General features: G+C 46.3%; 101 protein-coding genes (2 of these 101 running past the window's edge). 62 read left to right on the top strand and 39 right to left on the bottom strand.

Going from position 1 to position 115343, the window contains the following annotated elements:
- A protein-coding gene (locus ESB13_RS22685; RefSeq protein WP_129006175.1) for a glycosyltransferase crosses the window boundary here: on the top strand, positions 1–1048 show its 3' portion. The gene continues 92 nt to the left of window position 1, outside the view; the window shows 1048 of its 1140 coding nt (coding positions 93–1140); the start codon falls outside the window, past its left edge; it ends in the stop codon at positions 1046–1048.
- A 21-nt stretch (positions 1049–1069) separates the two neighbouring features.
- On the opposite strand, the gene ESB13_RS22680 is transcribed toward ESB13_RS22685, so the two are convergent.
- The gene (locus tag ESB13_RS22680; protein ID WP_129006173.1) at positions 1070–1348 is read right to left on the bottom strand and encodes a hypothetical protein; all 279 of its coding nucleotides are present in this window, start codon (positions 1346–1348) and stop codon (positions 1070–1072) included.
- A 267-nt stretch (positions 1349–1615) separates the two neighbouring features.
- A complete protein-coding gene (gene purL / locus ESB13_RS22675; protein ID WP_129006171.1) occupies positions 1616–5290 on the bottom strand; it encodes a phosphoribosylformylglycinamidine synthase in 3675 nt (1224 codons plus the stop codon).
- Between the two features lie 590 nt (positions 5291–5880).
- Here purL and ESB13_RS22670 point away from each other — a divergent pair.
- A complete protein-coding gene (locus ESB13_RS22670; protein WP_129006169.1) occupies positions 5881–6348 on the top strand; it encodes an Lrp/AsnC ligand binding domain-containing protein in 468 nt (155 codons plus the stop codon).
- Between the two features lie 68 nt (positions 6349–6416).
- Here the strand turns inward: ESB13_RS22670 and ESB13_RS22665 are convergent, their stop codons facing one another.
- The 3 genes from ESB13_RS22665 to ESB13_RS22655 form a co-directional block, all read right to left on the bottom strand.
- The gene (locus tag ESB13_RS22665) at positions 6417–7499 is read right to left on the bottom strand and encodes an ABC transporter permease (protein WP_129006167.1); all 1083 of its coding nucleotides are present in this window, start codon (positions 7497–7499) and stop codon (positions 6417–6419) included.
- Positions 7500–7533: 34 nt separating this feature from the next.
- Positions 7534–8688, bottom strand: a complete 1155-nt coding sequence (locus ESB13_RS22660) for a glycosyltransferase (RefSeq protein WP_129006165.1) — start codon at positions 8686–8688, stop codon at positions 7534–7536.
- A gap of 134 nt (positions 8689–8822) precedes the next feature.
- Complete coding sequence (locus ESB13_RS22655) at positions 8823–9620, bottom strand: alpha/beta fold hydrolase (protein WP_246022665.1); 798 nt, start codon at positions 9618–9620, stop codon at positions 8823–8825.
- A gap of 95 nt (positions 9621–9715) precedes the next feature.
- Here ESB13_RS22655 and ESB13_RS22650 point away from each other — a divergent pair, with 95 nt between their 5' ends.
- Together ESB13_RS22650 and ESB13_RS22645 are read left to right on the top strand one after the other, a co-directional pair.
- Positions 9716–10159 carry a MarR family winged helix-turn-helix transcriptional regulator gene (locus ESB13_RS22650; RefSeq protein WP_129006161.1) on the top strand — a complete coding sequence of 148 codons (444 nt, stop codon included), beginning with the start codon at positions 9716–9718 and terminating at the stop codon, positions 10157–10159.
- A 140-nt stretch (positions 10160–10299) separates the two neighbouring features.
- Positions 10300–12078 carry an acyl-CoA dehydrogenase family protein gene (locus ESB13_RS22645; protein WP_129006159.1) on the top strand — a complete coding sequence of 593 codons (1779 nt, stop codon included), beginning with the start codon at positions 10300–10302 and terminating at the stop codon, positions 12076–12078.
- A 455-nt stretch (positions 12079–12533) separates the two neighbouring features.
- On the opposite strand, the gene murA is transcribed toward ESB13_RS22645, so the two are convergent.
- From murA to ESB13_RS22630, 3 genes are all read right to left on the bottom strand, one after another.
- A complete protein-coding gene (gene murA, locus ESB13_RS22640; protein WP_129006157.1) occupies positions 12534–13838 on the bottom strand; it encodes a UDP-N-acetylglucosamine 1-carboxyvinyltransferase in 1305 nt (434 codons plus the stop codon).
- 21 nt (positions 13839–13859) lie between these two features.
- Positions 13860–14564 (bottom strand): DUF4290 domain-containing protein, encoded by a 705-nt coding sequence (locus ESB13_RS22635; protein ID WP_246022661.1) that lies wholly within the window; start codon positions 14562–14564, stop codon positions 13860–13862.
- Positions 14565–14665: 101 nt separating this feature from the next.
- Positions 14666–15646: a diacylglycerol/lipid kinase family protein gene (locus ESB13_RS22630; RefSeq protein WP_246022660.1), complete on the bottom strand. Its 981-nt coding sequence runs from the start codon at positions 15644–15646 to the stop codon at positions 14666–14668.
- 369 nt (positions 15647–16015) lie between these two features.
- Here ESB13_RS22630 and ESB13_RS22625 point away from each other — a divergent pair, with 369 nt between their 5' ends.
- From ESB13_RS22625 to ESB13_RS22605, 5 genes are all read left to right on the top strand, one after another.
- Positions 16016–24535 (top strand): PKD domain-containing protein, encoded by an 8520-nt coding sequence (locus ESB13_RS22625; protein WP_164974323.1) that lies wholly within the window; start codon positions 16016–16018, stop codon positions 24533–24535.
- A 55-nt stretch (positions 24536–24590) separates the two neighbouring features.
- Positions 24591–25625 (top strand): PorP/SprF family type IX secretion system membrane protein, encoded by a 1035-nt coding sequence (locus ESB13_RS22620; RefSeq protein WP_129006153.1) that lies wholly within the window; start codon positions 24591–24593, stop codon positions 25623–25625.
- 144 nt (positions 25626–25769) lie between these two features.
- A complete protein-coding gene (gene typA, locus ESB13_RS22615) occupies positions 25770–27581 on the top strand; it encodes a translational GTPase TypA (protein WP_129006151.1) in 1812 nt (603 codons plus the stop codon).
- A 131-nt stretch (positions 27582–27712) separates the two neighbouring features.
- Positions 27713–27928: a DUF4143 domain-containing protein gene (locus ESB13_RS22610; protein ID WP_220399749.1), complete on the top strand. Its 216-nt coding sequence runs from the start codon at positions 27713–27715 to the stop codon at positions 27926–27928.
- A gap of 115 nt (positions 27929–28043) precedes the next feature.
- Positions 28044–28262, top strand: coding sequence for a hypothetical protein (locus ESB13_RS22605; RefSeq protein WP_129006147.1), 219 nt, complete (start codon positions 28044–28046; stop codon positions 28260–28262).
- 3 nt (positions 28263–28265) lie between these two features.
- Here the strand turns inward: ESB13_RS22605 and meaB are convergent, their stop codons facing one another.
- The 3 genes from meaB to ESB13_RS22590 are packed head-to-tail and all read right to left on the bottom strand — an operon-like array spanning position 28266 to position 31005.
- On the bottom strand, positions 28266–29150 hold the full coding sequence (meaB, locus tag ESB13_RS22600) for a methylmalonyl Co-A mutase-associated GTPase MeaB (protein ID WP_129006145.1): 885 nt from the start codon (positions 29148–29150) through the stop codon (positions 28266–28268).
- Positions 29151–29168: 18 nt separating this feature from the next.
- On the bottom strand, positions 29169–30116 hold the full coding sequence (locus tag ESB13_RS22595) for a glycosyltransferase family 2 protein (RefSeq protein WP_164974321.1): 948 nt from the start codon (positions 30114–30116) through the stop codon (positions 29169–29171).
- Positions 30117–30126: 10 nt separating this feature from the next.
- Positions 30127–31005, bottom strand: a complete 879-nt coding sequence (locus ESB13_RS22590) for a hypothetical protein (protein ID WP_129006141.1) — start codon at positions 31003–31005, stop codon at positions 30127–30129.
- Positions 31006–31175: 170 nt separating this feature from the next.
- On the opposite strand from ESB13_RS22590, the gene ESB13_RS22585 reads away from it, so the two are divergent.
- Complete coding sequence (locus ESB13_RS22585) at positions 31176–31937, top strand: glycosyltransferase family 2 protein (RefSeq protein WP_129006139.1); 762 nt, start codon at positions 31176–31178, stop codon at positions 31935–31937.
- Here the strand turns inward: ESB13_RS22585 and ESB13_RS22580 are convergent.
- Both ESB13_RS22580 and ESB13_RS22575 read right to left on the bottom strand, forming a co-directional pair.
- The gene (locus ESB13_RS22580) at positions 31912–32781 is read right to left on the bottom strand and encodes a glycosyltransferase family protein (RefSeq protein ID WP_129006137.1); all 870 of its coding nucleotides are present in this window, start codon (positions 32779–32781) and stop codon (positions 31912–31914) included. The two genes, ESB13_RS22585 and ESB13_RS22580, sit on opposite strands and share 26 nt — an antisense overlap.
- A 168-nt stretch (positions 32782–32949) precedes the next feature.
- On the bottom strand, positions 32950–33786 hold the full coding sequence (locus tag ESB13_RS22575; protein WP_129006135.1) for a rhomboid family intramembrane serine protease: 837 nt from the start codon (positions 33784–33786) through the stop codon (positions 32950–32952).
- Between the two features lie 145 nt (positions 33787–33931).
- Here ESB13_RS22575 and ESB13_RS22570 point away from each other — a divergent pair, with 145 nt between their 5' ends.
- From ESB13_RS22570 to ESB13_RS22525, 10 genes are all read left to right on the top strand, one after another.
- On the top strand, positions 33932–35683 hold the full coding sequence (locus tag ESB13_RS22570) for a carboxypeptidase-like regulatory domain-containing protein (protein ID WP_129006133.1): 1752 nt from the start codon (positions 33932–33934) through the stop codon (positions 35681–35683).
- Between the two features lie 66 nt (positions 35684–35749).
- Complete coding sequence (locus tag ESB13_RS22565; protein WP_129006131.1) at positions 35750–36391, top strand: LON peptidase substrate-binding domain-containing protein; 642 nt, start codon at positions 35750–35752, stop codon at positions 36389–36391.
- Positions 36392–36403: 12 nt separating this feature from the next.
- On the top strand, positions 36404–37126 hold the full coding sequence (locus tag ESB13_RS22560) for a type III pantothenate kinase (RefSeq protein WP_129006129.1): 723 nt from the start codon (positions 36404–36406) through the stop codon (positions 37124–37126).
- Between the two features lie 10 nt (positions 37127–37136).
- Complete coding sequence (gene lptC, locus ESB13_RS22555; protein WP_129006126.1) at positions 37137–37712, top strand: LPS export ABC transporter periplasmic protein LptC; 576 nt, start codon at positions 37137–37139, stop codon at positions 37710–37712.
- Positions 37713–37805: 93 nt separating this feature from the next.
- On the top strand, positions 37806–39068 hold the full coding sequence (locus ESB13_RS22550; protein ID WP_129006124.1) for a hemolysin family protein: 1263 nt from the start codon (positions 37806–37808) through the stop codon (positions 39066–39068).
- Between the two features lie 28 nt (positions 39069–39096).
- Entirely contained in the window at positions 39097–39951 is an 855-nt protein-coding gene (tatC, locus tag ESB13_RS22545) for a twin-arginine translocase subunit TatC (RefSeq protein ID WP_129006123.1), read from the top strand.
- Between the two features lie 57 nt (positions 39952–40008).
- Complete coding sequence (gene rpiB, locus ESB13_RS22540) at positions 40009–40464, top strand: ribose 5-phosphate isomerase B (RefSeq protein ID WP_129006121.1); 456 nt, start codon at positions 40009–40011, stop codon at positions 40462–40464.
- Between the two features lie 9 nt (positions 40465–40473).
- Complete coding sequence (locus ESB13_RS22535) at positions 40474–42024, top strand: M28 family peptidase (RefSeq protein ID WP_129006119.1); 1551 nt, start codon at positions 40474–40476, stop codon at positions 42022–42024.
- Between the two features lie 105 nt (positions 42025–42129).
- A complete protein-coding gene (locus ESB13_RS22530; RefSeq protein ID WP_129006117.1) occupies positions 42130–42654 on the top strand; it encodes a zinc ribbon domain-containing protein in 525 nt (174 codons plus the stop codon).
- A gap of 1 nt (position 42655) precedes the next feature.
- Entirely contained in the window at positions 42656–43429 is a 774-nt protein-coding gene (locus ESB13_RS22525) for a CPBP family intramembrane glutamic endopeptidase (RefSeq protein ID WP_129006115.1), read from the top strand.
- Here the strand turns inward: ESB13_RS22525 and ESB13_RS22520 are convergent.
- Positions 43421–43945, bottom strand: coding sequence for a tetratricopeptide repeat protein (locus ESB13_RS22520; RefSeq protein ID WP_129006113.1), 525 nt, complete (start codon positions 43943–43945; stop codon positions 43421–43423). The two genes, ESB13_RS22525 and ESB13_RS22520, sit on opposite strands and share 9 nt — an antisense overlap.
- A 76-nt stretch (positions 43946–44021) precedes the next feature.
- Positions 44022–44996 carry a deoxyhypusine synthase family protein gene (locus tag ESB13_RS22515; protein ID WP_129006111.1) on the bottom strand — a complete coding sequence of 325 codons (975 nt, stop codon included), beginning with the start codon at positions 44994–44996 and terminating at the stop codon, positions 44022–44024.
- Positions 44997–45094: 98 nt separating this feature from the next.
- Between ESB13_RS22515 and ESB13_RS22510 the strand changes: the two genes are divergently transcribed.
- Positions 45095–46273, top strand: a complete 1179-nt coding sequence (locus tag ESB13_RS22510) for a glycosyltransferase family 87 protein (RefSeq protein ID WP_129006109.1) — start codon at positions 45095–45097, stop codon at positions 46271–46273.
- Here ESB13_RS22510 and ESB13_RS22505 read toward each other — a convergent pair.
- A complete protein-coding gene (locus tag ESB13_RS22505; protein ID WP_129006107.1) occupies positions 46254–46697 on the bottom strand; it encodes a hypothetical protein in 444 nt (147 codons plus the stop codon). The two genes, ESB13_RS22510 and ESB13_RS22505, sit on opposite strands and share 20 nt — an antisense overlap.
- 308 nt (positions 46698–47005) lie before the next feature.
- Between ESB13_RS22505 and ESB13_RS22500 the strand changes: the two genes are divergently transcribed.
- The 9 genes from ESB13_RS22500 (at position 47006) to ESB13_RS22460 (ending at position 54361) form a co-directional block, all read left to right on the top strand.
- Complete coding sequence (locus ESB13_RS22500) at positions 47006–48418, top strand: alpha/beta hydrolase family protein (protein ID WP_129006105.1); 1413 nt, start codon at positions 47006–47008, stop codon at positions 48416–48418.
- Positions 48419–48421: 3 nt separating this feature from the next.
- Entirely contained in the window at positions 48422–49015 is a 594-nt protein-coding gene (locus ESB13_RS22495; protein ID WP_129006103.1) for an acyl carrier protein phosphodiesterase, read from the top strand.
- Positions 49016–49094: 79 nt separating this feature from the next.
- Entirely contained in the window at positions 49095–49601 is a 507-nt protein-coding gene (locus ESB13_RS22490; RefSeq protein ID WP_246022659.1) for a DUF2911 domain-containing protein, read from the top strand.
- Between the two features lie 53 nt (positions 49602–49654).
- Positions 49655–50800 (top strand): cystathionine gamma-synthase, encoded by a 1146-nt coding sequence (locus ESB13_RS22485; RefSeq protein WP_281275066.1) that lies wholly within the window; start codon positions 49655–49657, stop codon positions 50798–50800.
- 8 nt (positions 50801–50808) lie between these two features.
- Positions 50809–51570, top strand: a complete 762-nt coding sequence (locus ESB13_RS22480) for a TIGR02757 family protein (protein ID WP_129006097.1) — start codon at positions 50809–50811, stop codon at positions 51568–51570.
- Between the two features lie 10 nt (positions 51571–51580).
- Positions 51581–52054: a DinB family protein gene (locus ESB13_RS22475; protein WP_164974320.1), complete on the top strand. Its 474-nt coding sequence runs from the start codon at positions 51581–51583 to the stop codon at positions 52052–52054.
- 2 nt (positions 52055–52056) lie between these two features.
- Positions 52057–52383, top strand: a complete 327-nt coding sequence (locus ESB13_RS22470; RefSeq protein WP_129006093.1) for a hypothetical protein — start codon at positions 52057–52059, stop codon at positions 52381–52383.
- Positions 52384–52445: 62 nt separating this feature from the next.
- On the top strand, positions 52446–53465 hold the full coding sequence (locus ESB13_RS22465; RefSeq protein WP_129006091.1) for a fumarylacetoacetate hydrolase family protein: 1020 nt from the start codon (positions 52446–52448) through the stop codon (positions 53463–53465).
- A 14-nt stretch (positions 53466–53479) separates the two neighbouring features.
- Complete coding sequence (locus ESB13_RS22460; RefSeq protein ID WP_129006089.1) at positions 53480–54361, top strand: flavin reductase family protein; 882 nt, start codon at positions 53480–53482, stop codon at positions 54359–54361.
- Here ESB13_RS22460 and ESB13_RS22455 read toward each other — a convergent pair whose 3' ends face one another.
- From ESB13_RS22455 to ESB13_RS22440, 4 genes are all read right to left on the bottom strand, one after another.
- Positions 54362–55408: a glycosyltransferase family protein gene (locus ESB13_RS22455; RefSeq protein ID WP_129006087.1), complete on the bottom strand. Its 1047-nt coding sequence runs from the start codon at positions 55406–55408 to the stop codon at positions 54362–54364.
- Positions 55405–56313: a UDP-2,3-diacylglucosamine diphosphatase gene (locus ESB13_RS22450; RefSeq protein WP_129006085.1), complete on the bottom strand. Its 909-nt coding sequence runs from the start codon at positions 56311–56313 to the stop codon at positions 55405–55407. Before ESB13_RS22450 ends, ESB13_RS22455 begins: the two co-directional genes overlap by 4 nt.
- Positions 56314–56519: 206 nt before the next feature.
- Positions 56520–58745, bottom strand: a complete 2226-nt coding sequence (locus ESB13_RS22445; RefSeq protein ID WP_129006083.1) for a patatin-like phospholipase family protein — start codon at positions 58743–58745, stop codon at positions 56520–56522.
- Between the two features lie 106 nt (positions 58746–58851).
- A complete protein-coding gene (locus tag ESB13_RS22440) occupies positions 58852–59769 on the bottom strand; it encodes a COX15/CtaA family protein (protein WP_129006081.1) in 918 nt (305 codons plus the stop codon).
- Positions 59770–59893: 124 nt separating this feature from the next.
- Here ESB13_RS22440 and ESB13_RS22435 point away from each other — a divergent pair, with 124 nt between their 5' ends.
- The gene (locus tag ESB13_RS22435) at positions 59894–60493 is read left to right on the top strand and encodes a ribonuclease HII (RefSeq protein WP_129006079.1); all 600 of its coding nucleotides are present in this window, start codon (positions 59894–59896) and stop codon (positions 60491–60493) included.
- A 154-nt stretch (positions 60494–60647) separates the two neighbouring features.
- On the opposite strand, the gene ESB13_RS22430 is transcribed toward ESB13_RS22435, so the two are convergent.
- On the bottom strand, positions 60648–61256 hold the full coding sequence (locus ESB13_RS22430) for an L-threonylcarbamoyladenylate synthase (protein WP_129006077.1): 609 nt from the start codon (positions 61254–61256) through the stop codon (positions 60648–60650).
- Positions 61257–61360: 104 nt separating this feature from the next.
- Between ESB13_RS22430 and ESB13_RS22425 the strand changes: the two genes are divergently transcribed.
- Complete coding sequence (locus ESB13_RS22425; protein WP_129006075.1) at positions 61361–62242, top strand: cupin-like domain-containing protein; 882 nt, start codon at positions 61361–61363, stop codon at positions 62240–62242.
- 240 nt (positions 62243–62482) lie between these two features.
- Here ESB13_RS22425 and ESB13_RS22420 read toward each other — a convergent pair whose 3' ends face one another.
- Complete coding sequence (locus ESB13_RS22420) at positions 62483–62833, bottom strand: carboxymuconolactone decarboxylase family protein (protein WP_129006073.1); 351 nt, start codon at positions 62831–62833, stop codon at positions 62483–62485.
- A 105-nt stretch (positions 62834–62938) separates the two neighbouring features.
- On the opposite strand from ESB13_RS22420, the gene gndA reads away from it, so the two are divergent.
- The 3 genes from gndA (at position 62939) to pgl (ending at position 66733) form a co-directional block, all read left to right on the top strand.
- On the top strand, positions 62939–64363 hold the full coding sequence (gndA, locus tag ESB13_RS22415) for an NADP-dependent phosphogluconate dehydrogenase (protein ID WP_164974319.1): 1425 nt from the start codon (positions 62939–62941) through the stop codon (positions 64361–64363).
- Positions 64364–64369: 6 nt separating this feature from the next.
- On the top strand, positions 64370–65866 hold the full coding sequence (gene zwf, locus ESB13_RS22410) for a glucose-6-phosphate dehydrogenase (protein WP_129006071.1): 1497 nt from the start codon (positions 64370–64372) through the stop codon (positions 65864–65866).
- 117 nt (positions 65867–65983) lie between these two features.
- The gene (pgl, locus tag ESB13_RS22405; protein ID WP_129006069.1) at positions 65984–66733 is read left to right on the top strand and encodes a 6-phosphogluconolactonase; all 750 of its coding nucleotides are present in this window, start codon (positions 65984–65986) and stop codon (positions 66731–66733) included.
- A 158-nt stretch (positions 66734–66891) separates the two neighbouring features.
- On the opposite strand, the gene ESB13_RS22400 is transcribed toward pgl, so the two are convergent.
- The 3 genes from ESB13_RS22400 to ESB13_RS22390 all read right to left on the bottom strand — a co-directional run bounded on the left by ESB13_RS22400 (position 66892) and on the right by ESB13_RS22390 (position 72593).
- Complete coding sequence (locus ESB13_RS22400; protein WP_164974318.1) at positions 66892–68691, bottom strand: tetratricopeptide repeat protein; 1800 nt, start codon at positions 68689–68691, stop codon at positions 66892–66894.
- Positions 68692–68924: 233 nt separating this feature from the next.
- Positions 68925–70733 carry a tetratricopeptide repeat protein gene (locus ESB13_RS22395; protein ID WP_129006065.1) on the bottom strand — a complete coding sequence of 603 codons (1809 nt, stop codon included), beginning with the start codon at positions 70731–70733 and terminating at the stop codon, positions 68925–68927.
- Between the two features lie 15 nt (positions 70734–70748).
- The gene (locus ESB13_RS22390; RefSeq protein ID WP_129006063.1) at positions 70749–72593 is read right to left on the bottom strand and encodes a hypothetical protein; all 1845 of its coding nucleotides are present in this window, start codon (positions 72591–72593) and stop codon (positions 70749–70751) included.
- Positions 72594–72709: 116 nt separating this feature from the next.
- On the opposite strand from ESB13_RS22390, the gene ESB13_RS22385 reads away from it, so the two are divergent.
- Entirely contained in the window at positions 72710–73498 is a 789-nt protein-coding gene (locus tag ESB13_RS22385; protein WP_129006061.1) for a LuxR C-terminal-related transcriptional regulator, read from the top strand.
- Positions 73499–73598: 100 nt separating this feature from the next.
- Positions 73599–74036, top strand: a complete 438-nt coding sequence (locus ESB13_RS22380; protein WP_129006059.1) for a VOC family protein — start codon at positions 73599–73601, stop codon at positions 74034–74036.
- A 64-nt stretch (positions 74037–74100) separates the two neighbouring features.
- Here the strand turns inward: ESB13_RS22380 and ESB13_RS22375 are convergent, their stop codons facing one another.
- Positions 74101–75282, bottom strand: a complete 1182-nt coding sequence (locus tag ESB13_RS22375) for an N-acetylmuramoyl-L-alanine amidase (protein ID WP_129006057.1) — start codon at positions 75280–75282, stop codon at positions 74101–74103.
- 111 nt (positions 75283–75393) lie between these two features.
- Between ESB13_RS22375 and ESB13_RS22370 the strand changes: the two genes are divergently transcribed.
- The 9 genes from ESB13_RS22370 to ESB13_RS22330 all read left to right on the top strand — a co-directional run bounded on the left by ESB13_RS22370 (position 75394) and on the right by ESB13_RS22330 (position 85714).
- Positions 75394–76482: an acyl-CoA dehydrogenase family protein gene (locus ESB13_RS22370; RefSeq protein WP_129006055.1), complete on the top strand. Its 1089-nt coding sequence runs from the start codon at positions 75394–75396 to the stop codon at positions 76480–76482.
- Positions 76483–76508: 26 nt separating this feature from the next.
- Positions 76509–77438 (top strand): DUF3078 domain-containing protein, encoded by a 930-nt coding sequence (locus ESB13_RS22365; protein ID WP_129006053.1) that lies wholly within the window; start codon positions 76509–76511, stop codon positions 77436–77438.
- A gap of 94 nt (positions 77439–77532) precedes the next feature.
- Positions 77533–78111 carry a nitroreductase family protein gene (locus ESB13_RS22360; RefSeq protein ID WP_129006051.1) on the top strand — a complete coding sequence of 193 codons (579 nt, stop codon included), beginning with the start codon at positions 77533–77535 and terminating at the stop codon, positions 78109–78111.
- Between the two features lie 82 nt (positions 78112–78193).
- Complete coding sequence (locus ESB13_RS22355) at positions 78194–80569, top strand: TonB-dependent receptor (RefSeq protein ID WP_129006049.1); 2376 nt, start codon at positions 78194–78196, stop codon at positions 80567–80569.
- A 44-nt stretch (positions 80570–80613) separates the two neighbouring features.
- A complete protein-coding gene (locus tag ESB13_RS22350; protein WP_129006047.1) occupies positions 80614–81186 on the top strand; it encodes an RNA polymerase sigma-70 factor in 573 nt (190 codons plus the stop codon).
- A 10-nt stretch (positions 81187–81196) separates the two neighbouring features.
- Positions 81197–82219, top strand: coding sequence for a FecR family protein (locus tag ESB13_RS22345; protein ID WP_129006045.1), 1023 nt, complete (start codon positions 81197–81199; stop codon positions 82217–82219).
- A complete protein-coding gene (locus ESB13_RS22340; protein ID WP_129006043.1) occupies positions 82216–84024 on the top strand; it encodes an STN and carboxypeptidase regulatory-like domain-containing protein in 1809 nt (602 codons plus the stop codon). The genes ESB13_RS22345 and ESB13_RS22340 overlap by 4 nt, the downstream gene beginning before the upstream one ends.
- Before the next feature lie 66 nt (positions 84025–84090).
- A complete protein-coding gene (locus ESB13_RS22335) occupies positions 84091–85254 on the top strand; it encodes a hypothetical protein (protein WP_129006041.1) in 1164 nt (387 codons plus the stop codon).
- Between the two features lie 79 nt (positions 85255–85333).
- Complete coding sequence (locus tag ESB13_RS22330; protein ID WP_129006039.1) at positions 85334–85714, top strand: SRPBCC domain-containing protein; 381 nt, start codon at positions 85334–85336, stop codon at positions 85712–85714.
- Here ESB13_RS22330 and ESB13_RS22325 read toward each other — a convergent pair.
- From ESB13_RS22325 to ESB13_RS22300, 6 genes are all read right to left on the bottom strand, one after another.
- The gene (locus tag ESB13_RS22325; RefSeq protein WP_129006037.1) at positions 85702–86982 is read right to left on the bottom strand and encodes a sensor histidine kinase; all 1281 of its coding nucleotides are present in this window, start codon (positions 86980–86982) and stop codon (positions 85702–85704) included. The two genes, ESB13_RS22330 and ESB13_RS22325, sit on opposite strands and share 13 nt — an antisense overlap.
- Positions 86983–87131: 149 nt before the next feature.
- Positions 87132–87749: a hypothetical protein gene (locus tag ESB13_RS22320; protein ID WP_129006035.1), complete on the bottom strand. Its 618-nt coding sequence runs from the start codon at positions 87747–87749 to the stop codon at positions 87132–87134.
- 731 nt (positions 87750–88480) lie between these two features.
- A complete protein-coding gene (locus ESB13_RS22315) occupies positions 88481–89449 on the bottom strand; it encodes an NAD(P)H-quinone oxidoreductase (protein WP_129006033.1) in 969 nt (322 codons plus the stop codon).
- Between the two features lie 32 nt (positions 89450–89481).
- Positions 89482–90882, bottom strand: a complete 1401-nt coding sequence (locus ESB13_RS22310) for an MATE family efflux transporter (protein WP_129006031.1) — start codon at positions 90880–90882, stop codon at positions 89482–89484.
- Between the two features lie 293 nt (positions 90883–91175).
- The gene (locus ESB13_RS22305; RefSeq protein WP_129006029.1) at positions 91176–91397 is read right to left on the bottom strand and encodes a hypothetical protein; all 222 of its coding nucleotides are present in this window, start codon (positions 91395–91397) and stop codon (positions 91176–91178) included.
- An 11-nt stretch (positions 91398–91408) separates the two neighbouring features.
- The gene (locus ESB13_RS22300) at positions 91409–91948 is read right to left on the bottom strand and encodes an SRPBCC family protein (protein ID WP_129006027.1); all 540 of its coding nucleotides are present in this window, start codon (positions 91946–91948) and stop codon (positions 91409–91411) included.
- 141 nt (positions 91949–92089) lie between these two features.
- Between ESB13_RS22300 and gmk the strand changes: the two genes are divergently transcribed.
- Entirely contained in the window at positions 92090–92674 is a 585-nt protein-coding gene (gene gmk, locus ESB13_RS22295) for a guanylate kinase (RefSeq protein ID WP_129006025.1), read from the top strand.
- A gap of 61 nt (positions 92675–92735) precedes the next feature.
- On the top strand, positions 92736–93554 hold the full coding sequence (locus tag ESB13_RS22290) for an SDR family oxidoreductase (protein WP_129006023.1): 819 nt from the start codon (positions 92736–92738) through the stop codon (positions 93552–93554).
- Between the two features lie 15 nt (positions 93555–93569).
- Here the strand turns inward: ESB13_RS22290 and ESB13_RS22285 are convergent, their stop codons facing one another.
- From ESB13_RS22285 to lysS, 5 genes are all read right to left on the bottom strand, one after another.
- Positions 93570–95519 (bottom strand): LTA synthase family protein, encoded by a 1950-nt coding sequence (locus ESB13_RS22285; RefSeq protein ID WP_129006021.1) that lies wholly within the window; start codon positions 95517–95519, stop codon positions 93570–93572.
- Between the two features lie 115 nt (positions 95520–95634).
- Positions 95635–96402 carry a glycosyltransferase gene (locus ESB13_RS22280; RefSeq protein WP_129006019.1) on the bottom strand — a complete coding sequence of 256 codons (768 nt, stop codon included), beginning with the start codon at positions 96400–96402 and terminating at the stop codon, positions 95635–95637.
- Between the two features lie 96 nt (positions 96403–96498).
- The gene (locus ESB13_RS22275) at positions 96499–97743 is read right to left on the bottom strand and encodes a glycosyltransferase family 4 protein (RefSeq protein ID WP_129006016.1); all 1245 of its coding nucleotides are present in this window, start codon (positions 97741–97743) and stop codon (positions 96499–96501) included.
- Positions 97740–98825 carry a glycosyltransferase family 4 protein gene (locus tag ESB13_RS22270; RefSeq protein ID WP_129006014.1) on the bottom strand — a complete coding sequence of 362 codons (1086 nt, stop codon included), beginning with the start codon at positions 98823–98825 and terminating at the stop codon, positions 97740–97742. Before ESB13_RS22270 ends, ESB13_RS22275 begins: the two co-directional genes overlap by 4 nt.
- 346 nt (positions 98826–99171) lie before the next feature.
- Positions 99172–100695 carry a lysine--tRNA ligase gene (lysS, locus tag ESB13_RS22265; protein WP_129006012.1) on the bottom strand — a complete coding sequence of 508 codons (1524 nt, stop codon included), beginning with the start codon at positions 100693–100695 and terminating at the stop codon, positions 99172–99174.
- Between the two features lie 65 nt (positions 100696–100760).
- Between lysS and ESB13_RS22260 the strand changes: the two genes are divergently transcribed.
- The 14 genes from ESB13_RS22260 (at position 100761) to murI (ending at position 114765) form a co-directional block, all read left to right on the top strand.
- Positions 100761–102542, top strand: coding sequence for a DUF885 domain-containing protein (locus ESB13_RS22260; protein ID WP_129006010.1), 1782 nt, complete (start codon positions 100761–100763; stop codon positions 102540–102542).
- A 258-nt stretch (positions 102543–102800) separates the two neighbouring features.
- Positions 102801–103874 carry a glycosyltransferase gene (locus ESB13_RS22255; protein ID WP_129006008.1) on the top strand — a complete coding sequence of 358 codons (1074 nt, stop codon included), beginning with the start codon at positions 102801–102803 and terminating at the stop codon, positions 103872–103874.
- Positions 103875–103940: 66 nt separating this feature from the next.
- Positions 103941–104285: a gliding motility protein GldC gene (gldC, locus tag ESB13_RS22250; protein ID WP_129006006.1), complete on the top strand. Its 345-nt coding sequence runs from the start codon at positions 103941–103943 to the stop codon at positions 104283–104285.
- A gap of 20 nt (positions 104286–104305) precedes the next feature.
- Positions 104306–104758, top strand: coding sequence for a GatB/YqeY domain-containing protein (locus ESB13_RS22245; protein WP_129006004.1), 453 nt, complete (start codon positions 104306–104308; stop codon positions 104756–104758).
- Between the two features lie 29 nt (positions 104759–104787).
- Positions 104788–105321, top strand: a complete 534-nt coding sequence (locus ESB13_RS22240; RefSeq protein ID WP_129006003.1) for a CvpA family protein — start codon at positions 104788–104790, stop codon at positions 105319–105321.
- 171 nt (positions 105322–105492) lie between these two features.
- Positions 105493–106272: an alpha/beta fold hydrolase gene (locus ESB13_RS22235; RefSeq protein ID WP_129006001.1), complete on the top strand. Its 780-nt coding sequence runs from the start codon at positions 105493–105495 to the stop codon at positions 106270–106272.
- Between the two features lie 32 nt (positions 106273–106304).
- Complete coding sequence (locus ESB13_RS22230; RefSeq protein ID WP_129005999.1) at positions 106305–106964, top strand: CBS domain-containing protein; 660 nt, start codon at positions 106305–106307, stop codon at positions 106962–106964.
- Between the two features lie 64 nt (positions 106965–107028).
- The gene (locus ESB13_RS22225; RefSeq protein WP_129005997.1) at positions 107029–107907 is read left to right on the top strand and encodes an NAD kinase; all 879 of its coding nucleotides are present in this window, start codon (positions 107029–107031) and stop codon (positions 107905–107907) included.
- A 62-nt stretch (positions 107908–107969) separates the two neighbouring features.
- Positions 107970–108803 (top strand): type IX secretion system protein PorG, encoded by an 834-nt coding sequence (gene porG, locus ESB13_RS22220; protein ID WP_129005995.1) that lies wholly within the window; start codon positions 107970–107972, stop codon positions 108801–108803.
- Between the two features lie 127 nt (positions 108804–108930).
- On the top strand, positions 108931–109698 hold the full coding sequence (locus tag ESB13_RS22215) for an isoprenyl transferase (RefSeq protein ID WP_129005993.1): 768 nt from the start codon (positions 108931–108933) through the stop codon (positions 109696–109698).
- 194 nt (positions 109699–109892) lie between these two features.
- Positions 109893–112601 carry a BamA/OMP85 family outer membrane protein gene (locus ESB13_RS22210; RefSeq protein ID WP_246022658.1) on the top strand — a complete coding sequence of 903 codons (2709 nt, stop codon included), beginning with the start codon at positions 109893–109895 and terminating at the stop codon, positions 112599–112601.
- Between the two features lie 28 nt (positions 112602–112629).
- Positions 112630–113142 (top strand): OmpH family outer membrane protein, encoded by a 513-nt coding sequence (locus tag ESB13_RS22205; RefSeq protein WP_129005989.1) that lies wholly within the window; start codon positions 112630–112632, stop codon positions 113140–113142.
- 91 nt (positions 113143–113233) lie between these two features.
- Positions 113234–113839 carry an OmpH family outer membrane protein gene (locus tag ESB13_RS22200; protein ID WP_129005987.1) on the top strand — a complete coding sequence of 202 codons (606 nt, stop codon included), beginning with the start codon at positions 113234–113236 and terminating at the stop codon, positions 113837–113839.
- Between the two features lie 92 nt (positions 113840–113931).
- Entirely contained in the window at positions 113932–114765 is an 834-nt protein-coding gene (gene murI, locus ESB13_RS22195; protein ID WP_129005985.1) for a glutamate racemase, read from the top strand.
- Positions 114766–114832: 67 nt separating this feature from the next.
- On the opposite strand, the gene ESB13_RS22190 is transcribed toward murI, so the two are convergent.
- Together ESB13_RS22190 and ESB13_RS22185 are read right to left on the bottom strand one after the other, a co-directional pair.
- Positions 114833–115225, bottom strand: a complete 393-nt coding sequence (locus ESB13_RS22190; protein WP_164974317.1) for a DUF4907 domain-containing protein — start codon at positions 115223–115225, stop codon at positions 114833–114835.
- Positions 115200–115343, bottom strand: the 3' end of a protein-coding gene (locus ESB13_RS22185) for a Kelch repeat-containing protein (protein WP_129005981.1). Its footprint extends 930 nt past the window's final position; only the last 144 of its 1074 coding nucleotides appear in the window; its start codon lies beyond the right edge, outside the window — the gene reads right to left on this strand; the stop codon is at positions 115200–115202. The genes ESB13_RS22190 and ESB13_RS22185 overlap by 26 nt, the downstream gene beginning before the upstream one ends.

Here is a 115343-nt window from a genome sequence, read left to right as displayed (position 1 = left end):
TAAACAAATCCTTCCTGTCGAACCTCGGCGGGCTCCTTCTGTTGATATCATTATTGCCGTCAGAAATGAAGAAGCCGACCTGGCAAATGCACTTCAAAGCCTTTGCAGGCTTAGTTATCCCAATTACCGTATCTTAATAGTGAACGACCGCTCTACCGATAATACCGGCAACATCCTTACACAGTTTGCTGCCCATGATCCGCGTATTACCGTTCATACCATCACCACACTTCCTGCAGGATGGTTAGGAAAAAATCATGCCTTGTATACAGGAGCCGGCAGGTCTCAGGCAGACTGGATTCTATTTACAGATGCAGATGTTATCTATCATCCCGAAACGCTAAGTAGAGCGATGAATTTCGTCCTCACCAGGGGAATCGACAATGTCGCTGTATTGCCCGAAATCACATCACGTTCCGGACTATTCAAAGCCATTAATGCAAGTTTCCGTATGATCCTCGAAACAAAACTGCGCCCCTGGAAGGCAAGAGATAAGCAGTCGAAAGCATCTATTGGGATCGGAGCATTCAGTTTATTACGCAGAAGCGCCTACATAAGCACAGGGACACATGAACGGATCAGGTTACGCCCCGATGATGATTTAAAATTGGCAGAGCAGGTAAAGCACGGTGGCTACAAACAGGATGTTTTATACGGAGAGGAAATGCTGAGCCTGGAATGGTACACCAGTGTAAAGCAATTTATCGACGGGCTTATGAAGAATATGTTCTCTGCATTTAATTATAATCTGCCCTGGGCTATGCTCAATGCACTGGCCGTATTGTTGGTAATGGTACTACCCGTCCCCGTTTTACTGTTATCCGGTCAGTGGTATTATATGATAATGGCGGCTGCTATTCTTGGCGCCCAGTGGATGGCGTTTACTTTTCATCCCGGCTTAAAGGCACGTTGGTGGTATGCTTTGGCTATCCCTTATGCCGGATTCATCATAGCCTATATCGTCGCTCGCTCAGCTTGGCTGAATACAAAATATAAAGGCATTTACTGGAGAGATAGTTTTTACTCCCTTGATGAACTGAAAAAGTAGTAAGCAGCGTTTACGAAAAACCTATTTTACAAATACATAGGTTAGTGAAGGCCAAAAAATAAATGACAAGGTAATCAAACCCATGCATGCAATAAACCAAAACCATACTTTATGCCACAGAGGTTTCTGCTTGAACGTTTTGTAGTTAACTATAAAAACAATAGCTGCTATGATGGCAAGTAGCACTACAAAAATGCTTTGCATTTTCAGGCTATTTTCTCCTTTCCCCCAGGACATAGATAAAATCATTATCATCGGAACGGCAAAAATGGAAAAACTTCTTTTTTCTTTGCTAGTCATTATTGTGTTATTCTGATGGTTGAAAATAGGGGGAGGACTAAAACAAATCGAAATCACACATTGCAAAAGCTGCTATCTGGTAGCTGCATACACATGCTAATGGCGAAGTTCGCATAGAGTGAGAAAGTAAAATCATGGATAATATTCAATTTCATTTTCCATGGTAAACCGTAGTTTGACGCAATATCCGGTTAGAATAATAAACCCATAAAAAAGGCTCCCGGAATTTTAGTTTCGGAAGCCTCAGTATTTTATACATTCAGAATGTTATCCCTGCTGCTCCAGCCACTTACGCGCATTCACAAACGCCTCCATCCATGGCGATACCTCGTCCTTCCTTCCCTGGGGATAGTGAGCCCAATGCCATTGAAAAAGGGAACGCTCGATATGAGGCATGGTCACCAGGTGACGCCCGGTATCATCACACAACATACCCGTATTGTATCCCGAACCATTAGGATTGGCAGGATAGGTCTCATACCCATATTTCGCAACAATCTGGTATTGATCTGCAGTATAAGGCAGTTGAAATTTACCCTCTCCATGCGATACCCATACACCCAGCGTACAACCCGCCAGTGACGATAGCATCACCGATTTGTTTTCCTGTATAGTTAAAGATGTAAAAATGCTCTCATGCTTCTTACTGTCATTATGAACCATTTTAGGCTTCTCATTATGGGCTGTATTGATCAGCCCCAGCTCTATAAACAACTGACATCCGTTACAGATCCCTACCGAAAGGGTGTCTTCACGTTTAAAGAAATTCTCCAGTGCAATACGGGCTTTGTCATTGTATAGGAAAGCGCCCGCCCAGCCCTTCGCAGAGCCCAGCACATCTGAGTTCGAAAAACCACCAACCGCTCCCAGGAACTGGATGTCTTCCAGCGTCTCACGGCCCGAGATCAGGTCGGTCATATGTACATCCTTTACGTCAAAACCAGCCAGGTACATGGCATTCGCCAGCTCGCGCTCAGAGTTGCTCCCTTTTTCCCTTAAAATAGCCGCCTTCGGACGGGCCTTAGAGCCGTCTATAACGGGTTTAAGACCATCGAAATGCTGGGGAAACCGGTAGTTGAGCACATGATTTTTATAGTTATCAAAACGCTCTTTGGCTTTCAATTCACCACTTTGCTTTTTGTCCAGCAGGTAAGAAGTTTTAAACCAGGTATCTCTCAGTTCATCGATATTGAAACTATAGCTGTCTGCTCCTTGTTTAACCGAAAGTATTGCTTCAGAACTGGCTTTACCTATTTTGAAGAAAGGAACATCAGCAGCGCTTAAAGCCGCTTCTACAGAAGCTTCAGAAGAAGTCTGGAATACCACGCCTGCATTCTCTGCAAACAGGATAGTGATAATATCACTGTTACCTAACGCAGAAAGATCTATCTCGGCACCCAGGTTCCTGTCGGCAAAACACATTTCCAATAATGTCGTGATCAAACCACCACTGCCTATATCATGCCCTGCCTGTATTTTTCCACCTTTGATAAGTTCCTGCAATGCATTGAAGGCCTTTTTGAATAAAGCCGCATCCCTGATATCCGGAGCCTGGTCGCCAATCTTATTAAGTATCTGCGCAAAGGACGACCCGCCAAGTTTATAGTCGTCGAACGAAAGGTTGATATAATAGATACTACCACCGTTCTTCTGTAATACAGGCTCAACAACACCGGTAATATCCGTACAATGACCTCCCGCTGATATAATCACTGTTCCCGGTGCAATTACCTCTCCATCGGAGTATTTCTGCTTCATGGAAAGAGAATCCTTACCCGTAGGGATATTAATACCCAAGGCAATGGCAAAATCAGAACAGGCTTTTACCGCCTTATACAAGCGGGCATCTTCACCCTCGTTCTTACAGGCCCACATCCAGTTTGCCGAAAGAGAAACAGACGCAAGACCATCTTTCAATGGCGCCCATACAATATTGGTAAGCGACTCGGCAATAGCATTACGGCTGCCGGCTGCTTCGCTGATCAGCGCAGTTAACGGAGAATGACCCACAGAAGTAGCGATGCCATCTTTCCCCTGGAAATCCAGCGCCATCACACCACAGTTATTTAAAGGCAGTTGCAGCGGACCGGCACACTGTTGTTTAGCCACCCTGCCGCCTACGCAACGGTCTACTTTATTCGTCAGCCAGTCTTTACAGGCTACCGCTTCAAGCTGCAATAATTGCTCGAGGTAGCTATGAAGTGCTTCTTTTTTATAAGTAACAGGTTGGTAAGTACGTGCCACGGTTTTATCAGTGATCACCACCTTAGGCGAACTGCCGAACATATCCTTCATCTCAAGGTCCATCGGCTTTTCTCCTGTTCTGGCCGATTCAAAAGTGAACCGGTGATCACCCGTTACCTCACCAACAGTATACATCGGGCTGCGTTCGCGGTCCGCTATCTTCTGTAACAACTCAATATTCTCCTGGCCTATCACAAGCCCCAGCCTTTCCTGCGATTCGTTGCCAATGATCTCCTTGGCAGAAAGCGTAGGGTCGCCTACAGGCAGTTTATCCATTTCAATATGGCCGCCGGTTTCTTCTACCAGCTCAGAAAGACAGTTCAGGTGACCGCCCGCACCATGGTCATGGATAGAAACGATGGTATTGTTGTCGCTCTCCACCATACCGCGTACTGTATTGGCAGCCCTTTTCTGCATTTCCGGGTTCGAGCGCTGAACGGCATTCAATTCAATACCCGATCCAAAAGCGCCCGTATCAGCGGAAGATACTGCCGCACCACCCATTCCAATACGATAGTTGTCACCACCCAGCACTACGATCTTATCACCCGGAGCAGGACTTTTCTTTTTAGCCTGGTCAGCCTTACCATATCCAATACCACCCGCAAGCATGATCACCTTATCATAACCAAGGGTTCTTCCGTCTTCTTCATGTTCAAACGTAAGAACAGAACCGGTGATCAGCGGCTGCCCGAATTTATTGCCAAAGTCAGTAGCACCATTGGATGCCTTGATCAGGATATCCATTGGCGTCTGGTAAAGCCATTTTCTTTCCTGTGTGCCTTTTTCCCAGGGCCTGTCTTCCGCCAGGCGCGAAAGTGCAGTCATATAAATAGCGGTTCCGGCAAGGGGTAACGACCCTTGTCCGCCCGCAAGCCTGTCTCTGATCTCCCCACCCGATCCGGTAGCAGCGCCGTTAAAAGGCTCTACCGTAGTAGGAAAGTTGTGAGTCTCAGCTTTGAGGGAAATAACCGACTCGAAATCCTTGGTTTCATAATAGGAGGGAACATCCGGCCTTTCAGGTGCAAACTGCTGAACAACAGGCCCTTTCAGGAAGGCAACGTTGTCCTTGTAAGCCGAAACGATATCGTTGGGATTTTGCTCCGAAGTTTTACGGATCAGCTTGAACAGCGAACTGGGCTGCTCTTCTCCATCCACGATAAAAGTTCCGTTGAATATCTTATGACGGCAATGCTCGGAATTCACCTGCGAAAAACCAAACACCTCAGAATCAGTAAGCTTACGGCCAAGTTTTTCAGAAAGCTGGTTCAGGTAAGCCACTTCTTCCTCACTCAGCGATAAACCTTCCTGTTGGTTATAAGCGGCGATGTCGCTGATCTCCAGTATTTTTTCCGGCTGTATGTTGATAGTGAACAGATCCTGCCCCAACTGATCATACTTCTGAAACAGCATATGGTCATAACCCGTAGCACCTGCCTGGGCAAATTCAAATTCCTCGATACGGATAATCCCTTGAATATCCATGTTTTGTGTTATCTCCACCGCATTGGTGCTCCAGGGAGTGACCATGGCAGCCCTCGGACCAATAAAATAGCCCTTCAGGAGCAGGTCGGGGCTTATTTCAGCGCCTCCGAACAGCCAGCTTAATTTGGAGATATCTGTATCAGTAAGTTCACGGTTTATTTGAACCGCATAAACCTTTGCGGACGGAATTTGGAAGAAGTAGATCCTGTTCATATATGACCGCAAAAGTATTAAAAAGGAGCTTCAGTGAAAAACCGGCATCCCTTACTTTAGGCTTTTCTTGCACAAACCCCCATAAACTAAAAAAACTCCTTCATATAAATGAAAGAGTTTTTATGAGTAAGCAATTGATTTTGCGACCAAAGAGACCGCCTGCATCCATATACAAAATGCAGGCGGCTTGTCTCAGTTTGACCAGCTGTAGGGGTAGGGATCGAACCTACACGAGGCAGTTAGCTATAGTACAAAGTCCGGTGGTCAACCCCGGTCTTCCTTGCGGAAGGCTCTATGCTACGTTTATCCTGTTATCCTCACCCCCGAGACGAGAGGGCATGTCTGCCAAAATTTCATCACCCCACAGTATGAAAAGAATTCGTAATGGATCGCCGGCAGAATAAAACCTCCACCGAAAACCTATTTCTAAATCTTATCTTGAACAAAGAACTTGTTTGTCGTTGTTTGACAACACAATATTAAGAATAATGGCTTATTTGTTGCAAATAATTCAACAATAATTTTGAAATTATAGATATTATTCAAATATTTGCTTTTGTATTTAAATTTATTCAAAATTCAGATTCGAAATGGCGGTGAAATTGAATTTAGACAAACTGGACTTTCAGATCATCCAGGAAATGATGGAGAATGCTGAAATATCCTACGCAGACCTGGGAAAGAAATTGTTTGTTTCCGGGGGAACTATACACGTGCGTATCAAGAAACTACAGGAGTTAGGTGTCGTTAAAGGTACTAAATTAAGCGTGGATTTAAAACTCCTCGGCTACGACGTGATCGCCTTCATAGGTATCTTCCTCGAAAAAAGCTCCCTTTACGATACAGTAGCAAAAGAACTCCGCAAGATCCCGGAAATAGTACGACTGAATTATACAACTGGTAACTATAGCATGTTTGCTGAAGTGGTATGTAAAGACATCCAGCAGCTGCGCTATATCCTGCACGACGAATTGCAGAAGATCAAAGGCATTGAACGTACCGAAACGCTCATCTCCCTCGAAGAAAGTTTCGCCCGTAATGTCTTGGTAATAAGCTAGTCAATATGGCTTCGGATGATACCTGCAGCAGGGCTAAGTCAACGATGCCAGCCCCGCGTACTATTACATCAGTACTTTGCCTTCACCTGTAAAGCGTCGCGCAATCCATTGCCCAACAGGTTAAAGGCCAGCACCAGTATCATAATCGCAATACCCGGCGCCAGCGCCAGCATCGGATTATGCGTAATGATAAAATTGTAGTTCTCTTTTATCATCAGCCCCCAGCTGGGTTGTGGCGGCTGCACGCCCACCCCCAGGAAGCTAAGCCCTGCCTCTATTACAATAGCCGATGCAAAGTTATTGGCCGAAATCACCAGCACCGGCCCCATAATGTTCGGAAGTATATGCCTTGCAATAATGCGTAGGTGCGAAAACCCTAATGCCTTTGCCGCTTCTACATATTCCAGCTCGCGTACGGCCAGTACCTGCCCCCGTACCAGCCGCGCCACATTCACCCACATGGTGAGCCCCACCGCTATAAATACCTGCCAGAATCCTTTACCCAATACCAGCGTCATCGCAAATACCAGTAACAGCGTAGGAATGCTCCAGATAATGTTTATCAGCCACATGATAATATCATCGGTACGCCCACGGAAATAACCCGCCAGCGCTCCCAGTATGATCCCAATGGTGAGCGATAACGCCACCGCTATAAATCCTACACTCAAACTTACCCGCGTGCCTATGATCAAACGGCTGGCAATATCACGCCCGAACCGGTCGCTGCCCAAACGGAAATGAAGCATGATCACCGCATCCGGCGCACAGTCTTTTCTGTTGTATGCCTGCCGCTCCGCCACTCCTTCATCTATATAACGCTGTATAACGATCGAATCACCCTGCTCCTGCCAGCTGTGTATAGGTATCGGTTGATAGTCGGATGCCCGCCCGTTAAACATACGGTTAAGGAACGAACCACCCGACTCCGGCGCCCCGCTTCGTTTTAACTGCAAGGCGGCTATCTTAAACCCGGGCCGCTGATTGGCAACCTCAGGTATCATCCTGTTTCCATACGGAGAATGATCAGGCGCCAGCACATAAGCAAATACAGCTATCAATATGCTGATAACTATAACGGTCAGGCCGGATACAGCCGCCTTATTCCTTTTTAGCTTTTGAAAGAAACTGGTATGATGATGCGCTGACATGTGATCTATTAACGGTTAAGATATACAATAATGCTTACTTAACTGTTCTTCCCTTCCATTGATATTTACCGAATTTGCCAAGCCACCCTGCAATAACAATATAAAGCATATGCACCGGCTGCATAATACCAAACCAGTACAGTAAGCGCCGCTGCCGGAAAAAGCTGGCTACAGGATACATAAAACTAAGCTCTGTAAGGGTCTTGGCTACAGTAAGGCCCAGCCAGATCAACCATAATCCTGCATCCGCAAACCCGGCAGGAATAAGCAGCAGCATAACCAGGTTTACCAGGTAAACCAGCGCAAGAACCGCTGTTATACCCTTGTCCTGGTATTTATCAGCCTTGCTGGCCCAACGTATCCGCTGATTGATGAAACCCTTCCAGTCGGGCATAGGAGCAGTAGATACAATAGCCTCCTGGCTGAAAAGATAACCAGTCCTCCCGGGAAAGGCTTTTTTGATCTTATGCATGAGCAGCATATCATCACCGCTGGCAATAGTATCGATGCCGCTGAATCCTCCCACCTCCAGGAAAGCGTTGCGGCTATAGGCCAGGTTGGCGCCATTGCACATGCTGTGAAATCCGGCCGAAACCGCCGCAGCCGTTATGCCCTGCATGCTCATAAAATCTAAACACTGGAATATCGAAACAAAACTGCCGGTATCGCTGAAACTAACAGGAGCCGCTATAAACACCGGCTTCTCCTGTTGAATATAAGCTTCTATATGTAACAGCCACCGGCTGCCAATAGTACAATCTGCATCGGTAGTGATCACCCAGTCTCCCTGGCACTTGCCGATGGCCGTTTCAATAGCTTTCTTTTTATAGGAATTCAGTTGCTGGCCCTTCATTTCTTTCGCCAGCTCCACCAGTTGCAGATTAGAATAACGCTGCTGCAATTGCCTGATAATAGCAGGCGTGGCATCGGTAGAATGATCATCGATAACGATCACCTCAAACAAACCCGCAGGATATTCCTGTGTAAGTATATCCTCTACACATTTGCCGATAAAGTCCTGCTCATCCCTCGCCGGTATGATAATGGAAAAACGCGTAGCCGGAACAACACCCGCCGGAAGCACAAAAGGCTTTAACGCCAGAAACCATTTACGGTAAGCAATAATAAGAAGCGAATAAAAAGCCAGCAGCACAGCCGCCGTTACCCATAAAATTGAAGACCAGTTCATCAGAACAAAGAAAACTAATATTCCCCACAATCCATCTTACCCCCATCCTCCATTTCATCCCACAATCAAACTCCACCGTCCCCAAACTCCACCGTCCTTCAACTCGATACGCCCCAACCCCATAGCTGCCATCCCTACGTTAGCATCTCCGTGATGATCGGTACATACTTCTCTTTCAGCAACTGGTGACCCGCCTGTATGATCCGCACCTGTGCATACTCCTCGATACCCTGGATGAATTGCTGTCCATGAGCGCTGAGTATGATCTTGTCGTAACGGCCAAATAACAACACCAGCTTCACCTCATGTTCCTGTACCTGCTCTTTGATGATATCCAGGCGTGGCTTGAAACGGCGCATCAGGGTCCACCGCTCATAAAGCTTCGTACGCTGCTCATCATCCGAAAGATAACGGTGAGCTACCTTATGAACCGATTTGTTCAGCAATCTCAACCGTTTGCCTGCCTGCATAAAACGGAATATCCATCCGGGATTATTGGCGGTATACCTGAAAAGACGGTTACCAAGACGGGTTTGTGTGCTCAGCCAATACCAGGTATTCATAGTAAGACCATCAGGCGCTACCAGGAATAACTTATCACAAACCTCAGGCTTCAGTTGAAACAGCGATAACGCTACACGCCCTCCCATACTAAACCCCAGGTAAGTAACCTTGGCATTATCGGGAATACAACGCTCTACTATTTCCAGCCACATGGCCGGAGAACACGCCATCCCTTCCTGCCATCTCGTTTTACCGTGAAGCGGCAGATCAAAGGCATAGATCGTATACTCACGTCCAAGCTTGCTCTCCAGTACATCAAATACACCGGAATCCTCGCCATAGCCATGAAAGCAGAAAAGAAGTTTAGGTCCGTCTCCGGATCTCCGGCAGAAAATGTTTGATTGTCGATAGGTGATGTAGAAATCCATTTCGATCACAATCTTACCGAATTTTAGAGAAAGAATAACTTGGATTTATGAGAAAAACTTTTCATCTTTGAAATGGTTGCATAACTAACTAATTAATGTCAGCTATAAACTTCAAAAGAGGAGAACTCTACAGCGTTATCACAGGTATGGCATCAACTGCTGTAGCACGCCGTCTGCAAAAGAACTTCAGACAGGCAGGACTCGACATTACCGTAGAACAATGGAGCATTCTGTACCACCTGTGGAAGGAGGATGGATTGAGCCAGCAGGAATTATGTAACCGTACTTTTCGTGACAAACCCAGTATCACACGCCTGATCGATAACCTGGAAAAACAACAGCTCGTTAAAAGGATCTCCTCGAAAGAAGACCGCCGCGTGAACAGGGTATGCCTTACCGAAGAAGCCAGGCAACTGCACGACACTACTATCCGCCTCGCCAATCAAACCATGGACGAGGCCCTCGTAGGAGTGAACCGGCAGGACATCGAAACCGTGAAACAGGTGCTTCAGCAGGTATACGATAACCTCAAACCTTAAAACAACAACTCAACCTTAACCACTCTTTCAAAACCCGGGAAGTTTTTCACCTGCGGTATTGGAATAATACATGCTAACCGCAGCTTTCCCGGTTAAGAACTGTACCTCTTGCTATATTTTATAAACGTAAAACTTGCACTATGTCTACCGAAACAACCCAGGCAACAGCCATCACCGGTGGCGAATGGCTCATAAAGGAATCGGATCCTGCCAATACCTTTATTCCTGAAGACTTCTCCGAAGAAGAAAGAATGATTATGGATATGTGCCACCAGTTTCTGCAGACAGAAGTGCTGCCCGTGGCCGACCGCATCGAAAAACTTGAACCAGGTCTTATGCCGGCGCTCCTTGAAAAAGCAGGCGAACAAGGCCTCCTCGCCACCGCCTTCCCCGAACAATATGGCGGACTGGGTAAAGACTTTATCACCGCTACCATCGTGAACGAAGGACTGGGTGCTGGTCATTCCTTTTCTGTGGCCATAGCAGCCCACACCGGCATTGGCTCCCTGCCCATCCTCTACTTCGGCACCGATGCACAAAAAGAAAAGTATATCCCCAAACTCGCAAGCGGCGAATGGAAAGGCGCCTACGGCCTCACCGAACCCGATAGCGGTAGCGACGCCCTCGGGGCCAAAACCACCGCCCGCCTGTCCGATGATGGTAAACATTACATCCTCAATGGACAAAAATGCTGGATCACTAACGGAGGCTTTGCCGACGTCTACACCGTCTTCGCTAAAGTAGATGGAGATAAATTCACCGCTTTCATCGTAGAACGCGGAATGGAAGGCTTTACCCAGGGGCCCGAAGAACATAAAATGGGCATCAAAGGCTCCTCTACCGTACAATTGTATTTCCAGGACTGCAAGGTCCCCGCAGAAAATGTTCTGGGCGAAATAGGCCGGGGCCACGTCATAGCCTTTAACATCTTAAACATCGGCCGCCTGAAACTCGATGCCGCAGCCCTCGGCGGAGCCAAAGCAGCATTGGCCAACACCGTGCAGTATGCGCACACCCGCGAACAGTTCAAACAGCCCATCTTCAACTTCGGCGCTATCAAACACAAACTCGCCGAAATGACCATTCGCATATGGGTTGCCGAAAGTGGCCTGTATCGCGCCGCCAAATGGATCGCCGATAAAGAACATTCCCTCATCGAAGCCGGCGAACCCTTTAACAAGGCCTTGCTCGGCGCCGCCGAAGAATATGCGATCGAATGCGCTATCTTAAAAGTCTTCGGCAGCGAAACGCTCGACTTCGTGGTCGATGAAGGTGTACAGGTACACGGCGGTAACGGCTTCAGCGATGAATATTCAATAAGTAAAGCCTACCGCGACAGCCGCATCAACAGGATCTATGAAGGCACAAACGAGATCAATCGCCTGCTCACCCTCGATATGACACTCAAACGTGCCATGAAAGGTAAACTCAACCTGATGGGCCCCGCACTCGCCGTCTCCAAAGAATTGATGAGTATCCCCGACTTCGGCGACAGCGACGACGCCCCCTTCGCAAAAGAACGCAAATACATCGTCAACTTCAAGAAGGCGATCCTTATGACTGCCGGCGCCGCCGTTCAGAAATTCATGATGGGCCTCGATAAAGAACAGGAATTACTCATGCACATCGCCGATATGGCCATAGAAACCTATCACGCCGAAAGCGCCCTGTTAAGAGCAATGAAACTCGTCGGCCAATCCGGTGAAGCCGCCAATAGCCTCACCCTCGATATCATGAGAACTTATCTTTACGACGCTGCCGACCGCATCAACAAATCCGGCAAAGACGCCCTCAACTCCTTCGCCGAAGGCGATGAACTCCGCATGATGCATATAGGCCTCAAACGTTTCACCAAGGTAGAGCCCTTCAATACCAAAGCCGCCCGCCGCCGGATAGCCGACGCCATAGAGCACAAATAATGGCATAGTCCCCACAATTGCCATCTTCTTTAAATAACAACAACTAAAAAGCCAGACGGGCTGACCAATTTGTTTCGGTCAGCCCGTCTGGCTTTTTAAAGTCCGGTACAAACCGCGGGTATGCCATGGATATGCCGTCCGGTACAAATAGGGGGTATGCCATGGATATGCCATCAGTATACCTAAACCGAACTTACAGCGCACTTACATCGCACTGGTATCGCACTTACATCGCACTGGTATCGCACTTGCATCGCACTTGCATCGCACTTGCATCGCACTTGCTCCGTCCGGGGCTCTCCGGATGGCAGCATTTTCCCCTAACCAGCCATCCCAATACCCGCAAACTCTCTATCCCGGCGCCGGACTGGTGAAAGGAAAGCTCCTTGTTATCCCAATACCCGCAACCTCCCTATCCCGGTACAAAATGGCGAAGGTCACCTGTTTTCGGATGCCTACAACCTCCTTATCTCGGCGCCAAGCTGGCGAAGGCGCTCGTCAATATATTGGTAACCCCTGTCTATTTGCTCGATATTCTGGATAATGCTCGTCCCCTCAGCGCTGAGCGCCGCAATAAGCAGTGCCTGTCCCGCACGTATGTCCGGGCTGCTCATGGTGATCCCGCGAAGTTTATGTTTTCTGCCAAGACCAATAACCGTTGCCCTGTGAGGATCACAAAGAATGATCTGGGCCCCCATGTCAAGTAATTTATCGACAAAGAAAAGACGGCTTTCAAACATCTTCTGATGAATAAGCACACTGCCCACCGCCTGCGTAGCTACAACAAGCATAATGCTCAGCAAATCAGGAGTAAAGCCCGGCCAGGGATGATCGTAAACGGTTAGTACGGAACCGTCCAGGAAAGTTGTTATTTCATATTTTTCCTGGGCAGGAATATAAATATCGTCACCCCTGATCTCAAGCTGTATACCCAGCTGCCGGAATTTATCCGGAATAACGCCAAGATGTTCAACACCCGCACCTTTAATAGTGATCTCACTTTGAGTCATGGCAGCCATCCCAATGAAACTACCCACCTCTATCATATCAGGCAGCATCCGGTGCGAGGTGCCTCCAAGTGCTGTAACCCCTTCAATAGTAAGCAGGTTACTGCCTATTCCGCTGATCCGGGCGCCCATGCTGTTGAGCATTTTGCAAAGCTGCTGAACATAAGGTTCGCAGGCAGCATTATAAATAGTGGTCGTTCCTTCAGCAAGGGTTGCCGCCATTACAATATTGGCAGTGCCCGTAACAGAAGGCTCGTCAAGCAGCATAAAAGTGCCTTTCAAACGCGGAGAACTGAGCTGGAAGAACCCTTCTTCGTCATGATAATCGAATTGGGCGCCCAGTTTCTCAAATCCTATAATATGGGTATCAAGCCTGCGGCGGCCTATCTTATCACCACCGGGTTTGGGAATAAAAGCCTTTTTGAAACGGGCAAGCATAGGCCCTGCAACCATAACACTGCCGCGGAGCTTGCCGCCTTTATTGCGGAAAGCCTCTGAAGCAAGATAATCAGCGTCAACAGCATCCGCTTTGAAGATGCAGGTATCACGGGAAGGCCGTGATACTTTAACGCCCATATCCTCAAGCAGTTCTATAAGTAGGTTTACATCGAGAATATCGGGGATGTTCGAAACTGTCACCTCTTCTGCGGTGAGCAGTACTGCGGAGATAATCTGGAGCGCCTCGTTTTTTGCACCCTGGGGCACAATAGTACCATTCAGTTTATTACCACCTTTTACTTCAAAAGAAGCCATAATGTGTTAGGATATTAAGTGCTACTTAAATCGCTTTTTGAAATTCTGGTTACGGTTGTTATTACCGTTGTTGCTACGATTGGCGTTGTTGCCGCCACCGCCGCGATTGTTGCCGCCGCCGTTGTTACGATTGTTATTGTTGTTGTTACCACGGCTCTTGAAGTTCTGATGGCGGCCGCCACGCGCAGGTGTACGGTACTCGTCGCGCTCGAACGGCGCAGGACGGTGTTTGATATACGGCGTATTGCTGAATTCCAGCTCACCACCGGTAAGAGAGTTCATTTCGGCACGGATAGCATCGTCATGAACAAGTTCTTTATGCCAGTTGGAATAAGCAAGCTTCATATAGTAAGCTATCGCATGGGCAAAACCTGCTTTTTTCTCGCCGTCTTCTTCTTTCAGCGCTTTATCGATCACCACCTCCAGGTTCTTGCCAAGGTGCGAATACCTCGGATACCTTTTAGGATAAGGCAGCGGCTGTGGCTTGGCTTTGTAAGTTTCTTTTGAAGGAACCGGGTACGGACTGTCTACATCCAGTTTAAAATCGCTGATATAAAAAAGGTGGTCCCAGAGCATATGCCTGAAATCTTCCACATTCTTCAGATGTGGATTCAGAAATCCCATCAGCTCTATTACCACTTTGGTTTGCTGCTGACGCGTTTCTCTATCCTCTATGGTTAAAAGATAATCGACCATCTTTTGAATATGACGGCCGTATTCTTTCATTGTTAGATAATTTCTTTCGGTATTATATTCCATAAAATCTTCCTTCAAATGCTTACTTCCAACAAAAGTAAGCAAAGGTTAATGGTTTGTCATTTTTTTTATCACACGTTGCGGATGAGCTGAAAGCAACGCGGAAGGATCTCTATTTTCAGTGATTCCTCAGTTTCCCGGGGCTCCCCGTCAATATGCATAGGCGCCAGCTTCAGATTCTTGATGGTAATGGAGGGCGTTTGAAAATAGAGTACGTTTTTATTGGCCATGTCCTCCACCAGCTGCTGGAGTTTGTTATTACCCCTGATCTGCCGGAGTACGGCAAAAGGCAGCCTGGCTTTACTCATTTTCTGAACAATCACAATATCCAGCAGTCCGTCCTGCAGGCTCGCCAGCGGGGCAATGGTGAAATTGTTGCCAAACTGGTTGCTGTTGGCTACGCAAAGGAAAAAGGCATCGGTAAAGAAAGAAATATTATCAAGCACAATTTCAAACTGGTAAGGCTGCGCTTTAAAATAGTTGATGATACTTTGCTGCGTATATGTCATAAGCCCGCGTGACGATCTGGCGGCAAAGTCATGCGCCACTTGTGCGTCAAAACCAAGGCCTGTGAGCATACAGGAAAACTTATCATTCACCATAAAGCCATCTACCGGATGAGCATTCCCCGAAAGAATAAGTTCAAATGCCTCCTTGGGCTTTTTGGGAATACCCGCTGAAAGGGCAAGACCATTTCCGCTGCCGAAAGGGATAATGCCAAAACGCACAGGCAGGCCGCGAAGCGCACCTATCACCTGGTTAACTGTACCGTCGCCACCTACAATAACTACATCCGTGATTTCCTCTTCAATAATACGGTCGGCGAGATAATCGTAGTTGCCTGTTGAACTTGTGGGAATTATTTCGTAGCTCAGTTTGCGCTGCTTGCTGATAGATTTGATCAGCTTTACAAGCGCCTCTTTTTTAGAGGTTCCTGAGATAGGGTTTACGAGATAAACGAATTTTCGTTTTCTGCCTTTGCTTCCACCCCCCTCTGCCATAGTGCTGTTTCTTTCTGCCACAGGAGGTAGTGTTTCTGATGTGTAACTCATGTCTTTAAAAAATCGTTAGATAAACTGTTCTTTCACATAGGGTAAAGCGAATCCGAAGGCCAAAAATACTCAATAATATCGCCAAATAGAATTATTCTGGCCAATGGCAGGAATTTACCACCTTCTTAACGATGACCCTCATTTGAGGGAAGACAAAAAGACAGCAGGGGCAGGGTTCTTGATAAACCGCAATGTGGATTTTATTATACAACCCGTTCACCCGGAATGATGCAAATTATACACCCTTGTTTAAGTGAAAAGACGAACTGCAATACCTGCCTACCTTATCCTGAATTTATCACCCAAAAGCGAAGCTAAGACTACAAGACGACGAGTTCATTTTAAATGATCGCCCATATCTCAATTTGTATGAAAAACAAAACACGCCCCCCATTCAGGCACATCCCCTGCTTACTGTTGATTTTCACCATGCTGACCTTGAGTTTCGGGTCATTGGCGCAAAAAACAAACATTGATTGCGCCAATATTCCGGCAGGTCCATACGCTGCCGGCGGAACCATTGGTATCCCGGTCAAAACAACAGAAGTGATCACAGATAGTACCAACAAATTCCAGGTGTATCTATCGAATGCAGCGGGAAATTTTGTCAGTACAACCCCAATTGGTTCTTTTACCGGTATTTATACCCCGCAAATACAGGGTTTAATACCCGCTGGCACGCCGCCAGGCACTTACAAGATCCGTATCACCACCAGCAAACCAGCAACAACCAGCGCCGAATGTACTATCACCATAGCTGCCGGATCACCGGTAACGGCATCGGTTACCCCCCTTTACTCCTATCTTGTACTGGAAACCAACGCAATTTTTGGATGGTGCGCCGGTGACATTAAAAACCAGATTGTTCTTAACAATACATCCACCACAGGAGCAACTGTTCAGGGTGTACTCATTAACAACGCTACCGGAGCAGCGATTAATGTACCGTTTGATGCCGCTAATAACAGCTGGAAACTGGACCTTACAGACCTTACAGACTATACTTTTATTGTAACTGCGGAAAAGGGCGGCGTAAAGTCAAGCAAGTCATACACGATCGTTAACAACAACGCATCCTTGAATCTCTCCAACCCGGGCAAACCCGACAGATGTACCAATTCATTGGATACTGTAAAACTTGGTATTGCCACAGATAACATTAAAGGTATCGGGGATAACTACAAGGGTATGCAATACTACATCGACTGGGACGATGGTACTGCCCGCGAAGTATATACTTACTACCAGCTCATGGAATTGCTGAAGGGAACAATTGAACACGTATATAAGAAAACATCCTGCGGCAACACAAATAATAAGTTTAATGTAACCATCAGGTTTTCAAAACCGTTTACAGGTGGCGTTTGCCCCAATACAAATATCGGAACCAGTATCCTGGTCTATGAAAGACCCGAACCCCGCTTTACCTATAACAATCCCAGTTGCGTAAACAAAAAGGTTAGATTCACCAATACCAGCTTGATCGGCAAGGGTACTCTTTCTTACGATTGCTCCGGATTAGCCACCTTTATCTGGTTTGTAGACGGAATCAGAGTATCCAAAACGCAGGATGAACAACCAACCGCTACTCCACCAAATCTCGACTATACATTTACCAAAACAGGTATACATACTGTTACGCTGCAAATGTCAAACCTGGCTTGTAAAGACACATCTATAACCAAAACCATATGTATAGAAGATGAACCGGATCCCAATTTTAAAATAGACAAGAACTGGGTCTGTGTAAACAACAATACACCGGTAAAAACCAGCCAGGATACAGCTACAGGTAAGTTTTTCTGCAATGCTGCAATCCCCTTTACAGAAAGCTGGCAAATAATAGACAGTGTCACTGGTAAAGATGCACCTACCTCAAGCTATATAGCCGATAAAGCACTCACCGGCTCTTATCCTACTTTTACATTTAAAAAAGCAGGCACTTACTATATAAAGCATAACGTATCTAATTCATGCGGTACGTTCAGCAAAAATCAAAAGGTGAATGTATATCAAAATAGTGTAAGCCTGCCTTCCGCCAAGGTGTATTGTGGTACGCAAACACTGGAGTTCTCCAAGAACACGCCCAACCATTTCCCTGACTATAGCACTACAAATGGTATTTATCAATGGACCGTTACAGGTGGTGCTTTTGAATGGGTGAACTCGTCGGCCACAGACCGCTATCCTACTATTAAGTTTAAGGACTACGCGAAATACACGGTAACAGTGAAGTTCGGAAACGACTGCGGCGACAATACAGCTTCACAGGATATTACATTTTCTCAGGCGCTTTCTGTTAGCATTACAAAACCTGCCAGGGGCATAACCTTGTGTTATGACGCAACCAGCATCAACCTCGAAGGCCAGCACAACGGCGGAGCAGCAAGTGGTACTGTATGGTCGCAAAATGCAGGCGCCGACGGTACGTTTACAAAAACCACTACCGATAATACAGATTATAAATTCGGAACCAACGATAAGAAAAACGGCTCTGTAATCCTTACCTATACTGTAACGCCTGTTAACAGCGTATGCCCGGTGGAGAAAGATACCATCAAAGTGAAATTTTTCCCCGACAACTTCGGTACTAATGCAACAGATAAAATATGTTCGGAAGGCAAGCAAACTTACCAGCCGGTATCTTCCGTTATAGGCAGCACATTTACCTGGACTGCCAAGCTGATAGAAGGAAGCGCTACCGGGTTCCATAACCAGGTAACGGCAACTACCAATCCTATTACAGAACCGCTTACCAACAACTCAAACGCTGTAAAGGCGGTTGTTGAATACACAATCACGCCGTATGCCAATAATTGTACAGGAACTTCTTATACTTATACAGTTACGGTACACCCCAGGCCAACATTAACCGTTAAGCCCGACGAAACAATTATATGTAGCGGCAATTCAACTTCCATTAAACTTGAGAGTACAATAAGCAATACGTTTTACGCATGGACAACACCTGCAACAACGCCCGTTACCGGCAATAAAGCCGGGGGAACTACAGACGCATCCAATATTGTAACGATTAAAGATCAGTTGTCTAATACCTCTAATAATCCGGGTACAGTAACCTATACCATCACCGCCAAAAGCCCTGAAGGTTGTTTAAGCGACCCTGCAACCCAATCGATAGAAGTACGGCCGAGAGTTACTGCTGCGAAAGCAGGAACGGACCAGAAGTTATGCCAGGCAACAGAAGTAACACTCGCCGGTAATACCCCAACCGTAGGAACGGGTAAATGGACTTTGACATCAACACCGGCTGCTGCAATTGTAAATCCTGCTATCTATAATACACGTGTAACCGGCTTGCAGGAAGGCAATGAATATACTTTCAAGTGGACCATCACAGGAGACGGCAATACCTGTCCGGCTTCCGACGACGATGTAACTATTTATGTGCGTCCCGAAGTATCAGCGCCTGATGCCGGTAAAGACATTGTATTCTGTACATTCGAAAGCGGTTCTGCCAGCAACAAGGTAACCCTTGGAGCAGCAGCAGTGACACGCTCTTATGAAACAGGTACCTGGTCCATTACTTCAAGGCCTGCAGGCAGTACTTATAGTTTTAAAAGTACAACTACGGCTAACACCGAGTTTTCGTTCTCAAACCCCGGAACCTATATATTAAAATGGACAGTAGCAGGAGATGCTGGCTGCCCTTCGAAAAGCGATGAAGTAACGGTAGAAGTGTATGAAACACCAGTAAGTGGCGGCGTAATTACAACAACGCCTAAAGTATGTGCCGGCTCAAACATCGACTTTACACTTTCAGGCTTTACAGGTGCAATTTCAAAATGGCAATATAATCCTGATCCGGAACATGGAGGAACATGGCAGGATATATCCAATACCACCGCCACCATTCAATTCCCGAATGTGCAGGATACCTTTGATGTAAGAGCCGTTGTCATTTCTTCGGGCGCCAACAGCAGTTGTCCTGCAACTATTGAAACGCCATCTGTCAGGGCATTTGTATCAGCGCCAACTGTTGGCGGAACCACCGGCGACGATGATAAAGTATGTAAGAGTATCAATAACGGAACCGTTAAACTTACCGGCCATGTAGGCACGGTGGTATCATGGCAAACAGCCTCCGGCAAAAACGGTCCCTGGACCGATGTCGGTAACGCCAATGTAACAGATTACGGTTATTCAAATCTTACTGCTACCACCTGGTTCAGGGCGCGTGTTAAAAACGGGTCCTGCCCCGAGGCCTATTCTACCCCCACCGAAATTACCGTGGTAGAACCTGTTTCGGCAGCAAATGCAGGCAGCGATCTCAAACTATGTAATGTGTCAACAGCCACATTAACAGGTAATACGCCTGTTGGAAACGAGAAAGGTAAATGGGAACAACTGCCCGGTGTGAATACAGCCACAATGAGCGATGTTACCAAGCCCGTATTGAATTTATCGGACCTTACTACCGGCGTATATAAGTTCAACTGGAGTGTAAGTAACGACCCCTGTCCGGTTAAAAGTGCGAGTGTAACAGTCACTATTTCATCCAGCGCTATCGGCGGCACCACAGAAAAAGATGCTACTTACTGTAAGGGCACAGATGACGACAACTTAACTCTGAACGGCTATTTCGGTTCCGTTAATAAATGGCAGTCGTCCATTGACGGAGGAACGAACTGGACAGATATTGCGAATACGCAAACCTCGTTGCCGTACAAAAACCTGCCGCAAACAACCACCTTCCGTGCGGTGATCGTTAATGGTTTCTGTACCGTTCCGGTTTATTCAACACCAGCAACTATTACTATTAAGCCTCCGGTTACAATAGCAAAAGCAGGCCCCGATCAGGAATTGTGTAACAGCACCGATGCTACCTTACAAGCCAATGCTGTGGCAGCTGGCGAAACAGGTACATGGTCCCAGACAGAAGGCGCTGCAGTGACGCTAAGTGATCTCAATAAGCCGCAACTTGATATAAGCGGCCTTGTACCGGGCATTTATAAATTCCAGTGGGAAATAGACAATAAAGGCACCTGTCCGCCTGCAAAAGATGAAGTGATCATAACTGTGTATCCCCCGCTTGTAAATAAGATCGACAATACGCCAATTACCATTTGCGAAGGCCAGCTGGTAAATATCCTGAGCCAGGAAGTGAGTGGTGGTAAAGGTACCGGTCACTATGTTTACCAGTGGCAATACAGCGATGACAACCAAATAACCTGGAAAGACTTTGGCACCAATGCAACTGCTGCTGATTTTAGCTTTATTGGCACTAAAACTGTATATGTGCGCCGCCATGTTATTTCCGGTCCGTGCGACACTTACAGTGATCCTACCAAAGTAACGGTACAACCCGGCCTGGCAAATAATACACTGTCGGCTAATGAAACGATCTGTACTAACACGGCAGCTGCAGAGATCCAGGGTAGCCTGCCTGCCGGTGGCGACAACACTTACATTTATGTCTGGGAACAAAGCATTGATAACGGTAGTACCTGGGCAGTGATCCCCGGAGCCACCAGCCAGAACTATGATCCCGGCATACTTACACAAACGACTCAGTATCGCAGGATAGTAAGCACCGTCTTATGTAGCGGCCTGCAAAACAATACCATCAATACCATCACCAAAACGGTGAACCCCGATGCCAGGGCGTTGTTCTCTGCATTGAAAACAAATGGTTGTGCCCCTTTTAATATTACTGCACAGAATATAGCAACATCAGAGTTCCCGGATCGCAATGACGTTTATACCTGGAAAGTGGATGATAAGGAAATAGGCACACATGCCATTTTCCCGGGTTATACGATCGCTAAAGCAGACGAATCTGTCACTGTTAAACTGGTTGTAACAAGCAAATTCGGTTGTAAGGCCGACAGTATGGATATGAAGTTCTATTCTGCCGCACCAGCCAATCCATCCTTTACTGTAAGCCCCGATAACAGTTGCGGCCCCGTTAAAGTGAAGTTTACCAACACTTCTCTTTCAAGCACCCGCATGAGTTATGCCTGGGATTTTGGAAATGGCTTAACTTCTTCCGAATACGATCCGGGCGAAATTGAATATGATATAAACCCTGAAAGAAGAGATACCATTTATCATGCAAAACTCGCAATAACAACGGCTTGTACCACCGATGAATTTATAGTACCCATTACAGTAAGGTCAAAACCCAAGGCAGCATTCACGCCTTCCAAAACAAGTGGTTGTTCTCCGTTCCATGTTGTATTCAACAATAATTCAATGGGCGAAAGAACAACCTATACCTGGAGTTTTGACGACGGCAGCGCCGATACGGTCACTACTTCCACAGGTGTTGTTGAACATACCTTTATTACTTACACACCTCAAACCTATAAGATAAAACTGGTGGCGGTGAACGAATGCGGCACCGATGAATTGATCTACAACCTGGTAGTATCACCTAATACAGTAAGATTGAATATGGCTGTCAATGGCGACGAACGTATTGGTTGCGCCCCGTTAAAAGTGAACTTCAACAATAACACCCGCGGCGCCAATGCCTTCCATTGGGATTTTGGCGATGGTAACCAGCTGAACACTACCAACGGCATAGAAACCATCTCCCATGAGTTTACCCAGCCGGGCAAGTATCAGATCACGCTTGTGGCATCAAACGGATGTAGCGATACTACGGGTTACGAAAATGTGGAAGTACTGGCAACGCCAAAGGTAACCTTCACTGCTGTTCCCGGGGAAGTATGTATAGGAGACTCTGTCACGTTCCGTAACGAAAGCGATCCCGTTACCGGGATTACCTGGAGTTTCGGCGACGGTAAAACATCAACGCTCACCGATCCGAAACATGCGTATACAGCCGCCAATACCTACAATGTAACAATGGAGGGCGCGATCCAATACAGCGGAGGTATCTCCTGTAAAGCAAGTATCACCAAACCTGTTAAGGTAATACCATCGCTGACAGGTGATTTCACGGCCAGCACGCTTTTGGGTGAGTGTGTTCCCTTCACTATCACATTTACCAACACCACCAAACCTTCCGCTTTAACCAAATGGAACTTTGGCGATGGAAGTAATGCTACCGGTGATGTAGTAACACATACCTACACTGCAAACGGCGACTATACCGTTACCATGGAAGCGCTTCATCCGCATGGCTGTACTTACATCGCATCGAAAACAGTAGAGATAAAGGGTCCGGAAGGACAGTTTAACTACGACTTCGGTTATATCTGTAAAGATAAACCTGTGCGTTTCGAAGCTTACGCAGTACGCACTACAGGTTATACCTGGGTATTCGGCGACGGCGATACGCTTGTTACCAACGATAATATAGTATATCACGTTTATAAACAATCCGGAACCTACACGCCTTCAGTGCAGCTGCGTCGTAATGATTGCGGTATATGGTTAAAAGGTCAGGACCAGATAAAAGTGGATTATTATAAAGCCGGCTTTAGCCAGGTACAGCAGCAAGGTTGCGGCAATAGCGTTATAGCCTTCCAGGACACCTCACGTTCAGGATTCGGTATCGCCGCCAGGGCATGGGATTTTGGCGATGGCGGTACTGCAACCTCCGCTCAGCCACAGCATACTTATACCAGCACCAACAGCTGGCCGGTAACGCTTATCATTACAAGTGTAAGTGGTTGTAAGGATACTGTAACCACACCGGTCTACGCCCAGCCACACCGCCACCCGAAAGCAGCTATCGTTAACAGCGCCAGCGGTTGTGTGCAGCAGGAGGTTGTATATACAGCTGTCGTAACTTCTGATGATCCTGTAACGTTATATTCTTGGACCTTCGGCAATGGCACCACAGCCGATGGTGTTACCGTGAAAAACAAATATGCAACCAGTGGCATCTATCAGGCAACGCTTATTACCGGAACAGAGTATGGTTGCTACGATACCGTTAAATCGCCGATGACTATTTACCCGACACCGGTAATAGGCATCAGTAAGGATGTTACAATTTGTAAAGGCCAAAGCGCTCAACTCGGAGCAGCCGGCGCCACTACAGTAGCATGGACACCTACCGAAGGGCTTTCCTGTACCAGTTGCGCTAATCCTGTCGCCAGCCCTGCTGCTACCACACAATATGTAATATCAGGCATGAACAACTACGGTTGCGTAAGCAGCGATAGTGTTACCGTGAATGTGATACAGCCTTCGAAAATAGCAGTATCGCCAAACGATACGATATGTGTGGGCCAGTCGGTACAGTTGAAAGCAGAAGGTACTTACAGGTATACCTGGACTCCGGCCGCCTCACTGAGTGTGTCAAATATTGCAGCGCCTGTGGCGTCGCCTGTTTTAACTACCACTTACCGTGTTGAAGGCACCGATGAAAAGAACTGCTTCCGCGATGTGGCTACCATTACCATAACAGTAGGCAATTGGCCTAAAGTGTCACTGGGCCCGGATAAGGTATTGCCAACAGGAACAGAGTTGCAACTGGCTGCTGCAGTTAGCAACGGGCCTATCACTAAATGGTCATGGGCGCCCGCCAAAGAACTGAGCTGCGCAGATTGTGCACTGCCAACAGCCATTATTAAGAAAAACGCTTGTTACTCGGTAATCGCAGAGAACGTGTTCCATTGCGAAGCCAGGGACACCATCTGCATTACATCGTTCTGCGAGAATACACAGGTGTTTATTCCCAACGCTTTTGTTCCAACAGGAACCAGCAATAACATCCTGATGGTAAGAGGCAAGGGTATCAAGCAGGTGAAATCGTTCCGCATCTTCAACCGCTGGGGACAAATGGTATTCGACAAAGCCAACTTCCCGCCAAATGAAAAAGCATTTGGATGGGATGGCCGGGTGAATGGAGTGCCGGCCTCACCTGAAGTATATGTGTACACATGCGAGGTAATATGTGAAGACGATAAGATGTTCACTTACAAAGGCAATGTGGCGATATTAAAATAAAACGAAAGCCGGGCGCCGGAAACGGCAGCCCGGCTTTATTACTAAAAGACGCGTTATGAATCTGAAGTTGAAAACTATGGTAACGGTACTGTTTTTCATGGCTGTAGCAAAGACATGGGCACAGGATCTTACTTTTTCGCAATTCTATGAAAAACCACTTTTGCGTAACCCGGCGCTGGCGGGTGTTTTTACAGGCGATATGCGTATCAGCGGCGCTTTCCGCAACCAGTGGGCAAGTATTACTGTTCCCTACCAGACATCGGCATTAAGTGCAGAAGTCAAATTTCCGCTTAACCAATGGGACGACTGGCTTACCTTAGGCTTACAGGCAACACACGATGTAGCAGGTGATATTAAGCTCAAACGAACCCAGATCCTGCCAGTAGTAAACTATCATAAGTCCCTGAGCGGTAATACCGATGATTATCTTTCCGTTGCTTTCATGGCCGGCCCGGTGAACAGCCAGTTCGATCCTACCAAGGTAAGAATGGATGATCAGTACGTCGACGGTGTTTATAATCCCAATGTTCCTACCCAGCAGCTATTTGAGCGTACAGGGTTTAACTACTGGGACGCCAGCACAGGCGTTACCCTGAGCAGCGGATTTAGCGAGAACGCCCGTTTCTACTTGGGAGTGGCTTTATTTCATTTCAATAAACCCAAAGTGGCTTTCTATACCAGTAATTCAAACGTTCATCTCGATAAAAAATATGTGGTGAACGCCGGGGTAACCTTACCTACATCCGATTTTAACCGGGTAATATTATATGCCGACTATTTCTCGCAGGGCGGAAACCGCCAGTTCCTGGGTGGGGTGATGTACGGAACCGACATTGCACAGGATTATGATGAGGATGCCCGGAGCCTGTCGATCTATTTCGGGGGCTTTTTCCGCTGGAATGATGCGTTATGCCCTGTGGTTAAATTAGATATGTATGACTGGTCTTTTGGATTAAGCTACGATTTAAACCTGTCGAGATTACGCACTGCATCCCGTTTAAAGGGAGGTTTGGAGCTTACAGCGTCTTTTAAAACCAAATTTTTGAACCGTTCGAACTACGCCGATAAGGTGCGATGCGTGTGGTTTTAGCCGTCCTGCTTTAAATTTAGGTGAAAAATGCAATCAGAGACCGTTTTCATTTCACCAGCCGGTTGCATTTTAGTACCTTTGCGGCCAATTTGAGGCTTAAAACGTAATATTACTAGAGCTTGGTCTCAAACCCGTCAAATTTTTATGGACATAAGAAACATTGCGATTATCGCACACGTTGACCACGGAAAAACAACGCTGGTAGACAATATCTTAAAAAGTACCAAGGTATTCCGTGAGAACCAGGATGCAGGTGAGTTGATCATGGACAGCAACGACCTGGAAAAAGAACGTGGCATCACCATTTTCTCGAAAAATGCCGCGGTTACGTATAAAGATGTAAAAATCAACGTAATAGATACTCCTGGTCACGCCGACTTTGGAGGTGAAGTGGAGCGTGTACTGAAGATGGCCGATGGTGTTATCCTTCTCGTCGATGCTTTTGAAGGCCCAATGCCTCAAACACGCTTCGTTCTTCAGAAAGCCTTACAGCTGAACCTGAAGCCTATCGTTGTTATCAATAAAGTAGATAAGCCAAACTGCCGCCCCGACGAGGTGCATGACGCAGTTTTCGAACTGTTCTTTAACCTCGACGCTACCGAAGCACAGCTCGATTTCCCTACCTTCTATGGTAGCGGTAAAAACGGCTGGTTCAATGATTCATTGACTCCTACTGAAAATATTGATGTCCTGATGGATGGTATCCTGAAATTTGTTCCGCCACCTACCGTTAGCGAAGGTGCATTGCAAATGCAGATCACTTCCCTCGACTACTCTTCTTTCCTTGGCCGTATTGCCGTAGGTAAAGTAGCCCGTGGTTCTATCAAAGAAGGTCAGCAGATCGCATTGATGCAGGCTGATGGTTCTGTTAAGAAACAAAAAGTACGCGAATTATACGTATTCGAAGGTATGGGCAAACGTAAGGTGACCGAAGTACTGGCGGGCGACCTTTGTGCAGTAGTAGGTCTGGAAGGCTTCAACATCGGTGATACCATCTCCGATGCTGAGATCCTGGAAGCACTTCCGGTGATCAGCGTTGATGAGCCTACCATGAACATGACCTTCAGCATCAACAACTCTCCTTTCTTTGGCAGGGACGGTAAATTCGTTACCAGCCGTCACCTCCGTGACCGCCTGATGAAGGAAACTGAAAAGAACCTTGCCCTCAGGGTAAAAGATACCGACAACGGTGATACCTTCCTGGTATACGGTCGTGGTATCCTGCACCTGGGCGTATTGATAGAAACCATGCGCCGTGAAGGGTATGAATTAACTGTGGGTCAGCCCCAGGTAATTGTTAAAACCATCGACGGTAAAAAAATGGAACCTTACGAAAACCTGGTAGTAGACGTTCCCCAGGAATTCGCGAGCAAGGTAATTGACCTTGTTACCCGTCGTAAAGGTGAAATGCACGTGATGGAAACAAAAGGTGAAATGCAACACCTGGAATTTGAAATCCCTTCCCGTGGTTTGATCGGTTTACGTACGCAAATGCTTACAGCAACAACCGGTGAAGCTGTTATGGCGCACCGCTTTAATGAATATAAACCCTGGAAAGGTGTTATCCCTGGCCGTAACAATGGTGTATTGCTGGCAAAACAAACCGGTACTACCACAGGTTACTCTATCGATAAATTACAGGACAGGGGAACTTTCTTCGTTGATCCGGGAGAAGAGGTGTATGCAGGCCAGATCATTGCCGAGCATATTAAACCAGGCGATCTTATCGTAAACGCTATTGAAGGTAAAAAATTAACCAACATGCGTGCAAGCGGTAGTGACGCTGCCACCAACATCGCTCCTAAAACATTGCTTACCCTCGAAGAATGTATGGAATACATTCAGCAGGATGAGTGTATCGAAGTAACACCTAACAATATCCGTATGCGTAAGGTGATTCTCGATGAAGAAGAGCGTAAACGTGTAAGCCGTTCAATGAAGACTGAAGAAGCGTAAGTGTTTAATGAGTGAATACTTAAAAGGGCGTATCGTTAGATATGCCCTTTTTGTTTACCCCCGGACAACTAAAAATCATAATTCCGTCAGTTAACTGACGGAATCAATGCAAAATTCGTCAGTTCAGCTATTTGAATAGTTTTTCATTACTGTCCGTACGGCAAAACACGGGAGCTTTGTGGGAAAGTTATATTCAGGGAGAAAGAAGCAAATACAATGCTTACCGGCAAGCTTATATAAACAGCTATTTCTGGCGTACTTGTGATCAGCAGGAGATAGATCTTACAGAGGAAACGGAAGGCACTACTACAGCATACGAATTTAAAATGGCTGGAGAAGCAGGCTAAAGTGCCCGCTGCTTTTGCAAAAGCATACCCGGAGGCCTCTTTCACAACCATACATCGTGACAATTATCTTGACTGGATTATGTAAATTTGCGGTATCACTTTTAAATAGGAGCGGATGAAGAAGCGGGTATGCCTCACGGTTATTATCGCAGTAATTACCTTTATTCAGGAGTTGCAGGCGCAGTGTTCTATTTGTACAAAAACGGCTATGCAGCTGGGTGAAGGCCCGGCAAAGGGACTGAATGGCGGTATCCTGTACCTGATGGCTACACCATTATTGATCATGTTCATCATAGGCTACCGCTGGTGGAAACGCGAACGCCAGGTAAGTTAATTTCTATTCTGTCATATACTTTGCAACCAGGGTGTACAGGTTTGTGATCCCTGTTTGTTTTATCTCTTCATACAAACGGACGCGGGTAATATCCTTCATTCGCTTCTGTTGGATCAGCAGGAAAGCCTTTTCCGCCAATAGCCAGTTCTTTTTATCATTGGAAATCCCGGAGATCCAATGCTTTTTTATAGTGGCAAAAAGTTCCGCTGTACCTTCCTTTTGCGATGCTATGGTTTTCAGAATGGGAACCTGTTTGTTTCCGGGTTTAAAACTAAGCGCAGCAGCCAGGTTCTTTATAAAAGTATCCGCAGCAGGACGGTCTGCTTTATTTACCACAAACAGATCGGCCACCTCCATGATACCTGCTTTCAGGGTCTGAATATCATCGCCGGCCTCAGGCACCAGGATCATGACAGTAAGGTCTGCCAGCCCGGCAATCTCTATTTCACTTTGTCCAACCCCAACTGTTTCCACCAGGATATAATCAAAGGCGGCGGCTTTCAGGATATGCATGACATCTACAATTCCAGCCTGCAAACCTCCCAGGCTGCCACGGGAACCAAGTGAACGGATAAATACATTGGGATGTGTGTACCAGTTGCTCATGCGGATCCTGTCGCCCAGTAAGGCGCCCAGGTTAAACGGGGAAGAGGGGTCTACGCAAAGAACGGCCACCGTTTTATCTTCAGCAACGATCTGCCCGATGAGGGCGTCGGTGATAGTGCTTTTTCCTGCACCGGGTGGTCCGGTAATTCCAATAACCGGAACGGACTGCTGCGAAAGGCCGCGCAAAGTTTTTTCAATACCCGGTACCTGATTCTCGGCAAGGGATATCAATCGCGCAATTGTCTTGTAATCTCTGTTTGCAAGGGCATGCAGGAAGTCCATCTTACACAGTTTAAACCACTAAATAGAAATACCCCGGCCCTTGAAGCTCATTTTTGAGTATTTGATTGCATTTTTCAGATACGACAGGGCCGGCAGCAATCTTCTTTTATGTCCAAATATATCCTTACTATGCTTTAATAAAAAACGAAACAGTTTCCAGTTAAAAGCCGGCTTGTCGCTGGTTACACTCTGCTGTTCTAGCAGGGGGATCAGTTCCGCCAGGTAATGGGCATCTTCTTTTCTCAGCGCCGGAATAGCAGAAAACAGGCGTAACGTTTCATAAAGGTCCAGCTCTTTCTTTTTTGAAGCAGCCTGCGAACTGAAGAAATTATTGGATTCATGAATACGATGGTGAACCAGGAAACTGCCAACAGACACTACAGAACCCAGGCAGGTAGCTACAACGCTGATCCACCAGTCATAAGACATTTTATCAGGAATAGGAACAATATATTGCACCAGTGACCGGCGGAAGATCATATCGTGCCCCATGATATGATTGAAAAAAAAGAATTTCCGGGTTCTGTTCCCGCTGAAATGATGCTGAAGAGCGGCTTTCTTATAGTTCAGTGAGCTACCTTCTAAGCGTACCGACTTATTATGCACTAATACAATAGTATCATCGGAGAAAGCAGCCATCTGTGCCGTTATCTTTTCAGGTAACCAGATATCGTCCTGGTCCGAAAGCGCGATAAAGTCACCGGAGGCCTTTTGAATGGCCGACTCAAAATTCTTATTGTAACCAAGGTTCACCGCGTTCTGAAACAGTTTTATTTTTTCGGGGTGCTGCTGCTGCCAGTAAAGTAGCTTAGACCAGGTATTGTCCGTTGAACGGTCATCTGCAACAATCAGCTCAAAGTTTTCATAACGCTGCTGCAGGATGGATGTAATCTGTTCATCGATGTATTTCTCTCCATTGTAAGTACACATCACAACCGAAACAAGAGGCGGCAGATCTTTATTCATGACAACTGTTTTAAACATAATACCTGTTGATAGACCAGGTATTGCCTTTGGCTTTCTGTATTATTTTCTTAAAGAACGGTAATTGCTCAAACTGCATCTTGTCGTTCACTATTGGCTGTGGCTGGATACTATCGGTTAAAGCTGCCAGCTCCTGCAGCGGTACTGCGGCATGTTGTGTAAAGAAGCGGCCTAACAATATTCTGAATTCTTTCAGGTTCCAGTAATGAAATACGATGTCGGCGGCTTCTGAAATATGGATATTGTTCTTTTGAAAAGTATAGCAAAAAGCAAATTGCTCTACAGTATGCCTTGGAAAAAGCGGGTAAAGTTCATCTGTAAGCGCCAGCACTTCGTCCAGTAAAGGCAGGTGACTGTTATGCAGGCCAATGACACCGGCATTCCACATTTCAATATGCAAAGGGTCGGGGAATTGAAGTGCCGGGTTTGGCGCCGACTGCAGGAACTGCTTCCATTTCCTGAAATGAAGATTTCCTCCCGCACCTATTTTCCCTTCCGGTATATGAAATACCACCTGCGCCGCACTTATCCTTTCCAGCAGGTCCGGTAAAGCAGAAGTTACACAGGTATCGGAGTCCATATAAATAAGTTTTCCCTGTCTGCCCGCCAGGCAGTCCTTTATTACCTCTATTTTAACCCGGTGAACAAACTGGTGTTGTCCTTTCCACTGGCTGATAAGCTGCGCATTCATTTCACGGATCGTAAGGGGTACTATTGCGGCGAAAGGTTCAAATTCATGAGGTTGGTCGGTATACACTACCACCTGCGGGGTTTGATCGCCCAGCATGCGATACAATCTTAAGAGAGCGAATTTACATTCATCCAGTAACGCAGGCGCCCCATAGCTTTGAAATACGATATATGTGTTCATTTCTGAATAAATGCAGGTATTACTAAATGAGAACGCATAAAAGTACAGCCTTTCAGCTAACGGGAGGCAGGTGGCCGCATAAACCTTCAAAGAAGCCAATTTAACCGACAACCCCCGTTAAAGCTGGTTTTGGCGAAGCGCCTTATACCTATTTTTTTTACCTTGCGCGCATGAAGAATGTCTCTGTTTCGGTTGTGATCATCTGCAAGAATTCTGCCCAAACCATAGGGAAAGCGGTGAAATCCTGTCAGCCGTTAACAGATGATATTATAGTGGTAGACAGTGGCAGTACCGACGGTACGTTAAACATCGTGCGGTCGCACAATGCCGTACTTATAGAAACGCCCTGGTTGGGTTATGGAGATACCAAGAACCTCGGTAATAAGCAGGCAAAATATGACTGGATCTTAAGCCTGGATTCCGACGAATATATAGACAACACACTTATTGAAAGCCTGAAACAGACCGATCTGTCGGATCCTACTGTTATTTATACGATTAAGCGGATCAGTTATCTTGGCGACAAGGCGGTAAAACATGGCGAATGGGGACGTGGCGTTATCAGACGCGTCTTTAATAGCCGGAAAGCCTGCTGGGATAATTCACCTGTACACGAAGAGATCAGGTGTGAGGGCGAAACGCGTGAAATACAGCTGAAAGGCGCTATTCATCATTTTACATCGCCAGATATTCATACTTACAGAAGTAAATTAGACCGGTATGCCCGTTTAAGCGCAGAAAAGTATGCCGGAAAGAAAAAACCTTCTCATTTATTCAAGCGCTTTTTCTCGCCCGTATTCAACTTTGTGCAGAATTACATTTTCAGGGCAGGTTTTCTTGATGGTAAAACAGGACTTGATATTGCCAGGGCACATGCCTGGTACACGCGCCGGAAATATGAATTACTCAGGTCGTATAATTCCGGAAACTAAACAATCGTATACCTGTTAACTTCTCGAATTTATAAAGGAACCATTTTTTAAAGGAGAACCTTTTCCTGGAAGTGTCCAGTTCAATAGTCCATGACTGCGAAGCCACGCGTTGCTGCATTACAGCAGGATGTTTGCCTTTGAATACTTCAATGGAGTCAAACTCGTCGAAATTGAAGATGTCTTCGGACTGAAGAAAGTTATTCAGGTCGGTATCATTGTCGAGCCAGTATTTGGCAGATTCCTTCATTTTCTTTTTCATCTGTGCAGGGCTTTTCACCCAGCCATAATGATAGATATAAGCGTCGATGAGCTTGCATTTTATCTTCTTCCCGTTTCTTCTGAAACCCTGTGCATCGCGGTAGGCGGTGATGGATTTATCGTTTTTAATGATGCGTATTTCCTTGTTATACCATTTACGGCTATCACCTATATACCGGTAAGTGCCATAGAAGTGAACATAGTTGAATACCAGCCCATCGATGCTTTTATCGTCTTTATACGCCATACAAGCTTCCCTGATCTGGCGGTAGTAATCTTCATGTGCTACTTCATCGCCCTGGATATAGAATGCCCAGTCTGCATCAGGTGCAATAAGCTGAAAGGCTTTATCTGTTTCTGCCGCCAGTACTTTACCTCCCTGGCGTAATGATTGGTCCCAAACGGAATCGAAGATCTTTATTTTCGGATCGCCAATAGAAGCTATCAATTCACGGGTACCATCGTTACAATCGCCCACCAACACTACCATTTCATCTACCACAGGCAAAACCGACCGGATGGCTTCCACAATAGGGTAGTCGCTGATAACCGCATTTTTAATGATAGTAAAACCCGATATTTTCATTGCATGTTCCGTTTAAGATGGTAAAGCCCGGAGCTAACCGCGTATAATGTGCGCAAACGTACATGAGATTTTTCGTTCGCAACCCATTACACCAAGAAAGAACGAAAAATTCCACGGGAGCTCCTCCTGGCCATAAAAGGACATTATTTACAGGAAAGACAGGACGGCTTAACTACGGGAGTATTCTTCCAGTTTCCGTTTTTCTTCTTTTGTCAGGCTGTTGATTCCTTTTTTGCCTATTTTATCCAGGATATCGTCTATCTCATGTTGTTTATTGGTTCTGTCCTGATTGTATTTTTCATCGATGGAATAATAAGGCTTTTGCTTCCTGAAGAAATAGTTATCGATAAGCAGCACATGAGGTCTCGTAACAATAATATAAATGAAAACAACCGCTGGTATAGCAATGATCAGCACTGCCCAATAGTTATAAAGGAAAGTGGAAGGGTGAAAGATAATGGCTGTAAACATGCCAACAAGCGCTCCGCCGAGATGGCTTTCGTGACCGATGTTCTGTTTGCGGGAGTGAATGCCGTAAATAGAATAAACAACATAGGCAAGGCCGAAGATCCATGCCGGGAAGGAGATGGGTATAAGGAACAAACGGATAGGCGAGGAAGGAAAGAGCGCTATAAATGCAAAAAAGATCCCCCCTATGGCTCCGGAAGCGCCCAATGAACTGTAATTGCCGTGTTTCTTATGCACCAGTAGCGAAAGCAGATCGCCCCCGATAAGCCCTGCAAAGTAAATGAGCAGGAATTCAAATGGCCCCACAGCTGCTTCAAGACCTTGCCCGATAAAAAACAGGCCCAGCATATTCAGAATAAGATGTGTCCAGTTGGCATGAATAAAACCGGAGGTAACAATGCACTTGTAGTCTTTGTACAACAACACCTTTTCTACTTCAAACCTGTATTTATCGATGAAGTCCCTGCTTTTGAATCCCTGGTAGGAAATCACGCAGTTAGCAATGATCAATAGTAATGTAACAATTCCCAACCCCATTTTATACGATCTGGCTGTTTAGTTTCCGCCATCTTCCAAATATAATTCAATCCCGGAAAAATTATTTGAACGGATGCAGGCTTGTTTTGAAGTGATATTCTGGGTTAATCCGCCTAAATTGCGACATCAATTCAACCTGTTACAAATGCAACTTAAAAACAACCGTACCTGCCTGTTACTGCTACTGGCATTTTTCGCGATCGTATTTTCCTGCCAGAAAGAGAAATCCATAGACACCGGCAAGCCTTTTCCGGGAGCAGAGATCACTGTCAATACAAGTGTACAGGGCAGAATACTGGATGAAAAGCAGGAGCCTGTACAGGGTGCAATAGTAAAGTTGGGTGCATACAGTACCGTTACCGATATCAACGGCGGTTTTTTACTCGAAAATATAGCGGCTAATGCCCGTGTTACTACGATCCATGTAGAAAAAGCGGGTTATTTCAGCGGATCGCGCACGATCATCACACAGGATGAGCAGTTACATTATGTGCAGGTAGAGTTATTACCCAAAAATATAGCGGGCTCCTTTCCGGCATCGGCCGGGGGAACAGTAAATGCTGCAGGTTGCGACCTGGTGTTCGCTGCCAATGCCATCCATAAAGCAGACGGTTCGGTATATAATGGGAAAGTAGAGGTGGCCTATGCGTTCCTGAATCCTGAGAGTGAACGTTTTATGCAGGTAATGCCCGGCGATCTGCGGGGGATAAACAAACAGGAACAAGAGGTTGGCCTGGAATCATATGGTATGGTGGCTGTTGAATTACTGGGCGCTTCGGGCGAAAAACTGGCGCTTGACAGCAGCAAGCCCGCCACTCTGAAACTGACCATTCCTGCCTCTTTAAGAGCAACAGGACCGGCCAGCATCCCATTGTGGTATTTCAACGAAGAAAAAGGGCTGTGGCAGGAAGAGGGAAGTGCGGTAAGGATCGGTAATACTTATGTGGGTACTGTCAGGCATTTTTCGTTCTGGAACTGTGATGCGCCTTTTAAGGTGATTGATTTCAAAGCTACCATACACGATGCGGCGGGTAATGCGCTGGCATACGGGCTGGTGGAACTGCAATCCAAAACAGGCAATATGCGTGCGTCTGCCTACCTGGATGCCACAGGAACCGTTATGGGATTGATTCCTGCCAACCAGCCGATGGAGATGAAGGTATTTACGCCTAACTGCCGTACAGAAGTGTACAAAGCAGATATAGGCCCTTACAGCCAGGCTGCTGACCTGGGAATTATCAAGGTAAGTTTACCCGCAGGATCTGTGCTGCAGTTATCGGGAGCAGTTACAAATTGTTCAGGACAGCCGGTGGCAGCCGGTTTTGCCGGTCTCACCATCGATGGTTTGAAATACCGTACAGCGATAGAGAATGGCAGCTACAGCTTTGTGATCAACCGCTGCAATAGCAGCAATACCAATATAACGGTATCGGCCTACGACTCTTCAAGTAATAAGTACGGTACAGCAAGCCTGGCTGTGGGCACCGGAGCGGCGGTTCTCAATGTTGTTGCATGCGACAACGTGGTATCGCAGGAATTCAGGTTTATATTGAATGGCCAGCAGGTGAATTATACCCAGCCTCAGGATTCTATCAGTTCCGGCACGGCACAGGGTGGCAGTTACCTGGAACTCTCCGCTATGCGGAAGCAAAGCCCCTGGGAGGAGTTACGCCTTTCGTTCCGGAATAATACTTCAGCCGATACCATTCCCAGTACCTTTATCAGTTACAACGACCGCAATGGAAAGCGCTACCAGGCTTACCAGATGTTGCGTATCACCAAAAGAGACAACGTGACCATAGAGGGAAGCATGACTGGTAATTTCATTGATTCATTGCCGGCAGGCGGCAGTACACTGGTGCCGTTTTCACTTACATTTAAGGCATTGAATCGCTAAGAAGTGTTATTTGTAAGCAGGAAACGATAGCTTCGCGGTAGTTTTGTAAATATTGCCGGGAAAGACATGACGAATTTTATACGGATCTTTCCCCTGGGCATTGTTGTTTACCCGGGAGAAAGTTTGAACCTGCATATTTTTGAAGACCGCTATATACAGCTGGTGAACGAATGCCATACAGAAGGAAAACCTTTTGGAGTGCCTCCTGTGCTGGGGAATACCATAAAAGAAACCGGTACGCTGGTTGAAATTACGGAGATCACCGAGGTATTGGCAGATGGCAGTATGAATATAAGAACGAGGGGCCTTTCTGTTTTCAAGATACTGGAAATAGTAAGGGCAGTACCCGGCAAACAATACAATGGTGCTATTGTAAATCATCCACCCAATGATATTACAGAACGGCCACAACGCATGAGCAGCGTGCTGGCCGGTATTCGTCAGCTACATGAAGTGCTGAAGGTAAGTAAGGTGTTTCCGAAACCTGACAGGGAGCTTACCAGCTATGATGTAGCGCACCATGCCAGTCTTTCACCCGAGCAGGAGTATGAGCTACTGGAACTGCTGAGGGAAGACCAACGCCTGGAGTATTTAAAACGACATTTAAAGAAGGTATTGCCGCTGGTTGGTGGCATTGAAGCTCTCAAAGAGAGGATCCAGCTGAATGGACATTTTAAGGAATTAAAAGGATTTGACCTGGACCTCTAAAACGACCCTGTTATGTACACACTTTGTTTCGATTTCGGCAACACACGGCTAAAATGCGCCATTTTTGAAGGCAAACAGTTGCTGAAATTGCAGATCCTGGAAAACGATGCTCCTGAAACTATTCTTGCGCTTATACGGGAGTATCAACCCGCAAAAAGCATTTTGTCTTCGGTCATTGATCATAACAAAGCGATAGAGCCGTTGCTGGCAGCCCATACCCAATTCCATCTGTTGAGCTATGGCAGCCGCCTGCCCGTGGTTTCACCGGTAGGTAAGCCGGAGACCATTGGCGCCGACAGGCTTGCACTGGTATCGGGAGCGGTTCACCTGTATCCCGATCGTCATAATCTTATCATAGGACTGGGATCATGCGTTACCTTTAATTTCGTGAACAAGTTTCATGAGTTTCTGGGTGGAAGTATTTCTCCCGGCCTCGAAATGCGTTTCAGGGCCATGCATGAATTCACTGCCAAACTGCCCCTGGTAAAGGCAGACTGGAATTTTCCACTGGTAGGATACGATACTCGTACCAACATGCTGAGTGGGGTTATTTTAGGAATGAGTAAGGAGATAGACGGCATGATCGATGCGTACCAGGAAAAGTACGACAGGCTAAATGTTTTACTTACGGGAGGCGACCAGGATTTTTTTCTGCCGCACCTGGCGAATGAGATCATTCCCGATCCGAATTTATTATATAAAGGCCTTTATGCCATTTGCGAACACAATAGCTAAAACCCGATATATGTTCATCCGCAATAACCGGATCTCAATACTGGCGCTGGCCTTCCTGGCAGTGGCCGGTGTATTTGCCAGCTGTGAAAATGATATCAATGAAGTAAAAGAGCTGGGAAAGAAAAAAACCGGTGTGGAAGAAGGCTATAAAATAGAAAGCTTCCTGAGCCAGGATGGCAAAATGAAAGCGCGGCTAACGGCACCCGTAATGCTGCGGTATTTGAGAGATACTGCACGCATCGTGTTCCCCAATACCATGCATGTTGATTTTTACAGCGACAGTCTTAAAATTGAAAACACCCTGTTCGCACGTTACGGTACCTACCTCGAAAACGATAATAAAGTTCTTTTACAGGACAGCGTTATCGTGATAAATGTGAAGGGAGATACCCTGCGCACGGAAGAGTTATGGTGGGACCAGAACAGGCAGTTGTTTTATACAGACAAACCTGCTTATATCCGTCAGCCGGAGCAGAAGTTCGACGGTATGTATGGGATGCAGGCGGACCAGAGTTTTAAAAAGTGGACCTTGTTCCAGGCTTCCGGGTCGTTAAAGGTTGCGGACAGCAGTATGGCCGTGCCTTAACCTTACATTCAGAGACCGGCCCTGCCGGCCAGGCAAATAAATTCGCTGTTGATCGTGTTTTTTATACTCACTAGTTTATAGTATTTTCGGTATATGTCTGTACTCTACACATCTATATGGTTGGTAGTTACACTTATCCTGGTTGGCTTTTTTGCCGGCCTGGAAGTGGCCTTTTCCAGTGCGAACCGGTTAAACGTGGAGTTGAAGAAGAAGCAGGGTAAAAGCAGCGGTATCATTGTATCGCGTTTTATGGAGCATCCTTCCGCTTTCATAGGCACCTGCCTGGTAGGATTTACCGTGAGCCTGGTGAGTTATGCTTTATTGTTCAGCCAGCTGATGCGGGGCTCTTTATGGCATCCGGTGCATATAAGCAACCCCTGGTTAAAGCTGGCCTTTGATACTTTCCTCTCTACTTTATTGGTATTGGTCCTGGGCATTTTTATTCCAAGGGCATTCTGGCGGGCGCGCAATGATAAGCTGTTACTGGCTTTTGCTCCCTTAGCGAACCTTATACACGGTATATTCAGCCCGGTTGCTATAGCAATGGTTGGTGCATCGCAATGGATCCTGAAGAATTTTTTCAATGCCCGCATCAAGGATAATGCAGAAGCCTTCTCAAAGGTAGACCTGGAACAGTTTTACCAGCAGAACAGGGAACAGGATGAAGATAACAATCCCGACCTGAACAAAGATCTATTTGAGAATGCCCTGTCCCTGCCCAATATCCGCATCCGCCAGTGCCTGGTGCCGCGTACCGAAATAGAAGCGATAGATATGAAATCCACCGTGGAGGAGGCAAGACAGCGTTTCATCGATACCAAGCTGAGTAAGATGGTTGTATATGAGGATAATATTGATAATATCCTTGGTTATATCCATCAGCTGGACCTGTTTAAGAAGCCGGGGAAGATACAGGATATACTGTTGCCTATACCCGCCATACCGGAGAGTATGAGCGCTACGGACCTCATCAACAAGTTTTCGAAAGAGCGCAAGAGCATTGCCTGGGTAGTAGACGAATTTGGCGGTACAGCTGGCATTGTTACAATGGAAGATATCCTGGAGGAGCTTTTTGGAGAGATCAAAGATGAATATGATACCGAAGAGCTTTCCGAGAAGCAGGATTCCGAGACCGAATTCACCTTCTCGGGCCGGCTGGAACTGGATTACCTGAACGAAAAGTACGATTTCGATTTCCCGGCCAATGAGTCTGAGACCTTATCGGGATATATCATAAATGAGTACAAAACCATCCCCAAGCTAAAAGAGCGCATCATTATCGGTCATTATGAGTTTGATATACTGGAAGTGAGCGATACCCGTATTGAAACGGTTAAGATGAAAGTATTACGTTAACTTAGCGCCCTAATTTCAGATTACAGTCATGGCAAACCTATTTACGAGGGGTGGAGACGAAAGCAAATCGGAGATGTCGTTTGTAGATCATCTTGAAGCGCTGCGCTGGCATATTATAAGATCGGTAGTTGCGATACTTGTAATGGCTGTCATTATATTCCTGAATATTCAATGGGTTTTCGACAATGTCATTGCAGGCCCTATTAATCCTAATTTCGTTAGCTACAAGGCCTTCTGTGATCTCAGCCATTACCTGCATCTGGGTGATGCGCTTTGTTTGAAGCCCATTAAAGTTGAAATGCTCGAGAACCGTTTCGGCGGTCAGTTCCTGGGTAGTTTCACTGTTGCTTTCGTAGGCGGGCTTATTGTTGCCTTTCCATATATCTTCTGGGAGTTCTGGCGTTTTGTAAAGCCTGCCCTGAAGGAAAAGGAAGTTAAGAACACACGTTTTGCTATTTTCTGGGTTACCTTCTTCTTTTTCAGCGGGGCTGTCTTTGGCTATTTCATATTGGGACCCTTTACTTTTAACTTCCTGGCCAGCTTCCAGATCAGCGGAATGCATATGGTGGAAACCAAGCCTACGCTGGGCGATTACCTGGAAAATCTCACCAATATTATCCTGGGTTGCGGTATTGCTTTTGAGTTACCGGTACTTTCTTACATACTTACCCGGATAGGACTGATCACTCCCCGCTTCCTGCGCAGTACAAGGCGTTATGCTATTGTAATTATCCTGGTCATAGCAGCATTTATTACACCCAGCCCTGACTTTATCAGCCAAACCCTGGTATTTATTCCCCTGATGACCCTTTATGAACTGGGAGTTATAGTGTCGGCAAGGGTACATAAGGAAGAACTGAAGAAAGAACAGGAATGGGAATAGGTTTCTGAGCCATGTACTGGTGTATATTTGTCTTATTACGAAATATATACTACTATAATGGATACAACATTTGATCTGAAGAAACCTATTGCAATCGGAAGTGATCACGCAGGCTTTGAATATAAAGATGCTACTGTAAAGTGGCTGAAAGAACAAGGGCTGGAAGTAAAGGATCTGGGTCCGTCTTCTGCTGCATCTGTTGATTATCCTGATTTTGCACATGCGGTATCTGCGGCTGTAGAAAGCGGCAAGGTTGCTTTTGGCATTCTCTACTGCGGTTCGGCAAATGGTGTAGCTATCACTGCCAACAAACACCAGGGTGTTCGTGCCGGGCTTGCCTGGGACAGCGATGTAGCCAAGCTCATTCGTTTACACAATAACGCCAATATCATTTGTTTACCTGCACGCTTTATTGCTTTACCACTGGCATTGGAACTGGTACAGATTTTCATGCAAACTGCATTTGAAGGTGGCCGTCATGCTACAAGGGTGGGTAAGATCGCTTGTCAATAACAGCATACCATGAAAAAACTACTAGCAGGTGTTCTGTGCCTTACACTGGCCGGCACCACAACCTTTGCCCAACGGGATAAACCGGCCGCTAAATTCTCAAAGGAAATAAAGGCTTCTTCGATAAAGGAGAAGTTAACCATTATTGCATCGGACGAAATGCAGGGCCGGGCCACTGCCACGGAGGGCCAGCGTAAAGCAGCCGCCTATATAGAAGCACAGTTTAAAGCGCTGGGGTTACAGCCGGGGACGACTAATGGATTCCAGCAGCAATACCCGGTATATTACGATACTATCAGCCAGGCCAAGCTTTCCGTTAATGGTAAAGCTTTCAGTTTCGGTAAAGATTTCGTTATCGGCCTGGAACAACTGGCGGATACTACTGCGGCCATTAAAGAGATCGTTCTGGCGGGTTATGGTATTACAGACTCTATTTATGACGACTACAGGGATCTTGATGTTAAAGGGAAATGTGTACTTATAGCGGAAGGAGAGCCTAAACTTGAAAACGGTAATTACCTGCTAACGGGCACTACAAAGGCTTCAAGAAGCGCCGGTCAGTTTGTGAAGCTCACCAATGCTATGAAGCATGGTGCAGCTATGGTATTGTATTACAGGCAGGCGCCACAGAGCAGTTTTCCTGCGCTTGCCTTGAAGAGCGGGCAGTATTTTTATCCAAAGAAGCAAAACGGGAAGTTTGGTATTAATAGCATCACCATTAACGACCAGGTACTTGAAGCGATAGCCGAAGGGCTTTCAAAAGACCTGGATGGCATGATAGAGGCAGGCAACTCACTTTCTACCACCCTTACAACAGATATAAATATCACACTGGAAAAAAAGCAATTGAATGTTTTCAGTTCCAATGTGATTGGTGTTTTACCCGGTACTGACAAAAAGGATGAATACGTTTTTATTACAGCGCATTACGACCACCTGGGTATTTCAAGCACGGGCAAGATCTTTTACGGCGCCGATGATGATGGTTCTGGCACAGCTGCTGTAATAGAAATGGCAAAAGCGTTTAAAGCTGCCAGCGATAAAGGCAAAGGGCCACGCCGCAGTATTGTATTTATGACCGTTTCCGGAGAAGAAAAAGGACTCTGGGGTTCAAGTTATTATACCGATAATCCTACTGTAAGCCTCCCGAAGGTGAGTGCCGATCTGAATATAGACATGATTGGGCGGGTAGATACTTCGTATCGCGGCAATCCCAACAATTACCTTTATGTCATTGGCGACGATAAAATAAGCAGTGACCTTACTCCTATTACCGATAGTATCAACAAGGCTTATCTGAAAATGGAGCTGGACCGGAAGTATAACGATCCCAGCGATCCCAACAGGATCTTTTACCGCTCGGACCATTATAATTTCGCCAAGCACAATGTTCCCATCATTTTTTATTTCAGTGGTCTCCATCCGGATTATCACCGGACCACGGATACTGTAGACAAGATCCGTTTCGACCTGATGGAAAAACGGACGCGGCTTATCTTTTTAACAGGATGGGCTATTGCCAACAGGGACGAACTGTTAATCAGGGATAGGCCTCTTAAGTAATTTTCAGTAAGTTGCAGTTAACATATGCGGCTTATAAAGGAAGCTTTTAACATGGCGATGGCCACCCGGTTACACCGGTTGCAACCAGTGTATATCCATCCCGGAATGCAACACTGTATCTGCGGATCGTGCCGTTACGTCAATGAACTGGATTATGATTTCTGCAGCAACTGCGGTCATCCGCTTCACAACAGAAGCGGGCAGCTTACCTTATATGCGGTAAGACAACGGCAACGCAAAGACCTGTTGCTGAAATGTGAAACCAACATACAGGTGGCAAGGAATACGTTGTATATACTGGCGGCAATTAGCATTACGGGTATTGGATTTGCTTTCAGCGAGCTGGATGAAGGTGTTTTCCTGGCCTTACTGTCGATAGTGTCGTCTTCGTTATTCTTTTTCCTGGGCAAATGGAGTAAGCGCCGCCCGTTTACGGCTTTGCTGATGAGTATTATTGTTATTCTTACCTATGCGTTAATAGCAATACTCGGAAAAGTACAGGATACGTTCACCACGGTAACAGGTGTTTATGGTCTTTTTATTACAATCCTGGTATTATTTCTTTTGCTGCGCGGGCTGGCTTTTGCTTTTAAAGCCGACCTGGTAAAGGAAGAAATGGAAATCATGTAACGTGGAAGAACAGCAAGAACCGGCATATTATTATTCCTGCAATGAGTGCGATAGTACGGTGAAGGGTTTTCACCGGTTTTGTCATCATTGTGGTGCTTACCTGGGGGCGGAAGCGCACAGGGAAGATATTTTCAATAATCAACGGTTGCGTTCAGCTTTCCTGTTTTACGGGCTGAATCTGTTCCTTTGCCTGATAGTTAAATACACCAGCTGGTTTCACTCGTACGACCAGATGTTCTGGATGGAGCTTTTGCTGGCGCTGGTTGCGCTTGTTTACGCCTACTATAACAAAGATGAAATATTACCGTTACTGGCAGTTAAACCGTTGAGGATCCCTGTAATGGCGGTGATAATGGCTATTGCAGTTGTAACATCGTGGCTGGTGAATATTTCGGTGCGCGAATTAAATATTTCCCTGTTTAAGTCTGATAATAGCTATTATGGTGGTTATCAGATCTATATAGCGCCTCAGCTGGTAATGATCTATTCTATTGCGCTCATGCCGGCTATATTTGAGGAATTGGCGTTCCGGGGTATATTATACCAATATTTTTCTTCGTTTTTGAATGAGCGGCTGGTAGTGCTGGTAACAGCCTGCATGTTCGCCGCCTTACATCTTAATTTCCTGTCTCTGATCTGGCTGTTGCCTTTCGGGATCTTTGTAGGAGCCTTGCGGAGGAAATATAATACCATATGGTATGGTATTATATTTCATTTTGTCTTTAACCTTACGGCCTGTTTAATAGACCTGTATAGGGAAGGTCATTTATTCTGAGGTTTTGCGTGCAGCAGGTTTAAGGGATGCCGCAAGTTCCTGTTTGTTTTTACAGCGTTCGATATCAGCGTGATAATCACGGATCTTGTCATTGTTGAAGCAATGTAAGATGGCTTTCTGGTATTGCTTGATCGCCATTTCGTAGCGGCCTTTCATTTCCTCGATCATGCCGTAGCGGTAATAGATCCAGGCTTTTTCTACTGTTACCACCTTAAGACACTGCTCCAGGTGTTTCTTCAAATCGTCGATCCTTTCCAGGTCTATGTATAAAGTTGCCAGGTGGAAATAAGGATGCGGGTACAAAGGGTCACTTTTCATGGCCGCTTTAAAGTGTGTTTCCGCTTTCTGGTAGCTATCGAACTGGGTTTTGTACAGCCAGCCTATGGAATTATGAGCCGGAGCAAAGTCTGGTTCCTCGTAAATAATGCTTTCATGTTTCTGGAAGGCCTCGTGATAATTACTGTTCCTGATATCTGCTTCGGCCTCTAAATACAACTCCTCTGTTTTACTTGTCATAGCGCAATAATTATATGGGATAAAAAAACTCCTCTTTGCCGCAGCAAAAAGGAGTTGAATATAAACAATTTATGAATTACCAGCCTAATATGTACGCAAACATGAGCGGCGCTACGATGGTAGCGTCACTTTCCACGATGAACTTGGGCGTATGAATATCCAGCTTGCCCCAGGTGATTTTTTCGTTGGGAACAGCGCCGGAATAAGAACCATAGGAAGTTGTGGAATCGCTGATCTGGCAGAAGTAGCCCCAGAAAGGAACGTCATGCCATTCCAGGTCCTGGTACATCATGGGTACTACACAGATAGGGAAATCGCCCGCGATACCACCGCCGATCTGGAAGAAGCCAACACCTTTGCCGCCGCTGTTCTGACGATACCAGTCGGCCAGCCACACCATATATTCAATACCGCTTTTTACGGTGCTTGCTTTGAGTTCATTTTTAATAACATAGCTGGCGAAGATGTTGCCGGTAGTGCTATCTTCCCAACCCGGGCAAACGATAGGGATATTCTTTTCTGCGGCGGCGATGATCCAGCTGTCTTTAGGATCGATTTCATAATACTGTTGCAGGTCGCCGCTGAGCACCACTTTATAAAGGAACTCATGGGGGAAGTAACGTTCGCCTTTTTCTTCTGCGTCTTTCCAGGCTTTCACCAGGTGTTTTTGCAGGCGGCGGAAAGCTTCTTCTTCGGGGATACAGGTATCTGTAACCCTGTTATAGTGATTCTCCAGCAGGTCCCATTCGTCCTGGGGAGTTAAATCGCGGTAATTGGGAACTCTTTTATAGCTATTGTGTGCTACGAGGTTCATTACATCTTCTTCCAGGTTGGCACCAGTACAACTGATGATCTGTATTTTGTCCTGGCGGATCATCTCTGCGAGGGAGATGCCCAATTCAGCGGTGCTCATGGCGCCAGCCAGTGTCACCATCATTTTTCCACCTTCAGCCAGGTGCGTTTCGTAACCTTTGGCAGCATCTACCAGGGCCGCTGCATTGAAGTGGCGGTAGTGATGCTGAATAAACTGGGAAACCGGACCCTTACTCATCGTTCAGAATTTTAGCTGCAAAAGTAACTATTGCCTGACAATCTCCCTATTTTTGTCCGCAACCAATCCATTAAAGCGAAAATCTCCCCCTGGTTATTATGAAGTTCTTACTTGCTGATATTCCGCTCGGTAAAAAGTGGAAACTCCCCTTTCCTGTATTGTTGTGGTTTTTTCTGGCGCTTTTAGCCGTGTTACTTGAAAGCCTGCGGGGAACAGTGAATAACTATGTCATATACAAGCATGTATTTGTACATACAGTAAACCAGATGAATCTTTATATCGAGTATCCGGCTGTTTATAACGACCATAATCATTATGGACCGTTGTTCAGCGTTCTGATTGCTCCTTTTGCAATGCTGCCGGATAATATAGGGGTTGTTTTGTGGGCGCTTGCCAATGCGGCGGTATTATTTTTTGCCCTCAGGAGCTTGTCGCTGGAGAAGGAGAAATTCTATACTGTATTACTGATTGGCGCTATAGAACTGATGTCTGCCACGCACCATGTGCAGTACAATCCTATGGTAGGCGCCTGGATCGTATTGGCGTATGTGATGGTGGAAAAACAGAAAGATGTGTGGGCAACCTTTTTCATTGCACTGGGTTTTCTTACCAAGATCTACCCTATTGCCGGTTTAACATTCTTCCTGTTCAGCCAGCATAAGGTAAAGTTCATCGGTTATTTTATCATGTGGCTGGTGATACTGGTATGCCTGCCTATGCTTATAACGCCTCCCTCGTTTGTTATCCAGAGTTACCAGGACTGGTACCATAGCCTGGTGTGGAAAGATGCGAAGAATGCCGATCAGTCATTAACCTTTGGTATGCAGGATGTATCCATCATTGGTGTTCTGCGCCGGACATTGCAGGTAAAGATCAGCGACCTGGTGGTACTGGCGCCGGTAGCATTATTGTATGCCCTGCCATTGCTGCGTTTTTCGCAATACAAATATGCCGCTTTCCGGTTACGATACCTGGCGCTGGCATTGATAGCCGTAGTGATCTTCAGTTCCTCCGCCGAATCGGTTACCTATGTTATAGCCGTTACGGGAGTAGCGCTCTGGTATGTATCACTGGAAAAGAAAACGGCATGGACCACTGCCATGCTCGTTATCCTGTTTGTTGTGACTATTCTGTCACCAACAGATCTGTGTCCACCACCGTTAAAAGGGTATATAAGGGCCTATGCTTTAAAGGCTGTGCCTTGTTTTATTATATGGGTACTGCTGCTGCGGGATGTGGCTTTCAAAGATTTCTCAGTTAAACACGGGATCTCTTGAATACACTTACCCAGCTGTTTGCGTCAACCTGCAGAATGACTTTCTTTTTTCCCTGTTGCAGTGACACAAAGAAGAGTTTGCCGTCGCTTTCGCTGTCGAATTCAACAGTTTCAAGGATACCGTAGTCTGAATACTTTTTGTTGATATACCCTGAAGCCTTGGCAGGCAGTTCGGAGAAGCTGATATTCCTGCTGGTGCCGTAGAGGTTGCCTTCATTATCATAAAACACTTCCCATTTTTTGTTGTTCTGGGTAAAAGTGGCTTTTGTATAGCTACTGGCTAATGTCCATTTGACATTAACGGCGTTGGAATAGTTTTCGGAGAAATGGCTTAACACTTTAGTTGTTACCGGCGGTGTAAAAGGAGCAGCAATGGCGCTACCGAGTGTTACAAGCATAAATGCGGCAATAAAGAAAGTTTTCATGGCTTCAGTTTTTGTTTGATTTGATTAGTTCCGGCTGTTGTTTAGCAGCCTTGTGAGATCAAAGCTAGTATGGGATTGAAGCGAAGTCAATGAAATTGTGACCACCAACAGTACAAGGCCAACCTATTAGGACAAACGGTAAAGAATAGCGGTGATTTTACGATCATACGTTTGTTATAACGCAGTATTTAAGGGCTTTTTTCCAACCTTCTTAAAAAAATCATAAAACGCGTCAACTTCATATTAAAAGTGAAAAGCGGTAAGAACGGTTTAGGATAATCGGAAAACTAAAACGATATTGCTGTATCATGAAGAAACTACTTATAGTTTGCCTGTTCTGCAGTCTGGGGGCCATGGTGTTTGGACAGGATAAATCAGTATCCGGAGACTGGGAAGGGCGTTTTGCCGGCAAGCTCCGCTTAATCTTTCACTTTACTTCAAATAGCGGTGGAAAGCTGACGGGAAAGTTTGATAGTCCGGACCAGGGGGCTATGGGGCTTGCTTTTACGGGAACAGCTACCGGCGACAGTATAATAGTAGCGCTGGAGATGCCCAAAGCATCTTTTCGCGGCCAACTGATAAACGATTCAACTATTTTAGGCAGCTGGTACCAGGGAGCCGCTACCATGCCCCTTGCCTTAAAAAAGGGAAGCAGTTATAAAGTCAACCGTCCACAGACACCGGTACCTCCATTTTCCTATAACAGCGAAGACATCGAGTATGACAATGCCGATGGTTCGGTACATTTTGGCGCCACCTTCACCTATCCCAGGTCGGGAGGGCCTTTTGCTACTGCCATCCTGATTACAGGAAGCGGCATCCAGGACCGGGATGAAACCATTCTGGGGCACAAACCTTTTGCGGTTATTGCAGATCATCTTACCAAAAACGGTTACGCGGTATTACGGATTGACGACAGGGGGGCTGGTAAAACCCGAGGATCGTTGGTTAAAGCAACTTCGGCCGATTTCGCAAAAGATGTCGAGGCTGCATTGGCTTATCTGAAAACAAGAAAAGAAACTGATAAATCTAAAACGGGATTGATAGGGCATAGCGAGGGGGGATTGATAGCAGTGATGGTAGCGGCGGCAAACCCCGAAGCTATCCAGTTTGTTATTACGCTGGCCGGACCGGGCGAAAAAGGCAGCAAACTGATGAGTGATCAGAATGAGGCCGTTTGGTTAAAACATGGTGCTACAGTTGTGGCGGCCGCCGCTTACCGCGACCTGTTCAGCCATATTGCTTCGGCAGTGACACCGGAGTCGGACAGCGCTTCTCTTTATCTTAAGGCATGGGCCTATTATGGTGAATGGAAGAAAAAGCAGGATCCCAATACATTGTTGTTATTATCATTATATGATGAGCAGCAATCGGCCCAGCTATTGCAGCGGTTAGTGCAGGCGATGACGACAGAATGGATGAAGTATTTCCTGTTGAGCGATCCTGTTCCTTATATTAAACAATTAAGATGCAAGTTCCTGGCGCTTAACGGGTCAGAGGATATACAGGTAGTGCCGCGCACCAATTTGCCGGCTATGCAGGCAGCTATAGCGGAAAGCGGCATTAAAGTTTCGGAGGTAAAAGAACTGAAGGGATTGAATCACCTGTTTCAGCATTGTACAACCTGTACGCCGCAGGAATATGGCCAGTTGGAAGAGAGTTTTGCTCCCGAGGCGCTGGATACAATGACCAACTGGCTTAATACATATATAAAAAAGTAGCTCATGAACTACCTGGCTCATGCCTGGTTATCATTTAACCACCCGGAAATACTGGTTGGTAATATGATCAGTGATTTTGTAAAGGGAAAGCGGAAGTTTGATTATAGTCCAATGGTTCAAAAGGGCATAGGGCTGCATAGGGCTATCGATGAGTTTACTGATGCGCATGCGGCCACGGCAGCAGCGAAGCAATATTTCAGACCCGTTGTGGGGTTATATGCCGGCGCTTTTGTAGATGTAGTATATGATCATTTCCTTGCGAGGGATCTGAGAGAAAATTCTGAAGAAGGCTGGCAGCAGTTTTGCAGGCATACCTATCATATATTGCAACACCATACCGGGATACTGCCGGACAGGTTTGCGAGTATGGTCCCTTATATGCGCAGTCAGAACTGGCTGTTCAATTACCGGTATATGGAGGGGCTTGAAAACAGTTTCAAAGGACTGGCTTTCAGGGCAACATACCTCGATAACAGCCGCGATGCCTATAAGGTATTTGAGCAGTCGTATGATGCGCTGCAGGCGTGTTATGATGATTTTTTTCCTTTTGTTAAAACCTTTGCGTTTACGCAATTCAACCAGTTACTGAATGAGTAGCTATTATCTTTGCAAAAATCTCAAAACGAGTATGAAAATCCTTCTCAGTTGCTTATGTAGTTTGTTCTCAATATGTGTAATGGCCCAGCAAAAGCCAACAGATATTGACAAGTCGCCAATGGATGTGAGTTATTGTCCTTATAACTATCCGATTTTAAAAATGAGTGGCAAGGCAGGTGATCAGCCCGTTGCGAGAGTGTTGTACAGCAGGCCTCAGCGTAATGGCCGCAGGATCTTTGGAGATGTTATTCATTATAACGAGATCTGGCGTATGGGTGCTAATGAGGCAACGGAGATAGAATTTTTCAGAAATGTGAAGATAGGCGGCAAGCTGATTCCCAAGGGGCGTTATACCCTTTATGCTATTTGCACGGAAACCAAGTGGACGATCGCTTTCAATACAGAAAAGGATTATTGGGGTTTAGCGCAGAATCCGAAGAAAGACCTGACAAGGGTTGAGGTTCCTGTGCAGAAGATCACAGATCCTGTAGAGGCGCTTACCATTTATTTTGAAGATGTGAAGGGTGGAACAAACCTGATTGTGATGTGGGATGAGCAGAAGATAAGTTTGCCTATCAAGTTTTAGATATTATTGATTTTAAGGTAGTTAGTTGTAGATTACATCATGAAAAGCAACAGATAGCAATGAAAAACGGTACTAAGTTCATACATGCCGGCATGGAGCCGGATCCTTCTACAGGCGCTATCATGACGCCTATTTACCAGACATCGACTTTTGTGCAGGAAGCACCGGGTGTAAATAAAGGATATGAGTATGCCCGCTCTCAGAATCCTACGCGTACGGCATTGGAAACGGCTTATGCTGTTATCGAGAACGGTAAGTACGGGCTGGCCTTCAGCAGCGGCGTTGCTGCTACTGATGCGGTTATTACCATGCTCAATCCCGGTGATGAGGTGATTGCGGCAAGTGACATGTACGGTGGTACCTATCGCCTGTTCGACAAGGTATTCAAGCGTTTTGGTATCAAGTTCCATTATGTGGATATGCAGGACGCTGAGAATATCAAGCCTTTCCTGAATGCGCAAACCAAGCTGATATGGACAGAAACGCCTACCAATCCTTTATTGAATATTGTTGATATTGCTGCGGTAGCGGCTATAGCGAAGGCACATGGTGTTTTGCTTTGCGTGGACAATACGTTTGCCTCTCCGTATCTCCAGAATCCACTGGACCTGGGCGCCGATATTGTTATGCATTCTGCCACCAAGTACCTGAGCGGCCATAGCGATGTGGTGCAGGGCTGCCTGGTAATGAACGACAAGAACCTTTACGACCAGTTATATTTTATACAAAAAAGTTGTGGTGCGGTTCCCGGACCACAGGATTGTTTCCTGATACTCCGTGGTATTAAAACATTGCATGTGCGTATGCAGCGGCATTGTGAAAACGGAGAAAAGATCGCACATTTCCTGCGCAATCATCCCAAGGTAGACAAGGTTTACTGGTGTGGTTTTGAAGATCATCCGGGTTATGCCGTTGCAAGCAAGCAGATGCGTGGTTTTGGGGGAATGATGAGCTTTACGCTCAAAGGCGACGATATAGAGGAAGCCAAACGTGTACTTTCTTCAACGCATGTATTCTCGCTGGCAGAAAGTTTAGGTGGTGTAGAAAGTCTTTTAAGCCATCCTGCTACTATGACGCATGCTGCTATTCCGCGTGAAGAGCGGATGAAAAACGGCCTGAAAGATTCTCTGATCCGTTTAAGCGTAGGTATTGAAGATGTGGACGACCTGATAGAAGACCTGAACAAGGCAATTGGTTAAAAGACAACATGGCGCAATCGCTGAAGGATTTTTTTGATGCCAAGGTAAGGCAGTACAATACGCCTGCTTTTATAAAAGACGATCCTGTTTCTATCCCGCATCTGTTTAGCAAAAAGCAGGATATAGAGATAGCAGGATTTCTTGCGGCTTTATTTGCATGGGGCAACCGTACCATTATTATCAACAAGTCGACAGAATTGATGAAAATGATGGATATGGCGCCCCATTCTTTTATACTGGATCCTGGTGTTGAGGGGCTTAAGCGTTTGATGACGTTCAAACACCGGACCTTTAATGCTACCGACCTGTTGTATTTCGCGGAGTTTCTCCGTTTTCATTATAGTAATAACGACAGTCTTGAGTCGGCTTTTACACGTTGGGGAGATGATGTGGAAAGCATGCTTACGGGTTTCCATCATTATTTTTTCTCTTTGGAGGATGCTCCTCCGCGTACGCGGAAACATATAGCAACGCCCTACAAGGGAAGCAACTGCAAGCGGCTGAATATGTTCCTGAGATGGATGGTTCGGCAAGACAATTGTGGTGTAGACTTTGGCATCTGGAAGAATATATCTCCTGCTTCGTTGATCTGCCCGGTAGATTTGCACGTGGCGCGTGTTGCAAAACGGTTTCAGTTACTGGAAAGGAACCAGACCGACTGGAAAGCTGCGTTGGAATTAACGGGCTATCTGCGTACTTTGGATGCTGAAGACCCGGCTAAATATGATTTTGCGTTATTTGGACTGGGTGTTATTGAGAAATACCAATAAATATAGCACTATGAGCTTGCTGACACATATTGCGCAACATCTGATAGATGTTCATGAAGGCGATAACTGGACAGAAGTAAACATCAAAAGTACCCTACACGATTTAACCTATGAGCAGGCAGCGCTGGTAACTCCTTTCTCGCCCAATAGTATTGCCATGCTGGTACACCATCTTGCTTTTTATAATGAAGTAGTGCAGCAAAGGTTGCTGGGCACTTATCCTCCCATTCCTCCGAGTAACGGGTTTGACGTTCCTGTGCTGAACAGTGAAGGACAATGGCAGGAATTGCAGCAGAAGTTATTTGATTCTGCGCGCTCGCTGGCCAACAGTATTCTTCATTATTCAGAGGACAAACTATTTGAAATGCCTTCTACCGGGTATAATGTTCCTTATAAGTTTTTGCATGGATTAACGGAACATGCACATTATCACCTTGGGCAGATGGTAATACTCAAAAACTGGCATCGCAGCCGGAAACATTAAGGATGGAAGCAGTTAATGAACAATTAAGACGGGAACTGGAGAACATTACAGGAAAAAGCCTGTTACCGGAAAGCGGCAGCCGGTTATTCAGAGAACAGTTGGGGAATTATCTTAATCACCTGATCGTTCACGACCAGCACAAACTCATTTTTATTCTTTACCGTGTAGATCTCAGCGAGCAGCGTATTAAAAAGCTGTTGCTGGAGCATCCTGATAATGCGGGGCTGGTGATGGCCGATCTTATCATAGAGCGTCAGCTGCAAAAGATCATCTCAAGGCGGCAGTTCAGGCAGGAACGTAATGATATTCCCGACGAAGACAGGTGGTAAAACTATTCCCTGTTAGTAAGGAATATCCACTTATTTTTGGCCTGTTTTTATAAAACTACCATATGAAGATTGTTTCTTACCTGCAGGATGGCCATGATCATCTGGCTATTGTAGCAGACGGCCATTTGTATGATCTTGAGCGTTTACATCCCGATTTACCCGGCAACATGAATATGCTGCTGGCGCACTGGCACGATTATCTTCCATCGATGTTAAATGTGGAAAGCCGCATTAAAGAAGGGCATATCGGTAAGGACAAAGCAATACCTGTTGCGCAGGTTCAGCTGCTGGCCCCGGTGCCTTTTCCTGCAAGTTGCCGCGATGGTTATGCTTTCCGGCAGCATGTGGCGGCGGCCCGGCGTAACCGTAAAGTACCTATGATCCAGGAGTTTGACGAATACCCGATCTTTTATTTTACCAATCATATGAGCATACAGGGGCCTGGTGATATACGCTGTATGCCCGATCATTTCGAGAAGCTTGATTTTGAGCTGGAGGCAGCTATCGTAGTATCGAAGCAGGGCCGTAATATTCCTGCCGGTGAAGCTGATGCATATATTGCCGGCCTTATGATCATGAATGATATGAGCGCCCGCCGTTTACAGATGGAAGAAATGCTGCTGAACCTGGGACCTGCCAAAGGCAAGGACTTTGCAACTGTTATTGGTCCCTGGCTGGTGACGCTGGACGAGCTGGAGCCTTATGAAACCGCTCCGAAGGAAGGGCATACCGGCAAAAGCTGGAACTTAGCCATGCGTTGCCGTGTTAATGGTAAACAGGTGAGCGAAGGCAACCTGGCGGATATGGACTGGACCTTTGCCGAGATCATAGAACGCTGCAGTTACGGTGTTGATATACATCCCGGTGATGTAATAGGCAGCGGCACTGTAGGTACGGGATGTTTTCTCGAGTTAAACGGTACGGGAAAACTGAATGATCCCAATTACCAGGAGCAGTGGTTACAGCCAGGGGATGTGGTGGAAATGGAGATAGATGGGTTGGGGCTGTTAAAGAATACGATAGTGAAAGAGGATACGGAATGGAGCATTCTTAAACAAAAGAAAACTAATAAGGTACCCTAAACTTCAAAGATCATATGATAGTTAGCTTAGCTGAACTGAAGCCTGCAGAGCGGCAGGCATACCTGCAGCATGCAATAGCGCCGAGGCCGGTTTGTTTTGCCAGCACTATCGACAAGGCAGGCAATGTGAACCTGAGCCCTTTTAGTTTTTTCAATTTATTTTCTTCGAATCCGCCGGTGGTCATATTTTCTCCTTCGCGGCGCGTGAGGGATAATACTACAAAGCATACCCTTGAGAATGTGCTGGAGGTGCCGGAAGTAGTCATCAATATTGTTGATTACGAGATGGTACAACAGACTTCGCTTGCAAGCTGCGAGTATCCCAAGGCTATTAATGAATTCCTGAAATCGGGACTGACGGCTGAGCCTGCAACCCTGGTACAACCACCTATGGTAAAGGAAAGTAAGATAAAGCTGGAGTGTAAGGTGCTGGAGGTAAAGGCATTGGGAACGGAGGGCGGCGCCGGCAACCTGGTGATAGCAGAAGTATTACGGATGCATATCGAGGATGCCATACTTGACGAGAAAGGGATGATCGATCATCATAAGATACAGCATATAGCAAGACTGGGAGGCGACTGGTATAGTGTGGTGAATGCGTCTTCGCTGTTTTCTGTCGCCAAACCTAATGTACACCTGGGAATTGGGTTTGACGCCCTGCCTGAAAGCATACGCAACAGTACTGTGCTTACAGGCAACCAGCTGGCGCAACTTGCCAATGTGCATGAGCTGCCTGTTGCCGATCCTACATTTATGGATGATACGGTGAGAAATATAGTACAATATTACTCACTGAATCCGGATGATATGGAGAAGGAGTTACACAGGCATGCGGCGTCCTTACTTAAGGAGGATAAAGTAGCGGCAGCGTGGCAGGTGTTGCTGGTGGGTGAATAATTATATTGCAGCCCAGCCCTGGTTGGGAAGCATATTGTCGAGAGCGGTTCCATTGCGCATGGCTCGTGCTTTTTCCACTACGTGTTGTACAATTTCGTAGGTGCTGTTGGTAATGTGCAGTGGTTGCTGTGCGGGGCCGTTGAGCCATTGTTGCACATGGCCGGAGAAGGCGGCATCGATAGTGCTGATGATGGGCACGTTAAACTGTTCGAGGGCGGCTGCATTACACAGTTGCTCGTATTGTCCTTTTATAGGAAGACATAACAGTTTCTTCTGCAGATATAATGCTTCGGCAGGCGTTTCGAAACCGGCACCGGTGATAACGCCATAGCTGTTGATCATGCTGCTGGTGAAGGTTTCATTATCTACGGGCAGGAACGTGATATTGTCCTGCACGGTTTTACCTTTTACTTTTTTAGAAAAGACTTCGAAGCGGATATCTTTTACCTGGCTGAGACTTTGGGCTACTACTTCATCGGAGTAGTGCGACAGGTAAACGGTGACATGCCCGTTGTTAAGAGGCTGGGCATTCAGCACCTGTTGTTTTAGAACGGGCGAGAAAATGAAATTGTCGTAGCTATTGAAGTGCAGGCCAACATACTGATCGGCTTTTGCATATTGCTGCAGTACAAATTCGCCTATAAGGTCCTTTTTAGCAGGGCGTGGCGTATTTGCTGATTTAAAACTTGCCTGGTGGCCAAAATTGACAGAGGCCACTCCTTTCATCTTACAGGCAAGTGAGGTGATACATTCGAAGTCGTTGATGACTACGTCGTATTTTTCAACGGGTAAGTTGCGAGCTTCTTTCCAAACTCTTACGGGATTAAAAGCACGGGCTATTTTCAGGTAGTCTAAACCACCGCTGTTACCATAAAAGAGGCATATGCCTTTGCTGCGATATTTTATGGGCAGTGCGGCTTTAAGGTTACTATTGGTTCCGCTTAAGAATACGTCTACTTCTCCATACTGCTGAAGGAATGGAAGTAATTCTATGGCGCGGGCAATGTGTCCGTTACCTGTGGCCTGTACTGCATAAAATATTCTCATATGCGTCCCATCGGGATATTTACCAGTTTCTCGAAAATGAAAGAGATATCGTCGTTCGTGTTCTGTTGGGGCAAGGGGTAGCTCATGGCTACTTTGTCGGTCACTACATTCAATGCCGGGAGTTTTTTCTGCATTTCAACTACAGTGGCGGCGGCATAATCCTTTTCGTTGTACTGATGGATCTTCCAATCGCCATGGCTGTATTCGAGCGAAGTGAGATTTTCTACCCAGTCGCCGCTGTTGAGATAAGTAACAGAACCTTCTTTTGTTTCAATAACCCTGTTCTGGGGCTGGTGAATATGTCCGCAGATAACATAGTCGTATTGCTTGCGGATAGCCAGTTCTGCTGCTGTTTGTTCAAAGTCGCCGATCCAGGAAACTGCTTTTTTAACACTGTTCTTGACACGTTTGCTAAAGCTCATTTTTTCCTTTCCCAATACTTTAAGGCACCAGTTGATGCAGCGATTGAGAATGATCAGGAGATCGTATCCATGTCCACCCAGTTTAGCCAGTACTTTAGCGCTGCCTTTCGTGGTTGCATCGAATACGTCGCCATGGAAGATCCAGGTCATTTTGCCATTGATCTCCATTACTACTTTATCTGTAAGCTGGAAATTTCCTATCTGGATATCGGAGTAGCGTCTTAAGACTTCGTCGTGGTTACCTGTAATATAAATGACGCGGGTTCCTTTGCTAAGCAGGCCCATGATCTCTTTGATCACCTGCATATGTGCTACAGGGAAGTAACGTTTGCTAAATTGCCAGCCATCGATGACATCGCCATTTAACACTAAAATCTGCGGTTGGATACTTTTGAGGTAGTTGACAATTTCGCGGGCATGGCAACCGTAAGTGCCTAAATGCAGATCACTCATTACAACTACATCAAGTGGTCTTCTTTCCATTTGGAAATTATGTTTATCAAATTTCACTAACGGATGTTATGAGGATATTACGTACAGATTAATACATTGTAACCTAATTGTAAAGAAATTGTAAAGAGCGGGGATAGTTTGGCCTGGGAGGGTACAGGTATCCGGGAACTAAAAGATCGCATAATTGGCGCCTGCTTTTGGTGTATGGTTATTTTGATCATGCCATATTTAAATGACTATTTATTTAGGAGTTTTATAAAGTTTTCGAAGAGTTTTTGGTTGGTGGGGTTGTCAAGTGCTTCGGCGATATCCTTTTTTTCGGAGGCGTTCAAATGGAAGCTTAAGGAGGCGTGGGCGTCTTTCCGGGAAGGCACGTACTGAAAGCAAAGGCGATGAAAGCGGGGGCCGAAACTATCATAGACATATCCCAGTTGGTCGGCCTGGTGATAGTCCTGGAGGTGGAACCAGTTATTCTGTAAAAGCAGGAAGGGTTTGGTTAAAAAGCTGAGCAGGCTGTTTTGTTCAACCGGGCGTTCCCAGTCGCCCAGCTGGCGGTCACGGATCTGGATAAGGACAACGTCGCTTACGTTTTCGTTCAGCCAGTTGCGGAAGGATTGTATAAATCTTAATGAAGTTTCCTGGCCATAGTTATCGCGGAGGCCGGCGTCCATCACGTCGATAACGGGATGAGTGGGCAGCCACACATTGGGCAGGATATAAGGGAAGGTGGCATTCATGCGCAGGGCGGAGCTAACGCGCAACTGGCGGGGATGCTGGGCATGGAAAAGGGATAGAAAGTCGATAGCATCCGGGTCGGTATTCAGGAGCTGGCTGCTGTCGGTTTCGTTACGCATGAGGAACCTGGCAGGCCTGCTGCCTATGATCATTTTACGGCCGTCGCGGCTGATGACCGAGTTAAAGAACATGGTAGGTATGAGTGCTGCATCTTCCGGAGCGGTATAGTCGCCAATGGTTTTATCGAGGATGCCGTTGGTGTTTTCATTCAGCTTTTGTTCAAAGGCATAACCCCTGTCTTTGGTGTAGTATTGCCCGTTAAGTTCAAAGCGTTTGGCCGGGCCTACGAGGTCGCGGGATATGAAGGACGAAAAGAGGGGGTTGAGAAGGTCTTTGGAGATATTGTCAACATATTCTTTGTCCTGCAGCCTGATGGCGGGGCTTTTCAGTTTTTGCAGGTAGAGTTCCCTGAAGTAGGCCGCGCCGAGCATTCCGCCTGAGGCGCCTGTGATGAGGGCGGTTTGCTGCATGAGTTTCCCGTTGGTAATACTATCGAGGCGTTGCAGTACATTCATGGTAAAGGTAGCGCTACGGGTGCCGCCACCGCTTACATTGATAAGAAAGAGAATAGGTTTGGGATGCTGCTGGCGGCTTTTCCAGTTTTCGAGCCGTTGCCTGAAAGCTGTTTTGTCGGTTTCTACATTAACGGGGTCTGCCAGTTCCAGGATGGTTTTGCGGTCGTATTCGGGGCGGATGATCTTAGAGTTGTAGCTAAGGCCATAGGCTTTGTTACGAACGTCGATGATATCGTGCTGGTACATCCAGTTAAGCGCTACATATAATAGTAACAGCAGTGGGATGCTCCAGCTGTGAAGGAAGAGGGAAAAGGCAGCAGATACGGCTATAACGATTGAAAAGAAGAGTGTAATGCTTGCCGCGGCGGGGATCTGGAACGCCATGTTTTCGGAAAGAAAACCTACGCCGATGAGGAAGAAGAAAGCAAACAGGACTATAAATACGGCTGCAAAGTGGTGTCGTTTAAATATGAGGTCGAGGAATTCTTCGGAGTAGTGGCGGACGTCGCGGGGTTTACGGAGGTGGAACCTGGCGCTTAGGAACCAGTCGACGCGGATTTCGATCTTACCAACGGGGCGTCTTCGTCGTTTTACCGACTGGTGGTATTTTTCGTTGGCAGTGGTGATAACGGCGTACATGCGCTTATAAATGGTTTTATCGGCGCCGAAGAAGTACATAAAAGCTATGGTGACGGAGAGGATGAAGCCTATGGTAAATCCACCGGTGAGCAACAGGATATCCTTTGTTGAGTTGAGTTCGCGGTAGCGTTCGTATTCAATTGCATGGAAGAAATAAAACACCAGGAATGAAATGGGAATGATGGCGTTATTGATGCAGTATTTCAGGAAAGGTTGTGCTGTAGTAGCCAGGAACCTGATATGTTTACTATGGAGGATAAAGGTGGTGATATTCCAGCTCATGACGAAGATGCCGATGGCGAATCCTACAATTGCGGTGCTAAGGGCATTGACGTTTCCCAGGTATTCGGGGGCCAGGAAGAGGGAGGCGGCGCCATATGTTTCCATAAAATGGCCTGCCACGGTGGCAAAAAGGATATACCAGAATACCAAGAAAACCTGATAACGGCGCAGGTGCAGCAAAAAAAGCTGCACGGGTAAAGCGTAAAAGAAACCTACCCAGTATTTTTTCATCCTTAATGTTGGTTGTCAATAGACAAGTTAAGTAAAAAGCGGCAGGTTCTGCTTTTATAGGGCCAGACAATATTTCCCTTAACTACGTGTTGGATGGAGCGGGTAATTACCTGATACGGAGTTTATGTGCATAGCTTAATGTGAACAGAATGCAGGAAGTAAGCATATGCAGGGGCTGGGCAATGGCCGGGATATTATAATAGGCCATTGAAAGTCCCAGGATCATGACTACCAGCACTGTAAGGAAGATCCAGGTTGCGGTAGGCTGAAGTACTTTATGAGAGATGCTGCTCCAGAACAGGATGAGGCAAGCCAGGGCGGCTGCCCAGGCGAAGGTTTTGTGTATAGTGAAGAAGATGTTTAACCTGCTGAGCCACAGTTCGCGCTGTGCGTAGTTGAGGGAACGTGACACTTCATCGACCTGTTCTCTTACTTCGGTCCCCAAAATTATTTGAATGATGAGGAGGGCAAGGGTAAGAATGGTAAGCCATTTCAATCCATTGTTCCTGATCTTTTCTATAGGGCGGCGTATGTGAATGATGAGGACGGGGATGCAGGTAAGCACCAGGGCTACCAGCATGTGTGTGGTGATTTTTACAACGGCGAGGTTGGCGTCGACCACGCGTTTACCGAGCCAGCCCTGGAAACAAACGGCGAGGAAGAGAAATAATGCGAGCCAGGCTATTTTGCGGTTGGAGCGGTAGTATTTACGGAAGCTCCATACTGTATGGATGATGATGAGGAAGCCGAGGATGGCGCCGCAGAGGCGGTTGATATATTCTATCCAGGTATGGTATGGGTTGAAGGTATGGTCGATGTCCTGCTGGCGGAGGTATTTTTCATAATCGGCTGGCAGCTGATGAATGCTGGTGGGCGGAATCCAGCGGCCGAAACAGCGGGGCCAGTCGGGGCAGCCCATACCGCTTTGCGTCATACGTACTACGCCTCCTGCAAGGATTACAATAAAGGTGAAAAAGAGGACGAAACGGGTATAGCGGATGTACGCGTTATCGGACATTTTCATGAGTACAGTTTTTGGGTACAGTTTTCCGGGCACGTTTTGCCCGGGTACAGTTTTTTGCGCGGCAAATGTATGAAAGTATTTTCCGCTACCTTTATGGGGTATTTATATAGTTTTCTGAAGGATAATGCTTACACCTTTTTACCAGGATACGTTAGTAGAAGCCGGCTGTGATGAAGCGGGCAGGGGATGTTATGCCGGGCCTGTTTTTGCGGCGGCGGTTATACTTCCTGCCAGTTTCAGGCATCCTTTCCTTAACGACAGCAAACAGCTTTCGGCTGGGCAGCGGGATGAGCTGCGGGTTGTTATCGAGGAAGAAGCGATCAGCTATGGCGTTGCGATGGTGAGCGAGGAAGAAATTGACCGCATCAATATACTCAAGGCTTCTTTCAAGGCCATGCACCTGGCGATAGATCAGTTGAAGGTGATCCCTGAACTACTGCTTATCGATGGTAACCGTTTTGTTTCTTACGGTGAAACGCCTCATCATTGTATCATCAAGGGTGATGGTATTTATGCAAGTATAGCGGCAGCCAGTATACTGGCAAAAACTTACCGGGATGCTTATATGAAGCAGTTACATGACAGTTTTCCCCACTATAACTGGGCGCAGAATAAAGGTTATGGAACGCTGGAACACCGGAATGCGATAGAGGTACATGGCATTTGCCAGCATCATCGCAAGAGCTTCAATATCATGCCGCAGCAGATCGAGATAGCGCTTTAAACGCCTTCTCCGGCCCCGCGCCAGTGCCTTTATACTTTCCTGTTTTTAGCGCTGTATCATATGAAACGGATAAGCTTAATGATCTTGTCCCGGTTAAACGTTTGGTTTGAATTGATGCCCCATACGCTATTATCTGCCATTCTACCCTCTATTCCTATTCTTCAAACTTACCAAGGCCTTGCCGTACGAGTTCGTATGGCTCCTGGGTACAGTCGACAATGGTTGAGGGGATCATGCCTCCGATGCCGCCGTCGACAACGATATCTACGAGCTTTTCAAAGTTTTCATAGATGAGTTCGGGATCGGTATAATCTTCGACCATGTCGCCGGGGAGGGATGCCGAGAGGATGGGGTGATCGAGTTCGCGGATAATGGAGCGGGCGATATTGTTATCCGGAACACGAAGTCCCACTGTATTCTTTTTGCTTTGCAGGATTTTAGGAACTTCTTTGCTGGCCGGGAGGATGAAGGTATATGGGCCTGGCAGGTAGCTTTTGAGCAGGCGGTACAGGGGGGTGGTTGTGCTTTTGGTGTATTTGCTAAGGTCGCTGAGGTCGTAACAGATAAAGCTGAGGTTTGCTTTACGAATATCTATTTGTTTGATACGGCAGATACGCTCAACGGCTTTATGCTGGAAGATATCGCAGCCGAGGCCGTAGATGGTATCGGTTGGATACACGATAACACCTCCGTCGCGCAGGCACTCAACGATGGTTTTAATGTGGCGTGGCTGGGGATCATCGGGATGTACATGTAATAGCATAACACAAGGTACGATTTACGGTTTGCGATTTTTAACCATCAGCGGAGTTTATTCTGTATTTTTTTCATGCACTTAACTACTAATTTTGCGTAAACGATGTACCCATGCTATTACGCCCTGTGGATATAGTGGATAACATTTCCGCTGAGCACTTCAAAAAGAATTACCTGGCACCGCGCATTCCGGTAGTTATCAGAAATCTTTCTGCTGACTGGCCTGCTACAGAAAAATGGACCTGGGACTATTTTAAAGCTGTAGCAGGCGACAAAAGAATAGGTATCTATAATAATACCAAAAGTGATGCTTACACTCCTATCAACAAGGCCGACGACTATAAAAGTTTTGGGGAGTACATCGATATGATAAGCAGGGGGCCGGCTGCGTGGCGGATCTTTCTTTTTAATATTTTCAGTCATGCGCCGCAGTTAAAGCAGGATTTTACCTGGCCTGATCATTTAATGAAAGGTTTTGTAAAGCGTATGCCGATGCTGTTTGTTGGCGGCGAAGGGTCTATTACGCATATGCATTTTGATATAGACCTGAGTCATATACTGCATACGCAGTTCGCGGGCAGGAAACGGGTATTACTTTTCCCTTATAAAGAACAGCATAAGCTTTACCGCAAGCCGTTTGAGGTGTTGAGCATGGCGGATTTCAGCAATTATTACGATGCCGGTAAAAGCAAACTTGATATAGAGCGGTTTCCGGCGGTACAGTTTGCCGAGGGGTTTGATGTAACGCTTTCGCATGGGGATACGCTGTTTATGCCCGGAGGTTACTGGCATCATATGGAGTACCTGGATAGTGGTTTTGCGATGAGTTTGCGTGCATTGAACTATTCGGTCAACGGGGCTTTAAAAGGCGTATGGAACCTGACGGGGATGCGTGGTATAGATACTTTGCTGAAGAAGACATTTCCGGTGCCGTGGTACGAGTGGAAGCAAAAGAAAATATTTGAACTGGCTGAAAAAGGAAACGGCGGTTAGAAAACCGCCGAAGATGTGTCAGCATATAACCCCCAATGAAAGTATAAAAAGTTTTTACCGACAGGCTCTTACGCCCCCCAGCATTTAAGCCTGCCGGTATATGACACAAAGGTGCGGCTACCGGACGGTTTAAAAAATGTGAAAAACCCCATTTTTTATTGTGATTTTTCACGCTTACATAATGATTTCTCTAATATGTGTGTTGTTTTAGGGGTTAATGCTCAATTATTTATCTAGTTTTCAGCTATTACCGGCTTGTAGTTCTTCCCAGTATTCGGCGGCGCGGCGGGTATGCGGCACTACGATTGTGCCCCCTACGATATTGGCTACGGCGAAGATCTCGTACATTTCCTGTGTGTTCACGCCCAGCTCATAGCTTTTTCCGAGGTGATATTTGATGCAGTCGTCGCATCGGAGCACCATACTGGCTACGAGGCCGAGCATTTCCTTGGTTTTTTTATCGAGGGCGCCTTCTTCGTAGGTGTTGGTATCGAGATTCCAGAGGCGTTTCATCACCAGGTTGTCTTTGCTGAGGATGACCTCGTTCATGCGGGTGCGGTATTCGTTGAACTCTTCGACTAATTTACTCATGACGGAAAATTTTAGGCAAAGGTATTTCCCCTTTGGTTTGAGTTCTACCGTTTACCCCGATATTCTATAAATTGCATATTCATCAAATGCAATAACTGGAATTATATGGAGAACAAAACATACGATTTTGGCATGATTGGCTTGGGCGTAATGGGGAGAAACCTGCTGCTGAATATGGCAGATCATGGGTTTAGCGTGATTGGGTTTGATAAGGATACGCAGAAGGCTTCGTCGCTGGAAGCTGCCGCCACTGCGGGTACGACTGTGAAGGGTGTTACTTCCCTGGAGCAGATGATTCAGCAGCTATCGCAGCCCCGGAGGGTGATGATGCTGGTTCCTGCCGGCAAGCCTGTAGACGATGTTATTGAAAGCCTGCTGCCCTTGTTACAGAAGGGGGATGTGGTGATAGACGGAGGTAACTCGCATTATACCGATACCCTGCGTCGTGTAAAATACCTGGAAGAAAAGGGTTTACATTTTATGGGCATGGGTGTTTCGGGTGGTGAATATGGCGCCCGTACCGGTCCGAGCATTATGCCGGGCGGAGACAAGGAAGCTTACAAACATATTCAGCCTTTGCTTGACGCCATTTCGGCAAAAGTGAATGGTGAGCCTTGTACGGCTTATATGGGTAAGGATGCTGCCGGTCACTATGTGAAGATGGTGCATAACGGTATCGAGTATGCCATTATGCAGCTGATAAGCGAGGTTTATGACCTGCTTCATAAAGGCGCCGGCTTTGATAACGACCAGCTTCATGAGATCTTCAAACAATGGAATGAGGGTGAGCTGCAATCGTACCTGATTGAAATTACCCGGGATATATTCCTGCAGGATGATCCCGAGACCGGCAAACGCCTGGTAGATGTTATCCTGGACAAAGCGGGCTCGAAAGGCACCGGTAAATGGACTTCACAGGATGCAATGGATCTGCCTATTGCCATTCCTACTATCGATACTGCGGTAGCTATGCGTACTATTTCGGGTTATAAAGCGGAGCGCGTGGAGGCTGCCAGGTTGTATCCTTCGGCGTTGCAGCCTTACAGCGGCGATAAGCAGGCGCTGGTAAAACAAGCGGGTGATGCATTGTATGCCGCTATTATCCTTTGTTATGCGCAGGGGCTGGCAATGTTGTTCCAGGCATCGAAAGAACTGTCGATGGATATTCCTTTACAGGATGTGGTAAAGGCCTGGAGAGGGGGGTGTATCATCCGTTCTACCTTGTTACAGGATTTCTACAAGGCTTTCAGCAGCAAGGCCGATCTGCCCAATATCCTGCTGGATGCTTCGCTGGCGAATATTGTGAAAGAGAAACAGGAAAGCCTGCGCGCGGTGATCACTACCGCGGTAGCGCATCATGTTCCTGTAGGCGGACTTATGAGTGCCCTGGCATATTATGACGCCTATACAACAGAGCGTATGTCTACCAACCTGATACAGGCGCAGCGTGATTATTTCGGAGCGCATACTTATCAGCGTATCGATAAAGAAGGCAGTTTTCATACAGAATGGGGAAACACTAACAAATAAAAAATCATGGCACACAGTACCAATAAAAGACCACCTGCCACCGTCATCTTCATTTTCGGAGGTAGCGGCGACCTTAATCAACGCAAACTGACGCCTGCGTTATATAATTTATTCATCGATAACTGGATGCCCGAGAAGTTTGCCATTGTAGGCCTGGGGCGGACTGACTATTCGGATGACAAGTTCCGTACACACCTGTATGATGGCATCCAGGAGTTTTCGCGCCGTAAGAGTGAAGAGAGCTGGGGGAAATTTTCGCAGAGCATCCGTTACCTGCAGATGGATGCGGGTGATGCAGCGGCTTATCATAAGCTTACCGATGTGGTAAAGGAATATGAAGAGCAGTGGGGCGGCCATGTAAATGTGATGTTTTACCTGGCGGTGGCGCCGCAGCTGGTTCCGGATATCGCCGTTAAACTGGGTGGCCTGGAGTTTTGCAAGGATACCAACTTCACCCGTATTGTAGTAGAGAAACCTTTTGGGCATGATCTGCAAAGCGCTACTGAGCTGAATGCGTTGCTGAACAAGATCTTTTCTGAAGACCAGGTGTATCGTATCGATCATTACCTGGGCAAGGAAACTGTTCAGAACCTGCTGGCATTGCGTTTTGCGAATGCATTGTTTGAGCCGTTATGGAACCGGAACTACATTGATCATATACAGATCACTGCTGCCGAAACGGTGGGTGTAGAAGACAGGGGCGGTTATTATGAGCAGTCGGGCGCTTTACGCGACATGGTTCAGAATCATATACTGCAATTGCTGTGTATCATTGGTATGGAGGCCCCGGTATCGTTTGAAGCCAATGAGATCCGTAACAAGAAGGTGGATGTGCTGAATGCTATTCGTCCGATTACGAAAGACCAGGTGCATGAGGTGGCTGTTCGGGGTCAGTATGCAGAAGGCTGGATGCAGGGGCAGAAGGTTAGGGCATACCGTTCGGAAAAGAATGTTGATCCTACCTCTACTATAGAGACGTTTGCTGCTGTGAAGTTCTATATCGAGAACTGGCGCTGGCAGGGTGTTCCTTTCTATGTTCGTACAGGTAAGTATTTGCATGAAAAGACAACCAGCATTACTATCGAGTTCAAGCAGGCGCCGCATTTTGCATTTCCACAGGAAGCTGCGGAGACGTGGCGTCCTAACCGTTTGACGATTAGTATACAGCCGGATATGGATATCAGGTTGCGTTTCCAGGCCAAACGTCCTGGCCAGTCTATGACGTTGAACCCTGTTGATATGAAGTTCAGTTATAAGGATGCTTATGATCATGAACCGGAAGCATATGAAACCTTATTGCTGGATGTAATGGAAGGCAATGCCACACAGTTCATGCGTGCCGACCAGGTAGAAGCTGCCTGGCGGGTAGTCATGCCTATCATTGAAGCCTGGGAGGCGCGTCCTCCTGTAGATTTCCCGAATTATGCACCTAACAGCTGGGGGCCTGAAGATGCCGAAGCGTTGATTGCGAGGGATGGGCATAACTGGGCAAAAGTGAAGTAGAGATGATGGATGACAGATAACAGAGGGGATGTCGGTGGTTTGGGAGAGAGATGGCGGAGGAGATTCTGGAGATAGGGGGATTATAGGTGTTTTTCATTAATTAAAGCTGTCTTGTTTATGAATATTCATTTGTTGGAGAACGCTGACAACCTTAGTAAGGAGTATGCTGACTGGCTGGTTGACTATGTTGGTAAGACGCTGGAGAAGCAGGATAGGTTTACTATTGCTTTATCGGGCGGGAGCACTCCCAGGAAGCTGCACGAGTTGCTGGCAACGGATGCTTACAAGGATAAGATAGACTGGAGCAAGCTGCATGTTTTCTGGGGCGACGAGCGTTTTGTGCCTTTTGAAGATGAGCGCAATAATGCTAAGATGGCATATGATACTTTGCTGAATCATGTGCCGGTTCCTGCGTCACAGATCCATGTGATGCCTACCAACCTTTCACCGGAAGATGCTTCTGCGGAGTACGAGAAGTTGCTGAATGCTTATTTTGTTCCGGCGGATGATCCGGGAGGGACGGATTTTCATTTCAGCTTTGATCTTGTTATACTGGGTATGGGCGATGACGGGCATACCTTAAGCCTGTTTCCCGGATTACCTGTAGTGCATGAAAGCAGCAAATGGGTGACATCGTTCTGGCTGGAAGCGCAGGATATGTATCGTATTACGCTTACTTATCCCATTGTTAATAAGGCACGCAGTGTAACCTTTCTTGCTACCGGTGAGAAGAAGGCGGTGGTATTGAAAGAGGTGTTGGAAGGAATAAAGAATGTAGATCTTTATCCTTCACAGATCATACAGCCTGAACAGGGTGAGTTGCATTGGTTTGTAGACAGGGCTGCGGCATCGAAGTTGTCGCGATAGTTCGATATGAGAAAGAGGCCGTATCATAAGTGCGATACGGCCTCGTTTTATTCGGGTACCTGATGGAGCCGGGTTCGCGTTTAAGCAATTCTCAGCGGCTATTTTTATTTATGACCCACCCTCTTTTTTTGGGGTTTCATGCAGGGTGTGTAAGCGTATTATTTTGTGGCGTTGTATTTCTGTTCCCAGAACCTGGCTTTATCTTTATCTTTTGGGTAACCGTTATAGCCTTTTTTATAGCGGTTAGAAAGGTTGAACATAGCATATCCATGGCCATGTTCCGCGGCTTTAGTAAGAAAATAGATGGAACGTTCGGGCGTTTTATAGAGACGCGGATTGAGACCTATCATGAAACAAGCGCGAGTATAAGCCGCTGTGTCACCGCTGGCACTGAAATATTCCATAGCTGTTTTTTCATCTTCCTTTATACCAAATAATCCTGCGAGGTAAAACATACCCGTCTGAGCTGCTGCATTTTTATTTCCTTTTTTAGCTGCCTGCATGAACCAGTAAGCAGCCAGGGAATCGCTCTTTGAACAGAACAGCCTATGTTCCTCGTATTCAGACGCATTGACTTTATAACAAAAGGTTACTTCATCGGCGAAACCGATGTCTCTGTTAGTATAGTTCTCCCCTAAAATCATCATGTCGTTAACCCTACCGGCATGGGCTGCTTTGGTAAACCATTTTTCGGCTTCCTGTAAATGCATAGCAACCCCTCGCCCTTTTAAGTATGCCTTTGCTATACAAGACATCGAATAAGCATCGCCGTTTTCTGCGCCCTTGCGATACCATTCGAGAGCGGTAAAATCGTTTTGCGTGAGGTTGGGCCCTCCTATGCTGTAGAGAAAGGCAATGTTTGCATAGCCAGATACGCTTCCCCGAACCAGGGCCAGTTTATAATATTTCAAGGCTTCGGCATAGTCAGCTTCCACTCCCCATCCATATTGATAATTACGAGCCAGATTATCGAACAGGGTGGCTGATCCTCCCATTTCTAACGCGTTTTTATAAATATTCATTGCCTGCTTATAATCATTATTCTTTTCGTACCATCCGCCCTTAAAATAGGCCGCCAAGATGCTTCCATTTGCTATTGCTTTAGTAAACCAGTTCATAGCTTTAGCGCTGTCGGGCGCCAAATAGCCTCCCTGCGCTCCATTCCTGTATAAGATTCCCAAGGAAGTCATGGCAGTGATATCACCGCCGGCGGCAGCCTTTTCGTACATGGCTACTGCTTTTTTAACCTGTATTTCGACAGTAGTAGCCGAGGGATCGAAAGCCACAGCAAGCGCACTATCGGAATAATATACCGAGGCCGCTACTTGTGCAGCATGCGCATCACCTTCGCTGACCAACTTCATGAGGGGCTTATATTGCTGGGGCAGCATGTCCTTTTCTTTTGCATCGCGCATATTTAATACCCTTGCAGGGATATAGCCGTTTGTGGCAGCTTCATATCTGTAATATCCGGCATTCGCGGAGCATCCCAAGTCGTTGTAAATACAATAGAGTTGATATAACTTTTGGGGATTGGGCCGTTGCTTTAGTTCGCCGATGAGTTGTATCCTGGCAACAGGAAAATCCGATTTCAACTGTTCGGATATTTTATATACTTCTTTGTACTTTCCTGTAAGCCTTTCATCATCGCTATTCTTTTGCAGGAATAGCTGGCAGTTTTTATATAGTTCATTAAATATTTGTGGAGAAGCGATATCCATAAAAACATCTTTTCCTTCCAGTAGTTTGTATTGAGAGAGGATTAGAAGGTGTTGGATGGGCGGGTTTGTTTTACCAAAAAGCTTTTCTGCTTCTTTCAGGCTAGTGATAGCCGTTCTATAATCGCCGTTGTTGAATGCCTGTTCAGCATCTTCGAACTTGAGTTTGGCGAGGGCAGTTTGGGCCTTACTGTTGTTTACCAGCAAGACTAGAGACAGTAGCAAAGTCCATATTCTCATACACACTATTTTATTTTTTGTTATTACCATTAAGTTATTACGAAGTCCAGCCAGGAGTCGTAGTTATATTATGCTTCTTCAAAGCAATAGGGCAAGGCGGGTCAATTTTAAGCTGACTGAGCCATTGCGGTTAGTTTGGTTTTTTGCATGTATTATGGGCAACTGTTCCGCATTGTTTAAAAGCATTGGCGACGTTATGTAGGTGCATAGTCATGACTTTGATGTGAGGTTTATTATTTTACAGCATTGTATTTCTGTTCCCAGAATTTTGCTTTGTCTTTATCTTTCGGGTATTCGACCAAGCCTTTTTTATAGCGGTAAGCAAGGTTGAACATGGCCCATTTATGGCCGCGTTCAGCAGCTTGGGTAAGAAAATAGATAGAACGTTCGAGTGTTTTGTTAAATCGTGAACTGAGACCAATGATAAAACATGCGTTTGTATATGCGCTGGTGTCGCCGCTGGCCTTGAAATATTCCATAGCTGTTTTTTCATCTTCATTTACGCCATTTACTCCTGCCAGGTAATACAGGCCGGTTTGCGCTGCTGCATTTTTATCTCCCTTTTTTGCGGCTTTCATGAACCAGGAAGCAGCCAGGGAATCATTCTGCGTAAAAGGCATTTTATATTTTTCGTACCGGGATTTGTCGAGTTTGTAACAGAAATAGAAGTCGGGGCTATTGTAGCCTAATTGAGCATAGTTTTCTGCAAGCGTTATCATGTCAAAGGTTCTGCCGGCACTGGCGGCCTTGGTAATCCATTTTTCAGCTTCGATTATATCGGCTGCAACTCCCTGTCCTTTGAAGTACATCCATCCTATGCAAGACATGGCAAAGGGGTTGAATTTTTCTGCTCCTTTCTTATACCATTCCATTGCAACAGGCAGATTTTGCTGGAGATTGGGGCCTCCATAATACAGGGTTCCAATAGAACTATAAGCAACTACCGATCCACGGCCCAGTGCCAGTTTATAGTATTTCAATGCTTCGGCATAATCCTGTTTTACTCCTAATCCCTTCTCATAGAGTTCAGCCAGGCATTCGTATATATGGGCTGAGCCTCCCAGGGAAAGCCCTTTCTGATAAAAGTCAAGTGCCTTTTTATAATCTTTGTTCCTTTCATACCAAATGCCCAATGCAGCTGTAGCAGATATACTTCCATGCTCCATTGCCTTCGCATACCAGCTTAAAGCCTTATTGGTATCTATGGCAATATTGGCGATTTTATTTCCATACTTGTATAAAAATGCAAGGGATGTCATTGCGTTTGTTTCTCCGCCTGCTGCTGCTTTCTCGTTCATTGCGATGGCTTTTTTCAGCTGCCTTTCGATAGTATTGGCCGAGGGGTCGAAAGCGACTGTGGTCGTACTGTCAGAATCATATATCAAGGCTGCAATGCGTGTAGCGTAAATATCACCTTCACTTACAAGCTTCATGAGTGGCTTATACTGTTGTTCCAACAGGATTCTGGCTTTTGCAGAGTCTTTATCTTCACGCAGGTCTATGACTTTGCCAGGAAGGTATCCTTTTTCTATAGATAGCGCTCTATAGTAATTTGCGATAGCGTTACAGTCTAAGTCGCTAAAAATGATGAAAAGTTTATAGAGATTAGGGGGAGTTGGACGTTGTTTTAATTCATTGATAAGTTGTATGCGCTCAAACGGATAGTCAGATTTTATTTGTTCGGAGATTTTATACACTTCTTTGTACTTCTCTATCAACCTTTCGTCATCGACGTTTTTTTGCAGGAAGAGCTGGCAGCTTTTGTACAATGTATTGAAGAGCTGCAAGGTAGTAGTATCAAAAAAAATATCTTTATCTTCCAGGAGTTTTGCCTGGGAGAGAATCTGAAGGTGCTGAATAGGCGGGTTTGTTTTGCCAAAAAGCTTTTCAGCTTCTTTCAAGTTGGTTAAAGCAGTTTTATAGTCGCCGTTGTTGAATGCCTGTTCTGCATCTTCGAACTTTAGTTTGGCGAGAGCAGTCTGGGCGTGAACAGGTATTATGCTCAAAAGATATAGTACAATAAGATAAATGATTTTTTTCATCACAAGGTTTTATTATCAGTCCCAGAAATCGGATTTCTTTTTTGTTGCGGAATCTTTTTTTGCCGGCTTAGCAGATTCGCCCCAGAAGTCGCCTGTTTTCTTTGGTGATGCGAGTTTTGATGCCTGTTGTGTTGTTCCTGTTTTGGCGGCAGCGGGTTTTGTTGCGGCACTTTTTTCTGTGGAGGATTTGGTGCTGTTAGCATTTTCTCCTGCTGAGGTTTTTGATTTGCCGGTATCCCAGAAATCGGCTGTTGTACCTGCGTTTGCAGCTGCTGGTTTTCCTTTGTAGCTAACTTCTTTTATGGAGACTCCATTGTTAGCCTGCAGCATTTCGGTAAACGACTGTCTCATTTTTTCAGCGTCTTCACGGCTGTAGTAGTAGCCGTGCATGGTTTCGCTGAAAGGAGTCAATGATTTTATTTCAGTACTGATGGTATTCCTGAAAGGCCAGGTGCCATCGGCATAGCGGCCTATTTCGAAGACGTTGGAGATAAAGACTGTAATATTATCCTGGCGGACATTTGCGGCGTCGTAGGCATAAATGAAATAGAAGAGTTGATTAGCTTTTTCGGGTGAAGAGCTAAGCGGGATTTCTTTTGGTTTAAATTCAGCGAACAGGGTTGTACGCATTTGGATGTTTTGCTCTTTTGCGAGTTCTTTCTGCCTGGCGGCTTCCTGCTGTTGGGCAAGTAATTCTCTCTGGCGATCTTCTTCGTCGAGGCGTCGTTGTTTCGCTTCCTGGTTTTGTTTGAGGATAGCAATGAGTCCGTTTGTTACGCCGTTGATGACTTCGGTGGTTTGTTGCATGTCTTCTTTTTTCTTTTGTTCGAAGGCCACCATGCGGTCGTAGTTTTCCTGTTCGATCTGTTTATTTTTTGCGGCTGTTTCAGCTTTTAATGCGGCGAGCCTGTTTTGGCGTGCTACCATTTCGGTGATTGCAGGATTGGTATTCAGGCGGGTGCCGCTACCGGAAGAGGAAGTGGACGTTCCTGATGATTCCTCTGAAGAAGTTTCTGAGCTGCTGGAAGCGGTGGTTGCTGATATTCCGGAGCTGGCGGAAGAACCGGCACCAGCAGAGGCCGTTGTTTTACTGGCGGAGGGCGAGGATTCGCCCCAAAAATCTTTATCGCCGGCATCAGTAGTTGCAGTGGATTTTTTCTCCTGTATTTTAGCAGATGCCAGTTTTGTCTTGCATGCTGAGAGGTTAGATTTACATTGCTCCAGCCTGGTTGTAAGGCCTATTCGTATTTTGTACCAGTTGGGCAAAGACTTAAATTCTTCCAACTCATTTATTCTTTGCTGCCATGCTTCACAATTTACTTGTAAGGCATCGGGGTTTAAAGCCGTGTTAGTTGCCGGCAAGGTGAAGTTTGCCATGTAATTGTTTGCTTCGGTATAATCAGATACCGGGTGCCCATCGACAGTTATATTAGAGAAGTGGGACCTGGAAAGTTCGGCGTTTACTTCAGAAACGAGGGCTGATGCGCTTTTGATGCCGGTGCCATAGAACACTTCTGATTTTCCGTTACGTGGTGTAAGATTGAAGTTCCAGCTATTGCCATTGCTGAGGGTAAAGGTGAAGTTGATTTCACTGCCATCGGCAGAGATGTTTTCCATTTTAAAAGCGACATCGCCACTTCCACCATTTTTGATATAGCTGGGTTTAACCAGGAGTCTAGGGTTAGCAGCTAATACTACATTGCCGGCTGCTGCCCATTTATCGGGAAGATTTCCTTGTGCAAAGAGGCTACCAAGCTGCGCTAATGCGGAGACAACCAAGAACAGTAAGAACAAAGAGCAGCGTAAAGCGGGGTATTTACGTGTATAACGGTAACGCCCCATGTAACCGGAAGTTTCCATGGATTCAGGAGTTGCAATAATGAAAATGTATAGTGCTCAAAGGTACCTTCAAAGGGATATGGCAGTCAATACCCCCAAATGGGTATTTTTCTGTAAATTGAAATCAAATCCAACCCATGCCCGCAAAAGAAAACGAACTGATCCTTTATAATGATATCAAGAGAGCCTGGCAAAAAATCTCAAGAAGCAGCAAAGGAGACGAGTCTGTTTCTTTTGAACTGGAAATTCACAAAAAGCTAATCAACATTTTTCATGTAGGGCAGCATTACTATTACATTCTCAATATTCCCACTTCGGAGATGGAGTTTGTAAGCGAGCCGGTGATGGAAATGCTTGGCTTATCATCACCCGAAGCATTTTCGGTATCGTATGTTTTTGATCATATTCATCCTGAAGACCGGACTTACTTTATAGAATTCGAAGCGGCAGTAGCGGAGTTTTTCAACCGGCTACGTCCTGAGCAGGTATTGAAATACAAAGTAAGTTATGATTACCGGATGCAGCGTACAGATGGAACTTATATAAGATTGCTGCAGCAGGTAACGACTATTCAAACCGATACAGATGGAGCAGTTATAAGAGTGATGGGGGTGCATACTGATATTAGCCATTTAAAGCGCGAGAATGGTTCTTCGCTCTCTTTTATTGGGCTGGAAGGAGAACCCAGTTTTCATAATTACAGAATGGGACAATCTTTGAGCTTGCGTGCAAAGGAGATGTTTACACGCCGTGAGAAAGAGATCGTACAACTGCTGGCTCAGGGTAAGACGAGCCGCGAAATTGCGGCAATATTGTATATCAGTTATCAAACTGTTGACCGCCATCGTAAAAATATACTGAGAAAAGCCGGGCTCAATAATTCTGTTGAACTGGTGGCTTTTGCACTCCGGGAGGGTTGGGTATAAAAGCTGTCGTAATTACCCCTTTTTTTGTCTTTTTCGCCCTATCGGGATGTGTTTGTGCGGGGCTAATTTTGGATTATTCAAAACACACAAACACAATATTATGGCCTCAGTAAGCACCTACCTGAATTTCCAGGAAAAAACAGAAGAAGCATTTCTCTTTTACCAATCCATTTTTGGCGGAGAATTTATGGGCGGCATCATGCGTATGGGTGATGCACCTGTCATGGAAGGAATGCCTCCATTGGCAGAGAAGGACAAGAATCTCGTTATGCATGTGGCATTACCTATACTGGCTGGTCATGTACTCATGGGTACAGACTGCGTAGGCTCATGGGGTATGACTGCTACGCCGGGAAACAATATGTCTATCAATCTTAGTCCTGATACACGGGTAGAAACGGAACGTATCTTTAATGCGCTTTCAGAAGGAGGCAAGGTAACGATGGAGTTGCAGGATATGTTCTGGGGTGATTATTTCGGCAGCTTCGTTGATAGGTATGGTATCAGCTGGATGGTTAACTGTGCTGAGAAAAAATAATAAAAGAGACTTCCGGTTTCTATGGATACAGGGCTGACCATTTGTTTTGGTCAGCCCTGATCTATTATTGTTGTAAAGAAAGGAGCCAGCTTCTTATACCTTTTGTGATGCGTGCGGCTACTCTTTTGCGGAAGTTGGGATCGAGGATACGTTTTTCTTCTTCGCGGTTACTCAGGAAACCTACTTCAACCAGGGCGTTGGGGTATTCGGTGGGGCCGTTAAGTCCGAAGTTGAAAGAACCCACGTTACCGTAGTTTTTCAGGTTCAGTTCGAGAAGTTCGTCGAGGATGGCGGTGCTGAGCGGGCGGAAGCCTATATAGCGGTAGTAGGTGCTGGTGCCGCTTACGGTGTCGCTGGCTGCCGAGTTAAAGTGGATGCTGATGAGGACATCGGGATCATCTTTAAAGAGCATTGCAGCGCGTTCCGCCATAGACAAAGTGGTGTCTTTGGTGCGTGTCATGAACACATGTTTAACGCCGGCTTCCTCCAATGTTTCTTTCAGCACTTTTGCATATTGCAGTGTCAGGGTTTTTTCCAGGATGTTTGAGCGGCCTCCTTCGGCGCCGCGATTTGTGCCGCCGTGCCCGGGGTCGATGGCTATTTTAAGACGGGCCAGGTTTAGTGGCGGTTGTCTTTTAATGCGGATCTCGAGGCGTTTTGCGATAGTGTCGTAAGCGATATGATGGCCCCAGTGTTGTTTATGTTTGAGCTCTATATACACGCGGAGCACATCGTCTTCTATCTGTTCGTAATAAACATTCTTTATTTCTTTCGTTGTTTTTAGCTGTGTGATCCAGTTGCTGTTGCTTGTAGCGCCGAAGATATCAACTGCCAGGCGTGATGGACTTAGCTGCTGGATGCTACGGTAGGGAAGCTTTTCGGTAAGGTTAATCGTGACATAGTCGTATAGGGAGTCGCCAAACACCCTCCAGTTTTCGGAGAGATAATAAGGTTGCGGGCGCAAAGAGTCGTTTCTTCTTATCGTTGTTTTTGGGGCGTAGGCGAAGTGGTTTTTAGACAGCTGGATCTTATAGACATCACGGGTACTATCCACCACGCACATTACCACGTTAGAATCGAGGTAGGTCATTTTAGCGCCTCCGAGGCGGTCTTCACCAAGGCCGTAGGTAAGATGTGGCAGCGGGCCTGTTGTATTTCCGAGCCAGAAGCCTGAAGGTACCTGCTGTGCTTTGGCAAGTGTTGCCGTACAAAGGGCGAATAGTGTTATAAGCGTTCTGATGTTCATGGCCTGAAATTACATAATAAATAATTCAACGTTATTGAGCTGTTGTATAAACACAAATGCTGTTGCTTTTGTTATGTGCTACTAAAAGAACATAGTATTTACCTTTGCCATATGATACAGATACGCCCGTCTACCCTGTTAGCACCAGAATCGATTGCTATTATCCGTAATGCCGCTGCTTTTGCGGAGCAGGAAGGTATGCTTCAATCTTCGCAGTTAACGTTGGCTTATGAACAGCAATGGTTCAGTATGATGGTTCCCGGGGTTTATGGAGGGGGCATGCGGCCGTTGCCTGAAGTGGTAAGGCTGGAAGAGGCTATTGCCTGGGCTGATGGAAGTATGGGATGGGTTGTTACGTTATGTGCGGGGGCCGGCTGGTTTGGCGGATTTATGCCGGAAACGCTGGCCAGGCAGGTATTTGATTCAAGGCGTGCCTGTTTAGCGGGCAGTGGTGCGGCAACGGGTACGGCTGCTGTAATTCCGGGTGGTTATAAAGTCTCGGGCAAATGGTGGCATGCAAGCGGCGCTCCTCATAATACTGTGTTTACAGCCAACTGTATTATCGTGGAAAATGACGTGCCTTGTTTACATGCAGATGGTAGTGTTGTCATCAAACCTTTTGCATTCTTCCGTAATGAAGTAACAATCATTCCAACGTGGAATAGTTTTGGCCTTGTTGCTACCGCCAGTCATGCTTTTGAGGTTAATGGCCTGGAAGTATCACCGGACAGGGCTTTTGCGATAGAAGCATCCTCTGTTCATATCGATGCTTCGTTATACCGTTATCCGTTCTTGCAGCTGGCGGAGATAACACTGGCGGCCAATATATCGGGCATGGCTTTTCATTTTATTGATGAGGCCAGTGCTTTTCTGCCGTTGAAGAAAGGGCAGGAACAGCAGTTACTACAGATGGCGGTTGACAGGGCCCTTGAAAATATAGAGATCGTACGCGAAGCATTTTATGCAGCCATCGACAATTCGTGGTGGCAGCTGCAGCAACAAAACAAGATAGAAACGCAACTGCTGGAGGAGTTAAGCAGTGTTGCAAGGGCATTGGCAGCTACATGCCGTGAGCAAACGGATGATCTGTATCCTTATTGCGGATTAAAGGCAGCTGATAAAGACAGTACCATTAACAGGGTATGGCGCGATCTGCATACTGCCAGTCAGCACAGCCTTCTTGTTTTTCCTCGTGTTTAGTATCTTGCCGGTTAAATAGCAACCGAATGAAGCAATTGTTTTTAATGAGTACCCTTCTCATGAGCATCCTGTTGGTAAATGCACAGGATAAAACTATCAGGAACTTACAAACGGAAAGCGGCAGGAGCATCAAAAAAGATGCTGCCGATACTGCGAAAAAGATATGGAAGACGGGAGGCATGTTTTCTTTCAATCTTTCACAGGCGGCCTTAAGCAACTGGGCAGCGGGCGGGGATGACTTTTCTATGGCCATCACCTCGTACCTGAACCTGTATGCTTTTTACAAACATGGCAAACATAGCTGGGACAATACTTTCGATGCCAACTTTGGTTATGTGAACACTACCAGCCTGGGAGCAAGAAAGAATGACGACCGCATAGATCTTTTATCGAAATATGGTTATGAACTCAATCCCAAGCTGAACCTTTCGGGGTTGTTCAATTTCAGATCGCAGATGCTGAAGGGTTATACTTATTCAGGCGATGAAAAAACCTTTACTTCTAATTTCCTGGCACCGGCTTATGTACTGGTAAGTGCGGGTCTGGATTACAAGCCTGTTAAAAACCTGTCGATATTTGTGTCGCCTATGACTTCGCGCTGGGTGATTGTAAACAATGACAGTCTTTCAGCAAAAGGGCTGTATGGGGTTGATACCGGCCGGCATAGCACCAATGAGTTAGGCGCCTATGCTACCATCAACTATACCGCCAATATCAATAAAACCGTTACATATAAAGGGCGGCTGGATCTATTCTCGAACTATAAAAGCCATCCGCAGAACGTTGATATTTTCATGACCAATATGTTTGCGGTGAAGCTTTCGAGGGTTATTTCGGCCACCTGGAGCCTGGATATCATTTATGATGATGATGTAAAACTTTTTGGAAAGGATAAGAACTCTGCCGGAACCCAGATAAAGTCGGTTGTTGGTGCGGGTTTGATGGTGAAGTTTTAGGTTGGCCGTGTTAAGTGTGTATTAATTCCGTAGAACGTAAATATTGCTGTATGGTTCAGCCGATTCCGATAGTGGGGATTCGTTAATTTCGTGAATGACATTACAAGAACTGAAAGAACTGGTAGCTAATCGCCGTAGCGTGAAGCCGGCGATCATGAACGGCCAAAAGGCGGATGACGCCGTTATTAAAGCATTGCTGGAGCTGGCCGACTGGGCGCCTACGCATGCGCGTACGGAGCCCTGGCGTTTTGTGGTTTACAGCAACGATGCCGTACAACAATTTTGTGCAGATCATGCGCAGCTTTACAAGGACAATACACCTCCCGAGAAGTTTGCACAGGCAACATTCGACAATCTTACCCATATGGGCGATAAGCTGTCGCATATCATTGCTGTTCATATGAAAAGAGGGTCGAATCCCAACATTCCTGTGCTGGAAGAAATTGCTGCTGTTTCGTGCGCTACGCAGAACATGCTGCTGGGCGCTGCTGCTGCGGGGCTTTCTGTGCTCTGGAGCACCGGTGGTATGGTATTAAAGCCGGCTATGAAGGCATACTTTGAGCTTGGTGAAGAAGACCTGGTGATGGGGCTGCTTTACATTGGTTATTCCAATGATGGGTATAAGCCTGGTTCCCGCCAGTATCCTCTTGATCAGAAAGTGATTTGGAAGTAGCGGCTTAGATGGTGGATGATGGAATTGTGAAAGAGATAGGGGTTTCCTTTTGCATAGTTGTCTTATTTCAAATCAGTCAACTATGCGTTTACTTTTTCTATTCCTGATAATGATATTGCTATGGCTAATCAGAGGCTATAGTCAACAGCCACAACCATTTACACAATCGGTAAAGGGTTATGTATCTGATGCGGAATCGCAGCGGCCGCTGAGCGCCGTATCTGTGTTATTAACGCCCGGCGACTTTAAGGCGGTAACTGATAGTCTTGGTTTTTTTCGTTTGCCGCAGGTACCTGTAGGCAGGTATACCATCCAGTATACATTGCTTGGATATGAGATACTGACTTTGCCCGATGTAGTGGTTTCGTCGGGTAAGGAGCTGGAGCAGAAGGTGACATTACAGGAGGGTTTCAAGCAATTGCAGGCTATTACGGTGCGTTCCGGGCGTAACAGCCGCAAGCCGATCAATGAGTTTGCCACTGTTAGTGCGCGCTCCTTTTCTATCGAGGATACCAAACGTTTTCCTGCGGCGTTCAATGATCCGGCGCGTATGGTCATGAACTATCCTGGTGTGGCTGCGGCCGGTGATGGCCACAATGATATAGTGGTAAGAGGTAATTCGCCACAGGGTGTTCTCTGGAAGCTGGAGGGAATAGAGATACCTACCCCCAATCACTTCTCTGATCTTGGTGCTTCGGGAGGTCCTGTCAGCATGTTAAGCAGTAATGTGATAGGGCGGTCTGATTTTTATACCGGCGCGTTTGCCGCTGATATTGGAAATGCTACGGCTGCTGCCTTTGATCTCAACTTCCGGAATGGCAATACCAGCAGGGCAGAGCATTCGGTAATGCTGGGTACGCTTGGTGCGGAGTTGTCGACCGAGGGGCCGCTTAATAAAAATAAAACCGGTTCTTTCCTGGTGAACTACAGGTATTCGACGCTGGCTTTGCTGAAAACCTTTATAGGATCGAAAGAAACGCCGGAGTACCAGGATCTTTCATTTAAACTGAACTGGAAGTCGGCGAAGACAGGTGAATGGTCTTTATTTGGATTAGGGGGCTATAACAGGTTCGAGGGAGATCCTGAAAAGGACAGTACTAAATGGGATAGTGAGGATAACAGGAATGATCGTGCTACTGTTGTTGGGAAACTTGGTGTACTGGGGCTTTCACACCAGGTGTTTGTAGGAACGGATGCCTATATTAAGACGGTGTTGTCTACTTCGTATCGCGGTTCTTCTATCGATGCCGATACACTTAATCCTTCGAGTCATTACCAGCCTGTTCCTGTTACCCAACAGAAGTTTACCGACAAGGCTTTGCGTATTTCGAGCTTTTATAATAACAAACTTAATCTGAGGAATACCATCAGAACAGGGTTTGTGATACAACGCTGGCAATATGATTTCTATAACCGTTATTACGATGATGCCGAAGACCAATGGAAGCAGGTGCTGGCAGATGATGGCGCTACCAGTTTTTATCAGGGTTTTTTCCTGTGGAAGCACAGGTTCTCGAACAGGCTTCTTCTGAACACGGGTGTGCATGCTTCTTACCTGGCGTTGACGGAGAAGCATAGTATAGAGCCACGTGCATCGTTATCGTATAATGCGGCAGGTGGCGTTTGGACGCTGGCTGCCGGCCTGCATAGTAAGCCGGAGCATATTTCTACTTATATGTTCAGGAATGCTGCGGCGAATGCACCTACAGCGCCGTTGAACAAACATCTTGATCTTTCCAAAGCCGTTCATATTGTTGCGGGGTATGAACATTTCTTCTCTTCATTGAACCTTACTGCGAAGGCAGAACTTTATTACCAGCATTTGTATAATGTTCCGGTGGAAGAGAACAGCAAGTCGGGGTTTGCGTCGCTTAATATGATAAGCGTTTACGACCTGATGGACAAAAACAGGCTTATCAGTAAGGGTAAGGGAAGGAACTATGGAATAGATCTTAGTCTTGAACGTCCTTTCAGCAATCATTATTTCTTCATGACCAATTTCTCGGTGTTTAAGTCGGAGTATACCGATGCTGTGGGCGCTACCTATAATACACGCTTTAACCGTGATTTCCTTGCTAATCTTATCGGGGGAAAAGAATGGCAGTCGGCACGTAACTCCAATAAAACCATAGGCGTTAATGTTAAGGTGCTGATGACGGGTGGTTTGCGTATTTCTCCGATAGACCTGGCTGCTTCGCGTGAAACGGGTAAGGAGCAGTATGTACCGGGGTTATATTATAGTAAACACGGGCCTGCTTATTTCAGGATTGACTGGAGCGCCTATATAAGAAAGGAAAGGAAAAACAGTACACATACTTTTTCTATCGAAGTTCAGAATATGACCAACAGGGAAAACTTCCTGGCTAATTATTTCGATACGAGGACCAATACGGAGAAGACAAGGCATCAGATCGGGTTCTTACCCAATATCAGCTATAAAATACAGTTTCACCGCTGATCATATTTTAGGAATACTGGCATTATAGAAAATATATTTGTAATATGGATGTAAGCTATGCAGGTTTAATGGAATTGCTGGCCGCCGGCGATGCGCAGGTATTTGAACAGGTTTTTAAAGCCTACTTCAAAGGTTTGCATGCTTATGCCTGCACGTTATTGGACAGCGAAGCAGTAGCTGAAGAAATAGTACAACAGGTGTTTTATAAACTGTGGGAAAGAAAAGAGCAGGTAGTGGTGCACACTTCGATAAAAGCCTATCTCTACAGATCGGTACATAACGAAAGTCTCAATTACCTGAAACATCAGAAGGTAAAATCAACACATCAAACGTACATTATGCAGCAAGGCCAACAGCAGGAAAGAAATGCGGCAGCATCGCTGGCTGGAAAAGAACTGGAATTGAAGATCAAAGAAGCGCTCAATGAATTGCCGGAGCAATGCAGGACTATCTTCCAGTTAAGCCGCTTTGAAGAACTGAAATACCGTGAAATAGCGGGGCAACTGAATCTTTCAGTAAAGACAGTTGAAAACCAGATGGGCAAAGCGCTTAAATTGCTTCGCCTGAAACTGGCCGATTTCCTTATATTATTGATCATCTTATTTCTTTACCATTAAAAACAGGCATGTGAAACCAGACTTAAATGAAAAATGGGATGACCTGCTGGTAAAGTACCTTCTTGGCGAGGCCACCCCCAATGAACAACAGGAAGTAGCTCAATGGCGCTCTCTAGGCGAGGCCAATGAAAGCTACTACCAGCAATTGAGCGCGGTTTGGGAAAAGAGCCGCGTTATAGCAGCCAAAACAACTGTTTCGGAAGAGGAAGCCTGGATGCGCTTCCGGCAAAGAGTAAAGAACGATGGGTTTTCTTCTCTGCCACAGGCCGGGAACACGAATGACGAAGAAGGCGGCGGCAAGGTTGTCAAACATAGCAGGTTTACTTTTCAATGGTGGCAGGCGGCTGCGGCTTTCCTGGTATTACTTGCCGGCGCCTGGCTTACGGTAACGCTTGTGAATAACCGGGGAACTGTTACTATTGCTTCGGGAAACAGTGTTTTAACAGATACACTGCCCGATGGCTCAGTGATAACACTCAATAAGAATGCTGCGATTGTTTATAAAAAATCTTTCAATGACAGTCATCGCAATATCGATCTTAAAGGAGAAGCTTTCTTTGACGTGGCTTCCGACAAGAACAAGCCTTTTACTATTAAAACAGGCGACAATATTGCCATCACTGTACTGGGCACTTCCTTTAATGTTAATAATACAGATACTGTTACCGAGATCATCGTGGAATCAGGTATGGTAGAAGTTGCTGTTGGTGAAAGGACAGTAAGACTGCATCGGCACGAAAAGCTTACGGTGAGCGGCAAAGAAATGCAGCTGTATAAACAGTCGAACAACAGTGTGCTCTATAACCATTACCGGACACATACCTTTGTTTGCGCGTCGACGCCATTGCGGGAACTTGTTTTCAAACTCAATGAGGTGTATGCTGCCGATATTGTTATAGGTAATAACCGGATCGCCGATCTGCCATTGACAACAACGTTCCAGGAAGCGTCGCTCGACAGTATTATTCACATTGTTTGCCTGACACTGGATATCAGTTCCCGGAAGGAGAAAAACCGTATTATATTGGAATGAGTTCTATTAAAATATTTAAAGTTATTGTTTGTGTTCTGCTTGCCTGCGCCTGCTTTGTTGCCGCTCCTGCCCAGGACCTGCTGTATAAACAGGTTTCGGTAAATGTAAAGGGAGCACGGCTGGCGCTGGTGCTTGAGCAGATAGGTAAGCAGGGTGATTTTTTCTTTTCCTATAACAGCAATGTCATACGTGGTGACAGCCTGGTTTCCTTATCGGTACGGCAGCGTACGGTAAAGCAGGTGCTTGATCTGCTGTTTGAAGGAAGTGTTCACTACCAGGTATCGGGGAAATATATCATACTCCAGGAGGCTTCTCCGCCGCTCAGCAGCACCTGGTTTGTATCGGGTTATGTGCGGGATGCGGTTAGCGGTGAAAAGATCAGTAATGCCAGTGTTTATGAACGACAGCACTTGTCGGGAACCATCACAAATGAGGATGGTTTTTTTCGTTTGCGGTTGAAAGACAGATACAAGTACCCGCCGTCTTTTGCCATTAGCATCAGCCGTATTGCATATGCCGATACCTTCGTGATGGTACGCCCGGGGCAGGATGAACTACTGGATGTAAACCTGCAGCCGGTTAGCGGTGAATTAAGTCCTATTATCCTTTCTCCCAAGGCCCAGCGTAACTGGCTATCCAAACTCTTTATCTCTTCTTCTCAAAGTATACAAAGTCTTAACCTTCGTAATTTCTTTGCGTCGGAGCCATACCAGGTGTCTCTTATTCCGGGGTTTGGCACGCATGGTAAATTGAGTTCGCAGGTGGTGAATAAGGCGTCGATGAATGTGATTGGTGGTTATACCGCGGGAATAGATGGCTTTGAAGTGGCAGGACTTTTCAATATCAATGAAAAGAGTGCCAAGTATGTGCAGATGGCGGGGTTGTTTAATGTTGTTGGCGCGAATGCTGAAGGTTTACAGATGGCTGGTGTTTACAATCATGTGCAGGATTCGGTAAAGGGCTGGCAGTTTTCCGGTGTTAATAATACTGTGGTAAGTGCGTTGAAGGGCTTGCAGGCTGGTGGTGTTTATAACCATGTGGGTGGCAATATGAGTGGTATACAAATAGCGGGTGTTGCCAATAACAACCGCGAGAATACCGAAGGGTTTCAGATCAGTGGTGTGGCCAACATGGTGGCTGGTTCTTTCAAAGGTTTCCAGGCGGCAGGTGTTTCGAACTATGCCGGCGACAGTGCATCGGGTCTCCAGCTTGCCGGTGTTGCGAATGTTGTGCATTCTACCATGAATGGTATCCAGGTTAGTTTCTTTGTGAACTATGCCCGTCATGTGCGGGGTTCGCAAATAGGGTTCATCAATATTTGTGATTCTGTATCGGGGTATAGTATAGGTTTCATCAATATTGTGAAGAAGGGATATCATAAGTTAACGGTATCTACTACCGATGTATTGGATTTCAACCTTTCTTATAAATCGGGTAACCGTAAGTTATACAGCATTATTACCGCCGGGGCCAATATTGGCGGCAACAGGAAAACGTATGGTTTTGGTTATGGTTTTGGTAATGAAACCCGATTGACGAAGAAGCTTTCTCTTATAAATGAGCTGGTGTTTCAGCAGCTTTATATAGGCACGTGGGATAGTATCCCGGAATTGATCTCGTACCGGCCTGCTATACAATGGCAGGTGAATAAATCGGTGGCGCTTTATACGGGTCCTTGTTTTTGGGCGGGCAATACTGAGCGCCCTCTTCCGGGATATGCTGCTGTAAAAACTCCTGTTACTATTGCCAATTCCGGTAAGAACAGGCTTTGGATGGGATGGCATCTGGCGTTGCAGTTGTTTTAATAATATTCTTTTATAGTGGCTGGGGGAAGATGGATTGCAGGTTGTCTTATCCAAAACAGGAATATTATGACATGCAGGACATTTTGTTTGATGTTGGTAGTGGCGGGCAGCCTGCGCGCAACGGCTCAGGAGCAATCAGCTAAACAGCAACCGGCACATATTGGCTTATCTTATCCTATCAGCAGTAATGGTAAAGATGCCGCTAATTACACCAATAATTTTTCGGCACACGCGTTGGTAGGCGTGTCGCGTATTGAAAACGGGTTTGCCATGGCCGGTATAGGGTTGCTTATTAAAGACAGCGCCAATGGCGTACAGTTATCGGGTCTTATTAACCGTATCGGTAATAATGCCAGAGGAGTTCAGGCGGCGGGTATTGCCAATACGATGAAGAACAGTTATGGTTTTGCTGCTGCGGGTATTGCGAATAAGGCATCGGGGAATGCGGAGATACAGCTGGCGGGTGTTGTAAATGTGGCGAATAATGCAGAGGGCATGCAGGCAGCAGGTATTGTTAATCTTGGCCATAAGGTGAGAGGGTTACAGCTTGCGGGTGTTTCTAATACTGCTGAAGTGGTAACGGGAATGCAGCTTGCGGGTATCGTTAATGTTGCGGGTAATACGGGTAGCCAGGTGGCGGGTATCTTTAACCGTGCGAAGAACCTGGAAGGCATACAGGTGGCGGGTCTTGTTAACAAGGCTGCCAAGGTGAACGGCATACAGGTATCGGGGTTGCTTAACATTGCCGATAGCAGTGATTATCCTATCGGGATCATTAATATTATCAGGAATGGCAGCCGTTATATAAGTGTAAGTATAGATGAATCTGCTACTATGCTTGCGAGTTTCCGGTCTGGCGGCAGGGTGTTATATGGTATTGTTGGGCTGGGATATAATGCCAGGAAGACAGACGGGCTATATGCTGCAGAGGCAGGGGTTGGCGCCAACCTGTTGCAGCGGGGAGACTTTGGTGTTCAGGCGGAGGTTGCGGGTTTAGGGCTTTTTGATATGAAGGGTGGTGAATATTACAAGTCGATGCTGCGGGTACTGCCGTCCTGGTCTTTTGGTCCACGCTGGCGTGTATGGGCTGGTCCTTCGTTTGCCTATATTCATACCGATATGAAGCATGCTGCCGATCTCATTTCAAATCCTATATGGGAGAAAGTAAAGGAAAACAGTATTGAACAACTTGCCTGGGGTTTTGTTGGAGGCGTACAGGTTAAGCTGTAGGGGAAACAAAAAGCGGGGGAAACGGTAAATGGATGTTCCCTTCGGTTAACTTTGCCACGAAATATTAATGCATCCTGGTATGAAAGACTTTAAAAAATATTATATCCTTCCGGCGTCTCCGGAAGAAGTGTACCTGGCGCTCACCAACCCGGCTACCATCAGGTTATGGACGGGTGAACCTGCCGTTATGTCTACAGAACCAGGCTCTGAGTTTTCTCTCTGGGATGAAAGTATTGCGGGTAAGAATCTTGAGTTTGAAGAAGGGAAAAAGGTTGTGCAGCAATGGTATTTCGGTGACCAGGAAGAAGCTTCGATAGTAACCATTAAACTGCATCCGCATAAACATGGAACTTCGGTTGAGTTAAGACATACCAATATTCCCGACGAGGAATATGAAGATATGGTCGCAGGATGGGATGAGGTATATTTTGGCTCGCTGATAGAGTTCTATGAAGAATAGTTCCCAGGTGCGGCGGGCAGGCTGAAACTGAAAATACTGCCTTTTGAAGGCGTACTTTTAACGGTAATACTGCCACCATTCTTTTGTACAAATTCATTGCTTAACTGCAATCCCAGGCCAATACCTTTTTCATTGCCTGTACCGGGGAGTGATTGAATTACGGCGGGGTTGAACAGGTTGTTCACTGCATCCTGGCTCATGCCTATGCCATTATCCTGTACATGCACCCATACTTTGCCTTTTTCTTCACACGATGCCGATACTGTAATGACGCCACCTGTATGGCTGAATTTGATGGCATTGGTAATAAGGTTGCGCAGTATAAGCTGTACGTGATCGGTATCGGCAAATACCATCACAGGTCCATTGCATCCTGCTTCGCAGCGAACGTGTTTGAATTCCATTAACGGAGCCAGCAACTGCAGTATATCGCGGATATAAATGCAGAGGTCAAAAGCATGGGCATTCACTTCAATTCCTCTTAACTGGCTGGTTGCCCATCTCAACAGCACATCCATGTTTTCGTTAAGATGTTTTGTTTGGTTTGAAAGCAAGCTGCTTAGTTCGCGGAAGGTTTTTTCGTCGATGAACTGGTTATTCAGGAGATCGAGTGTAGCGGTTAATGAGTTGAGCGGAGATCGCATATCATGCGCTACTATCGAGAACAGTTTTTCTTTTGAGCGGTTGGATTCCTGCAACTGCTTATTTGCCAGTTCGAGGCGTTGCAGGTACATGAGGCTGCGTTTCTTGAAGGTGTATAAACACAACAACAGTATTACGAGCCATACGGCCATATTTATGAACGATCTGTTGGCGATCGATGGCTGTATGGCATAACGGGAAACCACTTTATGTGCCACGAGGAATAATATGCTGTTGATGAACAGGATGAGCAAAATAACCCGCATGTTATCGAACAGCAACAACCCGAGGCATACTACCAGCAGCACGTAAAACTCCATTCCGTTATGGAAGAGGATGCCGTTTGAGGTAAATGCCAGGGAGAGCAGTACCATCATGGTAGCGGGTCCTTTCAGGAAGTTATGGCGTGCATTGAAATAGATAAGCGTTCCCAGGAGGATGAGATTAACGAGGGTATGAGCGCCCAGCAGGTAATGACCTGTCGAGAAATTGAGGATAGTGAAAAGCAGTGAGGCGGAGCCCCCCACCATGGCAGCCAGGTTTATTGTCCGGATACGTGTATTAATAATAAAGCCAAACTCCTCCGATGTGCCCGTATCCAGCCACTTTTTTACTTTACTCCACATTAGGGTATGGTTTATGCAACAATCAGGAATGCCGGAAACAAATTATGTTCAGCTTCAGAAACCGGGCGTTATTTCTGAAGCCTGTAAACATTGTTCCAACACTTACCAACAACATTGAAGATACCAAAAACCGGGTAATTGCGGATCCCTTATTCAAGGCTTTTGCCAGTGTTTGCCGGCACTTCGCCGCGCTTAAAAGCTTCCTGGCTGGCGGCGTCTCCGAGTTGCATTGTAAAGTTTTTCCATGAACCATCCTTTTCCAGAACTGCGCACTGCCATGGGCCTTCTACATCGTCGCTGAACTGCCAGAGGATATGATAACCTTCTTCATTTGAAAATCCTTCGTCATCGGCCTGCAAAATGCCTTTCACTTTTTGCCAGATAGCAGATTGGGTAGCTATGACAATGGGATAGTTTTCTGCCTCCACTCCTGCGTCGAGCAGTTCGAATGCGTAGATCACTTTTACCTTGTCGAAAAAGGAATGAAGCCATTTTGCTGCACTTAAGGGCTTGAATTCCAATATAGATTCCTTGAATTCAGCCAATTCTTCCTGGCCGAGGTTTCCATCAACAACGGGATTGCGTTCTACCAGCGCCAGCACTTCTTCCTCTTCATTCATCAGTTCAAAGCTGGTCCAGCTTTCGGGTCTTTCATCTTCAAGCACACCAAAGCGGGCTACCAGGCCTTCTTCTTCGAGCGCTTCCAGTATCTGATCTAAATGAATGTCGGGATCCTGAGTGCCCAGTATGCGGATATAATAACTCATAGGGCGCGAAATTAAGCCAAAATTGGCTGTAATCGGGATTGTGGGGCTACCGGGGGGAGAATGAGTTCCGGGGACGGGGCAGGCCGGGAGCAGGTTCAAGGCTCGTTTAGTGTCCGTATATAAAGCGTACTATTTCGGGGAAAGGATAAGGAAAGCGCCGGGGGCTTTATTAACAGCAGTCTGAAAGTAGGGTAATAAAAGAAATACGGAGCGTAAAGTTAAGCTTCACTCCACAAGTTTTGGTTTTGATTCTTCCTTTTTAGACTTGCTAAGATTTATGCCTAAAAGTTTAATCCCTCAACTTTTTGATATGATCCTATGATCCGTGATCGGGGTGGATGGCTGGCAGGAACTATCTATAAAAAAAAAGGGTCTTCTGTAGAAACAGATGACCTCTAACGATTGCTTGCCATATGAAAATTCTTAAAAATCGATGTCGTTGGTAAATGATCTCTTTTTTCTTCTTTTTCTCTTACCCCGTTGTCATTTACAAAACAAACTTACGACGCGAAATAGCGGTTTGCAAGACAAGTTTTCTTTGGTTTTTTTATCGCAAACCGGGGGCTTTAAAAGCCAAATGCAGTGGCAGCAAGGGTTTTAGCGATTTTTTTTAATGATATCCAAGAAAAAAACAATTCCGGAAAACTTTCATTTTTGCATTTTTTTTGGTTTTGAGCATAAAAAAAGGGCCTGAAAAGGCCCAAATGGAAATATGTGGTTTTTTTATATGATTAGGTAAGCAGTACAATCTTGCCTATATGCACACTTGCTTCCATTAGGGAATGTGCTTCTGCGGCGTCGGATAATGGTAAACTGCGGTAAATCACGGGTTTAAACTGACCTGATTCGAGAACAGGCCATACTTTTTCTTCCACTTCCCTTGTTAATGAAGCTTTGAATGCGTTATCGCGGCTGCGCAGGGTGCTCCCGGTGATGGTAAGGCGTTTGCGCATGAGGTCGGTAATGGCGAAGTTTGCTTCATTGCCTTTCATGGCGTTTATGAATACCAGGCGGCCATCGGGTTGCAGCAGGTTTATGTTTTGGGGGAAATACTTTGCGCCAATCATATCCAGGATTACATTAACCCCTTCCTGTTCAAGAATTTGTGCAAAGTCCTGTTCTTTGTAATTGATGGCCTTACCGGCGCCTAAACGGCGGCAGGCTTCACATTTTTCTTCGGATCCGGCTGTTACCGATACTTTGGCGCCGAAGGCTTTTGCCAGTTGAATCGCTGTAATGCCTATGCCGCTGCTGCCGCCGTGTACCAGCAGGTGTTCGCCGGCCTGCAGTTGTCCCCGCTGGAAAACGTTATGCCATACGGTGAGGACTGTTTCGGGTAATGAAGCTGCTTCTGCTTCGGTCCATCCGGCGGGGATGGGCAGGCATTGGCCTTCCTGTGCGATGGCTTTTGAGGCGTAACCGCCTCCGCCAAGCAGTGCACATACGCGGTCTCCCGGTTTCCAGCGGCTTACTTCGCTGCCGCAGGCAATTATTTCTCCGGCTACTTCCAGTCCGGGGATATCGGCGACGATGCCGGGAGGTGCGGCGTAATGGCCTTTCCGCTGTATAATATCGGGACGGTTTACGCCCGCAGCTTTTACTGCTATCAATACTTCATGAGCCGCCGGCACAGGATCGGGACGTTCCGTTAACGTTAATACCGAAGGATCACCAGGTTGGGGAATGACAATTGCTTTCATGGCTTTCACTTTTGCTGAAGGCGGCAAGTTAACTATACCTTTACTTCCTTCCATTTCCCTTTCCGGAAATAATACCAGGCGATGATGGCTATCATGGATTCGGCGACGGGGATGGCGATGAATACTCCGGTTGTTTTCATGTTAAATCCTTTGGCCAACAGGTAGGCGAGCGGGATCTGGAACAGCCAGAAGCCAACGATATTGATGACGGTAGGTGTTCTTGTGTCGCCGGCTCCGTTGAGTGCCTGGGTCATTACCATGCCTATGCCGTAGAAAATATAAGCTGAGCCGCAGATCTGCAGGGCGCGTGCGCCGTAAGATGCCACTTCGGCGTCATTGGTGAAAAAGCGGATGATAGGCGCCGGGAAGAACAGGAAGAGGATCATTACAAAGCTCATAAAAAAGGCATTGTAGCGGGCGGTAAGCCAAACACTTTTTTCGGCCCTTTCTATTTTACCTGCTCCCAGGTTCTGGCCTACCAGTGTGGCGGCTGCATTACTTAACCCCCATGCGGGCAATATAAAGAACACCACATTCCTGAGTGCTACCTGGTAACCTGCCGAGGCTGCGGTTCCTCCTGTTTCGGCAACCAGGCGTGCCAGCACTATCCAGCTGCCGCTGGCAATGATAAACTGGAAGGTGGCGGGCCATCCTACATTCACAAGGGAGCGGATCACGGGCCAGTCGATCCGGAAATGGCTGCTACGGAAATGCAGCAGGCCTTTTCTTCCTTTTGTGAGGTGATAGCATTGGTACAATACGCCTGAGGAGCGGCCTATCAGGGTGGCGATGGCTGCGCCTTTCAATCCGTAGAAATGTATGAGCAGCGGGCAAAGGATGATGTTGAGGATGCTGGCGATCCATAGGCTTTTCATGGCCATGGCGGCGTCGCCTGCGCCCCGGAAGATACCATTGATGAGGAATAGAAGGATGATGGATACACTGCCGCCAAACATGATGCGGGTGAATATGGCCCCATCGGCCACTACTGCGGCATCGGCTCCCATGAGCCGCAGGATATCTGCGGCGAATATGACGCCTGTTATACTCAGGATAACTGTGAGGAAAAGGGCTATTACTATGGCCTGTGCGCCTGCATGTGCTGCTGCGTCGGGCGCTTTTTCGCCGGTTCGCCTGGCTACGATGGCTGTTGCGGCGGTACTTAAGCCCATGGCTATGGAGTAAACGATGGTGATCACCGATTCTGTGAGGCCAACTGTGGCAATGGCATTTTCTCCCAGTTTGCCTACGAAAAACATGTCGACCAGTGCAAACACGCTTTCGAGGCTTAGTTCGAGGATCATGGGAATGGCAAGTAATACTACTGCTTTTGAAATGCTGCCTTGTGTATAGTCTAATGTTTCTCCGTTGAGGGATTGCTTTACTACGTGGTATAAACGGGAGAAACTATTTTGTTTCTGAATTTCAGCCATATGTTTTGACTGCTGTTTTTTGTCTGTGCAAATATGTTGTTATGGCCGGATCGTGTTATCCGGATGCCGGGCAGTGCTGGTGACGTGTGGTTTTACCTGGCTGGATGTATGGTTTTGCCCGGGGAGCGGTATTGTGATGCTTCGGCTGAGCGGGCAGTAGCCAGGTGGCAGATGAAATTAGTTATCAGTTCATACCTGTAATGTTACTATATATTTTCGATACGGGTTATGTAAATTCTGTTTTCAGGGATGTAGTGTAATGCGGCGCCTGTTTTCCCGCGCTGCTTTTCATTTTAGCCGGGCAGGATTTCGGCGGTGAAACCATAGCGCCGGAGCACGCTTATTACAAGGGCTGCTTCAATTTGCCCGCCGTTGTCGCAGGCGACCCGGAGGATATGGTCGCAATCCTCCAGGTCGAAATTAACGCGGTAGGTATTGAAGTGTTGGTGTATTTCTGCTATCAGCAGGTTGGCCTGGTGCCTGTTATTCACGTTGGTTTTGAAAACTTCCACCATAAAAATTTGTATTATTTTTCGAGGAGGGCCTTCAGGCTGGTGAGGCTTGCTTCCAGGTCTTTACCCAGCATCTTGTCCATGTTCATGAACAGCAACATTATGTTCATGGGGTATTTCATTTTACCGTTAAACCGCCAGGTTACACGTGTTTGTGCATCTGTAACGGCGCTGGTGCTCATCCTGGTATAGGCCACTCCCTCGAAAGGTTTGATAAATCTTATTTCACAATCGGTATATTCTCCTTCTTTCACGGCGGTGATCTGCTGTTCGCCTTTACCGGCTTCTTTCATTTCGCTATCCCATGCCGCTATAAATCCGGGGGTGCCGTCGGTGCCGGTGAACGTAGTTTTTACGTTGGGGTCCATGCGCCACCATTTGTTATAGTTGAGATGATTTTTGACGAATTTGATATAGTCGAACACCTGCTGGTTGGGGCGGTTGATGACGATACTTCTTTCTACAGTGTATTCTTTCTTTGTAAACAAGCCAAGGAGCAATACCAGGACAATGACAATAACGATGCCCAGCAATATTTTGCCTACAATTTTCATACAGTGGTTTTTTTGATTATAATTATTACAAATGTATTAGCTATCTGCGTGTGCAAAAAGGGGCAAATGCGCCAATCTCGGGGGTAATTAAGACATGGTATGGTGGTTTTTTTTTGTTTTCTTTGCCGGAAATAAAGCGGCATGTCAGTAGCCCACGGCAAGATCATTATTATCACAGCCCCTTCCGGTGCAGGTAAAACATCCATCACCCGTTATTTGTTGCAGAAATATCCCCGTCTCAGTTTTTCCATTTCGGCAGCGACGCGTCAGCCGAGAGGGGCGGAGCGTAATGGTGTAGACTATTATTTCATGAGTGTAGAGGAGTTCCAGGATAAGATCCAGGAGGAGGCTTTCATTGAGTGGGAAATGGTGTATGAAGGAAAGTACTATGGCACGCTGAAATCGGAGCTGGAGCGGATCTGGAGTCTTGGCAAAACACCTATGCTTGATATTGATGTAAAGGGCGCTATTCATGTGCAGCAGCAGTTTCCCGATCAAACACTTTCCATTTTTATAGAACCCCCTTCTGTTGATGAGTTGCGCAAGCGGCTGATGAGCCGTGGCACCGAAACAGAAGACACTTTACAGACGCGGGTTAATAAAGCTTCTTACGAGATCTCTTTTAAACATTCTTTCGATGAGGTGATTCTCAATGACGATCTCGATAAAGCCTGTGTTGCTACAGAGGCGGTGATCGCGGCGTTTTTGGGTGATAACCTGGTGTAGGTTGTTGTGATGTGTTGGGTTAATGCGGTTTTACCGTTAAATTACGGTAAAAAGCAGCCATATGCAGTTCAGGGATAAAACCGTATTCATTACAGGCGCCAGCCGGGGCATAGGAAAAGAGATAGCATTGAAACTGGCTTCGGAGGGAGCCAATATTGTTATTGCTGCCAAGAGTGTTACAGAAGATCCGAGGCTTGGCGGAACCATTTACAGTGCAGCAGCAGAAGTAGAGAAAGCCGGCGGGCAGGCGTTGGCTGTTCAGGTAGATATCCGTAACGAAGAGCAGGTGATGGCTGCTGTAGCGCAGGCGGCTGAACGTTTTGGGGGCATCGATATCCTCATCAACAATGCTTCTGCGATACAGCTTTCCGGTACAGAAAAAACCGATCCCCGCCGTTTCGATCTTATGTTCGATATCAATGTGCGCGGAACCTTTCTTATGACGCGCTCCTGCATCCCGCATTTGAAAAAAGCTTCCAACCCTCATATTCTTACACTTTCACCGCCGGTGAACCTGCAGCCCAAATGGCTGGCCCCGCATGTGGCCTATACGCTTACCAAATACAATATGAGTATGATGGCGCTTGGCTGGGCCGATGAATTCAGGAATGATGGTATTGCCAGCAATGCGTTATGGCCCAGGACAACCATTGCTACAGCAGCGGTTAAAAACCTGCTGGGAGGTGAAGAACTGATGCAAAAAAGCCGTACTCCTGCTATTGTTGCCGATGCGGCAGCGGCCATTCTTTCGAAAACAAATCTCCTGTATACCGGCCGGACCTGGATAGATGAAGAGGTGCTGGCGGCAGAAGGTATTACCAGCTTCACACAGTATGCCGTAGACCCGGATGCAGAACTGTTTCCCGACCTGTTTATTTAAGCAGGAACAACATTTCTATCTGCCGCGCTTCAACGGCCATGCCTGGCTATTGGCGTACAACATTTTGTTTGCGCGGATACTGCCGGAATAATACTGAAGATAGGCTTTCAGCGTTTGTTCCATGGCGGGGCCAGCCGTATCGCGGGGCCCGTGTAAGAGGTTATGCTGCAGCAGCGAGTCCTGCCTTATGTTGTACAGGCTTAAGCTGATGTAACCGTTGAAAGATAACAGGTAATCGCCCTGCGCCATATTGTACGATTCATTGGTGTAATACACCGCGAAAGAAGCGCGTTGTTTTACATTATTACCGAGTGCAAAATAAGGTTTCTGGTAACCCATCAGTCCCAGTAAAGTAGGCATCACGTCGCACTGTGCAAGTGTTGCGGTATCTGCTTCCTTTTTAATCTGCTGCGATGGATCGTAGATGATCACCGGGATCTGGTATTGTCCTGCAAGGTTACTGTAAAACGGATCAGATGACATGCCGGTATGGTCGGCTGTTAATACGAAGATGGTATTCTGGAACCAGGGAAGGTTGCGTATGCTGTTGAAGAACACACGCAAACTATGATCGGTATACTGTACTGCTTTGGTGATGGGGTTGTCGCTGCCCCGGAACTGCGCCTTATACTTCTGTGGAACGGAAAACGGGTGATGTGAGCTTAGGGTGAAGATGGCGGTATGAAACGGTTGGGGGAAGCCGCTCATTTTTTTACCTGCAAACTGCAGGAATGCTTCATCCCAGATGCCCCAATTGCCATCGTAATCCGCTTCGTTGTTATATTCTTTCCTGCCAAAATAATCGTGATACCCTGCCTGCGAGGCAAAAGCGTCGAGGTTAAAGGAGCCGTTGTTGGCGCCGTGAAAGAAAGCGGTGTAATACTGTTCGGCATCGAGCAGGCTTGCCAGTGCGCGGTAGTCGTTACCGGAATATTGTGAGCTGATAAATGCGCCGTCCATCACAGAGGGTACAGATGCCAGTATGGCGGGAATGCCCTGGATCGATTGTTTGCCGTTGGCCCAGGCCTGTGTAAACACAAGGCTTTCCTTGCTCAGGGAGTCCAGGAACGGGGTAAATGACTGCTGTTTACCCGATAATGCCGTAAACTCTTTGGAGAAACTCTCCAGCGCTATTACCACCACATTCTTCCTGTTGAAATGGCTTCCTGCCACTGCATTATGATAGGGCGAAAAGTGTTTGGCTGCTTCCTGGTCGCTGAAATAATGATGCTGCGGCATACTATGATGTCCGAGCGATTTGGCAAAAGTGAACGGGGTGTTCAGCACCAGCGGAATGTTTCTGGCGGTAGCGTATTTCCCTGCGTCGGTTACATCTATAGGAATAAGCGCCAGCCAGCCGCGGAAGTTCAGGAGCATGAGGCCCATCCATAATACCAGTGTAAGAATGGAGCCCGTTATCCAGCCGAGCTTATGATGGTGGGGAACAGAGCGGTAATTCATGATATACCGGCGTGAGAAATAGCGTATGATAAGAACGAAGCCGATAAAAACGACTATCAGGTACCAGTAGCTTTTGAAGAAAGCGGGTGCCAGGGCAAGGAAATTATCTTCGGCGCCGCCGAAGTGAAAGATCTCGGCGGTTAGTCTTTTATGTGAAAAATCGAAAAAAGCGATATCAAAGATATTCAGCGCCAGGCCCAGCCCGTTGAAAACAGCAAAGAATAGCAAGCCTATCCGGTTATGTGTTTTTTGCCACGATGGGTTTACGGGTATGCACATCCAGATGATGAATAATACGTTTTGTACTGCCAGGGCCGAGAGGTCGAAGTAAGTACCCCCGGTATAAATGCGCAGCAACTCCCGGAATGAGATATGTGAAAAGCTGTTATGATAGTAGATATGAAAAAAGATCCTCGACGCCAGGAATAATGACAAAACAAACACTGATGTGTGTAAGAACAATCGACTTCTGCTGGCAACGGTGCCGGCGATTTCCTTTACCATGTTTCTTAAGGTGCTTTCTTCTGGAAAAGCGTGGCAAAGTTAATGCTTAACAGAAAAGTAATATATTAAAAATGCCGCAGCCGCGACTGGCTGAGGCATTTTTGTTCGTTGGCTGTTATATCAATGTTTTATAGAATTCATCCTGTTTCCGCCAGCGTTCTTTGGTCTTTTTATGAATAATGGAATAGGTTTCATCGTCATAAGGCAGGAAGGCGTAAGCAGCCTGCCCGGTGATGGTTTCGTGCAGCCTTCCTTCCCATTTTATTTCAGGTATGTTTTTATAAATACGCGCCTGGTAGTCGGGGCTGTTGATCCAGCCTTTTTTGTCGACTCCCCATCTGCCCAGCCGGATATCTTCGTCGGTGATGTCGTCGAGGGTATTGATCCTTGGTACATGAAAAAGCTCTACCTGTGGGTTGGCAAGCATCACCTGTTTAATATTCAGGAAAAAGGGTGCTTCCAGCAGCTCATCGGCATCGATCTGGAAAATATATTTTTTGGTACACAGTGCATTCAGAAAGTTTTTGTGTTCTCCGAAATTGCCATTCAGGGCTTTTTGCTGAAACTTAAAGTTGCCTTTATACTTTTCCAGCGTAGCTACGGTAGAAGGCTCGTCTGAAAAATCGTCCAGGACCACTATCTCATCTTCAGGCCCCACATGCCGGAGTAATTGCTGAAAAAGCGGCTCCAGGTAAACAGCACCTTCATTGTGAACTGTTATGGCATATGAAATGCTAACCTTTTTACTTTTTTGAGCGCTTATTGGCTGGGTAGCTTCGGTTGTTGTAATGTCTTGTTTACCGGGAAGGGTTAACTGTACCTGGAAAGGTTTTCTGGCATCGCTTCGTTTGATAATACCGAGGTATTCTAAGATTTTATTCACGGTCTATAGTTGAAACAGGATTAAGATGAAGGATTAATTTAGGCAACTTCTGCGATTGAAACAAATAATAACCGGCCGAATAGAGCGTATAACAACCTACGGCATGATGCCTGTGCCGACTGTTTTTCTTTCAATAGCTGCGCTTATTTTTTTCAATACCTGTGGCCATGAATAATTCTTTTCTACGTATTCCCTGCCGTTGAGCTGCATGGTTTCGTCGGGTGCCTTCCTTAAACTTTCCAAAGCAAGGTTGAAATCGTCCTGGCTTTCATAGGAGAAGCCTGCCTGGCTCATTTTAATATGATCTTTAAGCACCTCGCATTCACCATTTGCCACTACGGGAACTCCCGACGCCATGGCTTCGAGTGTTACCATGGAAAGGCTTTCGAATTTTGATGGGATGATCAGGGCGCGGGCGTTAACGAGTACCGTGTTCTTTACTTCTTCTTCTACAAATCCCAATGGTTTTATATCGGGATGGTCGTCTACTTTCAGGGAGCCTTTTCCTACCAGTACCAGTTGTGCATCGGATGGGAACCTGGTTTTATAAATCTTAAAGCGTTCAATGAGGTCTCCTACATTTTTCCCCGATTCCATCCGGCCTACGTAAACGAAATACGGTTTGCTGAAATCAACTCCCGGAATGGCTTCTTTTTCAATGAAACGGTTGGCGCGGTCGATGCCTATGCCAACAACCTGGTTGGGGATATGGCTGTTATGGAACTTGCGTTCAACAAAAGCCTTTTCACTATGTGAATTATATAAGATATAACCCGGGTTGGTAAATACGTTGGTAAAAACCGGCAGGTAAATTTCCGGTTCGTCATGAGCGGTAGGTATAAGAATGCTTTTCTCCGGCGCTATGTCTATACCCATGGCAGTAGGGTAATACAGGTAGGTGAAGAAAATAAGTTTATCAAATCTTGAATGATGCTCTTTGAGAAACGAAATAAGACCGGGGCAGAAAGGGCCTTGTGTTCTAAACCATTCTTCCCTGATATGGCTCAGCGATTTGCCGTCTATAGTATCCAGTGCGCGGTATAGTTTATTGCGCCAGCCTTTTGTATTGTAGCGTTTTTTCCTGAGTTTTTTGGTGTAGCGGCGGAAGGCTTTTGGTAATCTTTTCGATTCATTTTTGAAGCGGATGATCTCTACGCCGTTTAGTTCGTCGCGGCCCGGCTGGTAATAATTATCCCAGTCTTCGTGGTCTACGGCACAGTTGGTAAGTACTGTAACGTTATAATCGGGCGCCAGATGTTCTGCCAGCAGCCTGCAATGATATTCGGAACCGCCATTTACTTCCTGTCCATAGCGTTGTACGATCAATGCAACGTTTTTCATTCGCTTAATATTTTTTTATAAACATCAATGTATTCCCTCGCGGCTTTTTTCCAGGAGAACAATTCCAGCCATGCGGGAATCTGTTTGTCTTTGCCGGAGCCGGGATAGTTTGAAAGACCTTCCGAAACAGTTTTGGCCATTTCTTCCGGGTCCATGCTGGGGAAGTAGTAGGCGATATCGCCGCCAATTTCGGGTAAGGCAGTGTCTTTCGACAGAAATAAAGGTTTGTTGTGGTTCATGGCTTCCAGAACGGGCAGGCCAAAACCTTCGGCAAAGGAAGGAAATACAAAGCCTTCACAGTTGCGGTAGTACCAGTGTTTGTCGAGTTCGCTGATTTCACCCAACAACTTCACCCGGTCCTTCGATATATTGAACCGCTCCATTTCCTTACCTATCAGGCTATAGTAGTTGATGCTATGATCATCGATGCGACCTGCAATAATGAGATCGATATCGAGATATTTAAGCATTGCCGGCAGTACATAAAAGTTCTTTTTGAAATAAACGGTACCTACCGTGAAGAGAAACGGCCGCGTGGGCTGGTAGGCGGGACGATGTACCTGCAGGATGTTTTCGGGGAAATCGGGAAAGCTTACACCGTTATAGATCACCTTTATTTTGCTGGCAGGGTAATCGATATGCCGTGCAATATCCATTGCTGTAAAGTTGGAGATCGCTACAATCTGGTCGCAGTGTTTGATCGTGTTTTTTACCCAGTTATCGAAATGGCGATAGTGACCCGAAAAAGAAGGGTATTCATATAAATAGTTCAGATCGTGAACTGTCAGTATTTTTTTACCGATGACCTTATGCGGTTTCAGAATGGCGGGCGTCTGGTGAAGAAAGTGAATGATGTCGAATTCCTTCTTCACTTTCCATTTAATGCGATTGTACCCCGACTTGGTTCTATAGGTGCCCGGTCCAAACAGGTTGCTGTTTCTTAGTTGCCTGGGAACGAGGTAGTGTAAACTATAATCTTCCTGAACCGCCTTTTGTATTTCTTTTATCAGCTCCAGGGAGAAATGATACAAACCGGTGCTGGGAGTTGCCATTTGGTCGGCAGTGAACAAGATCTTTGGCATTATACGCGATTCATTTTTTCAATAAGTCCTATCAATAAGGTGTTCCGGATGAACTATTAACGAAACAGAGACATCATAAATTATCGAAGTATTGATTCATTTGATTGAAAAACGTTGCTTGTGGCGTTCAAAAAAGTTGGTTTTCTTTATCAGACCCTGGTTGAACTGTTGTTTATGGGAGGCTGTTTGCTGTTTTATGACCCGGATGCGGGGGCGCTTGCGTAAAAAAACAAGCGACTGGAAATAGAGAACGCTCTATACGCAGTCGCTTGTTTTTTAATAACCTTAACTAACGCCGGCAGTTTTATTAAAACCGGGGGCAGTTACGATCTATAAAAATATACGTTTATTCAAAACTTTCCGGGCGCATTTGCGGGAACAATAATACATCCTGGATGGAGGGCTGGTTGGTTAACAGCATCACCAGCCTGTCTATGCCGATGCCAATTCCGGAAGTAGGCGGCATGCCGTATTCCAGCGCACGTAAAAAGTCGTAGTCGATGTACATTGCTTCATCATCGCCACGCTCCATTAACTTCACCTGGTCTTCGAAGCGTTCCCTCTGATCTATGGGATCGTTCAGTTCAGAATAGGCATTGGCGATTTCCTTTCCATTGATCATCAGTTCAAAACGCTCCACCAAACCTGCTTTTTCACGGTGTTTTTTGGTCAGGGGGCTCATTTCCACCGGGTAATCGATAATAAACGTCGGCTGCGTATAGGTGTGTTCGCTTGTTGCGCCAAACAGTTCATCGATCAGTTTGCCTTTACCCATGCTTGGCGCTACGCTTATATTCAGCTGCTGGCAGGTGGCGCGAAGTGCTTCTTCGTTCATCTGGCTAACGTCGATACCGGTATTCTCTTTAATAGCGTCCAATATGGAAATACGTTTGAACGGCGCTTTGAAACTTATGGTTTTGTCTCCCACCTGCACATCGGTAGTGCCATGAACTGCCAGCGCCAGGCGCTCGAACAGTTTTTCGGTGGTTTCCATCATCCAGTAGTAGTCTTTGTACGCGGTGTACCATTCCAGTACAGTGAATTCGGGGTTATGGGTTCTGTCCATACCCTCGTTACGGAAGTTGCGGCTGAACTCGTATACCCAGTCGAATCCGCCCACGATCAAACGTTTCAGGTAAAGTTCGTTGGCGATGCGCAGGTAAAAAGGAACGTCGAGTGCATTGTGGTGTGTTACAAACGGACGTGCAGCGGCGCCGCCGGGAATGGCCTGTAATACCGGCGTGTCCACCTCCAATGCTCCCTGTTCGTTCAGGAAATCGCGGATGGTATTGATAACCTTCGTGCGTTTTACAAAAGTATCTTTTACATCTGCATTGATAATGAGGTCGGCATAACGCTGGCGGTAACGGAACTCAGGATCTGTTACGGCGTCGAACACATTGCCTTCTGCATCGCGTTTCACCACTGGTAAGGGTTTCAGCGATTTGGTAAGCATGGTGAAGCTTTGTGCATGCACAGAGGTTTCACCGGTATGGGTTACAAATACAGCACCTGTAACACCTACAATATCTCCCAGGTCGGTGAGTCTTTTTACAACCGTGTCGAAAAGAGTTTTGTCTTCACCGGGACAAATATCGTCGCGGCGCACATATAATTGAATGATGCCTTTGCTATCCTGGATCTTAATAAAGAATACCTTGCCCTTACCATTAAGGCTCATGATACGTCCTGCTACTGTAACCTGCGCATATGCATCCTTGGTTTCTTCTGAAAAGCCAGCTTTAATATCCTCGGAATAATGGGTTACGGGAAATAAAGGGGCAGGATAGGCATCTATCCCCAGTTGCTGTAATTCTTTCAGCTTGTCGCGACGGATGATCTCCTGCTCTGACAAATGTTGTTGGCTCATATTCTATATTAAAAGGACCGCAAAATTAACGCTTTGTATTAACTTTCGTTCTTCAATGCGCTGATATGAGAAAAATAGCATACCTGGGGCTGGTTCTGTTGGTGTTGGGCGCCGGAATGGGCTGCCAGCTGATGAGCCGGAATAATCCTACGAAAGAAACCAATAAAGAGCTGAACGCCATGTTCAGCCAGTACTATGAAGAAAGAATGCATTTGTTTCCGCTGGAAGCCACTTCTTCCGGCGACAACCGTTTTAATCAATCCCTGCCTGTTGAATTTACCGACAGCTACCGCGATACACTAAGGGATTTCTATAAGCGTTACCTCGCTTTTGTTTCTCATTATGAACCTGATAAGCTAAACCGGAACGACAAAATCAGCTACGACATTTTTAAAAGGGAAATGGAAATGTCGATCGAAGGTCTTTCGTTTCATGACAACTATATTCCTTTTAACCAGTTCACCGGGTTGCCGCTGACCATGGGACAGCTGGGCAGCGGAAGTGGCAATCAGCCTTTTAAAACGGCAAAGGACTATGATAACTGGCTGCAGCGTATGACGGCTTTCTCCGCCTGGGCCGACAGCGCCATTGTTTATTTCAGGAAAGGAATGGCCGCCGGTTATGTATTACCGCAAAGTATCGTGGTAAAAATAATCCCGCAGCTGAATGCCATGTTAACCGACACGGTAGAGAAAAGTCTCTTTTTTACCCCGGTAACAACGTTCCCCGACTCAGTAGGGGCAGCCGACAGGTCAAGGCTGACGACAGCTTTTAAAACCTGTATCCGGCAATATACCATTCCGGCCTATTCCAGGCTTGCCAGCTTTATGCAGCAGGAATACCTGCCTAAGGCAAGTAAAGCAAGCGGGTTATCTGCATTGCCCGACGGTGATAAGGTGTATAAATACCTGGTAAGGTTCTGGACAACTACCAACCGCTCGCCCGAGGAAATTTATAAAACGGGTCTTGCCGAAGTGGCGCGTATTGGCGCTGCCATGGACAGTATTAAAACCGCTACCGGCTTCAACGGCGACCGCAAAGCTTTTTTTGAGTTTTTAAAGAACGACCCGCGTTTTACGCCTTATAAAACACCGGAGGAGGTGCTTACCGCTTTCCGTAATATCCAGGCGCGTATAGAACCCAACCTGAAAAAGATGTTTGGTGTAAAGCCGCGTTCTCCATTCGAGATCCGCCAAACAGAGGCGTTCCGTGCCGCCAGCGCCAGCGCGGAATATAACCCGCCTTCCGAAGACGGCAGCCGCCCGGGAATCTTTTATGTTCCCATTCTCGATGCTACTAAATTCAATGTTACCAGTGGCATGGAAAGTTTGTTCCTGCACGAGGCTATTCCCGGTCATCATTACCAGATAAGCCTTCAGCAGGAAAACAAGGACCTGCCTAAGTTCCGTCGTTTCTGCTGGTACGGCGCCTATGGCGAAGGATGGGCGCTTTATTGTGAAAGCCTGGGCAAAGAACTTGGTCTTTATACAGACCCCTACCAGTATATGGGTGCGCTGGGCGATGAAATGCACAGGGCCATACGTCTTGTTGTCGACGTTTCGCTGCACACCGGCACTATGACCAGGGAGCAGGCGATAGCTTATATGATGGAAAACGAAGCTATCAGCGAACAAGGCGCTACAGCCGAAATTGAGCGTTATATGGTGCTGCCGGGCCAGGCGCTCAGCTATAAGATAGGTGCATTGAAAATAAGGTCGCTCCGCGATAAATTCAGCAAAGAACAGGGGAATGCCTTTTCGCTTGCCGCATTTCACGATAACCTGCTGAAAGACGGATGTATGCCGCTGGAAGTACTGGAACAGAATATCGGCAAAAACGGCAAATGAGAAATGGCGGGTGGCCGGAGGGTATACCATAAGTATACCATAAAGCTACCATAACCGCACCTGCATCGCAGTAGCATCGCACTTGTATCGCACTTGCATCGCACTTGATCCCCCGGGCGCCCTGCGATCATGGCGGAAGTTTATGCTCCCGGCGCCCCTGTCATTCCGTGATCATACCGAAAGTTAATGCCCTTCGGCGCCCCGCCCTTCTGTGATCATTGCAGAAGTTAATGCCCCGCGACGAACTATCTTTGCAGTATGTCTATCCTGGTTTATGGAAGTTTTTTAAGCCGGTCCGCCGATATCTTAACCGACGATTTCCTGTTCGAAACAGTAAAACGTTTGCCCGGCATTAACCCTGCTGCCCGCGTACTTTTCCTCGTTAGCGCGGAAACAGGTTTGCGTCATCCCCTGTACGAATGTGGCGAAACGGTTGTAGAGGCGCCGGGCGCCGGAAAGGCTGGCCGGTGGTGGTGGAGCATAAAAACGCTGCCCGCATTCCTGAAGCAGGAGCAGGTGAACCTCGCCATTTCTTACCCCGAGAACAGGAATAATAACCGGATACCGCTGATGATGGTGGTTTCGGAACTTTTGCCTTCGGCGAAAAATGCCGCCGCCCTTACTAAAAAGCTGGCCGGGGCTGCCGCAGTTGTCACTACTTCAAACTGGGGCAAAACGCAGCTGGCATCGGTATTCCAGGTCCCGGAAAATAAGATAACCGTTATTCCCGCGGCTGCCGACACCAGGTTTCAGCCTGTTGAATGGGATGAAAAAGAAGCAGTTAAGGAAAAATATGCCGGGGGAAACGAATTCTTTCTTTTTCCTTGCCTTCCCGGTCATCTTCAGGCGGTTACCGAAGTGCTGAAAGCATTTTCGGTATTCAAAAAATGGCAGAAAAGCAACATGCAGTTGCTGGTAACCGGCCTTGGCGCCGAAGAACAGGCTGCGCTTAAACTTGACGCATACCGTTTCCGGGCCGATGTTTCGCTGCTGCCGGTTTTACGGACAGAAGAACTGGCAGCAATAACGGCCGCCGCCTACGGATGTGTTCAGCCCGGGCTTCCCGATCCCGCCTGTATGGCAGCTATAAGATCGTTGCAATGCGAAATTCCTGTTATCGCCTCTTCAACGGGCGCTTTCCCTGAAATATGTGGAGCGGCAGCGCTCTATGCCGAACCGGGCGATTTTAATGATATGGGCCAGAAAATGATCCTGTTATATAAAGATGAAACGTTGCGGCGCCAACTTATTGCAACCGCAAAAACGCAGAAACTGTTGTATAACTGGGATGCTTCCGCCGCTTTATTCAGCAGCCTGCTCCATCACCCGTAAATGAACGGTCTGAAAATGACCCGGCTAAATAGTACCTTTGCTCCTTCCTTTTAGAATATATAGAACATGCATACTTCTACTATTAGTATTAACGTTGAACTGGATAATGACAAGGTGCCCCACCAGATTGGCTGGAAAGCTACCGACAGCACTATTGACCAATACCAGCAGGCCAGGGCTATGATGCTGGCTTTCTGGGACGGAGCAGAGAAAAGCGCACTGCGTATCGACTTGTGGACAAAAGACATGATGGTTGATGAAATGGCGGATTTCTTTTACCAGACTTTTATGACGATGGCGGATACCTATAACAGGGCCACACAACAACAGGAGCTGGTAGATGATATCAAAAAATTCGCAAAGGATTTCTACGCTAAATTCCAGGCGCTTCAGCAGAAAGAAAACAAATAGTCGCACTTTAAAATAACCGTATGAGCTTAGAACAATTGATCATGGCCGACATGAAAGATGCAATGAAAGCCAAAAACGAAGGCGTGTTGCGTGGATTAAGGGCCATCAAGGCAGAGATCATTAAAGCAAAAACAGAACCCGGAGCCAATGGTGCAATTTCCGCCGAAGGCGAACTGAAACTGTTGCAGAAACTGGTAAAACAAAGAAAAGATTCGCTCGACATTTATAACCAGCAAAACAGGGCCGACCTTGCGCAGAAGGAGGAAGAAGAGATTGCTGTTATCGAAAAATTCCTCCCCAAACAAATGACGGAAGCCGAACTGAAGGCAGCGCTTGCAGCCATTATTGCGGAAACGGGCGCCAGCTCTCCTGCCGATATGGGTAAGGTAATGGGCGCAGCAACCAAACAACTGGCAGGCAAAGCCGATGGTAAAGCTATTTCCGCTGCAGTAAAAGAAATGCTCAGTAAATAGGATTACCCTTAACGGGGGATGGTTTAAGAATGTTTATAGACATCATATTCATTTTGCTGGTGGTGCTGGCGATAATAAAAGGCCTTAGAAAAGGGTTGATAGTAGCCCTGTTCTCTTTCCTGGCTATTATCACCGGCATCGCTGCCGCTCTCAAGTTGTCAGCTACAGTGGCTGTGTGGCTCCACGATCATACGAATATGGGAACCAGGTGGCTGCCATTTCTTTCTTTCCTTATTGTGATGGTTGCAGTTGTGCTCATCGTGAGATGGGTGGCTGCCCTTATAGAAGCCGGAATGGAAATGGTGCTTATGGGCTGGATCAACAAATTGGGAGGAGTGGTGTTATACCTTGTACTGTATATAACTATATTTAGTGTACTTCTGTTCTATGCAGCGCAAATGGGGCTTTTTAAAGCAGAAACCATCTCGGAATCAAAATCTTATACCTTTGTTGCACCCTGGGGGCCAAAGGCAATAGATGCGATGGCTGTGGTGATACCTTTTCTGAAAAATGTTTTCGATCAGCTGCAGGTTTTTTTCGCCGCTTTCGCAAAAGCGGCCTGATAATGAAACCGGTAGCCGGAATGGTAAGCATTATTTAACACAAAAAAAGTATTTTAGTAGTTAACGACAGAAGGGATACCTATTATTATCGATGAGTTTGGGTTATATCGGTTGAATTATGTTTATTTGTGGCAATCCAAGGAGTGTTAGCTATATAAGAACTGATGAGAAATGAATTACGAGATTAAACAATACGATAAGTTTAAGTTTGTTGAGGAAGGCGAAGGCGAACCTTTATTATTATTGCACGGATTATTTGGCGCGCTGAGCAATTTTAAGGATCTGGTAGAACATTTTCGTCACCAGTATAAAGTAATAGTACCCTTACTTCCTTTATTCGACCTCGATATTTTTCATACTTCCGTAGGAGGCATGGAGAAATATGTGCAGAAATTTGTGGAAGCACGCGGTTACGACGGCATTCATCTCCTTGGCAATTCCCTCGGAGGGCATGTAGGCCTCATTCATGTGCTGAAACACCCCGAAAGAATTAAATCGCTTATCCTTACCGGCAGCTCAGGTCTTTTTGAAAACGGTATGGGTGATAGTTACCCTAAAAGAGGGGACTATGAATATATCCGCAAAAAAACGGAACTCACTTTCTACGATCCTGCGATGGCTACCAAAGAACTCGTTGACGAGGTCTTTGAAATCACCAGCAACCGTATGAAGGTGATCAAAATTATTGCTTTGGCAAAAAGCGCTATCCGCCATAACTTAGGCGAAGAGATCAGCCAAATCAAACAACCTACGCTCCTGATCTGGGGTAATAATGATACCATTACACCCCCGTTCGTAGCTAAAGAGTTTAATAAACTGATCCCTAACAGCGAATTACATTTTATAGACCAGTGCGGACACGCCCCCATGATGGAAGTGCCCGGCGAATTTAATGTGATCCTCGACGCCTTTTTGAGTAAATTAAAGCAGCCTGCTGCAACAATTGCCTAGTTTTTGTTGTCTGGTTTTAAAAACGTATCTGGATGTTAACTTCTCAACTCATAGTCTCCAACTATCCCGTTATCGGTCCTGCCGATAAAGCAGGATTTGCATTGGGGCTTATGGAAGATTACGACGTCCAGCATCTGCCTGTGGTAGTGGAAGAAAAATTCAAAGGCCTTGTCAGCAAAGATGATCTGCTCGATGCCGATGAAGCTGCTATGGTAGCTACGCTCGAAGGCAATTGGGTGAAAGTGGCTGTTCAAACACATGACCATTTTCTCACCGCACTTAAACAAGCTGCCACAAACGACATTTCTCTGGTGGCAGCGATCAATGAAACGGGTGAATACCAAGGTGTTATAACCCGTATCGAACTGCTGCATGCCGCCAGCAGGTTTACAGGCGCCGAAGATCCCGGCGGTATCATCGTACTTGAAATGGATAAGCGTAATTTCTCTTTCGGAGAAATGAGCCGGCTGGTGGAAACAAACGATGCCTATATTACCCAGATCAATACTTATATCGATAGCACTACCGGACTGTTGCAGGTAACGGTAAAAGTAAACCGCGCAGAGATCTCAGATATCATTGCCACCTTCCAGCGTTACGATTATACCATACGGTACTATTTCGGAGAAGAAAACTTCCAGAACGAGCTCAGGGAGAACTACGACCTGCTCATGACTTATCTCAAAATGTAGCGGCACTGCCTGCTTGGGCATATTACCGTACCTTCGCTGCGACCAAAGACCGAAATGTATAAGAATGAAAGTAGCTATTTACAGCCGTGGTTTAGATATCGAACAACATAGCCAGTTGCTCATCCTCGCCCAGGAACTACAACGCTATAATATAGCTATCATCCTGCATACCTCCCTCGCCGATCATCTCGACGATATTCGGTCCACAGGGGTTGAGGTAGAATTGTTTTCAGGCTATCACGACCTCGATGAAACTGTTGAATGTCTTATTTCCCTTGGCGGCGACGGCACTATCCTCGATGCAGTGGGACTTATCCGCGATAAAGGCGTTCCTATTCTCGGTATCAATTTCGGCAGGCTTGGATTTCTCGCAAGTATTGGTAAAGAGGAACTTAGCATTGCAGTAGACGCACTGGCCAATGGAACCTTTGTGGTAGACAAGCGTTCTCTTATTCATCTCGACGCCAATATCCCGTTGTTCGATGACGCTTCCTTCGCACTCAATGAGTTTGCGCTCCATAAACGGGATACTTCGCCCATGATCAAGGTGCATACTTATCTTAACGGAGAATTCCTGAATACCTACTGGGCAGACGGTCTCATTGTTTCAACGCCTACGGGATCAACAGGTTATAATCTTAGTTGTAACGGACCTATCGTTTTCCCCGACTCATCAAGCTTCCTTATTACCCCCATAGCGCCGCATAACCTGAACGTAAGGCCTATACTGGTTCCCGATTCCAATATTATTTCTTTTGAAGTGGAAGGCCGTTCCGACCAGTTTATCTGTGCATTGGACTCCAGGCGTGAGATTGTGGATAAAGATGTTCAGCTTGCGGTCAAAAAAGAACAGTTTGGTATTAAACTGGTAAGACTAAATGAAAACAGCTTTCTTTCTACCCTGCGCTCCAAACTCACATGGGGATTGGATAAAAGAAATTAAGGTTTCTTTATAAGAAAGAAAGGAATTTTTCGTTATTACAACATTCCTTATTTTGCAACCGTATGCTACAAAGAACTTTATTCCTCCTTACATTCTTCATTGTAGGTGCCAGAACTAACGCGCAATGGATGGACAGTTATGTACAGCAAGGTGAACTGGGTATTGCGGTTGGCGCAGGCCATTACTTTGGCGATCTCAACACCCGTGCAGCGCTGAACCGGCCTAAAATTGCAGGAGGTATCTTCTTCCGCAAGCAAATGAACAACTATATCTCTCTTAAGCTCAGTGCAAACTATGCAGCGCTGGGTTATTCAGATACTTATTCTAAAAACGAAACACAGCAACGCCGTAACCTTAGCTTCAATACCAATGTATGGGAACTGGCGATAAGCGGAGAGTTCAATTTCTTCAAGTTCTATCCCGGTGTTGAAGGATATAATTTTACGCCCTATGTGTCACTGGGGGTAGGATTGTTCTCCTACGATCCATATGCTTACCTGGGTGGAGAAAAATACCGTCTTCGCGGCCTCGGCACCGAAGGGCAGGGAAGTTCCCTTTATCCCGGGCGCACCCCGTACGGTTCTACCGCCCTGTGTATTCCCCTGGCCGTAGGTATGAAATACGCAATCTCTCCCAAAGTGAATATTTTCGGTGAAGTGGGTTACCGTTTTACCAATACCGACTATCTCGACGACGTGAGCCTCACCTATGCCCCGGATGCATTTGATCCTGCTTCAGTAGCCTACCTTTTACAGGACAGGAGCTATGAAACAGGCACAACTCCCATTGGTATTAAAGGCCGGCAGCGGGGCAACAGCTCGCAGAACGACGGTTATGCAATGGTGCTCGTGGGCATCTCTTTTAACCTCTCCTCCTACCGGTGCCCCAAACCGTAGGCAAATCCCTTATTTCAGGCGTCACATTAGCTAATAAACGCTATTTTTACGCCCGCGGTTACAAACTTTTAATGGCAAGCATGCCGTCCAGTAAGTAATTTTGCCCGCGATTGTACAACGTTGTATTATGCAGGAATCGAATGATCTGAGCCGGATCGATAAAAACCGGTTACCAAGGCATATTGCCATCATTATGGATGGTAATGGTCGCTGGGCGAAAGAAAAAGGACAAGACCGCTTGTTCGGCCATTTCAATGGCGTAGAAAGCGTACGCGATATTGTGGAAGGATGCGCAGAGCTTGGAATTGGTTTCCTGACCCTTTATGCTTTCAGTACCGAAAACTGGGACCGCCCGGAATACGAGGTTACCGGGTTAATGGAGCTGCTGGTTGATACTATCCGTAAAGAAGTTCCCACTTTAAATAAAAATAACATCAGGCTACGTGCTATAGGAGACAAATCGATGCTACCGGCTTATGCCCAGTCCGAATTGCAGGAGGCCCTTGACGAAACCAGTGCCAATACCGGCCTTAACCTGGTAATGGCACTGAGCTATAGCAGCCGCTGGGAGCTTGTTCACGCGGCACAGCAAATAGCGCGCGACGCAAAGGACGGTAAGCTTGATCCCGAATCAATAACCCACGAGGTGCTCACGCAATACCTCGCTACCAAAGATATCCCTGATCCCGAACTCATGATAAGAACCAGCGGCGAATATAGGATCAGTAACTTTCTGTTGTATCAACTTGCTTATTCCGAACTCTACTTTACCGATACCTGCTGGCCGGATTTCAGGAAACCCAACCTGTATGCCGCCATTATCGACTACCAGGGACGTGAAAGACGATTCGGTAAAACGAGCGAACAGTTGCAACAGAACCCTACAATTCATTAACATATTTACAAAAAAAGGACGGCCGATTTAACAAAGACTTTTAATAATTCCCGTTAATTTGCCGCCACTTATCCCAAAGCCAACTGCGGAAAGAATATATCTTATTCTCTGGGGGCTTAAACAAACAGCAATATTGGATGCGTACAGTGTGTAAATCTCTTCTTCTGGCAATCTCAGTCTGCTTTTGCAGCCATTTGGCCATAGCACAGGTTCCCGGAAAAAACCCTTCCGACTCAGGAATTACTTCCATTGATGCAGATCTGATGAACCTGTTTAATCAGAAAACCCCTAAAAAATATAAGGTGGCTTCTGTGAAAGTCGTAGGCAACAAGTTCTTCGACGAGGCACTTTTTCTCTCCATTGCAGGCATCAATGTTGGCGACGAAGTTACCATCCCCGGTGGCGACGCCTTCTCCAAATCGCTTACTAAACTCTGGGCTCAAAATTATTTCAGCGACATCGCTATCTATATTACACGCGTAGAAGGCAGGAATATAGATGTTGAAATTGATATCACCGAGCGCCCGCGCTTGTCGAGGTTTATATTTAAAGGGATCCGTAAAGGTGAAGTAGACGATCTTAAGTCGAAAACAAACCTGGTAATAGGTCACGTGATCACCGAAAACATGAAGATCACCGCTATCGACGCAATCCAACGTTACTACTATGAAAAAGGATTCCGTAACGTTAAAGTCAATATCGAAGAAATAAAAGATGAATCGGCGGAAAACTATGAACTGCTTACTATCCATGTTACCAAGGGTAATAAGGTGAAGGTAAACCAGATCAGCTTCTTTGGTAATACGGTAGATGAAGCCAAACTGAAAAAGCAGATGAAAGGAACCAAGGAAATGTCACGTATGACCTTGTTCCCTGCCAATGAAACCGGCGGTTTCGGCGATCCTAAAAAATATACCTTCCAGGACTACCTCCGCGATAAAGGTTTCCTTACCTACTCCAGAACCAAGAAGGTGCTGGATCCTTATCTGCGTATCAAACTCTTTACTTCAGCAAAATTCAATGAAAAGAAATTTGATGAAGATAAACTCTCCCTGCTGGAATACTATAACTCTATCGGTAACCGCGATGCCGTTATCGAAGACTATACCACCTTCCCCAACAGTAAGGGGAACCTCAATATCCATATTAAAGTAAACGAAGGACATAAATATTACTTCGGTAACATTACCTGGAGAGGTAATACCAAATTCTCCGACTCTGTTCTTACCCTTATCCTCGGTATCCAGAAAGGTGATACTTATAATGCCGAGATCCTGAATAAGAAACTCGGTAAAACCATTTCTCCCGAAGGCGGCGATATCAGTGGCCTTTATATGGACGATGGTTATCTGTTCTTCCGTACCGATCCGGTTGAAACAGCGGTATATAATGATACGATCGATTTCGAGATCCGTATCATCGAAGGCCCGCAGGCTACGATCAAGAACGTTCGCATCAGCGGGAACGATAAAACCAAGGAATATGTGGTCCGCAGGGAATTACGTACGGTCCCCGGCGACAGGTTCAGCCGTGAGGCGCTGATCCGTTCACAACGTGAGATTGGTGCACTCGGATATTTTAATGCTGAGAAAATTGGCATCAACCCTGTACCCAACCCCGACGATGGTACGGTGGATATTAATTATACACTCGAAGAAAAATCGAGCGACCAGTTGGAGTTGAGTGCCGGCTTTGGCGGTGGTATTGGCTTAACCGGTACCCTGGGTGTATCGTTCAACAACTTCTCGGCGAAGAATATCTTCAGCCGTAAAGCCTGGGATCCTTTACCTACCGGCGACGGACAAAAACTCAGTCTCAGGGTACAGAGTAACGGACGGGCCTACCGCTCTTATAATATCTCGTTCACTGAGCCATGGCTTGGCGGTAAAAAACGGAATGCGTTAACAGTAAGCTTGTTCGATACCAAGTTTGCAAATGCTTACGATCCCTATACAGGTACTTATAAAAAATCTGCTGCCGATACTTCCTATTTTAAAACAACAGGTGTTTCCGTTGGCCTGGCTAAACAATTGAAATGGCCCGATGACTATTTCTCTCTTGGCTTTACCTTAAGTTATGCCCGTTATAAATTAAGGAACTATGCTATCGACCGTAACCTTGTATTGAGAGACGGTACCATTTTCGACGATGGCGCTTCAAACAACCTGAACCTGAAAATAGCATTGCAGCGTAGTTCGGCAGGTCCTAACCCGTATTTCCCTACACAGGGTTCCAACTTCCTGGCCAGCTTACAGGTGACGCCTCCTTATTCGCTGTTTGACAAGAATATCGTTAATGAAACAAACCCGTATAAGTGGGTGGAATATCATAAATGGCGTTTCTCCGGCGAATGGTTTGTGCCTATCAGCAAGCCGCATGGCGAAGACAGGAACAAAATGTTCGTGTTGAAGGCAGCCGCGAAAATGGGCTTCATAGGAAGGTATAACAACCGTCTTAAGATCTCTCCGTTCGAACGCTTCCAGGTGGGTGATGCAGGCTTGAGTAATACATTCGCCCTGTTGGGTTATGATATCATTTCACAACGTGGTTACCCTGTTTACGAAACTTCCGATCCTTCGGTTAACCCCGACCAGCAAGGTGCTTCCCAGTACTTCACCATGTTTAATAAATATGTGATGGAACTGCGCTATCCGTTTAGCCTTAACCCAAGCAGTACCATCTATGGTGTTACCTTCTTTGAAGCAGCCAACGGCTGGTACTCCTTCAAAGATTATAATCCTTTCCGTTTACGTCGCTCTGTGGGCGTAGGTATGCGTTTCTTCCTGCCAATGTTCGGTTTGCTTGGATTTGACTATGGTATAGGTTTGGATAGGATTACACCGGGTAATGGCCTGAAAAATGCTTCAAGGTTTACATTTATGCTGGGCTTTGAACCTGAATAAGCAGTATTTTACGTTTAAAATGCTTTCTATGAACAAAATCGTGTTATTGATCTGTTTGCTGGTGTTAGGTTACACCGGCTACTCGCAGCGCTATGCGATCATTGATACCAAGTACATCCTGAATAAGATCCCTGAATACAAACAGGCTGAGCAGAAATTACAGCAAACAAGCGATCTGTGGCAGAAGGAAATTGATGCAAAGCAGGCAGCCCTGGAAAAATTATATAAAGATTATGAGGCTGAGAAAGTGATGTTAAGTCCCGAATTGCAGAAAAAAAGGGAAGATGAGCTGTACAACCGTGAGAAGGAAGTGCGTGATCTGCAACGTAAACGCTTTGGTTATGAAGGAGATCTGTTCAAGGAACGCCAAAAGCTCGTAAAGCCTCTGCAGGATAAAGTTTACAATGCCGTTCAGAAACTTGCAGTGGCCCGCGGATATGATTTTATTCTCGATAAAAGTGAAGGAATTACCGTTATATTTGCCGACCCCAAACTCGATAAGAGTGATGATATCCTAAGAGATCTGGGCGTCAAGAACTAGTTTATATTTTAACCTTTATACAATTAACAGTGCAACAACCCTGTAAATAAAGCAAGCAGGTTGTTCTATTTATTAAAACAAAAAGAAATAGATGAAAAAGGTGTTATTTTCTCTGCTGGCTGTTACAGGCATGTTGTTAGCATCTTCTGACAACGCAAAGGCTCAGGCGCAGCAGGGTATTAAAATTGGTGTGTTTGATATTGAGATCATGATGCAGGTGATGCCTGAATACCGCCGCGTTGACAGCTTGGTACGCCAGTACGAGCAAGATACACTGGGTGCTGAATACCGCGACTACCAGTCGGAATATCAGCGTCTCGACAGCATTTATAAAAAAGACTCAGCAGCTGGAAAATCTAAATCTGTTCTCGATATGCAGCGCCAGCAAATGCAAAGCGTAGCTATGAACCTGGTTTACTGGCAGCAAATTGCTCAGAATAAATCTGATCAGAAAAGGGCCGTTCTGGCACAACCGCTTTACGAAAAAGTAGTGGCAGCGTATAAAAAAGTACTTGATACCAAGAAATATACACTGATCCTGAAGCCAAACACTTTCGAAGCAGGAACTACCGTTGACAATATCTTTGAACTGGTAGCCAAGGAAATGAAAATTCCTTTACCTCGTGAACTGGGTGGTGGTATGGAAGAAGAGCTCGCTCCTAAACCTGCGCAAGGTGTAAAACCAGCTGGTAAGTAATAGCAAGCGTTATAACTTTTTATAAAAGAATGGTCAGTGGAGTAAATGCCATTGACCATTCTTTGTTTCAGGTACTTATGAAATGAATACATATGGAACCGGTTACACATCCGATAGGGGTTTTTGATTCAGGATATGGCGGACTAACAGTGCTACGTGAAATAGTAGCCAAACTGCCCGGATATGATTATCTGTACCTGGGCGATAATGGCCGGGCGCCTTATGGGTCGCGGTCTTTTGAAACGGTTTATCAGTATACACTGCAAAGCGTTCAATGGCTTTTTGCGCAGGGATGCCCGCTTGTGATACTGGCCTGTAACACGGCTTCCGCCAAAGCGCTGCGTTCTATCCAGCAGAAAGATCTGCCCGTAATAGCTCCTGATAACAGGGTGCTGGGTGTTATCAGGCCTACATCCGAAGTAATTGGCAATTACACCAGGTCGAACAAGGTGGGCATTCTTGCCACCAATGGCACGGTACAGTCGCAGTCTTATCTTCTTGAAATAGAAAAGTTCTTCCCGGAGATCCAGGTATCGCAGCAGGCATGTCCAATATGGGTGCCTCTTGTCGAAAACAATGAATATGAGAATGAAGGTGCGGATTATTTCATTCGTAAGAACGTACATCAGCTGCTGGAAAAGCAGCCTGATATCGATACAGTGCTACTTGCCTGCACACATTACCCGCTGCTGCAGGACAAGATAAAGCAGTTTCTGCCTGCGAATGTGAATGTGGTGAGCCAGGGAGCTATTGTGGCAGATAGTCTTGAAAACTACCTGCAAAGGCACCCGGAGATGGAAACCCGGTTGAGCAAAGGAGGGAACAGCAGCTTCTATACGACAGATGCGCCTGAAGACTTTAACAAGGCAGCCCGCAAGTTCTATGGCGGTCATGCTATCGCCTCTTTACACGTAGACCTGCAATAGCCTTACAATTAACCTGAAATAGAAAAGCCTCCGGAAACGGAGGCTTTTAAAATATGATTCGTAAATACTACTGCTGGGTTGGCAGTTGTATCTGTAAGTCTTTTAACTCTTGTTCGCTGAGTGCGGGAATCTGGCCTTCTTTTATTTTCTGTATTACCAGGTGAGCCGTTTTTTCAGCATCTGCCTTCGTTGCAAATCCGTGAATCCCGGAAATTGCAGGAATACGGTCCTGCTTAATATAAAGCTTATGGTCTACATAAATATCATATTCCCAGCCAGCACCATTCTTCAGCTCAACAAATTTTACATCTATCGGTAATTTGTCCTCAGGACTTGGAGCCGATTTTTTCTCCTGCTGCTCAGCTTGTGTGTGCTGCTGGCAGGAAAACATAGTTCCTGCCAGTAACACACATATCAGTAACAGTTTTATATTACTAGTCGGTAGAGCTATAAGTTTCATTCGGAAGGAATTCATCAAAGTTATCGAGGTAGCTGGAACCGCTTTCTCCTAAGCCAATAAAGCCTCTTCCTTTAACTGCAAAGCCTACACCGGAAGAACGTGCTGTACGTTCGTAAGC

The sequence above is a fragment of the Filimonas effusa genome (assembly GCF_004118675.1).
In the GTDB taxonomy this organism is placed as follows: domain Bacteria; phylum Bacteroidota; class Bacteroidia; order Chitinophagales; family Chitinophagaceae; genus Filimonas; species Filimonas effusa.
This window is presented reverse-complemented; position numbering and strand designations above follow the sequence as displayed.

Coding starts and splice junctions, on each gene's coding strand:
- ESB13_RS22680 (WP_129006173.1), bottom strand. CDS start 1,348: ATGACTAGCAAAGAAAAAAGAAGTTTTTCCATTTTTGCCGTTCCGATG.
- purL (WP_129006171.1), bottom strand. CDS start 5,290: ATGAACAGGATCTACTTCTTCCAAATTCCGTCCGCAAAGGTTTATGCG.
- ESB13_RS22670 (WP_129006169.1), top strand. CDS start 5,881: ATGGCGGTGAAATTGAATTTAGACAAACTGGACTTTCAGATCATCCAG.
- ESB13_RS22665 (WP_129006167.1), bottom strand. CDS start 7,499: ATGTCAGCGCATCATCATACCAGTTTCTTTCAAAAGCTAAAAAGGAAT.
- ESB13_RS22660 (WP_129006165.1), bottom strand. CDS start 8,688: ATGAACTGGTCTTCAATTTTATGGGTAACGGCGGCTGTGCTGCTGGCT.
- ESB13_RS22655 (WP_246022665.1), bottom strand. CDS start 9,620: ATGGATTTCTACATCACCTATCGACAATCAAACATTTTCTGCCGGAGA.
- ESB13_RS22650 (WP_129006161.1), top strand. CDS start 9,716: ATGTCAGCTATAAACTTCAAAAGAGGAGAACTCTACAGCGTTATCACA.
- ESB13_RS22645 (WP_129006159.1), top strand. CDS start 10,300: ATGTCTACCGAAACAACCCAGGCAACAGCCATCACCGGTGGCGAATGG.
- murA (WP_129006157.1), bottom strand. CDS start 13,838: ATGGCTTCTTTTGAAGTAAAAGGTGGTAATAAACTGAATGGTACTATT.
- ESB13_RS22635 (WP_246022661.1), bottom strand. CDS start 14,564: ATGAAAGAATACGGCCGTCATATTCAAAAGATGGTCGATTATCTTTTA.
- ESB13_RS22630 (WP_246022660.1), bottom strand. CDS start 15,646: ATGAGTTACACATCAGAAACACTACCTCCTGTGGCAGAAAGAAACAGC.
- ESB13_RS22625 (WP_164974323.1), top strand. CDS start 16,016: ATGAAAAACAAAACACGCCCCCCATTCAGGCACATCCCCTGCTTACTG.
- ESB13_RS22620 (WP_129006153.1), top strand. CDS start 24,591: ATGAATCTGAAGTTGAAAACTATGGTAACGGTACTGTTTTTCATGGCT.
- typA (WP_129006151.1), top strand. CDS start 25,770: ATGGACATAAGAAACATTGCGATTATCGCACACGTTGACCACGGAAAA.
- ESB13_RS22605 (WP_129006147.1), top strand. CDS start 28,044: ATGAAGAAGCGGGTATGCCTCACGGTTATTATCGCAGTAATTACCTTT.
- meaB (WP_129006145.1), bottom strand. CDS start 29,150: ATGGACTTCCTGCATGCCCTTGCAAACAGAGATTACAAGACAATTGCG.
- ESB13_RS22595 (WP_164974321.1), bottom strand. CDS start 30,116: ATGAATAAAGATCTGCCGCCTCTTGTTTCGGTTGTGATGTGTACTTAC.
- ESB13_RS22590 (WP_129006141.1), bottom strand. CDS start 31,005: ATGAACACATATATCGTATTTCAAAGCTATGGGGCGCCTGCGTTACTG.
- ESB13_RS22585 (WP_129006139.1), top strand. CDS start 31,176: ATGAAGAATGTCTCTGTTTCGGTTGTGATCATCTGCAAGAATTCTGCC.
- ESB13_RS22580 (WP_129006137.1), bottom strand. CDS start 32,781: ATGAAAATATCGGGTTTTACTATCATTAAAAATGCGGTTATCAGCGAC.
- ESB13_RS22575 (WP_129006135.1), bottom strand. CDS start 33,786: ATGGGGTTGGGAATTGTTACATTACTATTGATCATTGCTAACTGCGTG.
- ESB13_RS22570 (WP_129006133.1), top strand. CDS start 33,932: ATGCAACTTAAAAACAACCGTACCTGCCTGTTACTGCTACTGGCATTT.
- ESB13_RS22565 (WP_129006131.1), top strand. CDS start 35,750: ATGACGAATTTTATACGGATCTTTCCCCTGGGCATTGTTGTTTACCCG.
- ESB13_RS22560 (WP_129006129.1), top strand. CDS start 36,404: ATGTACACACTTTGTTTCGATTTCGGCAACACACGGCTAAAATGCGCC.
- lptC (WP_129006126.1), top strand. CDS start 37,137: ATGTTCATCCGCAATAACCGGATCTCAATACTGGCGCTGGCCTTCCTG.
- ESB13_RS22550 (WP_129006124.1), top strand. CDS start 37,806: ATGTCTGTACTCTACACATCTATATGGTTGGTAGTTACACTTATCCTG.
- tatC (WP_129006123.1), top strand. CDS start 39,097: ATGGCAAACCTATTTACGAGGGGTGGAGACGAAAGCAAATCGGAGATG.
- rpiB (WP_129006121.1), top strand. CDS start 40,009: ATGGATACAACATTTGATCTGAAGAAACCTATTGCAATCGGAAGTGAT.
- ESB13_RS22535 (WP_129006119.1), top strand. CDS start 40,474: ATGAAAAAACTACTAGCAGGTGTTCTGTGCCTTACACTGGCCGGCACC.
- ESB13_RS22530 (WP_129006117.1), top strand. CDS start 42,130: ATGCAACACTGTATCTGCGGATCGTGCCGTTACGTCAATGAACTGGAT.
- ESB13_RS22520 (WP_129006113.1), bottom strand. CDS start 43,945: ATGACAAGTAAAACAGAGGAGTTGTATTTAGAGGCCGAAGCAGATATC.
- ESB13_RS22515 (WP_129006111.1), bottom strand. CDS start 44,996: ATGAGTAAGGGTCCGGTTTCCCAGTTTATTCAGCATCACTACCGCCAC.
- ESB13_RS22510 (WP_129006109.1), top strand. CDS start 45,095: ATGAAGTTCTTACTTGCTGATATTCCGCTCGGTAAAAAGTGGAAACTC.
- ESB13_RS22505 (WP_129006107.1), bottom strand. CDS start 46,697: ATGAAAACTTTCTTTATTGCCGCATTTATGCTTGTAACACTCGGTAGC.
- ESB13_RS22500 (WP_129006105.1), top strand. CDS start 47,006: ATGAAGAAACTACTTATAGTTTGCCTGTTCTGCAGTCTGGGGGCCATG.
- ESB13_RS22495 (WP_129006103.1), top strand. CDS start 48,422: ATGAACTACCTGGCTCATGCCTGGTTATCATTTAACCACCCGGAAATA.
- ESB13_RS22490 (WP_246022659.1), top strand. CDS start 49,095: ATGGCCCAGCAAAAGCCAACAGATATTGACAAGTCGCCAATGGATGTG.
- ESB13_RS22480 (WP_129006097.1), top strand. CDS start 50,809: ATGGCGCAATCGCTGAAGGATTTTTTTGATGCCAAGGTAAGGCAGTAC.
- ESB13_RS22475 (WP_164974320.1), top strand. CDS start 51,581: ATGAGCTTGCTGACACATATTGCGCAACATCTGATAGATGTTCATGAA.
- ESB13_RS22470 (WP_129006093.1), top strand. CDS start 52,057: ATGGAAGCAGTTAATGAACAATTAAGACGGGAACTGGAGAACATTACA.
- ESB13_RS22465 (WP_129006091.1), top strand. CDS start 52,446: ATGAAGATTGTTTCTTACCTGCAGGATGGCCATGATCATCTGGCTATT.
- ESB13_RS22460 (WP_129006089.1), top strand. CDS start 53,480: ATGATAGTTAGCTTAGCTGAACTGAAGCCTGCAGAGCGGCAGGCATAC.
- ESB13_RS22455 (WP_129006087.1), bottom strand. CDS start 55,408: ATGAGAATATTTTATGCAGTACAGGCCACAGGTAACGGACACATTGCC.
- ESB13_RS22450 (WP_129006085.1), bottom strand. CDS start 56,313: ATGGAAAGAAGACCACTTGATGTAGTTGTAATGAGTGATCTGCATTTA.
- ESB13_RS22445 (WP_129006083.1), bottom strand. CDS start 58,745: ATGAAAAAATACTGGGTAGGTTTCTTTTACGCTTTACCCGTGCAGCTT.
- ESB13_RS22440 (WP_129006081.1), bottom strand. CDS start 59,769: ATGAAAATGTCCGATAACGCGTACATCCGCTATACCCGTTTCGTCCTC.
- ESB13_RS22435 (WP_129006079.1), top strand. CDS start 59,894: ATGCTTACACCTTTTTACCAGGATACGTTAGTAGAAGCCGGCTGTGAT.
- ESB13_RS22430 (WP_129006077.1), bottom strand. CDS start 61,256: ATGCTATTACATGTACATCCCGATGATCCCCAGCCACGCCACATTAAA.
- ESB13_RS22425 (WP_129006075.1), top strand. CDS start 61,361: ATGCTATTACGCCCTGTGGATATAGTGGATAACATTTCCGCTGAGCAC.
- ESB13_RS22420 (WP_129006073.1), bottom strand. CDS start 62,833: ATGAGTAAATTAGTCGAAGAGTTCAACGAATACCGCACCCGCATGAAC.
- gndA (WP_164974319.1), top strand. CDS start 62,939: ATGGAGAACAAAACATACGATTTTGGCATGATTGGCTTGGGCGTAATG.
- zwf (WP_129006071.1), top strand. CDS start 64,370: ATGGCACACAGTACCAATAAAAGACCACCTGCCACCGTCATCTTCATT.
- pgl (WP_129006069.1), top strand. CDS start 65,984: ATGAATATTCATTTGTTGGAGAACGCTGACAACCTTAGTAAGGAGTAT.
- ESB13_RS22400 (WP_164974318.1), bottom strand. CDS start 68,691: ATGAGAATATGGACTTTGCTACTGTCTCTAGTCTTGCTGGTAAACAAC.
- ESB13_RS22395 (WP_129006065.1), bottom strand. CDS start 70,733: ATGAAAAAAATCATTTATCTTATTGTACTATATCTTTTGAGCATAATA.
- ESB13_RS22390 (WP_129006063.1), bottom strand. CDS start 72,593: ATGGAAACTTCCGGTTACATGGGGCGTTACCGTTATACACGTAAATAC.
- ESB13_RS22385 (WP_129006061.1), top strand. CDS start 72,710: ATGCCCGCAAAAGAAAACGAACTGATCCTTTATAATGATATCAAGAGA.
- ESB13_RS22380 (WP_129006059.1), top strand. CDS start 73,599: ATGGCCTCAGTAAGCACCTACCTGAATTTCCAGGAAAAAACAGAAGAA.
- ESB13_RS22375 (WP_129006057.1), bottom strand. CDS start 75,282: ATGAACATCAGAACGCTTATAACACTATTCGCCCTTTGTACGGCAACA.
- ESB13_RS22370 (WP_129006055.1), top strand. CDS start 75,394: ATGATACAGATACGCCCGTCTACCCTGTTAGCACCAGAATCGATTGCT.
- ESB13_RS22365 (WP_129006053.1), top strand. CDS start 76,509: ATGAAGCAATTGTTTTTAATGAGTACCCTTCTCATGAGCATCCTGTTG.
- ESB13_RS22360 (WP_129006051.1), top strand. CDS start 77,533: ATGACATTACAAGAACTGAAAGAACTGGTAGCTAATCGCCGTAGCGTG.
- ESB13_RS22355 (WP_129006049.1), top strand. CDS start 78,194: ATGCGTTTACTTTTTCTATTCCTGATAATGATATTGCTATGGCTAATC.
- ESB13_RS22350 (WP_129006047.1), top strand. CDS start 80,614: ATGGATGTAAGCTATGCAGGTTTAATGGAATTGCTGGCCGCCGGCGAT.
- ESB13_RS22340 (WP_129006043.1), top strand. CDS start 82,216: ATGAGTTCTATTAAAATATTTAAAGTTATTGTTTGTGTTCTGCTTGCC.
- ESB13_RS22335 (WP_129006041.1), top strand. CDS start 84,091: ATGACATGCAGGACATTTTGTTTGATGTTGGTAGTGGCGGGCAGCCTG.
- ESB13_RS22330 (WP_129006039.1), top strand. CDS start 85,334: ATGAAAGACTTTAAAAAATATTATATCCTTCCGGCGTCTCCGGAAGAA.
- ESB13_RS22325 (WP_129006037.1), bottom strand. CDS start 86,982: ATGTGGAGTAAAGTAAAAAAGTGGCTGGATACGGGCACATCGGAGGAG.
- ESB13_RS22320 (WP_129006035.1), bottom strand. CDS start 87,749: ATGAGTTATTATATCCGCATACTGGGCACTCAGGATCCCGACATTCAT.
- ESB13_RS22315 (WP_129006033.1), bottom strand. CDS start 89,449: ATGAAAGCAATTGTCATTCCCCAACCTGGTGATCCTTCGGTATTAACG.
- ESB13_RS22310 (WP_129006031.1), bottom strand. CDS start 90,882: ATGGCTGAAATTCAGAAACAAAATAGTTTCTCCCGTTTATACCACGTA.
- ESB13_RS22305 (WP_129006029.1), bottom strand. CDS start 91,397: ATGGTGGAAGTTTTCAAAACCAACGTGAATAACAGGCACCAGGCCAAC.
- ESB13_RS22300 (WP_129006027.1), bottom strand. CDS start 91,948: ATGAAAATTGTAGGCAAAATATTGCTGGGCATCGTTATTGTCATTGTC.
- gmk (WP_129006025.1), top strand. CDS start 92,090: ATGTCAGTAGCCCACGGCAAGATCATTATTATCACAGCCCCTTCCGGT.
- ESB13_RS22290 (WP_129006023.1), top strand. CDS start 92,736: ATGCAGTTCAGGGATAAAACCGTATTCATTACAGGCGCCAGCCGGGGC.
- ESB13_RS22285 (WP_129006021.1), bottom strand. CDS start 95,519: ATGGTAAAGGAAATCGCCGGCACCGTTGCCAGCAGAAGTCGATTGTTC.
- ESB13_RS22275 (WP_129006016.1), bottom strand. CDS start 97,743: ATGAAAAACGTTGCATTGATCGTACAACGCTATGGACAGGAAGTAAAT.
- ESB13_RS22270 (WP_129006014.1), bottom strand. CDS start 98,825: ATGCCAAAGATCTTGTTCACTGCCGACCAAATGGCAACTCCCAGCACC.
- lysS (WP_129006012.1), bottom strand. CDS start 100,695: ATGAGCCAACAACATTTGTCAGAGCAGGAGATCATCCGTCGCGACAAG.
- ESB13_RS22260 (WP_129006010.1), top strand. CDS start 100,761: ATGAGAAAAATAGCATACCTGGGGCTGGTTCTGTTGGTGTTGGGCGCC.
- ESB13_RS22255 (WP_129006008.1), top strand. CDS start 102,801: ATGTCTATCCTGGTTTATGGAAGTTTTTTAAGCCGGTCCGCCGATATC.
- gldC (WP_129006006.1), top strand. CDS start 103,941: ATGCATACTTCTACTATTAGTATTAACGTTGAACTGGATAATGACAAG.
- ESB13_RS22245 (WP_129006004.1), top strand. CDS start 104,306: ATGAGCTTAGAACAATTGATCATGGCCGACATGAAAGATGCAATGAAA.
- ESB13_RS22240 (WP_129006003.1), top strand. CDS start 104,788: ATGTTTATAGACATCATATTCATTTTGCTGGTGGTGCTGGCGATAATA.
- ESB13_RS22235 (WP_129006001.1), top strand. CDS start 105,493: ATGAATTACGAGATTAAACAATACGATAAGTTTAAGTTTGTTGAGGAA.
- ESB13_RS22230 (WP_129005999.1), top strand. CDS start 106,305: ATGTTAACTTCTCAACTCATAGTCTCCAACTATCCCGTTATCGGTCCT.
- ESB13_RS22225 (WP_129005997.1), top strand. CDS start 107,029: ATGAAAGTAGCTATTTACAGCCGTGGTTTAGATATCGAACAACATAGC.
- porG (WP_129005995.1), top strand. CDS start 107,970: ATGCTACAAAGAACTTTATTCCTCCTTACATTCTTCATTGTAGGTGCC.
- ESB13_RS22215 (WP_129005993.1), top strand. CDS start 108,931: ATGCAGGAATCGAATGATCTGAGCCGGATCGATAAAAACCGGTTACCA.
- ESB13_RS22205 (WP_129005989.1), top strand. CDS start 112,630: ATGAACAAAATCGTGTTATTGATCTGTTTGCTGGTGTTAGGTTACACC.
- ESB13_RS22200 (WP_129005987.1), top strand. CDS start 113,234: ATGAAAAAGGTGTTATTTTCTCTGCTGGCTGTTACAGGCATGTTGTTA.
- murI (WP_129005985.1), top strand. CDS start 113,932: ATGGAACCGGTTACACATCCGATAGGGGTTTTTGATTCAGGATATGGC.
- ESB13_RS22190 (WP_164974317.1), bottom strand. CDS start 115,225: ATGAAACTTATAGCTCTACCGACTAGTAATATAAAACTGTTACTGATA.